We start from the raw sequence: 113,793 nt of genomic DNA, 5'->3' as shown, positions 1-113,793 counted from the left end.
GATCGGCCAGCACTACGCCGTCGACCGGCTCTGGCACGCGCCGAACCCGGACTTCTTCTCGTACCGCTCCTCGGTCGCGATCATGGCGGTGGTCACGGCCGGTTTCCTGGCGGTGCTCCTGATCGCGCTCGGGCACCTCGACTGGGCGAACTGGCGCTGGCTGACCGTGGCGGGCGCGCTGACGTACCCGTTCTACCTGGTGCACGAGCACCTGGGCTGGGTGACGGTGGAGGTGCTGCACCGACACGTGGGCCTGCCGTCCTACGCGACGTTCGGCCTGACGATCGCCGCCATGCTGCTCCTCGCGTGGCTCCTGAACCGGTACGTGGAGGAGCGGCTGACCCCGCTCATCCGCAACGGCCTCAACCGGAGCCTTACCCCTCGGAATTGACGAGCGTCACCCCGATTCCCGCCACGACCGCGGCGAGACCCTCCTCGAAGCCGCGGTCGTGCGAACGGAACATCTCCTCGCCCGCCGCCGCGGCCAGCGGATACGCGGCGAGGCGCTCGGCGCGCGCCGCGAGGTCGTAGCCGTCCTCGCCGCGGTCGGGCCCCGGAGTTGTCGACTGCTCCTCGATGACGTAGCCGATCGTGTAGTTGTACGCGGTGAACCAGGCGCGCGCGGCCGGGCCCGGCGCGAATCCCGCCTCGCCGAGCGTCCGCAGATGAGCCTCCAGGGGCGCCGCGTACGACAGGTCCGTGTAGCGCGTGCCGCTGAAGACCTTGGCGCCGTCGCGGTGGCGCAGCAGGTGGGCGCGGAGGCCCCGCATCGCGGCGGTGAGCGCCACGCGCCAGTCGGGGTCCGGCGCGGACAGGAAGTCCTCGGCCATGCGCCGCATCATCTCCGTCGCCATCTCGTCGAGCAGCGCCTGCTTGTCCTTGAAGTGCCAGTACAGGGCGGGCGCCTTCACGTCGAGGCGCTGGGCGATGGCGCGCAGGGTCAGCCCTTCGAGCCCCGTCTCGTTCAGAAGGTCGAGCGCGGTGCGCGCCACTCGGGTCCGGTCCAGCTTCGTCGTAGCCACCTTGACAATTTAACACCGTTAAGCGCAAGCTTTGCGACATGGAACTTAACAACGTTAAGGACACTGGCGTACTCATCGTGGGCGCCGGTCCCACCGGTCTCGCCCTCGCCTGCGACCTGGCGCGCCGCGACGTACCCACCCTCGTCGTGGAACGCGCTCCCACCCTCTTCCCCGGCTCGCGCGGCAAGGGGCTGCAGCCCCGCACCATGGAGGTCTTCGACGACCTCGGCGTGATCGGCGCGGTCCTCGCGTCGGGCGGCCCCATGCCGGTCGGCATGGTGTGGCGGTACGGGGAGCGGCAGGGCGAGCACCGGATGTTCGACGAACCGGAGCCGACGGAGACCGCGCCGTACACCACGCCGTGGATGCTCCCCCAGTGGCGCACCCAGGAGATCCTGCTGGCGCGCCTGCGGGAGCTCGGCGGCGACGTCGTGTTCGGCGCGGAGGTGACGGAGGTGACGCAGTCCGTTCACGGCGCCGGGGGCGGGGCCGGGGCCGGGGTCACCGCCCGGCTGTCGACCGGCGCGACGGTGCGGGCGGCATACGCGGTGGCGGCGGACGGCGGCCGCTCCACCCTGCGCGGCGCGCTGGGCATCACGATGGCGGGCGAGGCCGTGGACCCGAACCCGGTCCTGGTCGCGGACGTCATCATCCCCGCTCTCGACCGCGACAACTGGCACATGTTCCCGCCCGCCGACGGCACCCGCCTCTACACGGCGATCTGCCCGCTGGCCGGCACCGAGGACTTCCAGCTGACCGCCCAGTTCCCCGCGGGGGCGACACCCGACCTCTCCCTTCGGGGCGTACGCGACCTCGTGGCCGCCCGGACGCACCTGGCCGCGGCCGACGTGCGCGAGGTGCGCTGGTCCTCGGACTTCCGGCCGCGCGCGGCGCTGGCGGACCGCTTCCGCGAGGGCCGCGTCTTCCTGGCCGGGGACGCGGCGCACGTCCACTCGCCCGCGGGCGGTCAGGGCCTGAACACGAGCGTCCAGGACGCGTACAACCTGGGCTGGAAGCTGGCCGCGGTACTCCGGCACGGGGCGCCGGACACCCTCCTCGACACGTACGAGGAGGAGCGGCTGCCCAACGCGGCCCAGATGCTGGGCCTGTCCACGCGCATCCACCGCGGCGAGGCACGCCGTGGCGCGGCCACGCGCCAGCTCGGCATCGGCTACCGCGAGGGCTCACTGGCGGCGGAGACGCGTGAGGACGTACCGGAGGACGTGGTGCGGGCGGGCGACCGGGCGCCGGACGGGCCGTACGGCACGGGGACCCTGTTCGACGCGTTCCGGGGCCCGCACTTCACGCTGCTGGCGGTGGGCACGGACGCGGAACTCCCGCCGCTGCCCCGCGAGTTGGTGCACGCCCACACGATTCCGGCGTACGAGCCCTACGGGAAGGGCCTGTTCCTGATCCGTCCCGACGGCCACGTCGGCTGGGCGGGCACGGACGCGCGGGCCGGTCTCACCGCGTACCTGGCGCGCTGCGGGATCCCCGTCACCCCTTGACCTCAAGCCTCCTTGAGGTCCTACGTTCAAGGGCATGACAGCATTCGCGTACTCGCACAGTGACCAGGACCTCGTCAACCAGCCCGTCGGCTACTGGAGTTCGGCCGCAGGCACCGCCGTCGTCCACCACATCCGCACGATGCTCGCCGAGATGGGCCTGACCCAGCCCCAGTGGTGGATCCTCAACCAGCTCCTCCAGGCCCCCGAGGGCAGACCCCGGGACGAGGTCGTGGCCGTCCTGAAGGGTTACCTGGAGGTCGGCGAGGGCGCCCTGGTGCACGACATCGACGCCCTGCACGACCGCGGCCTCGTCAGCGGCGCCCCCGGGGACGGCCTCATCACCCTCACCGACGAGGGCCGCGCCCTCCAGGCCCGCGTGGCCGAGCGCCAGAAGGCGGTCCGTGCGCAGATCCACGAGGGCATCACGGACGAGGACTACGTCCGCACGCTGAAGGTCCTCCAGCGCATGATCCACAACGTGGGGGGTTCGGCCTGGCACCACTGACGGCCGTCACACGCCCCGTCGTCACACGCCCCGTCTTCACATGCCCCGTCGTCACATGCCCCGTCGTCACACGCTGGAGATCGACAGCTTCACCGCGAACCCGAGGAACAGCGCGCCCGCCGCCGACGTGGCCCCGGCCGAGAGCCGCCTGCGGCGGCGGAAGGCGGCGGAGAGCCTCGTGCCGCTGAAGATCAGGGCGGTGAGGTAGAGGACGCTCGCGATCTGGGCGAAGGCGCCGAGCACGACGAAGGAGAGGGCGGGGTAGGCGTACCCCGGATCGACGAACTGCACGAAGAAGGCGATGAAGAACAGGATCGCCTTCGGGTTGAGCAGGCTGATCACCAGCGCCCTGCGGAACGGCCGTTCGCCCGCCGCGTCCCCCTCCTCCGGCCCCGCCGCACTCTCCGCGGTCCGCTCGCGCCGCGCCTGCCACATGCTCCACGCCGCCCGCATCATGCCGACCGCCAGCCAGGTCAGGTACCCGGCACCGGCGTACTTCACGATCCCGAAGAGCAGCGCGTTGGCCTGCAGCAACGAGGCGACACCGGCCGCCGACAGCGTCATCAGGACGGTGTCCCCGCACCAGACGCCCGCGGCGGCCGTATAACCGGTGCGGACGCCGCGGCGGGCGGCGACGGAGAGCACGTACAGCGAGTTCGGCCCCGGCAGCAGAATGATCAGGGCGAGGCCCGCGAGATACGTCGGAAGATCGGTGACACCCAGCATGGCGGGAGTGTCGCACGAGGGTGCGACATGGGGACACGCGTGTCCGTTTGACGGACAGCTGAGGAGGATCCGGTCGGGCGGCGGCCGCGATATCCGGCCCGTGACGCGTCACTCGCGGCAAACCGGGAAACACTTCGAGGAGTGTGGTGCATGGTGTCCACGGAGTCGTCTACGAACGCGGGGGCGTGATGGGCAGGGGCGCGATATCGGCCGGAGCCGTGGCGGTGCTGGTGCTGACGGCGGGGTGCAAGGCGGTCGCGGTGGACGCGGAAGGGGGGCCGAGCGGCGACGACGGCAAGCCGGGGAGGACGGCGACGCGGACGCCGGCACAGAAGCAGACGCCGATCGAGGCAGCGCGCCGGACTCCGGCGCGGACCCCGCCGAAGACACCGGCGCGGGATCCCGCGCCGCACACCCCCGCGCCCGCCCCCGAGCCCGGGAAGACGCTCATGGAAAGGGGCGACGACGGCAGACAGGTGCGGGAGCTGCAGGCCAGGCTGCGGCAGATCGGCTGGTTCGCCGAGAACCCCACCGGGACGTACGGGCCCGTCACCGCCGCCGCCGTCACCGGCTTCCAGGCCAAGCGCGGCCTGGCCCGCACGGGCGTCACGGACACCCTCACCTGGCGCAGGCTGCTCGGCATGACGCGCGAACCGACGCGGCAGGAGCTGTACGCGGGCGGCGGGATGCCCGCCGCCGCGCCGGACAAGCGCTGCCTGACCGGGCGGGTCCTGTGCATCGCCAAGAGCAGCCGCACCCTGACGTGGATGATCGACGGCAAGGCGGTGTCGACGATGGACGTACGGTTCGGGTCGCAGTACACGCCGACCCGCGAGGGCACGTTCGACGTCTACTGGAAGTCCCGGCACCACGTCTCGACGCTCTACGACACGGCCATGCCGTACGCGATGTTCTTCAGCGGCGGCCAGGCCGTGCACTTCTCGTCGGACTTCGCGGCCAGGGGGTACGCGGGCGGGTCGCACGGGTGCGTGAACGTGCGGGACGAGAAGAAGATCGCGAGCCTGTTCGCGCAGGTGCGGAACGGCGACCGGGTCGTCATCTACAAGTGAGGCGGCGTGGGCGGGATCGGGGGAACGTATCCCGCCCACGCCGGTGGCACGGAGCCGAAGGTACGGGGGGAACCCCCGGCTCGTGCGCGGGCCGATGACCAGTCGGCTCACTTCTTACTGCGTCGCGCCCTCGAAAAACGTCACACCTTTGGTGGAGGGTGTGGCAGCAGGGGTCAGGAACGAGGCTTCAGGAGAAGTACGGCAGGGCGCTGCGCGATGTCGTGGGGCCGGGGTACGGGGCGGACGGTGAGGTGACGGGCGGCACCACGCCCCCCGTGTCACCGCCCGAGCCGCCGTCGGCCTCGCCGCCGTCCTCGCCGTCGCCGCCGCCGTCCTCGCCGTCGCCGCCGCCGTCGTGGCCGCCGTCGTGACCGCCGTCACCGCCGCCCTGCCCGCCGCCCTGGCCACCGCCGCCGGGCCGTCCGCCGCCCGCGCCGCCTCCGCCGAGGACCCGGCCGCAGAATTCCTCCACCCGCTCCGGTCCCTTGGCGGCCTCCTCCAGGCGGCGGCGCTTCTTGCCCTGGAGCTCGCCGCTGCGGTAGGCGCGGCAGGCGACGACGATCTTGCGGTACCACTTGCGCGCCTCGTCGCGGCGCGGCGGCATCGTCCTGTCGCCGCTCGGCTGCCGGGGGACGTCGGTGTGCTCGTCGTTCGCCTCGGCCTCCGGCGGCGGGCTGCTCACCGGCTCCTGCGACGTGGGCGCTTCGTCGGGGGCCGTGGTCTCGTCGGGCGACAGGTCCTCGGACGGTTCGCGGGGCTCGCCGGACGGGGAGGGCAGCGTCTCTTCCGGGGTGGCTTCGGAGGACGCGGACGCGGCGGGGCCGGGGCTGCTGTGCTTGCCGAACGGCGAGGGCAGTACACCCGTCCCCGCGGCGACCGCGACGCCGCCGAGCATGCAGCCCGCGAGGGCCGCGGCGACGCCGAAGCGCACGGGTCTTCCCCAGCGGCTCGGGCGCGGACGGCCGCCCGCGCGCCCCAGTCGTACGGTCTCGCCCGCGGCGGCCTCGTGCGCGGGCGTCGCGTAGGGCGCGGTCCTGGCACTGCCGCCACGCGCGGCACCCGCCGCGCCCGCGCTCTCGGCGCGTGCGGCACGGAAGGCGGCCAACGCGGCGGCCTCACCCGGAAGTTCACCCGCCACGCCACCGGCCGAACCAGCCGACGAAGAGGAGGAGGAAGGGGAAGAGGGAGAGGGAGAGGGAGAGGGAGCAGAGGAGGAGGAAGCAGAGGAAACCGCCCCCTGCTCGCCCGCACGGTTCAGCGCCGAAAGCGCCCGCGCGAGCCGCTCGGCCTGCACGTGCACGCCCGCGTCCGCCTCCGTGCGTGCCTCCGCCCCCGCCTTCGCGTTCGCATTCGCCTCCGCGTTCGCGTTCGCGGAAGAATCGATGCCTCCGAGGGGCTCCCCGCGCAGCAGACGCTCCGCCGCGTCGCGGTCCAGCCACTTGTGGTGCTCGTCGGCCATCACATGTCCTTCTGCGTCCGCGTACGCGATTGCGTCACACCGGCGGACGTCACCGCGCACCCACGCGGCTCCCTCTGTGGCGGTACGGCGCCCAGCGCCTCCATGGGGTCGGCCCCCTCCGGACCGAGAAGTTCCGCGAGCCGCTTGAGGCCGCGGTGCGCGGCCGTGCGGACGGCTCCGGGGCGCTTGCCGAGGGTCTGCGCCGCGGTCTTCGCGTCGAGACCGACGACGACGCGGAGCACGACGGCCTCGGCCTGATCCTGCGGGAGCTGCGCGATGAGGGCCAGCGCCTCACTGGTGGCGAGGGACTCCATCGCCTCGCCCGCGGTGTCCGCCTCCCCCGGCTTCCCGGTCAGCTCGGACTCGTCGCCGCCCACCGCGGGGCGACGGCCCCGCATCCGTATGTGATCGAGGGCGCGGTTGCGCGCTATGCGCGCCGCCCAGCCCCGGAACCGGTCCGCGTCGCCGCTGAACCGGTCGAGATCGCGCGCTATCTGCAGCCAGGCCTCGGAGGCGACGTCCTCTGCGTCCGGGTCGGCGACCAGCGTGCGTACGTACCCCAACAGCCGTGGGTGCACGGCGCGGTACACAGTACGGAACGCGGTCTCGTCCCCGTCCTGCGCCGCAAGCACCGCGGCGGTCAGCTCCGCGTCGTCCCCCAGCACTCTCTCAATCCTGCCACTCGGAGATCTGCGCCCGGCCCCGGCGCGAACCAGCACGCTACGGGCTCGGGCGGCCCTACGTCCATGTTTGTACAACGCGCAACTAGCGGGTGACAGAACGCGGTGTGACAGAAAACGCACGCGCGGCGCTGAAGAGAGTACGGGCCGCACGCGGTTCGTACCGTGTACCGGCCGGGGCCTCTCCTGTGGGGGGTGGCGGCCCCGGCCGGCTCGGTTCACTCCGTCACCGCGGACCCTCCAGCCCCTCCCCCAGCCTCCGCAACCCCCGATGCGCGGCCGTCCGTACGGCGCCGGGGCGTTTGCCGAGGACTTGGGCCGCCGATGTCGCGTCCAGGCCGATGATCACGCGGAGCAGGACCGCCTCCGCCTGGTCGCGGGGCAGGGCGGCGATCAGGGACAGGACCCGTTCCGTGGAGATCGACTCAAGGGCTGACGCCGACGTGCTTGCGGGGGCCGGGAGTTCGAGGAGTTCCTGGTCGAACGGGACCGGGCGCGGGCGGGTCTTCAGGCGGCGCAGGTGGTCGAAGGCCCGGTGGCGGGCGATCGTCGCGGTCCAGCCGCGGAAGCCCGCCCCGTCCCCGCGGAACCGTCCGAGGTCCCTCGCGATCTCCAGCCACGCCTCGGCGGCGACGTCCTCCGCCGTCTCGCCGTCCGTGCCGACGAGCCCGCGCAGATAGCCGACGAGCCCCGGCTGGACCAGGCGGTACGCGACCGCGAACGCCGCCTCGTCGCCCTCCTGGGCCGCCGCGACGGCCCTGCCCAGCTCCGCGTCGTGCGCCTGTGCTCGACGGGGTCCCCCACCCTGGCCCAACCCGCTCCCATCCGGCCCGCCCGGGCACCGGTCGGCGCGCCCGTGCCTTCACGGTCGACTGCGCCGGGGAGAGCGGAAATGTCACAGCGGGCGGTGTCCGTCAGGGGCTCGCGGGGAGCGGGCGGCGGGGTCAGACCTCGAAGAGGCCGCCGCCGCCCGGGCCGACCTCCGAGATGTCGAGCGTCTCGGCGGCCGCCGGGGCCACCGCGGAGACCGGTTCGCCGTACTCGGACATCCGCATCGTCATGATCTCGCCGTTCTCCTCCGCCTCGAAGCCGACGAGGTACGGCTTGCCCTTCGCCGCCACGTACACCGACGTCTTGTCCCCCTCCTTGTCCTCGACGAGCGGGATGACGGCCTTACCGTGCCGCCGGGTCTCGGGGAGGGCCTTGATGACGTCGTCGGGGCCCGGACTCCCGGGCATCGCGTGGGTGAACTTGTCGAGGTCGCAGCTGTTCACGGGCATCACACGCCGCGCGCCCCCGCCCGGCCCCGTCGGTATCTTCAGGTACTTTCCGCTCGCCAGCGCCGTCCGCTCCCGGACCCGCGCCGCGGTCTCGGGGCCGCGGCCCGCCGCCATCCGCCGGATCTCCGCGAGCGCCGATTCGCTGAACCGTACATACGTGGAGCCGCCCGCGATCATGATGAGGTCGCCGCGCTGCGCGGGGCCAGCGTCGAAGGTCCCCGTGCAGTTGCTCTCGCGGTCCACGTGGAGCGAGACCTTCTGGTGGCCCTTCGGGGTGTTCATCTCGACGGCGATGCGGACGGATTCCGTGTCCCGGAACAGCGTCATCGCCTCGGTCGCGAGCTCCCTGCCGCGCTTCTCGTCCTCAGGCACGAGCTCTTCGAGGCTGCCTCCGGCGTACGTCACCTCGCGGTCCGTGCCGCAGGACGCGAGTCCACCCACGGCCGCGCTCACCGCGACGGCGCAGACCGCGGTCCTGCGCAGCCGCCCTCCGGCCGCCCGCGCCCCGGTCCGCACTCGCTTCCCCACCCGTTCCCCCACTTCAAGCCCCACCCGCATCAGCACACACGTATCAGCACACACAACTCTCACATGGTCCAGCGCACCGGCCCGGCCACGTGTCACTACTGAGGCGTGCGGGATAGATCACGCGACAAATCGCCCGCGGCACTACAACCCTTTGCCCTCTCGATCAGTCGTAGGGACTCGCTGTGTTCACCTGAATTTCGCTGAGGGGTGGGGCAATTGAGCCCGCGCAAACCGCGTCAAAAGGCGCGTACCACGCATGCGTACCGACCGCTGAGTCTCAAGCGCAGGGCGTGGCTGACGATCGGGGCCGTCGCACTGAGCGGCGCGGGTGCGGTGACGTACGCGATGGCCGGCCCGGGCGACGGCGAGGGCCCCGGCGTCGACCCGCGCGCCCAGCGGCCGTCGAGCGTGCACGATCTCCCGCTGGAGGCCGACGGCGCGACGAAGCGGGGACTGCCGCGCACGTCCACCGAACTGTTCTCCCTCCTCGGCGTCTCGTGGAGCGGGGCGCGCGAGGAGCTGTCGGGCACGGCGCAGGTGCGTACGCGTGCCGTCGGCTCCGAGGCGTGGAGCGCCTGGCGTGCCCTCGACCTGGAGACGCATCCCGTGGGGCAGGGCGAGAAGGGCGGAAAGGGTGAGGGCGGCGCGCGTGCCGCGTCCGGACCGCTCTGGGTCGGTCCTTCCGACGGCGTCGAGGTCCGCGTCGTCGCCGCCGACGGGTCGGCGGGCGCCGAGCTGCCCGAGGGGCTCGAAGTCAACCTCGTGGACCCGGGCGTGACGGCCAAGGAGGCGAAGAACCCGGCGCTCGACGGCGGCACCGGCGCCGCCCGGACAGCAGGTGGAAAGTCCGCCCAAGGCACCGCCCGAGGCACCGCCCAGGGCACCGCCATGGCTCCCGCGGCCTTCGCCGCCGCCCCCTCGGACCCCACGGACCCGACCGGCGCCCCGCCGTCCCCCGCGGAACCCGACCCCACCCCAACCAAGCCGACGGCCCCGCCGTCGACGGTCACCAAGCCGCCCGTGATCGGCCGCGCGGCCTGGGGCGCCGATGAGTCCGAGGTCAAGGGCCCGCCGGAGTACATCGAGAAGGTCAAGGCGGTCTTCGTCCACCACACGGTCGGCTCGAACGACTACAGCTGCGCCGAGTCCCCGTCACTGGTGCGCGGCATCATGACGTACCACCTGGAGACCGAGCACTGGAACGACCTCGGCTACAACTTCCTGGTGGACAAGTGCGGCCAGGTCTTCGAGGGCCGCGCGGGCGGCGTCGACCTGCCCGTCCGCGGCGCGCACACCGACGGCTTCGACGGTGACTCGGCCGGCATCGCCGTCCTCGGCGACTTCGAGGGGGACCCGGCGACGGACAAGCCCGCGGGCAGGCCGAGCCGCGCCGCCCTGGAGTCGGTGGCGCGCGTGGCGGCGTGGAAGCTCGGCCAGTACGGCGGCGACCCGGCCGGCAAGGTCACGCTGACCGCGGCCGGAGACACCGGCGTGTGGAAGAAGGGCGACCAGGCGTCGCTGAACACCATCTCCGGGCACAAGGACGGTCACGCGACGCTCTGCCCCGGCAAGAACCTGTACGCGAAGCTCGGTGAGATACGCCGCTACGCGAGCAGCGCGGGCCGCAACTCCGCCGTACCGACCGCCGACTACAACCGCGACGGCATCACGGACCTGATCGCGGGCACCCCGAAGGCGTCCTCGAACCGCGGCCGCGTGACGGTCGTCCCCGGCGGGCTCGGCGGGCCGGTCGGCGCTTCGCGGATCTCCCTGACGCAGGCGAGCGAGGGCGTCCCCGGCGCCTCCGAGACCGGCGACGACTGGGGCGCTTCCACCGCGTGGGGCGACCTGAACGCGGACGGGTACGCCGACCTCGTCATCGGTGCCCCGGGCGAGGACGACACGTCCAACAAGGACCGCGGCGCGGTCACCATGCTGTACGGGCCGACGTTCACGTCCGGCACCGACATGCAGCTCTCGCCCGACTTCCACTACCCCGGCGCCCGGTTCGGCGCCGCGGTCGCGTCCGGCGACTTCAACGCGGACGGCAAGGCGGACGTGTTCGCCGCGTCGACGGGCACCGGCGGCTCGTGGGCCGCGCGGCTCGACGCGGAACACGAGTCGGGCGGCAGCCTCACCCCGGGCGACACGGCCGTCGCGTACCCCGACGCCGCGTCCGGCGACTTCAACCGCGACGGGTACGCGGACGTCGCGCTGACCTACCGCGACCAGGCGGGCAAGGGCAAGGTCGCCTGGTTCAGGGGCGGCCGCTCGGGCCTCAGCCGGGTCGGCGTGCTCTCCGTACCCGGTGGCCGCTCGGTCGCCGTGGGCGACGTCAACGGCAACGGCTACGACGACCTGGTCATCGGCCAGCCGTACACCGCCGAGTCGGGCGCCCACGCGGGCGGCCAGGTCACGGTGGTCCCGGGTACGTCGACGGGCTTCACCACGACGGGCATGAAGACGGTCCACCAGGCGACGTCCGGGGTTCCCGGCGCCGCCGAGTCGGGCGACGCGATGGGCTGGTCGGTCGCGGCGGGCGACTACGACCTCGACGGCTACGCGGACGTCCTGACGGGCACCCCGGGCGAGGACATCACCCGCGCCGACAAGAACCGCGCGGACGCGGGCACTTCGCTGCTCCTGAAGGGTTCCGCGTCCGGTCCGACCGGCACGGGCGCGAAGGCCTTCTCGCAGGACGAGCCCGACGTCCCCGGCTCCACCGAGGCGGGCGACCGTCTCGGCTCCTCGGTGACGCTGGCCGACCTGTCCGGCACCGGCCGCGCCGACCTGGCGATCGGTGTCGAGGGCGAGGACGCGGGCGACGGCACGATCCTCCAGCTGGACAGCGGGAGTTCGGGCGTTCCCGGCGCGAGCGGGGTCTACTACGGGCGTACGCTCCTGGGCACTCCGGCGGGCGCCAAGCTGGGCCAGTCACTGACGCCGTAGCGTCGCCGTGGCCGCTCGTGCGCCGCTCTCCGGGTTCGCGCCCGGGGAGCGGCGCCTCACGTCCTTCACGTATCGCTGGGCACCCTGCAGTCCTGCGGCTGGGGCTTGCCCTTGGGCCAGCCGATGCCGACGAGCCTCAGCTTCTCCGTACGGGGATCGAGTTCGACGACGGCCACGGGCTTGTCGTAGGCGTTGCCCGCGTTGGTCAGACAGATCCAGCCGCTGGTCCCGCGGACGCGGTTGACCGCTTCGAGGCGCTGCCACATGTCGGAGACCCGCTTCAGGGGCGGCACCGTGCCCTCGGTCTGGGCGTTGGCGAGCACCACCGCCTTGGCGATCGTGCGCGTGCCGTCGTACACGAGCATGGTGCGGGAGTCCTCCAGGGGCACGGGCCCGATGTCCCCGGCGCTGCCCCTGTCGATCAGCGCGTCCAGCTTGTTCAGCTCGGCCTGGGGTTCGGTGAGGTAGGCGCGGCGGTCCTCCGCTCCCTTCTTGCCGCGCAGCTCGTGCTTCCAGGCGTCGGGGTGACCGGGCGCCGCGTACTGCACCGTGACGAGGGGTTCCTTGCCGCCGCCGCGCAGCCGGTCCCAGTCGCCGTCCTTCATGTAGCGGTTGAGCGTGGCCGCGCCGGAGCCGCTGACGATCGTGTACTTCTTGCCGCGGCACTGCACGTCGGCCAGCTTCAGGGCGAAGAGCCGAAGGTGGACGGGGCGTCCTGCGAAGTAGACGTAGTTCGCACTGGACTGGCAGATGTTCTGGGCAATGAGGGTGAAGTCGTTGCCCGTGTCGCCGGGGTCGGTGATGGACGGCGACTCGAAGGGCTGGACCTTGGGTCCGGGCGGCCCGTCCTCGTCGCGGCCGAAGGCTTCGGCGAGCGAGTTGTTGTAGATGTCGTGGGGGCGCATGTCCCGCACGAGTACGGTCTGTTCGTCCCTGAGCCTGCCGTGGAAGCTGGCCAGCGCGTCGGCCTGCTGGCGGTTGGTGGGGATGATGCGGGCGAGGCCGGGATAGGGGGCCTCTTCGCCCCGCTCGGGGTTGGCGAGTTCGTCCGCGCTGACGCGGCTCGCGAGGACCGGGATGTGCAGTTCCTTGGTCAGGCGCGCGATGGCCTTCTTCGTCGCGTCCAGGCTGAGGTTGAAGCCCGTGACGGCGCGGAGGTTGTCCTCCTTGTCGGCCGCCATCTCCGCCAGCCGGTCGACGACGCGCTCCTGTTGGGCGTACGAGTCACCGGGGTTGGCGAGGACGAGCCGCAGCAGCGGGGTGTTCTCGTCGCGGTTGGCCCGGTACTGGGCCAGGTAGGCGCCCTGGATCTCGCTGCGGAGCTGTATGCGTTCGGCGTCGATGTCGGGTTGGAGGGGCAGCATCAGGGCGACGGTGACGTGCGGTTTGTCGCCGACGAACTCCTCGTTCTCCTTGGCGATGGCCCGGGCCACCTTGTCGATCTCCGGGGTCCCGAAGGCGTAGCCGGTGCCGTTGACGCCGATGCACTCGTCCCCGTGCTTCTCGACGCCCGTGGCGCAGCTGTCGGGTTCGCCGATCTCGGGCATGAACCCGTACGCGAGCACGCCCACGGCCACGAGGCCGAGCAGCGTGAGGATCCTGCGCAGCCAGTTGGCCAAGAACGTGTTGTACAGCCAGTTCCCGAACTGCCTCAACGCTGCCCTCCTTCTCGGTGGATCGCTCGGCCGTCCGAATCCGGTCAGCCGAAGCCGATGTGTTCCGTGCACACGCACCGCTTCAGCGGCTGCTTGTCCTCGGCCCGGTCCCCCCAGTCGCGGGCCATGCGGATGAGAAGGGCGGCCCCGTCCGCCGCCCGCGCCACGTCGGCCCCTTCGGGCCCCTGGTGGCGCACGGCCTCGTCGGCGATCCGGGCCAGCTCCTCGCTGAGCTCGCGCAGGGGTCCGCGCAGGACGCCGGGCACGATCTCCTCCAGCGGCTGCGTCCGGTCCTCCGTGAGCCACACGGCGTGCAGGAGCCGGTCGACCTGGCGCCGCAGGGTGTCGCCGCGCACCTGCGTCTCGCCGAGGGCACGCGCGTACCGGTCGTCGTCCGCGCCGATCAGGGCGGCGTCCGCGATGGCGAGGAGCTCCTCGCACCACTCGTCGACGGGGCGGGTGCGGAAGGCGTCCGCCAGGTAGCGGGTGACGAGGTCCGCGCCGTCGGAGGCGAGGAGGTGGTGCATCCGGTGGGCGGCGGCGGTGACGAACAGGGCGTCGGGGTGGCGGTCGCCGAGGTCGCGGTAGTGGCCCTGGAGCAGCGCGTGGTCGGCGTGCCAGGCGGCTCCCCGCTCGCGCAGCCGGTACAGGCGGCGTGTGAGGAGGCGGCGCAGGCCGAGGTCGCCGATGAAGTGCCGGGGGCAGCGGGGCCAGCCGGTGTCCTCCAGGAGTTCGGCGATGCGGTAGGCGTTCAGCTGCTCGGTGCGGCCTTCCTGGACCGCGCGCATCAGCGTCTGGGCGCACTCCACGTCGTGCGCGACGGACAGGTGGGTGAGCAGGTCCAGCCAGTGGCTGCGGTGTTCCGGTGGGAGTTCCTCGGGGCGTTGGCGGTCGATGAGTTCGTCGACGAGTACGTCGGCCACCGGGCGGTCGGCGACGGGGCGGCCCTGCTCGTCCTCGCCCGCGCGGACCCGGGCGTCCAGGATCGCCCAGTCCGTGCACTGTTCGGGCGTCGGGAAGGCGGTGGCCGCGGCGGCCTCGCCGAGCCGGGTCACGAACCGCGGCCTGCCGCCGCTCAGCCGGTGCACACCGCTGTGGATACGGAGCCGGACGGCGTTGTCGGGCTGCTCGTGGCCGCCCCGCAGCCGGCCGATCTCGTCCTTCTGCCCGTCGCGGGTGAGCACGGGCATGCGTACGAGGAGGACGCCGCGCCACAGGGGCGCGTGGTCGGGGACGCCGCCCGGCGGACGGCTCCACGCGGGGAGCGTCCCGGTGAAGGGCTGCCAGGTCGCCATGGAGTCGTGGCTGCTGCCGGCGCGGTGGAGGAAGCGGCCGCCGTCCTCGCGCCGGGCCGTCGCGAAGACGACGAGGCGGTCGTGGTGCCCGCGCTCGCGGTCCTCCAGGGTGGGTTTCACCAGGCGCCGTCCCAGGGCGCCGTCCGCGTGGTCGAGGAGCAGGGCGGGGCGTCCCACGCGTGTGATGCGGCCGCGCACCCCGTGGTAGGCGGCGTCGATGTCCTGCCGCAGCGCGCGGAACAGGAAGCCCTCGGCGATCCTGCGCGCCTCGCCGCCCTGCTGGAAGTCCTCGCCGAGCGCCCGCAGTCCGGCCTGCGGGTGGCCGCCCGCGCCGGGGTACTCGCCGTAGCAGTCGGCGAGTGCCGCCCTGCCCTCCGTGGAGACGCGGGCGAAGAGACCGTCGAGCAGCGCGTTGAGGAAGGGCCCGGCGAGAGGGGTGGTGACGAGCCCCGCCAGGTATCCCGCGTAGTTCCTGGCCGTGCCTTTCAGTACCCCGCGCCAGAAGGAGCCGGGCGGCAGGATCCCGTCGAGCCGCCCCACCTCGTCCACCAGGGGCGCGGCGCGGGCGAGCCGGTCGCTGGCCGCGACGGCCGCGAGTCCGGCGTACAGCCGCGGCACGACGATCCTTCCTCCGTCACCGCGCCAGTCGCCGTACTGGAGCGCGATCTTGCGCAGCACTTCGGTGACTTCCGAGCGGCTGCCGGGGGCCTCCTCGGCCAGTTCCCGTGCGTCGGTCTGGGCGCAGTCCAGGTACGCGGTGGGCACGCGCGGCCCGAACCGCGTCCGTATGCAGCGCAGCAGCCGTCCCTTGCCCATGCCGGGCCCGCCGACGAGCAGCACGACGGGCAGGTCGGTGCCTTCGCCGTAGAGCAGCTCCCGCTTGCGCCCGGCCGCGGTCTTCCCGAGCAGCCGGGCGATCAGGCCGCCGTCGTCCAGCAGCTCGTCGAATCCGAGTTCGTCAGGCACGGGCCTCTCCCTGGCCGGGGCGGCCGGTCGACGAGTGAAGGGCCGTCAGATTAGCTGCGGCACAGGCCATTCGGTGAGACTTCACCACTCCTCGACCGAAGTCACCACCCGCCCCACGGCCTCGCCCACGGTCTCCAGCGGGAATCGAGGAAACATGGACGCCCCGCCACAACAATCCCAGCCATGGCGCGAATCTTCCGCCATGGCGGAAAGCGTCCGCCACATTCGGGCCACCCTGTGGCCCTGCTGACAGAATGGGACACCCCATGGCCAGATCCACGTTCACCCGTGTCGCCGTGATCGGCGCGTGCGCCGCCACCCTGTTCGCCGTCTCCTCGGGCCCGGCCCTGGCCGCCGACGTCCGCGTCAGCGACAAGACGATCAAACTCCCCGACGGCCGCGGCTACATGAAGTTCCACGACGACGGTGACGTCTTCGAGATCTGCGACACGAAAGCGGACGGCAACGGGGTCACCGGCACCCTGAAGAAGCAGTACGTGGCCGGAAACATCTCCACGCTGTGGACCGACGGCGACGGCGGCGACAACGGCTGTGACAAGCACCCGTACAACGTCGGCAACGACGGCTGGTACCAGATGACGCTGAAGTGGAACGGTGGCGGGGCGACGGTCACGTCGGAGTGGTTCAACGAGTAAGGGCTACGTTCAACGAGTAGGCGCTACGTGCGACGAGTAGGCCCTACGCCACACAGGCACAACCCGTACGCGCGGATGCCGTGAAGCCCCCCGCCGCGTCCGGTGGGGGCGCCAACTGCCGTGCCAGGCGCAGGATTCCGCGCCGAGAGGCCGCCCGCACCGCGCCGGGCCGTTTGCCGAGGACCCGCGCGGCGGACGGCCCGTCCAGCCCCATGACCACCCGCAGCAGGACCGCCTCGCCCTGGTCGGGCGGCAGGGCCGCGACCATGCGCAGCACATGCTCCGTCGACAGCGTCTCCAAGGCGCCGGTGGCGGTGTCGTCCAGGGCCGGGATGTCGAGCACCTCCTGCTCGATCAGCGTGGCGCGGGGCCTGCTGCGGGCCCGTCGCAGATGGTCGATGGCGCGATGGCGGGCGATGGTCGCCGCCCAGCGGCGGAAGTCGGCGCCGCTCCCCCGGAACCGGTCCAGGTCGCGCACGATCTGCAGCCAGGCCTCCGAGGCCACGTCTTCCGCGTCGTCGCGTACGAGTCCGCGCACATGTCCGAGAAGCCCGGGATGAACGCGCCGATAGACGAAGGCAAAAGCGGTTTCGTCTCCCTCCCGTGCTGCTCCCAGAGCCCGCGTCAGCTCCTCGTCGCTAGCGCCTGAACGGCGATGTGCCCCACCCTGCGCCACGCTCTCCTCTTAACCCCGCCGACACCGCGCACCGCGCCCGTGCCCTGTCTGCGCCCAAGATTCCCGCGCCCTGCGGCCAACTGTGCCGCAGCCCCCAATAATTCAAGAAGTCTCAATAAGCCGTCCGCAGGCCCACAGCGCCGACTTCACGCCACATGGCGCACACGGCCCGGCAAGGTGAGGTAAAAGGTCTGGAGCGAGGCTTCGGAACCATCCGTTCCGCCCCGCTCAAGGCAATTGACGACCTTCCCCAGCGGATTCCACACCCTTCCGTCCGGCATCCGGACACCGACGGACTGCCCGAAGAATTTCCGCTGTTCGGGGTCGAAGTCGACCCAGACGGCGCCGGCGCGGCACACGAGGACTTCCCCGAGATAGGCGCCGAGCCCGAAGAGCGTCCCGGCGATCTCGCTCCGCGGCCTGCCGCCCTTGCGGAGGCCGTCGATGAGGAAGTCGACGATGCGGAGGCTGGCGACGGAGAAATCGAGGGGCAGCCGATTCCGAGCGGCCACATGAGCGACAAACCCACGGGCCTGCCCCCGCATCTCCCCGGCACCGACGGCCTGTCTATGCCCGCCCTCTCCGCCCATGACCCCACCCCTTCACCTCAGCAGCCGAGAGCGCACAGCGCACCCTCAAATTGACAAGCGATAACCCTCGCTCCACCGCTACGGCTCCCCGGCGTGGCCATTCTCACGAAATCAAAGCGCCGATCACCACAACCATCGTGCCGACTCGAACGTCATGCCCTGGACTGCTCGGCGCACGCGGATGTCCGCTATATCCGCAGCCTGGTATCCGGCCTCGGCGGTGTTGTATAACCAGCCCGATTCATCCAGGGGTGGGAGAACATGCAGACCGAGAACGTGACTGAAAACGTGCCGGAGGGAAGAGAGAACGACGGCTTGGGGGAAGTCGTCATTCCGGAGGATCCGAACGACCCGACGGTGGTCGGTGAGATATCGAACCGTCGGGTGCTGGCCGTGGGCGGGGTGCTGTTCGCCATCTGTGCCGGGTTCGTCTTCTACGGCTTCGTCGGCGGGGACGAGCCGGAGCGGCGTCCCGTTCCCACGGCCTCCGTGACGTACCGCGTCACCGGCACGGGAACCGCCGACGTCTCGTACGTCGCGGAGGGGGCCGCGGGCGGCGACGGCGTCGAGGCGCGGGTCGATCTGCCGTGGCGGAAGACCGTACGCGTCCCGCTCGGCACGGACCCCGCCCTCAGCATCCGGCTCGGCGAGCGGGGCGGCGAGGCGAGCTGCGCCCTGTCCGTCCGCGGGGAGCACCGGCAACGCGCCACCGCGTTCGGCGCCCACGGACGCGCCACCTGCACCACGGAGCTGCCCGCGAAGGGCTGAGGGCGGTTCTCAGTGGCGTGCCCGCGCCCGGCGCGACACCACCGCCCGCAGTACGCGCCGTCCCTCCATGGACACGTCCAGGGCCTGCCGCAGTCCGCCCACCGGACCCGCGCCCTTGTTGGCGAGGAGTTCGAGGATCCGTACCTGGCGGCGGAGTTCGGCCGCCACCAGCGGGGACGTCAGGGTGGACGCGGTGTCCGTGCCGTCGGCGGGTGCGGTGTCGAGGAGGCGGTGGACCTGGAGCGCGGCGACGGAGCAGCCGTCGGCCCACTCCCGGATCTCGGCGCCGGAGGGCCCGGCGGGGACCGCGTCGAGCATGCGCCGGGTCAGCGTGGCTGCCTCGTGGGACGCCCCGGAGCCGGACGCCGGGCCGCCCTCATCGGCACCGGTGCCGGTGCCGAGCGCGGAGCGCGCCTCGGCCAGCGGGGCGCGCCAGTCGCCGCCCTCCGCGAGCCTCGCCCACAGCGGCCGCAGCACGTCGTCGTCGCCGCCGAGCACCGGCACGCACCGGTCGAGGCAGGCGAGCCCGCTCGCCGCCAGGCCCCTCTCGTCGGCCTGCGCGATCAGCTCCACCAGGCTCATGCTGTACGTCTCCCCCGTCACGGATCTTGCGTTGCCCCTTACTGCGTGCGCCGTCCCGGGAACGTCACTGGGGCACGACGCCGAGCCGGTCGAGGAAGCGGAAGAAGAGTTCCTCCGCGGAGGGTTCGGCGTCCGCGTTCAGTACGTCGAGCAGCGGGCCCGGGGGAACCGTCCTGCCCGACTCCGCGGCCCAGGCCACCGCACGCTGGGCGGCGTCGCGCGGCTCCAGGAAGTAGTCGTCGAGGGTCAGTTCGGTGCCGCCGATGTACCCCGCCATCGCGCGCCGCGCCAGGCACGTCGTCCACGCACCGCTCTCGGGCGCCGCCGCCTCGATGATCACGCAGGAGCTGTCCATGACGTATCCGAAGAGTGCCGGTGCGCCCGACTCGCGGGCCAGCGTGTTCATGTTGCCGACGTCGCGCGCGCCGTCGCCGTCGCTGCCGTCGCTGCCCGGCACTTCCCACACCTGCCACCCGTCGGGCCGCCGGTCCAGGAGGCTCAGTTCGTCGCGCAGGCCCTCCACCGCCGCGAGCTCCACGAGTGGCCGCTCGCTTCTGCCGATGACGTAGTACCCCCAGTAGCCCATGCCGCGCCCCCGCCCTGTTCCGCACGCCCCGTACCGCAATCTTGTCGTTCCCGGCCGAATACACCACAGATACAGGCAAGTTCGCTACCGGAAGTAAAAAATGAGGGCGGTCGGGCCGGGGATCGACCCGCGTCAGCGGAGCCCGTCCGCGAGCTTCACGAAGTCGTTCCAGGCCAGCGCCGGTTTCCTGGGGTCCCAGAGCTTCTGCACGGTGGCGCGCAGCGGCATGCGGATGCCCGCCGCCACCTGCTCCTGGGTCTGCGCGTCCGCCAGGTCGCCCCAGACCGCGAACGTGCCGCCGAGGATCTGGTCGTCGTACCGCTCACTCACGGGCTTCGTGCCGCGGACGACCAGCGGGGTCCAGCTCTCGTAGATCCGCTGACCGGTCGGGTAGCGGAAGGTCTGGGGCTGGCCGAGGACGTAGTAGAGGTACTCGTCGTTGTAGTTGACGAGCTTGCGGCCCGCCTTCAGGTACGCGTCGGGCTCGCGTGCGCCGATCTCCTTGCCGGTCCAGTAGGCGACTTCGAGGTCGTCGGCGGCCTCGGTGGTGCCGCCCCCGAAGAACCCGTCGTTCCAGGCCTTCAGCTTCTTGCCGGAGGGGCGCACGGTGTCGGCCCGGTCGTTGAGCCAGCCCGTGGCCAGGTCCTGGACGCGTCCGCCGGCGCCGTAGCGCTCGCGGGCCGCGGCGGCCAGCTGCGGGTAGGACGCCTCGGGGTTCTTGGCGGTGAGGGCGAGGTATTCATCGGCGCCGAGGTGCCAGTACGCGCCGGGGAACAGTTCGGCGTACTCCTTGAGGAGGTCGTCGACGATCTTCGCCGCCTCCGGCTTCGAGATGTCGACCGCACCGCGTGTGACCGTGCCCCGCGCGCTGCGGAGCTGGAGGGAGGGATGCTCGCGGATGACCGCGCCGAGGTGTCCGGGGGAGTCGATCTCCGGGACGACGGTGATGTGGCGGCTCGCGGCCAGCTTCAGGAGGCCGCGGACCTGGTCCTTGGTGAGGTGGTCGGAGGAGACGATCTCGGGGTGCGAGTCCGACTCGATGCGGAACGCCTGGTCGTCGGAGAAGTGCAGGCCGAGCTGGTTGTACTTCAGATCGCCGAGGTCGCGTATGCGGTCCTCGAGCCACTTCAGGTCGAAGTGCTTCCTGGCTATGTCGATCATGAAGCCGCGCTGCGGTTTGGCCGGGCGGTCCCGTACGACGCCCTCGGGGGCGGTCCTGCCGCCGCTCACCGCCTGCTTGAGGGTGCGGGTCCCGTAGAAGACACCGGCCTCGGCGGGCGCGGCTATCCGCACCTGCTCGCCCTTGACGGTCAGGGTGTACGACTCGGCGCCGCCCTTGCCCTTGTCGCCGCCCTTGTCCTTGCCCTCGTCGCCGTCGGTCAGCGTCAGCTGTACGTCGCCCTTGCGGGGGTCGGACTCTCCCCCATACGTCAGTTTCAGCTCGTCCGCGAGCAGCTTCGCCTCGTCGGCCAGGTCGCCGTCACCGACCACGACCCGCCCCTTGCCCTCGGCGGGTCGCCAGCCGGGGCCGCGCGCCGCGGTGTGCTCGCGCACGGCGGGGATGGTGGCCGGGGCCTTGGAGAGGGCGTAGCTCTTGGTGGGGCTCGTGGAGGGCGCGGCGGCGGACCTGCCGCCCGAAGGCGCCGTGCCGTCGGTGCCCGTGCCGTCGCCGCCGGGCCAGAACCCGACGGCCAGCACCACCGCCCCCACGACGGCGACACCGCCCGCCGCGGCGACGGGGCCGCGCCTCACCGGTCACCTCGCCGCGCCGATTCTGAAGTCAAAGACGAGTCCAGAGTCAGAGCCATACCGCCACGCTACGACGCGCCGTCACATGCGGCTCGTCCACATCGTGACGCCAAACTCTCCCATTCGGGTGAAATTCGCTCACCCGTCGGACAATCGACAGCACGCCTCGCTACCGTTATGACACCCCCACACCCGCATTGCCCCACCCCTGCCGCCCCCTGCCCAGGAGCGCACGCTGCACCCGCACCAGTTGAACTCCGCCACGCCGGACGCGGCCGTAGCCGCCCTGCTCACCTGCTGCGGCAGCCACCGCTGGGCCCGCCGTATCGCCGCCCACCGGCCCTACCCCGACCTGGAAGCCCTGCTCGCGGCCTCCGACGAAGCGGCGTACGACCTGGCACCCGATGACCTCGCCGAGGCCCTGGCCTGCGAACCCCTCGATCTTTTCGTCCCACAGCAGGACAACCGGGGCAATCGGGCCGACCGGGGCGCTCCGCACACCACGTACACCGCGGCCCACACCGCCCTGCGCGCCGCCCACGCCGCGTACGAGAGCCGCTTCGGGCACTCCTTCGTGATCTGCCTGGACGACGTCGCCCCCGAAGAGGCTCTCGACCATCTGCTCTCCGGCATTCGGTCACGCCTCGGCAACGATCCCGACGAAGAGACCGCCCTCGCCGCGGAAGAGCTGCGCCGCACCGCCAGGGGCCGTCTGACCAGGCTCGTCCTCTGTCAGGCCGCCAAAGAGGCCGCTCAGACCGCGGGACACGCCGCGCACGGACATCAATCGCAAGCGCTTCCCGATAGCCCGTACGTGCCTGTTTGATTGCCTGTTTGATCACACCTGCGGACCCGGGGCAGGGCTACCGACAACTCGTCGATACGATGACGAGCGGCCGGTGGACCGTACCCGGCCGGGCCCGTCCGACCACCCAAAGCCGGCTGGCCCCAATCCCCGCTCCCGGAGGGTTCTGCCGTGCCGGCTGGAACGCTGTACCGCGGCCGGGAAGGAATGTGGTCCTGGGTGGCTCACCGAGTCACCGGCGTCCTCATCTTCTTCTTCCTGTTCGTGCATGTGCTGGACACCGCTCTCGTCCGCGTCTCCCCGGAGGCGTATGACGATGTCGTCAGCACCTACAAGACGCCGATCGTCGCACTCCTCGAGTACGGCCTGGTCGCCGCCATCCTCTTCCACGCGCTCAACGGCCTGCGTGTCATCGCCGTCGACTTCTGGTCGAAGGGTCCCCGCTACCAGAAGCAGATGCTCTGGACCGTCGTCGGCATCTGGGTCGTCCTGATGGTCGGGGCGCTCTACCCCGTCCTCGGCCACGCCGTACGTGAAGTCTTCGGGAGCTGATGCCGGACATGTCTGCTGACACCACGCTTGAGAAGTCCGGAACGTCCGGTATCGGTCCCGTCGAGGGCGCTTCGCTCTACGACTCCGACAACCCGGCCCCGGTCATCGAGGCGCCGCGCAAGCGCACCTCCAAGACCCCGCGCTCGACCCGCGGCAACTTCGAGATGGCCGCATGGCTCTTCATGCGCCTGTCCGGTGTCGTCCTCGTCGTCCTCGTCCTCGGCCACCTGCTGATCCAGCTGGTGCTCGACGGCGGTGTCTCGAAGATCGGCTTCGCGTTCGTCGCGGGCCGCTGGGCCTCGCCGTTCTGGCAGGTCTGGGACCTGCTGATGCTGTGGCTCGCGATGCTGCACGGCGCCAACGGCCTGCGCACGGTCATCAACGACTACGCGGAGCGCCCGAACACGCGTCTGTGGCTCAAGGGCCTGCTGTACACCGCCACGGTGTTCACCATCCTTCTGGGCACGCTGGTGATCTTCACCTTCGACCCGAACATCCGCTAAAGCCGAGGCGACTTCCGTGAAGATTCACAAGTACGACACCGTCATCGTCGGCGCGGGCGGCGCCGGCATGCGCGCCGCCATCGAGGCGACGAAGCGCAGCCGCACCGCCGTGCTCACCAAGCTCTACCCCACGCGTTCCCACACGGGCGCCGCGCAGGGCGGCATGGCCGCCGCGCTCGCCAACGTGGAGGAGGACAACTGGGAGTGGCACACCTTCGACACGATCAAGGGCGGCGACTACCTGGTCGACCAGGACGCCGCCGAGATCCTGGCGAAGGAGGCCATCGACGCGGTCCTCGACCTCGAGAAGATGGGCCTGCCGTTCAACCGCACCCCGGACGGCACCATCGACCAGCGCCGCTTCGGTGGTCACACCCGTAACCACGGCGAGGCCGCCGTGCGCCGGTCCTGCTACGCCGCGGACCGCACCGGCCACATGATCCTCCAGACCCTCTACCAGAACTGCGTCAAGGAGGGTGTGGAGTTCTTCAACGAGTTCTACGTCCTCGACCAGCTCATCGTCGAGGTGGACGGCGTCAAGCGGAGCGCGGGCGTCGTCGCCTACGAACTGGCGACCGGCGAGATCCACGTCTTCCAGGCGAAGTCCGTGATCTACGCGTCCGGCGGCACCGGCAAGTTCTTCAAGGTGACCTCGAACGCGCACACGCTCACCGGTGACGGCCAGGCGGCCTGCTACCGGCGCGGTCTGCCGCTGGAGGACATGGAGTTCTTCCAGTTCCACCCGACCGGCATCTGGCGCATGGGCATCCTTCTCACGGAGGGCGCCCGCGGTGAGGGCGGCATCCTCCGCAACAAGGACGGCGAGCGCTTCATGGAGAAGTACGCGCCGGTCATGAAGGACCTCGCGTCCCGTGACGTCGTGTCCCGCTCCATCTACACGGAGATCCGTGAGGGCCGCGGCTGCGGTCCCGAGGGCGACCACGTCTACCTCGACCTCACGCACCTCCCGCCGGAGCAGCTGGACGCCAAGCTCCCGGACATCACCGAGTTCGCCCGCACCTACCTCGGCATCGAGCCCTACACGGACCCGATCCCGATCCAGCCGACCGCGCACTACGCCATGGGCGGCATCCCGACGAACGTCGAGGGCGAGGTCCTCGCGGACAACACGACGGTCGTCCCGGGCCTGTACGCCGCCGGTGAGGTCGCCTGCGTCTCGGTGCACGGCGCCAACCGCCTCGGCACCAACTCGCTCCTGGACATCAACGTCTTCGGGCGCCGCGCCGGCATCGCCGCCGCGGAGTACGCCGCGAAGAACGACTTCGTCGAGCTCCCCGAGAACCCGGAGGAGCTCGTCGTCTCCCAGGTCGAGCGCCTGCGCGACGCCTCGGGCAACGAGCGGGTCCACGAGATCCGCACGGAGCTCCAGGAGACCATGGACGCCAACGTCATGGTGTTCCGCACGGAGCAGACGATCAAGACGGCCGTCGAGAAGATCGCGGAGCTGCGCAAGCGCTACCTCAACGTCTCGATCCAGGACAAGGGCAAGCGCTTCAACACGGACCTCCTGGAGGCCATCGAGCTGGGCAACCTGCTCGACCTGGCCGAGGTCATGGCGCAGTCCGCGCTCGCCCGCAAGGAGTCGCGCGGCGGTCACTACCGCGAGGACTTCCCCACCCGCGACGACGTCAACTTCATGCGCCACACCATGGCGTACCGCGAGGTCGGCGACGACGGCACGGAGACGATCCGTCTCGACTACAAGCCGGTCGTCCAGACCCGCTACCAGCCGATGGAGCGTAAGTACTGATGGCTACCCCGACGATGGACAAGCTCGAGGCCCTCGAAGCGGACAACGGCTCGCACCTGATCACGGTGACGTTCCGCATCCGCCGCTTCAACCCTGAGGTCTCGGCGGACGCCACTTGGGAAGACTTCCAGCTGGAGATCGACCCCAAGGAGCGCGTCCTCGACGGCCTCCACAAGATCAAGTGGGAGCTGGACGGGACGCTCACGTTCCGCCGCTCCTGCGCGCACGGCATCTGCGGCTCGGACGCCATGCGGATCAACGGCAAGAACCGTCTTGCCTGCAAGACCCTGATCAAGGACATCAACCCGGCCAAGCCGATCACGGTCGAGCCGATCAAGGGTCTGACGGTCCTGAAGGACCTGGTCGTCGACATGGACCCGTTCTTCCAGGCGTACCGCGACGTCATGCCGTTCCTGGTGACGACGGGCAACGAGCCGACGCGCGAGCGTCTGCAGACCGCCGAGGACCGCGAGCGCTTCGACGACACGACCAAGTGCATCCTGTGCGCCGCGTGCACGTCGTCGTGCCCGGTGTTCTGGAACGACGGCCAGTACTTCGGCCCGGCCGCGATCGTCAACGCGCACCGCTTCATCTTCGACAGCCGTGACGAGGCGGGCGAGCAGCGCCTGGAGATCCTCAACGACAAGGACGGCGTGTGGCGTTGCCGCACGACGTTCAACTGCACGGACGCCTGCCCGCGTGGCATCGAGGTCACGAAGGCGATCCAGGAAGTGAAGCGCGCGCTGATCACGCGCCGCTTCTGATCCGGCTTCCACCCGTACGTCCCCGTGGGCCCCGCTCCAGTCCGGAGCGGGGCCCACGGTGCGTTTCCGGCCGCTCCCTGGAAGGTCTTCAACAAGAAGGGCACCTCTCCTACTGGAGCGCCGACGCACCCCCCCCCCCCACCGCTCCCCCACCCGTACCGGGGGGGCCGTACGGTCGAAGAATCGTGCGCGCTCGGTGCGCTTCATGCGCGCCTGCGCCGCCGCGACGGCCCCCGTCCTACCCTGACGGAATGTCAGACAACCAGCCGGTCGGACTGCTCGGCTTCGACAACGTCCTGTTCCCCGTCGGCGACCTCGGCGAGGCCGTCGCGTTCTACGAGCGGGCCGGATTCCCCGTCGCCGCCCGGCTCGACGAGCTCGGCCTCGCCATCCTGAAGGTCGGCAAGGAGACGCCGGGCCTGCTCCTGCGCGTGGAGGACGGCATCGTGCCGCGTACGCCGCCGTGGCCCTCCCCCCGCATCTGGCTGGAGGTCCCCGACGCCCGCGCGAAGGGCCAGGCCCTGGCGGCGGCGGGCATCCCCCTGCTGAGCGAGCCGTTCTCCGTGGCCACCGGCTGGACCGTGGAGATCACCGACGCGTGGGGGAACGTCGTCGGGTTCACGGACTACCTGAAGCGGCCGGAGCTCGCGCGGACTTCTTGAGGGGAGCATCCCGTCCTCACCTCCGTACCAACGCCCACACCGTCTTCCCGCTGCCCCCGCGCCGCCACACCCCCCACGCCTCCGCCGTCGCGTCGAGGAGGCACATGCCGCGGCCGTGTTCGTCCTCCCACGTGCCGGGCTTCCGCATCTCCGGCTGCGTGGGGCTCTCGTCGGACACCTCTATGAAGCAGGCGCCGTCGGCGAGCACCGTCACCGCGACTTCGAACTCCCCCGCGGTCACGAATCCGTGGACGATCGCGTTGGTCGCGAGTTCCGACACGAGGAGCACCGTGTCGTCGAGCGCCCCGTCGTCCGCGGTGTGTCCCCAGGCCGACAGGTGGTCGTACACCCGTGTCCGGGCCAGCGGCACCGACGCCGGGTGCGGCGGCAATCTGAAGGCATCACGTCTCAGCACGTCCCCTGTACCCCCACCCCATGGCCCCTGGATTCCCTGCCTCCCCCGTACCCCCTGCGATACGTCAATGCTGCGCGGCGTCACCGCGCGTGTCACTGCGGCACCCCCGGCCCAGGTACATCTGGCCAGTTCTGGACGGTCGGGTCAGGCCTGGCGCGACGCCAGTTCCACGACCGTGATGTCCGAGGGCGCCCCTACGCGCACCGGCGGCCCCCACGCGCCCGCGCCGCGGGTGACGTAGAGCTGCGTGTCGCCGTACCGTTCCAGGCCCGCGAGCGTCGGGTTGGCCAGGTCTGCGATGAGGTTGCCCGGCCAGAGCTGGCCGCCGTGCGTGTGGCCGGACAGTTGCAGGTCCACGCCGTGCTCCACCGCGTCGTGGATGACGACCGGCTGGTGCGCGAGGAGCACGGAGGCCCGTGACCGGTCCCGGCCGCCGAGTGCCTTGGCGAAGTCGGGGCCCTTGCCCTCGTCCTCGCCCGCCACGTCGTCGACGCCCGCCAGGTCGAACCCGGGGAGCTCGGTGCGGGCGTTGCGCAGGGGGTGCAGGCCGAGTTCGCGTACGTGGTCGACCCACTGCTCGGCGCCGGAGAAGTACTCGTGGTTGCCGGTGACGAAGTACGCGCCGTGCCGCGCGCGCATTCCGGCCAGCGGCGCCGCGGCGGGGGCGAGATGTTCGACGCTGCCGTCGACCAGGTCGCCCACCACGGCGATCAGGTCCGGCTGCGTGGCGTTGACGGTGTCGACCACGCGCCGGGTGAAGTCGCGGCCCAGGATCGGACCGAGGTGGATGTCGCTGACCACCGCGATCCTGAACCCGTGGGCGGCGCGCGGCAGTTTCGCCAGCGGCACGGTGACGCGCTTCACCTTGGGGCCGCGGAGTACGCCGTACGTTCCGTAGCCCACGGTTCCGGCGGCGACGGCCGCGGCGGTGCCGCCGACGATGCGGGAGACGAAGAGACGGCGGGAGGGGGAGGCGATCGCCTTCTCGGGGGCGGGCGCGGAGGCAGGTGCGGGGGCAGGTGCGGGGGCAGTCTTCTCGCCCTCGGGGGCAGCCTCCGCCGGGTCCCGGGCCTCGGACTCCGCCACACGTACACGTACGGATTCCGCCTCGGCCTCCGGAACCGTCCCTTCCCGTTCCAGCCACCGCCGCAGCAGGGGACGTACGAGCTCCCCCACGACCAGCGCGAGCAGCAGGTAAAGCGAGAGGGCCAGCCACATGAAGCCCGGCCAGGCCAGCACCTGCTGGAGCAGGAACGGCGCACCCGTCCGCTCGGCCACGAGCGCCGCGAACATCATCAGCGGCGCCGCGACGAAGACCACCGTCCCGGCGCGCCGGGCGAACCCGGGCCCCGCCGTGGTGTCCCGGACGAGGCGGCGCCACGCGTACCAGTGGAGGGCCGCGAAGGCCGCAAGGACGGCCAGGCCCACGAGGACCATGAGGGCAACCACGGTTATGACGTTCTGCGCAGTGCGCGGACTCCGCGGAACCCGATGGTGCCTACCACCGTCCCCAAGACAAAGGAGACAACGGCAAGCGTCAGGTGCACCCAGAAGTACCCGGTCGGGTTGTCCGCGTCGTCGAAGGCGAGCCCGCTGCCGTCCTTCCACAGGTTCTTGACGAAAGTGATCCAGATGAACCAGCTCCACACCCCGAAGGCGAGCAGGAACCAGGAGACAGGGCGGCTGAGCTTCATACGTTCAGTATCGCGAGCCTCCGTGCCGCACCGCCGCCGGGGTGGGGACGAGGGGACACAACAGACCTCGGGAGCGACTTACACAGCCCCGCCCTGTACGTTCTCGTCCGTGCCTGCCGTAAAAAAGACCGCCATGTTGGTCGCTTCCGCCGCATTGCTGACCATGTCGACCGCAGCGCCCGCGCTCGCGGACGGAAAGCCCGGAGACGACGAGGGGCATCCGAAGCCGCCTTCCAAGATGTCCACCGTGGGCGGTGCGCAACTCGGTGAGGCGGGCACCCAGGTGAAGCTCAAGCCGGGCGCGCCGGTGCTGCCGAAGGATCTGACGGGGCGTTCCTGGATCGTCTCGGACGCCGAGACGGGTGAGGTCATGGCCTCGCACAACGCGCACTGGCGGCTGCCTCCGGCGAGCACCCTGAAGATGCTCTTCGCCGACACCGTCCTGCCGAAGTTCCCCAAGTCGCAGAAGCACAAGGTGACGCTCGCCGACATGGCGGGCATCGGCGCGGGCAGCAGCATGGTGGGCATCAAGGAGAACGAGACGTACAGCGTCCACGACCTGTGGCTGGGCGTCTTCCTGAAGTCGGGCAACGACGCGGTGCACGTCCTGTCCGCGATGAACGACGGCGTCCCGAAGACCGTCAAGGACATGCAGAAGCACGCCGAGGAGTTGCAGGCCCTCGACACGCACGTGGTCTCCCCGGACGGCTACGACGCCAAGGGGCAGGTGTCCTCCGCGTACGACCTGTCGCTGTTCGCCCGCTCGGGGCTGCAGAAGAAGGACTTCCGCGAGTACTGCTCGACGGCCACGGCCCAGTTCCCCGGACAGACCAAGAAGGTCGAGAAGGGCAAGGACAAGGGCAAGACGAAGCGCGGCACCTTCGAGATCCAGAACACCAACCGGCTGCTCACCGGCGCACCCGGCATCAGCGCGTACAAGGGCATCGCGGGCGTCAAGAACGGCTACACCTCGAACGCGGGAAACACGTTCACCGGTGTTGCCGAACGTGACGGCAAGGTCCTCCTCGTCACCGTCATGAACCCCTCCTCCGGTGAGGCCCACGCGGTCTACAAGGAGACCGCCAGCCTCTTCGACTGGGGCTTCGAGGCCGCGGGCAAGGTCGACGCCGTGGGCCGGCTGGTCGCGCCGAAGGGTGCCGCCACGGGCGGCGCGGGCAAGGGCGCCCCGGGCAGCGGCGGCGAGGGCACGGACGCGGAGAAGGCCGCGCACTCCTCCGACGGCGGGGGCAGTGGCATGGGCACCGCGCTCGCGATCACGGGCGGCGTGCTCGTGGTGCTCGTCGGCGGCGCGTTCGTGATCCGGCGCCGGCTGCCGCTGCCCGGCCAGGCGGGCCGCCGGACGCCTCAGGACTGAGGCGGGCGGCCGTCTTCTTGGACGGTGGCTCCGGAGGCGGTCTCTACGGAGGACGTGGTTTTGGAGGCGGTCTCTACGGAGGCCGCCTCTTCGTCCTCCGTACGCGACTCCGTACGCGACTCCCTGCGCGTCGCCGTCCACGCCGCGCAGAACAGCAGCAGCTTCGCCGTGAAGTTGATCCACAGGAGGAGTGCGACGGGCACTCCGAAGGCGCCGTACATGTTCTTCGAGGCGACGCCCTTCATGTAGCCGCCGAGCAGCAGCTTGAGCAGCTCGAAGCCGGCCGCGCCGATCAGCGCGGCGGTGATCAGGCGGCGCCGGTCCGGTTGTACGCCGGGCAGCAGCGTCAGTACGTAGAGCAGCAGCAGGAAGTCCGCGAGGACGGCGATGGCGAACGCGAGGACCTGGAGCAGCACCGTGCCCCAGCCCTGCTCGTCGATGCCGAACAGGTCTGCGGTCCGGCCGACGGCGGTCGACGCGAGCGCGGACGCGGCGAACGACGCGAGCCCCGCGCCGCCGAGTCCGAAGAGCACGCCCGCGTCCTTGACCTTGCGCAGGACGGGGTTCTCCTCCTCGTCCGGCAGCTCCCAGACGGCGCGCAGGCACTCCCGCATCGAGCCGACCCAGCCGATGCCGGTGAAGAGCAGCAGGGCACCCGCGACGAGGCCGACGGTGCCCGCGTTCTCGACGAGGGCGTCCAGGTTCAGCTGGTCCGAGATGCCGGGGACCTGCTCGGAGATCTTGCTCTCCAGCGTGTCCTGCTGCTTCTTGGTGAGCGTCGCGGCGGCGATCGCGGCGGCGACGGTGAGCAGTGGGAAGAGCGCCAGGAAACTGATGAACGTCATGGCGGCGGCGAGGCGCGTCCAGTGCACCTCGTCGAGCCGTTCGTAGGACTGCCACGCGTGCGTGCGCATGCCCTTCGCGACGAGCGGCCCGATGCCGGGAAGTTTCTTCAGCCAGTCCATGACGCCTCCGTGCCTGCTGTCCTGCCTGTTGTCCTGCCCGTGGTGCGGAAGACCAAGGTCCGGGTACCCCAGAAGCGCAGAACTGTGGCGAGTGCCATACCGATACCGGCGCCTGAGACGGTGTCCGCACGCTGCGAGGTCAGACCGAGTCCGTAGTGGGACACGGCGATGCACAGCAGTTGGACGAGGGCGCCCGCGATGTTGACGGCGAAGAACACCGCGTACTGGCGCAGCCGCGGGATCTCCGCGGCCTTCCTGCGGTAGGTGCCGAGGGCGTTGCCGGCGTACGCCACGGAGCAGCCCGCCACGAAGGAGAGGGATTTGGCGGTGAGCGGGTCGAGGCCGACGGGTCCGCGCAGCCAGATGAAGAGGCCGAGGTCGGCGGCGTACGCGCAGATCCCGGCGGCGGCGAAGCCCAGCAGTTCGGGCCCGAGCGCGCGCAGCCGTACGCGCGGGGACGTCACCTTCACCAGTCCGCGACCGCGAGCCCGTACATGGCGAGCCACACCACGCCGATCACGGCGAGAGCCCTGTCCCGCAGGACGACGTCCTCGGGCTCGCCCGCGGTGCCCCGGTCGGCGAAGACGGCGTAGCGCAGGATGGCGAGGATGAACGCGGCCATGGACAGCTGACGCCAGGGCAGTGAGCCGCCGTCGGCGGTGCCGCCCTCCTCCATGGCCCACAGGCAGTACGCGAGGACGGCGACGCCCGCGGCGAGTTGCCACACGAAGCGCAGGTAGCCGGTGGTGTATTCGGTGAGCAGCGCGCGCGTGGCGCCGAGTTCCTCCGGGCTCGCGGACATCTGGACGGCTTCGGAGTACCGCTTGGCGGAGACCATGAAGAGCGCGCAGAAGCCCGTGGTGATCAGGAACCAGCGCGACAGGGGGATGTCGAGGGCGAGGCCGCCGATCATGGCGCGCATCAGGAAGCCGGTCGTGACGATGGTGAGGTCGACGACGAGGACGTGCTTGAGGCTGATGCAGTAGGCGAGTTGCATGCCGACGTACGCGGCCAGGAGCGCCGCGGTGAGCGGCGTGCACAGGACGGTGGCGGCCGTCGGTGCGAGGACGGCCAGGAGCCCTCCTACGGCGTACGCGACGGGTACCGGCACCTGACCGCAGGCGACCGGCCTGCGGCACTTGGTGGGGTGTGCGCGGTCGGCGTCGGCGTCGCGTGCGTCGTTGATCAGGTAGACGGCGGACGCGGCGGCGGTGAACAGCACGAAGACGATCACGACTTGTCCGACGGCGTGCCGTGTGAAGAGTTCGCCCGCGGCCGCGGGGGCGGCTACGACGAGGACGTTCTTCACCCACTGGCGGGGGCGTGCGGTCTTCAGGAGGCCGAGTGGCAGGCCGACCGCGCCCTGGCGCGGCGCGTCGGGCGGTCCCGGCCGTTCGAGGAGCGTGGAGACGGGTTCAGGCATCGATGAGGCCTCCGTTCATCCAGGCCGCGCCCGCGCGCGCGGTGAGTGCGCCCAGCGCCGCGCCCGCGGCCACGTCCGAGGGGTAGTGGACGCCGACGACCATCCGGGAGACGCACATCGCGGCGGCCAGCGGCGGCAGAAGGTGGGCTCCTACTGGGCGCAGCGCGCCGTAGGCGACGACGGCCGCGGCGGCGGACGTGGCGTGCGAGCTGGGGAAGGAGTGCCGGCCCGCGGTGCGTACGAGGGGTTCGATGCCGCCCAGGGCGGCGGGGCGCGGTCGGCGTACGACGCGCTTGATGCCCATGCTGGCCAGGTGGGCGGCGGCGGTGAGGGCCGTGCCGCGGAGCCAGGCGCCGCGGCGCTCGCGGTCGGCGGCGGCGCCCGCCAGGCCGGCGACGATCCAGAGCGCGCCGTGCTCGCCGGTGCGGGACAGGGCGCGGGCGGCGGCCGCCACGCGCGGGTCGGTGCCGCAGTCGTGCAGGGCCGACAGCAACCGGTGGTCCATGTCGTGCATGTCGCCTCTATTTCGAAGACGTTCGAGGGCATTCGGTAGCCGGTCATCTCGACTCTTCTAGGCAACATCCCAATAATTACGTCAATGTTGGATGACACTCGCTCAATCACCCATTTCGGTGAGAGCCGGGACGGTTCTGAGCGAAACGCCCATGTACGGGCGATACGGTCATTGGCATGCCTGCCGACTGCCCCGACTCCCCCGCCGATTCCCCTGTCCGCACCGAGGCCCCGACGTCGCCCGCCGTCTCCGTCTCGGGCTGGGGCCGCACCGCACCGACCACCGCCCGGCTGGTGAGACCCCGGACGCCGGAGGAGGCCGCGGCCGCGGTGCGCGCGTGCGGGGAGCGCGGCGGCATCGCCCGCGGCCTGGGGCGTGCCTACGGAGACGCGGCGCAGAACGCGGGCGGCGCCGTCATCGACATGACGGGCCTCGACCGGATCCGCGTCATCGACACCACGCGGACGTCGGACACCGGTGCCCCCGCGGCCACCGTCGTCTGCGACGCGGGCGTCTCGCTGCACCACCTGATGGAAGTCCTGCTCCCCCTCGGCTGGTTCGTCCCTGTGACACCCGGGACCCGTTACGTGACGGTCGGCGGGGCCATCGGCGCCGACATCCACGGCAAGAACCACCACGTCTCCGGGTCCTTCGCCCGGCACGTCCTCGCGATGGACGTGCTGACCGCCGACGGCACGGTCCGCACGGTCGAGCCCGGCAGCGCCCTGTTCGACGCGACGGCGGGCGGCATGGGCCTGACCGGCGTCATCCTTTCGGCGACCGTGCAACTCCTCCCTGTGGAGACCTCCTTGATGGCGGTCGACACGGAACGGGCGACGGACCTCGACGACTTGATGGCCCGCCTCACCGCGACGGACCACCGCTACCGCTACTCGGTCGCCTGGATCGACCTCCTCGCGCGCGGCGCGGCCATGGGCCGCTCGGTCCTGACCCGCGGCGACCACGCCCCTCTGGACGCGCTTCCGGAGCGGGCACGCGCGCGTAGGGCCCCTCTCGCGTTCCGTCCCGCACAGTTGCCCGCCGCCCCGTCCTTCCTTCCGGAGGGGTTGCTCGGCAAGGCGTCGGTGGGCCTCTTCAACGAGCTCTGGTACCGCAAGGCGCCCCGCTCCCGCACCGGCGAGCTGCAGAAGATCTCCACCTTCTTCCACCCGCTGGACGGTGTCCCCCACTGGAACCGCATCTACGGCCGCAGCGGCTTCGTCCAGTACCAGTTCGTCGTCGGGTACGGCAAGGAGGAGGCCCTGCGCCGCATCGTGCAGCGCATCTCGGAGCGCGGCTGCCCGTCCTTCCTCGCCGTACTGAAGCGCTTCGGAACGGGCGACCCGGGCTGGCTCTCCTTCCCGATGCCCGGCTGGACCCTCGCCCTCGACATCCCGGCGAACCTGCCCGGCCTCGGCGCCTTCCTCGACGAGCTCGACGAGGAGGTCGCCGCCGCCGACGGCCGTGTCTACCTCGCCAAGGACTCACGTCTGCGGCCCGAGATGCTCGCCGCGATGTATCCGCGGCTCGACGACTTCCGCGCCCTGCGGGCCGAGCTCGACCCGCTCGGCGTCTTCCGCTCGGACCTCTCCCGCCGCCTCGCTCTTTAAGCCCCCTAGGAGACCGGTACACGTGAAAGACGCCTTCGGCACCCCTCAGTCCCTGCTCGTCCTCGGCGGCACCTCGGAGATCGGTCTCGCCACCGCCCGACGCCTCGTCGCCCGCCGCACCCGCACCGTCTGGCTCGCCGGGCGCCCGTCGCCCGCCCTGGAGGAGGCCGCCGCCGACCTGCGCGACAGGGGCGCGGACGTGCGGACCGTCGCGTTCGACGCGCTCGACCCCGAGGCCCACGAGGAGTCGCTCGGCAAGATCTTCACCGAGGGCGACATCGACATGGTGCTCCTCGCCTTCGGCGTCCTCGGCGACCAGGCACGCGACGAGGACGAGCCCCTCGCGGCGGTGCGCGTCGCCCAGACCAACTACACGGGCGCGGTCTCGGCCGGCCTGGTCTGCGCGCGGGCGCTCCAGTCCCAGGGCCACGGGTCCCTGGTGGTGCTCTCCTCCGTGGCGGGCGAGCGGGCGCGCCGCTCGAACTTCATCTACGGCTCCAGCAAGGCCGGACTGGACGCGTTCGCGCAGGGCCTCGGCGACGCGCTGCACGGCACGGGGGTGCACGTGATGGTCGTGCGCCCCGGTTTCGTGCGCTCGAAGATGACGGCGGGCCTGGAGGAGGCTCCCATGGCGACCACCCCGGACGCGGTGGCCGAGGCCATCGAGACCGGACTGCGGCGGCGCTCGGAGACGGTGTGGGTGCCGGGGGCGCTGCGGCTGGTCATGTCGGCGCTGCGACACGCGCCGAGGCCGGTGTTCCGCCGCCTGCCTCTCTAGGGTCCCGGTCAGCGAGTGGGCAGTGTGCCCCGGGCCGCCGGGGCCTGGGCCTGCGGGGGCACCACGGTGCCGCCGAAGGCGAAGTCGCGCAGCTTGCGCCAGACACCGTCGGCACCCTGCTCGTACAGGGCGAAGCCGGTGCAGGACCACTCGGCCTCGTACTCCGAGAGCTCCTCGTACGCACGGTCCATCGCCTCTTCGGAGATGCCGTGCGCCACCGTGACGTGCGGGTGGTAGGGGAACTGCAGTTCGCGTGCCATCGGGCCGGACGCGTCCCGCACCCGCTCCTGAAGCCAGGAGCAGGCCGACCCGCCCGCCACCACCTGCACGTAGACCACAGGGGACAGCGGACGGAACGTGCCCGTTCCGGAGAGGCGCATCGGGAAGGGCCGGCCGGCCGCCGCGACCGAGAGGAGATGCGCCTCAACCGCGGGCAGCGCCGACGCGTCCACCTCGGTCGGCGGCAGCAGGGTCACGTGCGTGGGGATGCCGTGCGCCGCGGGGTCCCCGAAGCCCGCACGCCGCTCCTGGAGCAGGCTGCCGTGAGGCTCCGGGACCGCGATCGAAACGCCGATCGTTACGGTCCCCACGTCGTACTCCTGTCGTCGCGTCGATGGGCAGGGGCGCGGCCCGGCGGGCAGCGCGGTGTTGTTGTCGTGGTGCTCGGTGCGGTGACTCAGTGCTTGGCGGGCAGGAAGCCCACCTTGTCGTACGCCTGCGCGAGGGTCTCGGCGGCGACGGCACGCGCCTTCTCCGCGCCCTTGGCCAGGATCGAGTCGAGCGTCTCCGGGTCGTCCAGGTACTGCTGGGTGCGGTCCCGGAAGGGGGTCACGAACTCGACCATGACTTCGGCGAGGTCGGTCTTCAGCGCACCGTAGCCCTTGCCGGTGTACTTCTGCTCCAGTTCGGCGATACCGGTGCCCGTGAGCGTGGAGTAGATGCTCAGGAGGTTGCTGACGCCCGGCTTCTCCGCCACGTCGTAGCGGATCTCCGTGCCGGTGTCCGTGACGGCGCTCTTGACCTTCTTGGCGGTGGCCTTGGGCTCGTCGAGCAGGTTGACGAGGCCCTTCGGCGTGGACGCCGACTTGCTCATCTTGATCGACGGGTCCTGAAGGTCGTAGATCTTCGCCGTCTCCTTGAGGATGTACGCCGACGGCACGGTGAACGTCTCACCGAAACGGCCGTTGAAACGCTCCGCGAGGTCACGGGTGAGCTCGATGTGCTGGCGCTGGTCCTCGCCGACCGGGACCTCGTTGGCCTGGTACAGCAGGATGTCCGCGACCTGGAGGACCGGGTAGGTGAAGAGGCCGACGGACGCGCGGTCGGCGCCCTGCTTGGCGGACTTGTCCTTGAACTGCGTCATGCGGGAGGCCTCGCCGAATCCGGTGAGGCAGTTCATCACCCAGGCGAGCTGGGCGTGCTCGGGGACGTGGCTCTGGACGAAGAGCGTGCAGCGCTCCGGGTCGAGGCCTGCGGCGAGCAGCTGGGCGGCGGCGAGCCGGGTGTTGGCGCGCAGCTCGGCGGGGTCCTGCGGGATCGTGATCGCGTGCAGGTCCACCACCATGTAGAAGGCGTCGTGGGACTCCTGCAGCGCCACCCACTGGCGGACCGCGCCGAGGTAATTGCCGAGGTGGAACGAGCCGGCGGTGGGCTGGATCCCGGAGAGCACACGAGGTCGTTCAGAGGCCATGGTGCCCATTCTCTCAGGTGACTCTCATAGCTCGGAAACAGGTGTGTGACGGGTGGGAACCGATCGGCCGCGCCGACTGCCGCGCGGGTGGGCGGGTCAGGCGGTCGGCAGGCCCGGGGCGGGGTGCGCGGCCATCAGGTCGGCGACCTCGGACCTGATCTTCGTCAGGGTGCCCTCGTCCCCGGTGCGGGCGGCGGCGACACCGCGGTCGATCCACTCCGCGACGGTCGCCATGTGCTCCGTGCGGAGCCCGCGGGAGGTGAGGGAGGGGGTGCCGATGCGGACACCCGAGGGGTCGAAGGGCTTCCGCGGGTCGAACGGGACGGTGTTGTGGTTGACGACGATCCCGGCCCGGTCGAGGGCCTTCGCGGCGATCTTGCCGGGGACGTCCTTGGGGGTGAGGTCCATCAGGATGAGGTGGTTGTCCGTGCCGCCGGAGACCAGCTCGAAGCCGCGGGCGAGCAGGGCGTCGGCGAGGGCCTTCGCGTTGTCGACGACCGCGTGGGCGTAGTCGCGGAAGGAGGGGCGGGACGCCTCGTGGAGGGCGACGGCGATGGCGGCGGTCGTCTGGTTGTGCGGGCCGCCCTGGAGGCCGGGGAAGACCGCCTTGTCGATGGCCTTGGCGTGCTCCTCACGGGACATGAGCATCGCGCCGCGCGGACCGCGCAGGGTCTTGTGGGTCGTCGTGGAGATCACGTCGGCGTGCGGCACCGGTGAGGGGTGGGCGCCGCCCGCGATCAGACCGGCGATGTGCGCGATGTCGGCGACCAGGACGGACCCGGCCTCGCGGGCGATGTCGGCGAAGGCCGCGAAGTCGATCGTGCGGGGCAGTGCGGTGCCGCCGCAGAAGATCAGCTTGGGGCGTTCCTTGAGGGCCAGGTCGCGGACCTCGTCGAAGTCGACGCGGCCCGTGTCGCGACGCACGCCGTACTGGACGCCGCGGAACCACTTGCCCGTGGCGGAGACGCCCCAGCCGTGGGTGAGGTGGCCGCCCATCGGCAGGGCCATGCCCATCACGGTGTCGCCGGGCTCGGCGAAGGCGAGGTAGACGGCGAAGTTGGCGGGGGATCCCGAGTAGGGCTGGACGTTGGCGTGCTCGACGCCGAAGACGGCCTTGGCGCGGGCGACGGCCAGCCGCTCGACGGGGTCGATGTTCTGCTGGCCCTCGTAGTAGCGGCGGCCGGGGTAGCCCTCGCTGTACTTGTTCTGGAGGACGGTGCCCGAGGCTTCCAGTACCGCTGCGGAGACGTAGTTCTCGCTGGGGATCAGCCGCAGGGTGTCGGCCTGGAGCTGCTCCTCGGCGCCGACGAGGGCGGCGAGTTCGGGGTCCTCGGCGGCGAGGGCGGGGTGGTGCGGGGAAGGAGACGAAGAAGAAGACGAAGAAGAAGACGAAGAAGAAGACGTAGGGAGAGTCATGGTGGCCTCCGGGGCGAGCGGTGAGTGTCCGGTCGTGGTCCCGGGGTGCCCAGGCGGGGCGGCACCTCGAAGGTCGTGCCTCGCACGGCTTCACCGGGGTTCGTTCCCCGTGCGCCAGTCACCGTGCTGTCAGGGCCACCCTAGCGGGCACGCCGATCCGGCAGGTTTCTTCGTCCGCGATGCGAGCGACGATAGGAATTGGGCGCCACACCCGCCCCCAGCCGCAGGACGAACGGAGACCCCGTGTCGAGTACGTCATCTTCCGCCACGAACACTTCCCGGACGGCCGGTGAGCGGCTCATCGCCGCCGCCGAGGCGCACAGCGCGCACAACTACCACCCGCTGCCCATCGTGGTCTCCTCGGCCGACGGGGCCTGGATGACCGACGTCGAGGGGCGCCGCTATCTCGACATGCTCGCCGGGTACTCCGCGCTCAACTTCGGGCACGGCAACCGCCGCCTCATCGACGCCGCGAAGGCGCAGCTCGACCGGGTCACGCTGACCTCGCGGGCGTTCCACCACGACCGGTTCGCCGAGTTCTGTACGCGCCTCGCGGAGCTCTGCGGCAAGGAGATGGTGCTGCCGATGAACACCGGCGCGGAGGCCGTCGAGACGGCCGTGAAGACCGCGCGGAAGTGGGGGTACCAGGTCAAGGGAGTGCCGGACGGCCGGGCGAGGATCGTGGTCGCGGCCGGCAACTTCCACGGCAGAACGACGACCGTCATCAGTTTCTCCACGGACGACGAGGCGCGGGCGGACTACGGGCCGTACACACCGGGCTTCGACATCGTGCCGTACGGCGACCTGGAGGCGTTGCGGGCCGCGGTCACCGACGACACCGTCGCCGTGCTGATCGAGCCGATCCAGGGCGAGGCCGGGGTGCTCGTCCCGCCGCCCGGATATCTGCCCGGGGTGCGGGAGTTGACCCGGGAGCGCGGGGTCCTGTTCATCGCGGACGAGATCCAGTCGGGTCTGGGCAGGACGGGGCGTACGTTCGCGTGCGAGCACGAGGGCGTGGTCCCGGACGTGTACCTGCTGGGCAAGGCGCTCGGGGGCGGGGTCGTGCCGGTGTCGGCGGTGGTGGCCGACGCCGATGTGCTCGGGGTGTTCAAGCCGGGTGAGCACGGGTCGACGTTCGGCGGCAATCCGCTCGCCTGCGCGGTGGGGCTCGAGGTGGTCGACATGCTGTCGACGGGCGAGTTCCAGCAGCGGGCCACGGAGCTGGGCGAGCACCTCCACGCCGAGCTGGCGCTGCTGGCCGCTACGGGGGCGGTGACCGAGGTGCGCGGGCGCGGGCTGTGGGCGGGCGTCGACATCGCCCCGTCGTACGGCACGGGACGGGAGATCTCGGAGAAGCTGATGGAGAGGGGGGTACTGGTCAAGGACACGCATGGGTCGACGATCCGTATCGCTCCCCCGCTGGTGATCAGCAAGGAGGACCTGGACTGGGGGCTCGGTCAGCTGCGGGCGGTGCTGAGCTAGCTCGGAGGACGCTGCGGCCCGGGCCGGTGCCCGGGGGTTAGCCCTACTGGCAGTGGGCGGTTGGCAGGATCGTCCCGGGCCGCGGCATCCGGAAATGTTGGGCCCGGCGTCAAGCACGCCGGGTTCCCGGCAGATCCAGATCCGTAGGAGTTGGCCAGTGCGTGGGCAAGCAGGGCAGAGGTTCCGTTCTTACCAGGGGTGGCAGCGCGGTGGACTCCGCGGAGCGACGTCGTCGGCGGCGGCGTTGACCGGGGCCGCGATGGCGGTGGCAGTGGCGGCAGGTGTTCTCGTGGCGCCCGGGGCGTCGGCGACGGGCCGGGCGCACGGGGACTCCGTCCAGCAGGGTCTTGACCGGCTGGTGCGGGCCGACGGCGTGCCTGCCGCGCTGGCGAGCGTGAACGGGGACCGGAAGGGAGAGCGTGCCCGGACCTACACGGCCGGGGTCGGCGACCTGGCGACCGGCGCCGCCGTGCCCAGGGACGGGCAGGTGCGGATCGGCAGCAACACCAAGGCGTTCACCGCGGTGGTCGTGCTGCAACTGGTCGCCGAGGGGAGGATGCGCCTCGACGACACGGTGGACACGTATCTGCCGGGGCTCGTACGCGGGGACGGGATCGACGACCGGAAGATCAAGGTCCGCCAGCTGCTCCAGCAGACGAGCGGGCTGCCCAACTACACGAAGGGCGACCTTCAGCCCCGGTACTACGAGCCGCGGGAGTTGCTGGACATCGCGCTGGAGTACAAGTCGGAGTTCGACCCCGGGGAGAGCTGGGCGTACAGCAACACGAACTACGTCGTCGCCGGTCTGATCGTCGAGAAGGTCACCAAGCGCACCGTCGCCCAGGAGATCGACCGGCGGATCATCGAGCGGCTCGGGCTGCGCCACACCTACTTCCCGGCGCCCGGGGATGCGACGATCCGCGAGCCCCACCCCAAGGGGTACTACCAGGAGGCACCGGGGGCGCCCCTGCGGGACATCACGGAGCTGGACCCCTCATGGACGTGGGCGGCGGGACAGCTGATCTCCACCAACTCCGACCTCAACCGGTTCTACACCGCGCTGCTCACACCCGGCCGCCTCCTGCCGAAGCCCCAGCTCGACCAGATGCGCACCACGGTCCGCGCCGACTACTTCGGCAAGGGCGCCCGGTACGGCCTCGGCATCGTGAGCAGGCCGCTGTCCTGCGGCGACGTCTACTGGGGACACGGTGGAAGCTATCCGGGATACGAGACGCGGGGCGGTGCCACGGATGACGGGCGCGCCGCCGACGTCGCGGTGACCGTGCAGCCGACGGACAAGGCGGTCATGTCGCACGTGGACGAGATCGTGGACACGGCTCTCTGCAGGCGTCGCTGAGGAGCGCGGGAGAGCTCACGCTCGGGCTTCCTGGGCGTGGGCCTCCTTGAACGCGGTGTCGTCGAGGGCCGTGCGGACGCGGTGTTCGGCGCGGGCCGTGTCCGTGCGTTCCGCGGGAGGGAGGGGTGTGCCTTCGGCGTCGCGGATGCGGGCGGCCGTGCCGAGGAGGCGTGCGGCGTGCGGGTGGTCGCCGGCGAGTGAGCGGGCGCCCGCGAGGCCTTCCAGGGCCAGCGCCACCGCGCGTTCGTCGCCCGTCGTGCGAGCCACGGCGAGGCCTTCGCGGTGGAGCTCTTCCGCGCGGGCGGCGTCTCCGCGCTGTTCGGCGACGTAGCCGAGCTGGGCCAGGATCAGCGCCGTGCCGGAGTCGACGCCGAAGCGGCGGTTGAAGTCCAGCCAGGGCAGGAGGAGTTCCTCGGCGGCGTCGAGGTCGCCGCGGTGGCGGGCGCCGAGGGCGAGGCCCGTCTCGGCGAACTGCTGGGCGGGGCGGTGCGACTGCCGGGCGGCGAGGCGGGCGGCGCGTTCGTGGAAGGCCGTGGCGGCGGGGTCGTCGCCGGTGAGGAGTGCGATGCGGCCGAGGCGGGAGAGGCGGAAGGAGAGGTCGGTCCAGAGGTGGAGGTCCTCCGCGGCGCGTGCGCCGTCGCGTTGGAGCCGAGCGGCTTCGTCGTAGTCGGCAGCGATCTCGGCGAGGATGCCGAGTTGTTCCGATGCCTGCAACTGGCCCCATCGGTCGCCCAGTTCGGCGAAGAGCTCGGCGCTGCGGGTGGCGTCGCGGCGCAGGGCCGGGAGGTCGCCGCGGTAGAGGGCGCGGGTCGCCCGGGTGGAGAGGGTGGCGGCCTCGCCCCAGCGATCGCCCGCGCCACGGAACTCCGCGAGGAGTGCGTCGACCCGTGCGGCCTCGCGCGGCGTGTGGTCGAACGCGCACCGTGCGAAGGCGAGCAGCCAGCGGGATCGGGCGTCGGCGGGCGTGGCCGCCGCGTGCTCGCACGTGCCGCCGTGCGCGCAGGCGTCCTCGCCGGTCAGAAGGGCGAAGGCGGCGTGGGCGGCGGCAGCGGCGGTACGGGCTGCCGCGTCTGCGGAGGGCGGCGGGGGCAGGTGCAGGGCCAGGTCCAGGGCGTGCGTCGCTTCGCGGAGGCGGCCGCGGAGGAACCAGTACCAGGTCAGCGCGTTGACCAGGCGTAGTGCCCGCACGGTGTCGGCGGAGGTGGTCGACCAGGTCAGCGCGGCGCGGAGGTTCACGGTCTCGTGGTCCAGGCGGCGCAGCCAGAGCCGCTGGTCGGGGCCGCGCAGGGCGGCGGCCGCGCGTTCGGCGAAGGCGGCGAAGTGCTGGGCGTGGCGGTGGCGCATCGCGGTGGTCTCGGCTGCCGCGTCGAGGCGTTCGAGGCTGTACGCGGTGACGGATTCGAGCATGCGGTAGCGCATTTCCGGGGCGTCGGGCGGCGCGGGCGCGAGGAGGGAGCGGTCGACGAGGCGGGTCACCAGGTCGAGGGCGTCGCCCTCGGAGGCCGGGATGTCCTCCGGTGCCAGTACGGCTTCGGCGCTCTCCAGGGTGAAGCCGCCGTCGAATACGGCCAGGCGGCGCAGGGCGCGGCGTTCGGCGGGCGGCAGGAGCTCCCAGCTCCAGTCGATCATCGCGCGCAGGGTGCGCTGGCGGGAGGGCGCGTCGCGGCGGGCCTGGTTCAGGAGGCGGAAGCGGTCGTGGATGCGGTCGGCGAGGGTGTGGACGCCGAGGGCGCGTACGCGGGTGGCGGCGAGTTCGACGGCGAGCGGGATGCCGTCCAGGCGGCGGCAGATGAGGGCGACGGCATCACGGTTCCCGTCGTCCAGGGCGAAGCCGGGGGCGGCGGCCGCGGCGCGGGCGGCGAACAGATGCAGCGCGTCCTCCTCTTCGAGGGGCGCGACTGCCTCCAGGGTCTCGCCGGTCAGGGCGAGCGCCTCCTGGCTGGTGGCGAGGACGTGCAGGTGAGGTGCGTGGCGCAGGAGCTGGGCGGTCATGTCGGCGACGGGGCCCAGGACGTGTTCGCAGTTGTCGAGGACGAGGAGGAGGTGGCGTCCGGCGAGCGCGCGTCCGAGTCGGTCGGCGGCGGTCCGGTCCGCCGCTCCCGGCGCGTCGTCCCGGATGCCGAGCGCCGCCGCCACCGTGGCCGTCACCTCGCCGTGCGTTCCCGCGAGTTCGGCCAGCCAGATGCCGTCGGGGAAGTCCTCGGCCAGTCCCGCCGCCGACGCCAGGGCCAGACGCGTCTTGCCCACGCCACCGGGTCCCGTGAGGGTGACCAGGCGCCCGGCGCGGACCAGGTCACGTATGCGCCCGACGGCCGCGTCACGGCCGATGAGGGCGGTGGGCTGCGCGGGCAGGTTGGAGAGGGGACGACGCTCGACGGGCGCGACCGCGCCCCCTGCCCCGGAAACCTCGACCGCACCGACACCGACACCCACACCCGCACCCGCACCCACGGCAACATCGACATCAACTGCAACGTCCGTTTCCTGCCGCAACATCGCCTCGTGCAGGCGCGTCAGTTCGGGGCCCGGGTCGATGCCGAGCTCCTCGGCGAGGTGCTGGCGCAGGTCGCGGTAGGAGTCGAGGGCCTCGGCGACGCGGCCGGAGCGGTACAGGGCGCGGAGGTGGGCGGCCCGCAGCCGCTCGCGCAGGGGTTCACCCGCGACCCAGGGGGCCAGCTCGTCGGCCAGCGACGCGTGCTCGCCGCGGGCCAGGCGCAGCTCGGCCAGCGTCTCCTGCGCGGTGAGGCGCTGTTCCGACAGGCGCGCGGCCTCCGCCCGAGTGAAGTCGGCGTCGCGGAAGTCGGCGTACGCGGGACCGCTCCACAGCGCCAGCGCGTCGGTCAGCAGCGACACCTTCGTACGCGCGTCCGCGTCCGGCGCCCCGTACGCCCGCGACACCAACGCCCCGAAGCGCACCGCGTCCACGTGTTCCGGGGGTACGCGCAGCTCATACCCGGCGGGGCCGTACGTGACGAGGGCTCGTCCGCCCGGCTCGGCCGACTCCAGGGCGCGGCGCAGCTGGGAGACCTTCGTCTGGAGGGAGTTGGCCGGTGACGACGGCAGACGGTCGCCGTCGCCCCAGAGGTCGTCGACGAGCGTGTCCACCGGTACCGGCCGCCCCGCCCGCACGAGGAGCGCGGCGAGCAGCGCGCGCACCTTCGGCTCCGGCGCCGGCGCGGCCGCCCCGTCCTCCGTGCGCACGGTCAGCGGGCCCAGCACCTCGAATCGCATGAGCTCACAGTAATTCGGGGCGCCACCAGCGCTGACGGCGGTCCGTGCGCGCACCGTCAGCGTTCCGTGCGCGCCCACCGGCAGGGTGTGCTCGTGATCGCGACCCCGCGGTCACGAAGCGGACGTACACCCGACCGACGTACGTCGGACCAAGGAGCCGTCATGACCCTCTCCCGCGAAATCCGCCTCGCCGCCCGCCCCGTCGGCGAACCCACCACCGCGGACTTCGAGTTGGCCACCACCGAAGTGCCCGAGCAGCCCGGCGCAGGACAGATCGTCGTCCGCAACACCTGGATGTCGGTCGACCCGTACATGAGGGGCCGCATGGACGACGCGCCGTCCTACATCGCCCCGTTCGAGCTCGGCGCCCCGCTGGAGGGCAGCGCGGTCGGCGAGGTCGTCGCGTCGAACGCGCCCGAGGTCCCGGTGGGGGCGACCGTCACCCACTTCCTGGGCTGGCGGGAGTACTCCGTGCTGGATGCCGCGGCCGCGACCGTCGTCGACACCGCGCTCGCCCCGGCCGCCGCCTACCTCGGCCCGCTCGGCACGACGGGCCTGACGGCGTACGCCGCACTGACCCGCACCGCCCCGGTCCGCGAGGGCGACGTCGTGTTCGTGTCGGCGGCGGCCGGGGCGGTGGGCAGCGTCGCGGGGCAGATCGCCCGGGAGCTCGGCGCCGCACGGGTGATCGGCTCGGCGGGCGGACCCGCCAAGACGAAGAAGCTGCTCGACACCTTCGGGTACGACGCGGCCGTCGACTACCGGCTCGGCGGCCTGCCGGAGCAGCTCGCGCAGGCCGCGCCCGACGGCGTGGACGTCTACCTCGACGCGGTCGGCGGCGACCATCTCCAGGCCGCGATCGGGGCGATCCGGCCGGGCGGACGCATCGCGCTGGTCGGCGCCATCAGCACGTACAACACGACGGAGCCGGCGCCGGGCCCGAACAACCTCTTCCAGGCGGCCAAGCAGGAGGCGACCCTGCGGGGCATGCTCGTCACCAGCCACCTCGACCTGTTCCCGGAGTGGATCGGCCGGGCGGCGCCGCTGCTCGCCGACGGCACCCTGCGCACCGAGCAGACCGTCGTCGACGGCATCGAGCGGGCACCGGAGGCGTTCCTCGGCGTCCTGCGCGGGGCGAACACCGGCAAGATGCTGGTCCGCCTCACAGGATCACGTGCGGGACGAACCTCGCGTACTCGTCCGTGATCAGCCCCGACGACTCCCGGATGCCGAGCCCCGCCGCCTCGTCCTCGACCACCCACGCACCGAGGACGACCCGGTTGCCGTCGAACTCCGGCAGGGGTGCCAACTCCTGGTAGCAGCAGCTCTCCTCACGGCGTACGGGCGCGGAACCCGGTGCGTGCACCGTCACCCCCGCGCCCTCCCGCCCGAGCAGCGGCTTGGCGACGTACCCGGGTCCGGAGGCGAGTTCGCGCGGGCCGTCGAGGTAGGCGGGGAGGAGGTTCGGATGGCCGGGATACAGCTCCCAGAGGATCGCCAGGAGCGCCTTGTTGGAGAGGAGCATCTTCCAGGCGGGCTCGATCCACAGTGTGGAGCCCGTACCGCCGCCGTTGTCCAGCGTCTCCAGGACGTGCGGCGCGAAGCGGTCCGTGGTCAGCCACTCCCACGGGTAGAGCTTGAAGCAGCTGCGCATGAACCGGAGCTTCTTGTCGACGAAGCGGCGCGCGAGCCGGTCCCAGCCGATGTCCTCCATGGCGATCGACTCCGCGACGAGACCGGCCTGCTCGGCGGTCTCCCGCAGGTACGCGACCGTCATCAGGTCCTCGCCGAGTTCGTCGGCGGCGGAGTGCGCGAAGTACAGCGGACCGCCGGGCGGCAGCAGCGCGGCCTGCTTCCGCCACGCGTCGACGAGCCGCTCGTGGAGGGAGTTCCACTGGTCGGCGCCAGGGAAGCGTTCCTCCATCCAGAACCACTGCGGGCTCGCGGCCTCGACCAGGGAGGTGGGGGTGTCGGCGTTGTACTCCAGCATCTTGGCCGGACCCGCACCGTCGTAACGCAGGTCGAAGCGGCCGTACAGGGACGGGAGTTCGGCGCGGCGGTGCCAGGCCTCCGTCACGGCGGACGCGACCCCCGGGTCCGTGATGCCGAGGTCGCCCAGGCGGTCGTGGTCGACGATGTGCGCGGCGGCGGCCAGGCACATCGTGTGCAGCTCCTCGACGGCCTCCTCCAGCGCCTCGACCTCGGGGAGCGAGAAGACGTAGTAGGCGCTCTCGTCCCAGTAGGGGCGCAGGGTGTCGTCGGGGTAGCGCGTGAGCGGGTAGATGAGCCCCTGGTCCTCGACGGTCTGCTGCCAGCCGGGGCGGGGGGCTATGGTGCGGCGTTCCATGGCGTACGTGCCGTGTCCGGTCCTGATCCGTCCGCTCAGCCGCCGCCGCTGCCGCTGCCCGAGCAGCCGAAGCCGTCCCGGTCGACGGCCTCGCTGCGGCTGAACGTCCCGTAGTCGGCGTAGCGTCCGTCGACGTCGGAGTCGTAGTACCAAGCGCGGTCGGTACGCCCCGAGGACTTGCAGTTCTTGTCGCCGACGATCTTGTACCCGCGGAACGTGTCGTAGCTGTCCCGGTCCACGCAGCGTCGGTCCGGGTCCGAGCCGCAGGAGGTCAGGGCCGCCGCGAGGACGCCCATGCCGCCCAGTACGACGGTGCTCGAGCGCAGCCGTCGTGGTTGTTTCTTCGTCACGTGATCCCCCGTTGCCCGTCTTCGTACGCGTTCGAAGATCAGCGTAGGTAAGCCCCCGTGAACCGTGCCAGCCACCTGCACCGGATGTCCCTTGGGTCTCCTTTGACTCACCTTCCTCTACAGTCACTTCGTGTCTCTTGGGATGATTTGCGCTCTCGGCTCGGCGATCTGCTTCGGTACGGCCTCGGTTCTCCAGGCGGTCGCCACCCGCGCCACGACGCCGGGCACCGGCTCCGGCGTCGACCCCGCGCTGCTGCTGCGCGCGCTGCGCCAGTGGCGGTACGTCGCGGGGCTCGCCCTCGACGGGCTCGGCTTCCTGCTGCAGATCGTGGCGCTGCGCTCCGTCCCGATCTACGCCGTGGGCGCCGCGCTCGCCGCGAGTCTCGCCGTGACCGCGGTGGTCGCGGCCCGGCTGCTGCGGGTGCGGCTGAGCGGCGTCGAGTGGGGCGCGGTCGGCGTCGTCTGTGCGGGCCTCGCGATGCTGGGCCTCGCGTCCGGCGACGAGGGCGACCGCACCGGATCGACGGCGTTGCGGTACGTGATGCTCGGCATCGCCGTCGCCGTGCTCGTGCTCGGCGCCGTCGCGGGGCGGCTGCCCGACCGGGGGCGGGCGCTGGCGCTGGGCCTCGGGGCGGGGTGCGGGTTCGGGGTCGTCGAGGTGACCGTGCGCCTCATCGACGACGTGTCGCCGGGCGCGCTGCTCGCCAATCCGGCGACGTACGCGCTGCTGGTGGGCGGAGGAGCGGCGTTCCTGCTGCTCACGTCGGCGCTCCAGCGGGGGTCGGTGACGACGGCGACGGCGGGCATGGTGCTCGGCGAGACGATCGGTCCCGCCCTGGTGGGCGTGGTCTGGCTGGGCGACCGCACGCGGGAGGGGCTGGGCTGGCTGGCGATCCTGGGCTTCGCGGTGGCGGTCGCGGGGGCGTTGGCGCTGGCCCGCTTCGGTGAGGCGCCTGACGCTTCGCTGGGGCGGCGGGGTTAGCCCTGTCCGGAATCCGCACGCCGGCCTTCGCCCTGCCCCGGGGCTCCGCCCCGGACCCCGCTCCTCAATCGCCGGAGGGGCTGAAATGTCCAACCGTCACGGCAGCACCCGGCACAACGCCTCCACCGCCCCCGCCCACGCATGCTCCGCCGGTGTCCCGTACCCCACCACCAGCGCGTCCTCCCGCGGCGTCACCGCGAGCGGGTGGCGGAAGCCGCTGAGGCCCTGGACCGCGAGGCGTTCCCAATTGGCGGCCTGGACGATGGACCGCTCGGTGCCGGGCGGCAGTTGGAGCACCGCGTGCAGCCCGGCCGCGATGCCGGTGGCCCGCACGTCGGGCGCCCGCCCCGCCACCGCCTCGACCAGGTGGTCCCTGCGGCGCCGGTACCGCAGCCGTGCGCCCCTGACGTGGCGGTCGTACGCCCCCGACGTGATGAACTCCGCGAGCGTCAGCTGGTCGAGCGCACCGCAGGACGCTCCCGCGGCCTCCTTCTCGGCGAGGACCTCCGCGTGCAGGCCGGACGGCAGCACCATCCAGCCGAGCCGCAGGCCGGGTGCGAGGGACTTGCTCGCCGTGCCGAGGTAGATCACGTGCTCGGGGTCGAGGCCCTGGAGGGCGCCGACCGGCTGACGGTCGTAGCGGAACTCGCCGTCGTAGTCGTCCTCGATGATCACCCCGCCCTCGCGCCGCGCCCAGTCGACGGCGGCGGCGCGCCGGTCGGGGTGCAGGGGAACGCCCATCGGGAACTGGTGCGCGGGGGTGAGCAGCACCGCCTTCGCCGAGCCGGGGCCGAGGCCCGAGACGTCGGTGCCGAGTGCGTCGAAGGCGAGGGGGACCGTGCGCAGTCCTGCGCGGTGCAGCAGGTTCCAGTGGATGTCGAGGCCGTACGACTCGACGGTCACCTCCCGCTCCCCGCGCGCCCGCAGCACCCGGCCGATGACCGCGAGGGCGTGCACGAACCCGGCGGTGACGACGATGCGGTCGGGGTCGGCGTGGACGCCCCGCGCCCGTGCGAGGTACCCGGCGAGTGCGGTGCGCAGCTCGACGCGGCCGCGCGGGTCCGCGTACCCGAGGGCGCTGTTCGGGGCCGCCGCCAGCGCGCGCCGGGCCGCCTTGAGCCACTCCGCGCGCGGGAACGACGCGAGGTCCGGCGACCCGGGCGTGAGGTTGTACGTGGGCGCCCCGCCCGTCCTGCGCGGCGGCGCGGGCCGCACCGGCGGCGAAACGACCCTCCCCCGAGCTCTCGGCTCCGCTCGACCAGGGGGGACCCCCATCGCGACGCGCGTGCCCGAACCCTGGCGGGCGGTGAGCCAGCCCTCGGCGACCAGGTCGGCGTACGCGTCGGCGACCGTGTTCCGTGCGATGCCGAGGTCGGCGGCGAGCGAGCGGGACGACGGGAGGCGGGTGCCGGGGGCGAGGCGGCCGCCGCGCACGGCCTCCCGCAGCGCGTCCGTGAGGCCCTTGCGGACGCCGTGGCGTGACCCGTCGCCGCCGGTCTCCAGATGGAGGTCGACACCCAGAGTGGCCCACGTATCTCCCATGGAAATGGACCATACCGGTGGGCTACTCCGGACGTAGCGTCGACATCATGAACGTTCCCTCCGAAGCCCACGTCCACGAGCACACCCCCCGACTCGCCTGGGCCCAGCACGCCCCCGAGGTCTTCAAAGCGATGATCAAGCTCGACGCGGCCGCCCGTAAGGGCCTCGACCCGGTGATCTACGAGCTCGTCAAGATCCGCGCCTCGCAGATCAACCGCTGCGCGCTCTGCCTCGACATGCACTCCAAGGACGCCCTCGCGGCGGGCGAGAGCGTCGAACGGATCATCCAGCTCAGCGCCTGGGAGGAGTCGCAGCACTTCTACACGGCGAAGGAGATCGCCGCGCTCGAACTGACCGAGGCCATCACCGTGCTGACCGACGGCTTCGTGCCGGACGAGGTGTACGCGAAGGCCGCCGCGCACTTCGAGGAGGCGGAGCTGACCCAGCTCATCGCCGCGATCACCGTCATCAACGCGTGGAACCGCTTCGGCGTCAGCACCCGCCAGGTGCCGGGGCACTACAAGGCCGAGGGCGACAAGTGAGCCCTCGCACCACGCACTTGGACCGCGGCGTCGCCGGCGCGATGAGTGCGCTGAGCGCCGCCGCGAAGAAGGGCCTCGGCGACCCCGTCCTCGCCGAGCTCGTGATGATGCGGGCCTCACAGATCAACGCCTGCGCCTTCTGCCTCGACATGCACGTGGACGTCGCCCTGGAGCACGGCGAGACCCCGAAGCGCATCGCGCTCCTGAACGCCTGGGAGGAGGCGGGCGACCTCTTCAGTGCACGCGAACGAGCCGCCCTCGCCCTCACCGAGGCCGTCACCGTCCTCACCGAGGGCTTCGTGCCCGACACGGTGTACGCGAAGGCCGCCGAGCACTTCACCGAGGGGGACCTCGCCCATCTCCTCGGCGTGATCACCGTCATCAACAGCTGGAACCGGCTGATGGTCAGCCGCCGTATCGCACCCGGAGGACCGGCATGGTGAACCCCAGTACCGCGGCCACGCTGCGCGCCCTCCACCACGGCCGGGCGCCAGGCGACCCGCTGGTCCTGCCGGGACCGTGGGACGCCGCGAGCGCCCGCGTCTTCGAGGAGGCGGGGTACGAGGCGCTCGCAACGCCCAGCGCCGGCATCGCGCTCTCCCTCGGGTACGAGGACGGGCAGGTGCCGCCGAAGGAGATGTTCGAGGCGGTGGGCCGGATCACCCGGGCCGTCGGCGTACCGGTGACCATGGACGCCGAGACCGGCTACGGCCTGACGGCGAAGGAGCTGGTGGAGCGCCTCCTCGAAGCGGGCGCCGTCGGCTGCAACCTGGAGGACTCGTACGAGGGCGAGGACGCGGGCGCGGGCGCGGGCGGTGGCTCCACGGGTGTGCTCCGGGACCCGCGGGAGCAGGCGGACTGGCTGGCGCGGGTGCGGGAGGCGGCGGGCGACCACCTCGTGGTCAACGCGCGCGTCGACACGTTCGTCCGCGGGGTCGCCGACCCGGAGCGGGCGATCGAGCGGGCCCGCCTGTACGTGGCGGCGGGCGCGGACTGCGTCTACCCGATCCTCGCGCCGCCCGAGGCGATCCCCGTCCTGCGGGCGGGCATCGAGGGACCGCTCAACGTCCTCGCGCTGCCGGACGGCCCCTCCCTCCGCGAGCTGGGCGAACTCGGCGCGACACGCGTCACGTTCGGCCCCGGCCTGCTGCGCCGCACCATGGCGGCGCTGCGCGACATCACCGACGGACTGCGCCGGGCATGACAGTGCCGGGCCCCGCACAGCGGGAGCCCGGCACCCTCACACCGGTCGGCGGGCCGCTACTTGGGCAGCCACGCCTTCCACGTCGACTCGTTCTTGTCGATCCACGCCTTGGCCGCGTCCTGCGGGGACATCTTCTTGTCCGCGATCAGCAGGGAGACCTCGTTCTGGTCCTTCTCGGACCAGTGGAACTTCTTGAGGAACTCCGCGGCGTCGCCGCCCTTCTTCGCGAAGTCCGCGTTGAAGTACTTCTGCAGCGGCGTGTGCGGGTAGGCACACTTGATCTTCGCCGGGTCGGCGTCGCAGCCCTCCTTGTACGCGGGCAGCTTCACCTCTGTCATCGGCACCTTGTCGAAGAGCCACTGCGGCTTGTACCAGTACGTCAGGAACGGCTTCCGCTGCTTGGCGAACTGCTCGATCTGGGTGATCTGCGCCGCCTCGGAGCCCGCGAAGACGACCTTGTAGTCCAGGTCGAGGTTCTTGACGAGCGCCTTGTCGTTCGTGACGTACGACGGGGAGCCGTCCATGAGCTGGCCCTGGCCGCCGCTCTCCGCCGTACGGAACTGGTCCGCGTACTTGTTGAGGTTCTTCCAGTTCGTGACGTCCGGGTGCTTCTTCGCGAAGTACGTGGGGACGTACCAGCCGATGTGCCCGGTCACGCCGACGTCGCCACCGGGGACGATCGTCTTCTTGTCCTTGATGTACCGCTGTTCCTGCTCGGGGTGGCCCCAGTCCTCCATGATCGCGTCGACGCGGCCCTGGCTGAGGGCGTCCCAGGCGGGGACCTCGTCGATCTGGACCTTGTCGACGCGGTAGCCCAGCTCGTGGTCGAGCAGGTACTCGGCGACGGCGACGTCCGCCTGCGCGCCGACCCAGGACTGCACGGAGAGCGTCACGGTCTTGGCGCCCGCCGCGTTGGCGTAGGGGGACGACTGCTTGGTCATGTCGGCCTTGCCGCACCCGCTCATCGCGAGCAGCGCCCCGGCCGCGGTCACGGCGCTCAGTACACGCGTACGTACTCGCATGTCACGCCCCCTTCTTCGCGCTGTGTTCCCTGCGGACCGTCGGCTGCGTCACCCGGTCGAGCATCAGACCGAGGCAGACGATGGCGGCGCCGCCGACCAGGCCGGAGGCCAGGTCGCCCTGTGCGATGCCGTACAGCACGTCGTAGCCGAGCGCGCCACCGCCGACCAGACCGCCGATGACGACGACGGCGAGGACGAGGACGACCGCCTGGTTGACGGCGAGCAGCAGCGCCGGGCGGGCCAGCGGGAGCTGCACCTGGCGCAGCCGCTGCCAGTCGGTCGCGCCGAGGGACTTCGACGACTCCATCGCGGCGGGGCTGACCTGGCGCAGGCCCTGCGTGGTGATGCGAATGACGGCGGGCAGCGCGTACACGATGGCCGCCGCGACCGCGGGGGCGCGGCCGATGCCGAAGAGGGCGACGACCGGGATGAGGTACACGAACTGCGGCATCGTCTGGAAGATGTCGAGGACCGGGCGGAGCAGCCGTTCGAAGCGCTCGCTGCGGGCGGTCGCGATGCCGATCGCGAAGCCGACGACGGTGGTGACGGCGACGGCGGCGAGGACCTGCGAGAGCGTGTCGAGGGACTTGTCCCAGACGCCGAGCACGCCGATGCCCGCCATCGCGAGGACGGCGGTGAGCGCGGTCTGCCAGGTGCCGATCAGCCAGGCGAGGGCCGCGACGACGAGCAGCACCGACCACCAGGGCATGCCCTGCAGTCCGTCGCGTACCGGGTCGAGGACCCAGGTGGTGAAGTGCGCGGCCCAGTCGGCGGTGCCGCCGACGACGGGCACGCCGGTGTAGATGTGGTCGACCATCCACTCCTTGGCGGTGTTGACCGGCTCGACGATGTTCACCGTCCAGCTCTCCGGCCAGTCGAGGCGGTCGGCGAAGCGGAAGGCGACGGCGACGACGGCGGTGACCACGGCGGCGAGGGCGGAGCCGCGCCCGCCGGTCACCCACCAGTAGGCGCCGCCCCGCGTCTGCCGGTCCACCGGGTTCGCGCCCATCCGCTCACCGGCGGCGCTCGTGACGCGGTCGAGGACCACGGCGAGCAGCACGATCGGGATGCCCGCGGCGAGGGCCGCGCCGACGTCGACGGAGCCGAGCGCCTGGTAGACGCGGTCACCGAGACCGGCGCCGCCGATCATCGAGGCGATGACGGCCATCGAGAGCGCCATCATGATGGTCTGGTTGAGGCCGAGCAGGAGTTCCTTGCGGGCCAGCGGGAGGCGCGCGGAGAACAGCCGCTGGCGGGCGGTGGTGCCGAGCGAGGTGACGGCTTCCATCACGCCGCCGTCGGCGCCGCGCAGGCCGAGCGCGGTGAGGCGGGCCATGGGCGGGGCGGCGTAGATGACCGTCGCGAGGACCGCGGCGGGCACGCCGACGCCGAAGATGAGGACGGCGGGCAGCAGGTACGAGAAGGCGGGGAACACCTGCATGGTGTCGAGCACGGGCCGCAGCATGCGGAAGACCCGGTCGCTGAGCCCGGCCGCGAGTCCCATGAGGACGCCGAGCACGACGGACGCGAGGACGGCGACGACCATCAGCGCCAGCGTCTGCATCGTCGGGACCCACATGTTGAGCAGTCCGCACAGCCCGAACGAGGCGGCCGTGAGGACCGCGAGGCGCACGCCCGCGACCCGCCAGGCGATGAGCGCGCCGCCGGCGATGACACCGGCCCAGCCGCCCGCGAGGAGCACCAGGTAGACGGCGCGCACGGACACCACGATGGCGTTGCTGATGTGGCCGAAGAAGTAGGTGAACAGCCAGTGGCTGTCACGGTTGTCGATGATCCAGTCGGTGGTCCTGGCCAGCGGCTCGGTCAGGTCGACGGTGAGCGCGTCCGGCCAGGCGCCGGAGGCCCACTTGGCGTTGGCGATCGGCACGAGGACCGCCGCGGCGACGGCGAGCAGCAGGAGCTTGCCGACGGCACGGTGCCGCAGGAGCGCGCCGATTCCCGTATCTCGTACGGGACTGGAGGCGGTGGCGGTGGCCATCAGGCGACCACCTCGCCCTTTTCGGGGGCCGTTCCCGCCACGACGGCGAGCAGCCCGGCGTGGTCGACCACGCCGAGGCAGCGCTTGCCGTCCATGACGCGCACCGGGAAGCCGGAGCGGGCGACGGCCTCGATGGCCTCGGAGACCTTGGCGTCGGGGGCGAGGGCGGCGCCGCTGTTCTCCTCGTCGTCGTCGGCGGGACGCATGGCGCTGCGGACGCTCATGACGTCGGCGCGGACGACGTCGCGGACGAAGTCGCGGACGTAGTCGTCGGCCGGGGAGCCGACGATCTCCTCGGGGGTGCCGATCTGGACGACGCGGCCGTCGCGCATCAGGGCGATGCGGTCGCCGAGCTTGAGGGCCTCGCTGAGGTCGTGGGTGATGAAGACCATGGTGCGGCCCTCGTCGCGGTGCAGGCGGACGACTTCTTCCTGCATGTCGCGGCGGATCAGCGGGTCGAGGGCGCTGAACGGCTCGTCGAAGAGGAGGACCTCGGGGTCGACGGCGAGGGCGCGGGCGAGGCCCACACGCTGCTGCTGGCCGCCGGAGAGCTGGCCGGGCTTGCGCTGTTCGAGCCCTTCGAGGCCGACCTTCTTGACGACTTCGAGGGCCTTGGCGCGGCGCTCGGCCTTGCCGACGCCCTGGATCTCCAGGCCGTACGCGACGTTGTCGAGGACCGAGCGGTGCGGCAGGAGCCCGAAGTGCTGGAAGACCATGGCGGCACGGTGGCGGCGGAGTTCGCGCAGGCGGGTCTTGTCCATGGCGAGGACGTCCTCGCCGTCGATGGCGAGGGTGCCGGAGGTCGGCTCGATGAGCCGGGTCAGGCAGCGTACGAGGGTGGACTTGCCCGAGCCCGACAGGCCCATGACGACGAAGACCTCGCCCTTGTCGACCTCGAAGGACACATCGCGGACGGCGGCGGTGCAGCCGGTCCGCTCACGCAGTTCGGCGGGGCTCAGGCCGTGCAGTGAGGTGTCGTCCGGTATTCGCTCGGCCTTGGGGCCGAAGACCTTCCAGAGGTTCTTGACGGCGAAGACGGGCCCGCCCGCGGGCGTCTCGTCCTGGTCCGTGGTCGTCACGGTGGCCTCGCTCATCGGCCGTCACCACCAAGGATCTCGGCACATTTCTCCCCGACCATGAGTACTCCGATCATCGGGTTCACGGCGGGCATCGTCGGGAAGACGGATGCGTCCGCGATACGGATTCCTGCCAGGCCCCGGATCTTCAGCTCCGGGTCGACCACGGCGAGTTCATCAGTGGAAGCACCCATTCGGCAGGTGCCCGCCGGGTGGTAGACGGTGTGTGCGGCCTTGCGGACGAGCTCGCTGATGTCGGCGTCGTCGGTGACCTCGGGGCCGGGGAAGACCTCGCGCTTGAGCCACTTCTTGAACGGCTCGGCCTCGGCGACCTTGCGGGCCAGCTTGATGCCGTCGACGAGGGTCTGCCCGTCGTAGTCGCCTTCGTCCTCGAAGTACTTGAAGTCGAGGGCGGGCTTGACCTCCGGGTCCGCCGACGTCAGGTAGAGACGGCCGCGGGCGCGGGACTTGGGAATGTTCGGGGTCATCGACACGCCGTGCTCGGGGCGTTCGTAGCCGAGACGCTCCGGATTGTCGGTGAACGGGATCTGGTAGAAGTGGAACATCAGGTCCGGGCCCTTGTGGTCCGGGTCCCGCTTCACGAACAGACCGGCGTCCGAGTCCATCGCGGAGTTGCCGGGGATCGGCCCGTTGGTCTCCCAGACGATGACCGACTCGGGGTGGTCGATGAGGTTCTCGCCGACGCCCGGCAGGTCGTGGACGACCGGGATGCCGAGGGCTTCGAGGTCCTTCTTCGGGCCGATGCCGGAGTGCATGAGCAGCCTCGGCGTGTCGACGGCGCCGGCGCAGACGAGCACCTCGCGGCGGGCGGTGAACAGCTTCTCCGCGCCGTCCTTGGTGCGGATGTGGACGCCGTGGGCCGTCTTGCCCGCCAGCTCCAGCTTGGTGGCCCAGGTCTCCAGGAAGAGGTGGAGGTTCGGGCGGTCACCGGCCTCCATGTGGGGGTGGAGGTAGGCGACGGACGCGGAGGAGCGCTTGTTGTTCTCCGGGTGGTACGAGAGGTCGAAGAAGCCGACGCCCTCGTCGAAGGGCTTGTCGTTGAAGCCGACGACCTCGGGGACGCCGAGTGCGGTCTTCGTCGCCTCGACCCAGTCGGTGGCGATCTGGTTCTGGTCCTTCTTGGCGACGCGTACGACGTTGTTGCGCAGCTTGCCGAAGTACGGGTCCATGGCCTTGGCGTTCCAGCCGGTGGCGCCCGCCGCCTCCCACTCGTCCCAGTCGGACGGCAGCGGCTTGAAGGAGATCAGGGTGTTGTGCGACGAGCAGCCGCCGAGCACCTTGGCGCGGCTGTGCAGGATGTGGGAGTTGCCGCGCGGCTGCTCGGTGGTCGTGTACTCGTAGTCCAGCTCGCCGCCGAGCAGGCCGAGCCACTTGCGCAGCGTGAGGACGTCCTCCCGGTCGATGTCGCTGGGGCCGCCCTCGATGACGGCGACGGTGACGTCCGGGTTCTCGGTGAGGCGGGACGCGATCACCGATCCCGCGGTGCCGCCACCGACGATGACGTAGTCGAACTCGGTCTGGTCAGACATGCGTACGTGCTCCTCTTCCTGCGAGGTCGTGCCAAGGTGCTTGCGCGTAATGAGCGGGGGGCGCTTGAACGTGTTGCGCGCGGGGCGGACCTCCCGCCCCGCGCGTACCTCTGTACGGCTTGTGTCAGCCGGATACGGCTTGTGTCAGCCGGCGAACCAGCGCACCGGTGCCGGTGCCAGGTTCTGGTAGATGTGCTTGGACTCGCGGTACTCGGCGAGGCCCGCGGGACCGAGCTCGCGCCCGACGCCGCTCTTGCCGAAGCCGCCCCACTCCGCCTGCGGAAGGTAGGGGTGGAAGTCGTTGATCCAGATCGTGCCGTGGCGCATCCGGCGGGCCATGCGGCTCGCGCGGCCCTGGTCGCTGGTCCACACCGCGCCCGCGAGCCCGTACTCGGTGTCGTTGGCGAGCGCGACGGCCTCGTCCTCGGTGCGGAAGGTCTCGACGCTGAGGACGGGCCCGAAGACCTCTTCCCGTACGACCTTCATCTCGCGGTGGCACTGGTCGAGCACGGTCGGCTCGTAGAAGTACCCCTCGGCGGGGCGCACGTCGCTCGGCTCGGGGCGCTTGCCGCCGGAGCGGAGCACCGCGCCCTCCTCCAGGGCGGAGGCGACGTACATCTCGGTCTTCTCGCGCTGCTGCCGCGAGACGAGCGGACCGCACTCGACGCCGTCCTCGGTGCCGCGGCCGAGCTTGATCTTCGCGGCCCGGCGGGCGAGCTCGGCGACGAACCGCTCGCGCACGGATTCCTCGATGATGAGGCGGCCACCGGCGGAGCAGACCTGCCCGCTGTGGATGAAGGCGGCGTTCAGGGCCTGGTCGACGGCGGTGTCGAACCCTTCCTCGGTGGCGCAGGCGTCGGCGAACACCACGTTGGGGTTCTTGCCGCCGAGCTCCAGGGCGACCTTCTTCACGCCGAGCGCGGCGGCCTGGGCGACCTTGGTGCCGGAGACGAGGCCGCCGGTGAAGGAGACCAGGTCGACGTCGGGGTGGTCGGCGAGCCGGGCGCCGACGGTGTGGCCGGGGCCGGTCACGATGTTCGCGACTCCGGCGGGGAGACCCGCCTCGACGAGCAGCTCGATGAGCGCGACCGTCGTCAGCGGGGTGATCTCGCTGGGCTTGATGACGAAGGTGTTGCCCGCGGCGAGCGCGGGCGCGATCTTCCAGCTGGCCTGGAGCAGCGGGTAGTTCCAGGGCGTGATCATCGTGCAGACGCCGATGGGCTCGTGCACGACGACGCTGTGGATGTCGTCGGAACCGGCGTCCACGACACGGCCCGCGCCCTCGCCGATCACCAGATCGGCGAAGTAACGGAAGGCGTCGGCGACGCAGTCCACGTCGACGCGGCCCTCTTCGAGGGTCTTGCCCGCGTCACGGCTCTCCAGGAGGCCGATCTCCTCGCGGTCGCGCACGAGGAGGTCGGCGACGCGGCGCAGCAGAGCGGCGCGATCGGCCACGGGCGTGGCCGGCCAGGGGCCCTCGTCGAAGGCCTTGCGGGCGGCTGCGATGGCGGCGTCCGCGTCTTCCGATCCGCCCTCGGCGATCACGGCGAACGGCTTGGCGTCCGCCGGGTCGAGGATCTCGCGGGTGGCGCCGGAGGTGGCGGCACGCCACTCTCCGTCCACGTGGATGGTCTTTTGTGCGGACACGTCGCGTTTGCCTTCCGTTCCTGTCATATGCACCACCTGTCACTCGCGGTAGCCGGGTGCACCTGCCCTGAGCGGAAGAAAGCATGCACGTTCGATGGCCGAAAGTGCGCCGTGTCACTGCGCGTGTTTCAGACCTCTTCGTCCGGCAGGTCCTCCTCCGGCGGCTCGTCCGCGGCCATGAGCCCCGCCAGCCACAGCGGCATCAGCCAGTGCACGACGAACACGCTGAACAGCACGGGGAAGATCAGCCCCTCGATCTCCACCCCGGCGAAGCCGGCCAGACCCGTGCAGACGGTCGCGGCGAGCAGCAGCCACATCATCACGTACTGCGCGCGGGCCGCCACGCGGTTCTTCTCGGCGCGCTGCCGCTCGTCGAGGGCGCGGACGCGCAGTTCGAGGAGGCCGCGGGTCGCGCCGTTGATCACGCCGGTCGCCACGCACCACGGCAGCAGGAGGCCGAGGAGTCCGAAGGTCGCCCAGCGTTCGTCGCCGAGCACGGAGTAGAGCTCGCACGCGATGCCGGCCGCGGTCAGCACGATGTGCGCGACGACGACGGTCCTGCGGCGGGCCTCGGTGGCGTAGAGGGGGGCGGCTTCGCGACGGTTCATGATCGCGTACATGCGCCGGTCGTAACCGGTGATGGTGGGCTGCTCGTCGGTCCTCATCATTGATCCCTCCCGTAGACCTGATCCGTGAGCGGGCGAAACGGTTCGAGGGAGAACAGGGCCTCGACCGGCAGCGCGAAGTACTTCGCGATCTTCAACGCAAGGTCGAGGCTCGGGTTGTACTGCCCGCGCTCGATGTAGCCGATGGTCTGGTAGTGGGCTCCCACTGCCTCGGCCAGGCTCTGACGCGACACCTTTCGTTCGGCGCGCACCATCGCCAACCTGTTGTGCACTTGCTCGCTCATGTATAAGAAGTACTACATTAACGAGCACGACAGCAATAACTGCGAAGTCAGGGAGCGGGAAACATGTTCGGCACCAAGCGGGAACTGATGGTGATCGCCCTGCGCGACACGGACGCGGTCACGGACGAGCTGCGCGAGGCACTCGCCACGGCCGACGAGAGGGACCGCCCGGGGCTCGAACGCGCGATGGAGCTCGTCGCCCGCGCGGCCGCCGTCCCGGACGCCGAGGTGCGCGGCCGCTGGGCCCTGCGCCGGATCACCGCCGCCGGGCACACGGGTCCCGCCGACTCGGTCCACGCGGTCAGGGCCCTGCGCCAGGCCGAGCCGGGTCTGAGCCTGGCGTCGGCGGTGCAGCTGTCCAAGGAGGCGGCGGCGCTGCGGGCGACGTAGCCATGAGGAGGTCCCGCGCGCACGCCCGCAGCCACGCGTGCGCCGGGTCCGCGTCGTGGCGGGGGTGCCAGGCCATGCCCAGCGGGAGGGACGGCAGGTCCACCGGGACCTCGAAGGTGACCAGCCCCAGGGCCTCCGAGAGGGGGCGGGTCCATGACGCGGCCAGGCCCACCAGGTCCGTGCGCAGCAGCACGAAGACGGACGACGAGAACGTCGCCATACTGCCCACCACCCGTCTGCCCAGGCCGAGTTCGGCGAGGGCGGCGTCCAGCGGCCCCGACAGGCGCCCTCTGCGCGAGACGGTCACATGGTCGGCCTCGGCGAACCGTCGGGCCGTCAACTTCCCCTTCAGCAAGGGGTGCCCGGGCCGTGCCAGGCCGATCATCCGGTCCTCACGGATCTTCTCCACGAGCACCTCGGGCGCCGTCGTATCGATCACGCCGAGCTCCAGATCGGCGGTGCCCTGCCGCAGCATGGGTTCGTCGACGTGACTCTCGCCGAGGAAGCGGAGCCGTACGCCGGGGGCCTCCTCGGCGGCGCGGGCGAAGAGCGCGGGGCCGTACGCGGCGGCGATCGCGTCGGAGCCGAGGATCGAGAGGGTCCGGGAGACCGTGCGCAGGTCGACGGCGCCGGGCCCGGCGAAGAGCGCGCGGGCCCGCTCGACCACCGCGCTCACCTCCGCCTGCACCGCCAGCGCGTGCGGCGTCGGCACCATCTGGCGCCCGGCCCGTACGAGGACGGGGTCGCCGAGAGCCTTGCGGATGCGGCCGAGGGTGCGGCTCATCGCGGGCTCCGACAGATGCAGTCTGCGGGCCGCGCCGGACACGCTCTGCTCCTCGAGGAGGACGTCGAGGGCGACCAGCAGATTGAGATCGAGGCCGCCCGCACCACTGGATTGCGTCACACGCATCCACCCCTTGTGAAAGTTGCACTGGAAAGCAAGTCGAGGGCGAGCCTACGGTGACAGGGCATCCCACACCACGACGCTCCCGAGGAGGAGCCTTGCCCTCGCCTGCCCTGAAGCCGCCGACACCGCCGACACCACCGACAACGGCGACAACGGCGACACCGCCGACCCCGCCCGCACCTGTGAAGCCCTCTCCGTCCCTCCTGAAGCGGTCGACGCTGTTCACCCTCTGCGCCTGCGTCCTCGTCGCGCAGGGCATGGTCGCCGCCATCAACCTCCTCGTACCGCAGCTGAGCTCGTCCGGGCTGCACCCCTCGTCCAGCGAACTCCTGTGGACGGTCGACGCGTACGTCATCGTCTTCGCGGGGCTCCTCATCCCGGCCGGTGCGCTCGGCGACCGGTACGGCCGCAAGGGCGCGCTGCTCACCGGACTCGGTCTCTTCGCCGCCGGTGCGACCGTCAGCGCGCTCGCCGTCTCCCCCGCGATGCTGATCGCCGGGCGCGGCGTCTCCGGCGCGGGCGCCGCGCTGATCATGCCCGCGACCATGTCGATCATGATGCGCGTCGCTTCGCGGGAGGAGCGGCCGCGCGCCGTCGCCTCCTGGGCGCTCGCCGCCGGGCTCGGCGGCCTCACGGGCAACATCGGCGGCGGGCTCGTCGGCCAGTACCTGTCCTGGCGCGCGCTGTTCTGGGTGGTGGTGCCGCTCGCCGCGCTGCTCGCCCTCGCCGTGGCACGGGTGGTTCCCCGTACCGGCAAGGCGGTCGAGGCCCCCGCTCTGGACCCCGTCGGCACGCTGCTGCTCACCGGCGGTCTGCTCGCGCTGCTCTTCGGCATCATCGAGAGCCCGATGTACGGCTGGACGTCCGCGCGCATCCTGGCCGCCTTCGCGAGCGGCGCGGCCCTCGTCGCGCTCTTCGTCGCGCACGCCCTGCGCTCGCGCGCCCCGCTCTTCGACCCGCGGGTCTTCGCCACGCCGCGGCTGCGCGCCGCGACGCTCGGCACGGCCGTGAGCTTCTTCGGTCTCTTCTCGCTCTTCTACGTCAACTCGCAGTACCTGCAGTACGAGAAGGGGTACGGCGCCGCACGCGCGGGCCTCGCGATCGTCCCGCTCACCATCGGCATGGTGCTCGTGCCCAAGCTCGCCGCGCGCTGGTCGGGACCGCCGCGCGCGGTGGCGGGCGGCGGCCTGCTCCTGATCGGCCTGGGCCTGCTCGGCGCGTCCACCGCGGACGGCTCGACGCCCTACGCGCTCTACGCCTGCTGGCTCCTGGTCATCTCGGCGGGCACGGGCCTGTGCATGCCCATCCTCACGCTGAGCGTCGTCGGCTCGCTCCCGCCCCACCAGGCGGGCCTCGGCTCCGGGCTCAGCACCTCGGCACGCGAGGTCGGCGCCGCGCTCGGCGTGGCCGTGACCGGCACGACCCTGGCCTCGCACGCCTCGGGCGGCTTCCCGGCCGGCATGGAGGCGGCGCTGCGCATCGTGGCGCTCGTGGTGATCGCCACGGCGGCGGTGGTCACGCTCGGCTACGGCAAGAAGCCATGACCAGCACCGAAAACGCGCGACCGCCCCGGCAGGATCTGCCGGGGCGGTCGCGCGGAAGTCGTACGACTCAGATGAGGCCGAGACCGCGGACGGCCTCGCGCTCCTCGGTGAGCTCCTGCACGGACGCGTCGATGCGCGTACGCGAGAACTCGTTGATCTCCAGGCCCTGGACGATCTCGTACTTGCCGTCCTTGGTGGTGACGGGGAAGGAGGAGATGAGGCCCTCGGGAACGCCGTACGAACCGTCCGACGGGATGCCCATGGAGGTCCAGTCGCCGTCGGCCGTGCCGTTGACCCACGTGTGGACGTGGTCGATGGCGGCGTTGGCGGCGGAGGCGGCCGACGAGGCGCCACGGGCCTCGATGATCGCGGCACCGCGCTTGGCGACGGTCGGGATGAAGGTGTCGGCGAGCCAGGCCTGGTCGTTGACGACCTCGGCGGCGTTCTTGCCGGCGATCTCCGCGTGGAAGACGTCCGGGTACTGGGTGGCCGAGTGGTTGCCCCAGATGGTGAGGCGCTTGATGTCGGCGACCGAGGAGCCGGTCTTCTTCGCGAGCTGCGAGAGCGCGCGGTTGTGGTCCAGGCGGGTCATCGCGGTGAAGCGCTCGGCCGGTACGTCCGGGGCGGCGGCCTGCGCGATGAGCGCGTTGGTGTTGGCGGGGTTGCCGACGACCAGGACCTTGATGTCGTCCGCGGCGTGGTCGTTGATGGCCTTGCCCTGCGGCTTGAAGATGCCGCCGTTGGCCTCGAGGAGGTCACCGCGCTCCATGCCCTTGGTGCGGGGGCGGGCGCCGACGAGCAGCGCGACGTTGGCGCCGTCGAAGGCGACGTTCGGGTCGTCGCTGATCTCGATCGAGTTCAGCAGCGGGAAGGCGCAGTCGTCGAGCTCCATGGCGGTGCCCTCGGCGGCCTTCAGCGCCGGCGTGATCTCGAGAAGGCGCAGGTTGACCGGCACGTCCGCGCCGAGCAGGTGGCCCGAGGCGATGCGGAAGAGCAGCGCGTAGCCGATCTGGCCGGCCGCGCCGGTGACGGTGACATTCACGGGAGTGCGGGTCATGGCGATCTCCGTAAGACAGCTGGCGGTGGGGTCCCTGGTCTCGTACGTGGATCCCCTTGTTCCTGGATCCCCGCCGACGCCTCGTCGAGTCCTCGATCGCCTCTCGATGATCGATCTCTTGGCATCAAGAGAGATCCGCCGTCAGGCTATCGCGCCCCGGCCACCCCTTGGCGCCGGGTCGGTGTGGCCCGGCCCACAGCTTCGGCCACCTGGTCGGCCGCCCCCAAAAAAAAGGGGGGCGGCCGCCACGAGGGGGGGGGAGCGTGGCGGCCGCCGTGGGGGTGTGACCACTCCCGTGGGGGTACCGTTCGCCTGCCCTCGGAGTCACAGGTCATGCCCCCAAATTCTCAACTTTCTGCCCGAGGCCCCAACTCACGCCCCTGACCAGGGACTTCACCCAAGAAATCGCCGCCAGGACAGCTAACCGGACGACTACCAGGACGGCTGACAGGACGGCTACTCCGTGCAGCCCGTCCGGCCGGACGTGAGCGTCGCGCACGCCTTCGCCGCGGTCCCCGAATCGGCCGCCACCATCGGCGTGTACGCGTCGAAGTCCTCGTTCACCGTGCTGTTCTGCTTGGCCCCGGCGCCGCCGCCCGACCCCGTGATCGTCAGCTCGTCGCCCGGCGTCGCCTGTGTGATCCGCGCCCACGCGGCGCCGCACGTCTTGCTGTACCGGACCTCGACCAGCGTCTTGCCGATCGTCGCCCGCGACGTCGTCCTGGCCAGCTCGCCGCCGCAGCCCATGTTCTCGGGGTCCTTGCCCGCACAGTCCTTGCCGCTGCACTCGACCCCGGCGGGCAGCTTCGTGTCCTTCTTCGTCGGCGTCACGGACGGCTTCGCCTCGTCTCCCTTGTCGTCGCCGCCGAACCCGGTCATGAAGACCGCGGCCGCGATGACCACGAGGGCGCCGACTATGCCCGCGAGGAACATCGTCAGCTTGCGGCGCCGCCGCTGCCTGTCCGGTGACCCGGCGGGGCCTCCTGGACCACCGGGCCCACCAGGACCACCGGGACCACCAGCACCGCCCGGGCCACCGGGGCTCCCCGCCTCGCCGAAGGCGGACGCCGAGACATCACCGTACGAACTGGACGCCCCGTACGAGCCGACCGAGGGCGGCCCCACGGTGGGCGACACCCCGGCCGGGCCCGCCACTCCGGTCACGGGCCCGAGACCACCGCCGGAACCGTTGCGCGCCGCACCCCTGCCTCCGGGGGCGGGCGGCTGCGGGGACGACTGGCCCGGACGGGAGGACTGCGAAGGGTACGACGGCGGCGAAGGCCACGGGGAGGGCGCGTTCTCAGGCACCTTCCGATCGGGCGCGGTTCGACTTGAAGTCGGCTGACCCGGCGCTGACTGGCCCGGAGCCGGGCGATTCGACGACTGCTGGCTCGGCGACTGTTGGCCCGGCGACTGTTGTCCTGGCGCCTGTTGCCCCGGTGCCATCCGCCCCGGGGTCTGCTGGCCGGGCGTGGGCTGGCCGGGCGTGGACTGGCCCGGCGCGTGCTGACCAGGCGTCTGCTGACCCGGCGCGTGTTGGCCGGGCGTTGGCTGGCCCGGCGCCTGCTGGCCCGGCGTCTGCTGGCCCGGTGCCTGCCGACCCGTCCCCTTCCGGTCCTGCTTCCCGGGCGGTTTCGCGTCGTCCCGCTTTCCGTCCGACTTGCCCGGCTTGGGCGCCTTCTTGGGCGCCGCCCTGCCGCTGGCCGCCTTGCCGCCGTCCGCCTTGCCGGACCCGTCCATCGGGTCCGGGCCCAGCTCCCCCAGCGCGGCCCGCGCCTGCGAGATGCGGATCGCCTGCATCGTCATGTCGTGCCGCATCTCGGAACGGCTCCACGCCCGCTCAGCGAGCTCCCACATGGTGATGAGGTGCACGGGCGGCGTCCCCGTCACCTCCGCCAGCGCGACGATCGCCCCCTTGGGTGCGAGCAGCCGCCCGTTCAGATAGCGCTCCCACGACGTCTTGCTGTAGCCGGTCCTGTCGGACACCGCCGCAATGCTCAGACCACTGCGGTCGACCAGCCTGCGCAGCTGACTGGCGAACTCCCTGACCTCCGGGTCGAGCTCGTCCGGTAGCGCCTTCCAACGAGGCATTACTCCCCCTCTTCCCCCCGTGCGTGCCTGTTCTGCCCCCGCGCCGCCCCCACGTCGACCCGCGCCGTCCCCGACCTGGACTACCCAGAGGGATGCGTGGAGCCAGGATGTCAGTTCCCGGATGAGGGGCACACGGGAGCATTCGGGCCACCGGCGGGCGCTGCCGCACTCCGCCGCGCTCCCCGCGGTCCAGGCCCAGTGTCCCACCGCCGCGCCCCGCCACGATGCGGAACCCCGGGCACCGGTCGAGACCTCCCGAACCATCCGGAATGCATGATTCGCCCTACGTCACCCGTTGCGGAATGGTCACCTCCGTGCCACAGGGGTCAACTTCCCTTGATCACTCTTGGCGCGTCCATGACTCTGGATCAGCCCGAACGGCGGTGCCCGTCCTCTCTCGGGGGTGAGGACGGGCACCGTCCCCGAAAGGGCGATGTCGGCCGTTTCCCGCATGTCTTGCGGCCCTGGGAACCCACGTACTCGGCAGAGTCGGTCCTGCGACAAATCCGAGGACCCCAAGGACCCCAAGGACCCGCGACCCCAAGACCCCAAGGAGCCCGACATGAAGCACCGACAGCGCCTCGTCGGCGGCGTACTCGCCGCGGCCGCCCTCCTCGGCGCCACCCTGGCGACACCGCCCGCCGCCTCGGCGACCTCGGGCACCGCGCCCGCCTGCGTCAAGCGGGACGTCGTCAAGCACCGCAAGTACGTGAAGGTGACCAACCTCTGCGGCCATGCCATGCACCTGAAGGTCGTCATCGACTGGGGCAACGACTCGCCGTGTCTGACGTACCAGAACAGGGAGCAGTGGGAGTGGAACTGGGGCCGCGGCTCCTACGGCAAGGTCGTCACCTGCTGAACCACGTCCTGATCACGTGCTGAGTACATCCTGAGTACGTGCTGATCAGCACGTACTCAGCACGTGATCACTGACCGTTCCCCGGTCCCGCCCCCGGCGTCACGAGCCCCGTCTCGTACGCCACCACCACCGCCTGCGCCCTGCTGTCCAGGTCGAGCTTGCTCATCGTGCGGTTGAGATGGGTCTTGACCGTGGCCTCGCTGATGTAGAGCCGCTCCGCGATGTCCGCGTTGGTGAGGCCGCGCGCGATGAGTTTCAGGACCTCGACCTCGCGCTGGGTCAGTACGCCGAGGTCGGGCGGCGTCTCCGCGTCGTCGCCGCCGGGGCCCGCCGTCTGCCGGGCGAACGCCTCGACGAGGCGCCGCGTCACGCTGGGCGCGAAGAGCGCGTCGCCGCCCCCGACCGCCGCCACCGCCGCGAGCAGCCGCTCGGGCCCCGAGTCCTTGAGCAGGAACCCGGACGCGCCGGCCCGCAACGCCCCGTACACGTACTCGTCGAGGTCGAACGTCGTCAGGACAAGGACGCGCGGCGCCGGTTCGCCCGCCTGCGCCAGGATCTTCGCGGTGGCCGTGATGCCGTTCATGCCCGGCATCCGGATGTCCATGAGGACGACGTCGGGGCAGGTCTCCGCGGCGAGCTCCACCGCTTCCTCGCCGTCGCCCCCCTCGCCCACGACCTCGATGCCGGGCGCGGCGCGCAGCAGCCCCACCAGCCCCGCGCGGATGAGGAACTGGTCGTCGACGACGAGCACCCTGATACGTGAGCTCATCCGGTCACCCGGCTCATTCCGTTGCGTCGTCCCCCCGCGCCGCGGCCCGCGCCGAGGTCGGCAGGGTGAGTCGCACGGCGAATCCCCCCTCGCTCAGCGGGCCGATACTGATCGCCCCGCCGTAGAGCTTGGCCCGCTCCCGCATCCCAATCAAGCCGTGTCCACTGCCCGTCCGTACTCTGTCCTGAATCACCCCCTGCCCGTCATTGGTGACGGAGACCTCGATGTGCCCGCGCCGGTAGGCGAGTTCGACGGCCGCGGCGGCTCCGTGGGCGTGTTTCAGTACGTTGGTGAGTGCCTCCTGCACCACGCGGTACGCGCACAGCTCCACGCCGGGCGCCACCAGCCGCGGGGTGCCCGTGACCCGCAGCTCGACGCGGACTCCCCCGGCCCGGACCCGCTCGACCATCTCGTCCAGGCGGGCCAGGCCCGGCATCGGGGCCCCGGGGGCGTCACCGCCGTGCTCGCCGTCCTCGGCGCGCAGGACGCGCAGCATGCGGCGGAGCTCTTCGAGAGCTTCGCCGCTGGTCCCGGAGATGGTGCCGAGCGCCGCGCGCGCGGTGGCGGGGTCGGAGCCGAAGACGAACGTCGCGAGGCCCGCCTGCACGGAGATCACCGACATGTGGTGGGCGACCACGTCGTGCAGTTCGCGCGCGATGCGACCGCGTTCCTCCGCGACCTCGCGACGGGCCCGTTCGTCCTGCTCGCGCTTCAACTGCCGGGCCAGTTCGGCCGACCGGCGTGCGACGTACCCGAAGCGCCACAGGACGAGGGAGAAGCCAATGGCCTGGCCGACGACGGAGGGCATCGACGCGCCCTCGCTGATCGCACCGGCGTAGATCCACAGGGCGGCCATCAGCCCGGCGCAGGCGAGGGAGGTGCGCGGGGAGCGGAGGGAGGCGACCGTGTAGACGGTGAGCATGGGTCCGAAGGTGCCGACCACTGGCCAGTAGCCGACGGTGACGTAGACGAACCACGCCAGATGGACGACGAGCAGCACGGTGAGCGGGGCCCTGCTGCGGGCCGCGACGGGCAGGCAGATGAGCGCGACCAGCGCGTATCCCAGGGGGTCGAGGGCGATCCAGCCCTGCTTCACGGGCTCCTGTCCGAGCAGCACGGCGACCGTGGTCAGGGCGACCGCGATCAATGCGTCGACAGCGAGGGGGCGGATCCGCATCGCCGCAGCGTAACGCGCGTTTGGGGGCCGGAACGTCAACCAGCGGCGGTACCGCGGAAGTTGTAGGAAACGGCCGTCTACCGCCGTTGGAGCAGGGGGAGTTCCACCCAGGGCGGGACGACGCGACCTGCGGGACGCCGGTAGTTTGTGGGACCAGCACCACAGGACCGCGGCCGTCGGAGAACCGCATGGGGGGGAAGGCCCGGTCCGCACGGCGGTGGCCCGTCCCCTCGGGGGAGGACGGGCCACCGTCGGGCGCATGCCGCCTGTCCGGACCATGCAGCTCTGTCTGGATCGTACGGTTCTGCCTAGATCGTGTAGTGCAGTGTGTCGTCCAGGAACGGGATCACCAGCCAGGGCGAGGGCTGCGCCATCATCGCGAGGAGTGCGATGGCGAGGCCCAGTGCCCCGTACGTGACCATGTCCGTGAACCGGGAACGCACCGCGAGCATCCCGACGTCCGGCAGCGCCCAGCGCAGCACGGCGCCGCCGATGAGCGCGATGCCGATCAGCAGCGTGCCGACGCGGAACACGTCGAACGCGGTGAGCAGCAGCCCGAGTCCGACCAGCGAGACGACGCTGATCAGCGGCCACTGCCGGGCCGGTGCGGGTGCGTCGCCCGCCGCGGCGCGGCCGCCGCCCTCGGGCCGCGCGGTGTCACGCGTGAACAGCGGGAAGCGTCGCGACACCTTCCGCGGCCGCCCGTCCGGACCCGGCGCGCTGACCGCGCCCTTGGCCAGGGGAACGCCCGCGGTGCTGCCCTGACCGGACTGCGCGGTGCTGCCCTGACCGGCCTCCGCGGTGTTGCCCGGTTCGGCTTCCGCGGTGCTGCCTTCGTCGGCGTCGGCTTGCGGGCCCGTGGTCTCGCTCATCACCCTCGCCCCTCTCCTGTTCGGCTCTCCTGTTCGGCGGGCGGCTTCAGCGCGCGGCGCGTTCCGCGGCCTCGACGACGTTCACCAGGAGCTGGGCGCGGGTCATCGGGCCGACGCCGCCCGGGTTCGGGGAGATCCAGCCGGCGACCTCGGCGACGCCCGGGTGGACATCGCCGACGATCTTGCCGTTCTCGTCGCGCGAGACGCCCACGTCCAGAACGGCGGCGCCCGGCTTCACGTCCTCGGGCTTGATCAGGTGCGGTACGCCCGCGGCGGCCACGATGATGTCCGCCCGCTTGAGGTGGGCGGCGAGGTCACGGGTGCCGGTGTGGCACTGGGTGACCGTGGCGTTCTCGGACTTGCGGGTGAGCAGGAGCGGCATGGGACGGCCGATGGTGACGCCGCGGCCGACCACGACGACCTCGGCGCCCTTGATCTCCACGTCGTGCTGCCGGAGCAGCCGGATGATCCCGTACGGGGTGCAGGGCAGCGGCGCCGGCTCGTTCAGGACGAGACGGCCGAGGTTCATCGGGTGCAGGCCGTCGGCGTCCTTGTCCGGGTCCATGAGCTCCAGGACGCGGTTCTCGTCGATGCCCTTGGGAAGCGGGAGCTGAACGATGTAACCGGTGCAGTCCGGGTCCTCGTTGAGTTCGCGGACGACCGCCTCGATCTCCTCCTGGGAGGCGGTGGCGGGCAGTTCGCGCTGGATGGAGGCGATGCCGACCTGCGCGCAGTCGCGGTGCTTGCCCGCGACGTACTTCTGGCTGCCCGGGTCGTCGCCGACCAGGACGGTACCGAGTCCGGGCGTGACGCCCTTCTCCTTCAGGGCCGCCACGCGGGCGGTCAGTTCGGACTTGATCGCGGCTGCGGTGGCCTTGCCATCGAGAATCTGGGCGGTCATGCCCCCATCTTCCCGGATGGGACCCGCCCGGTACCAATCAGGGCGCTCCCTGGCGTCCCGCCGGTGCACCCGCTGATCAGCGAGGTTGCACTTGCACAACACCTGAGGTGACCGACTGGACAGGAAGGCGGCCCATTGAGAACCATGGCCCGGGTCATGCCGCGGGCAGTGTCGGGGGGCAAACCGCTCAGCAGCACCCATTTCCTCCGCTCGCACCGCGTCGTCCCCGCAGTGAACAACGGAGGAAGTCCGCCATGAGTTTTGGCGACCCGAACAACCCCTACGGCCAGCAGCCGCCCCAGGGCCAGCCCGGTGGTTACGGCCAGGCTCCGGGCCAGCCCGGCTACGGACAGGCGCCGGGCCAGCCGCAGTACGGCTATCCCCAGCAGGCACCGGGCGGCGTCCCGCAGCAGGGCTACGGCTACCCGCAGCAGCCGGCCTCGCCCTACGGCGCGTACCCGCAGCAGCCCGGCGCCGGCTACGGCTACCAGGGCGGCGGCCCGACGGTCGCGTCCATGGGCCGCCGTTTCGGCGCCCGTGCGATCGACGGTGTCGCCTTCACCCTGATCTACATCGTCCTTCTCGTCGTCGGCGCCGCCGACGCCATCGGCCAGGCCGCGGACTGCGACCCGGGCTCGGCCGCGTACGACAGCTGCATGAACGACGCGGGCACCGACATGATGGGGTCCCTCGGCGCCGTGATCGGCGCCCTCGCGGTCGTCGGCCTGCTCTACGAGTGGCTGATGACGGCCATGGTCGGCGGCACGCTCGGCAAGCTCGCCGTCGGCATCCGCGTCATCGACGCGGAGAGCGGCCAGAAGCCGGGCGTCGGCGCGGCCTTCGTCCGCTACATCATTCCGCTGGTGGGCTCGCTGGCCTGCGGCATCGGCTCGCTGCTCGTCTACCTGTCGCCGTTCTGGGACAAGAGCGGGCGTCAGCAGGGCTGGCACGACAAGGCGGCCAAGACCATGGTGATCCAGCGGTCCAACAACTGACCCGCCCTCACACCTGCCGCACCGCGAAGGCCGCGCACCCGAACATCGGGGCGCGGCCTTCGCACGTACGAACACACGCCGCTCAGCGCACGTACGAACACACGCCGCTCAGTGGAAGAAGTGCCGCGTCCCCGTGAAGTACATCGTGACGCCCGCCTTCTTCGCCGCCTCGACCACCAGCTCGTCACGGACCGAACCACCCGGCTGCACCACGGCCTTGACGCCCGCGGCGGTCAGGATCTCCAGGCCGTCGGGGAAGGGGAAGAACGCGTCGGACGCGGCGTAGGAGCCACGGGCCCGCTCCTCGCCCGCCCGCTCGACCGCGAGCTTCGCGGAGTCGACGCGGTTGACCTGGCCCATGCCGACGCCGACGGAAGCGCCGTCCTTGGCGAGCAGGATCGCGTTGGACTTCACCGCGCGGGACGCCTTCCAGGCGAACGCGAGCTCGTCGAGTTCACCCGCGTTGAGCGCGTCGCCGGTGGCGAGCGTCCAGTTGGCGGGGTTGTCGCCGTCGGCCTGGAGCCGGTCGGTGACCTGGAGCAGCGCGCCGCCGTCGATCTGCTTGACCTCGACCGCGCTGGACGGCGCCTGATGGGCGCGCAGGACTCGGATGTTCTTCTTCTTGGTGAGGACTTCGAGGGCGCCGTCCTCGTACTCCGGCGCGACGATGACCTCGGTGAAGATGTCGGCGACCTGCTCGGCCATCTCCTTGGAGACCGGACGGTTCACGGCGATGACGCCGCCGAAGGCCGACAGCGGGTCGCAGGCGTGCGCCTTGCGGTGCGCCTCGGCGACGTTCGCGCCGATCGCGATCCCGCACGGGTTGGCGTGCTTGATGATCGCGACACAGGGCTCGTCGTGGTCGTACGCGGCACGGCGCGCGGCGTCCGTGTCGGTGAAGTTGTTGTACGACATCTCCTTGCCGTGCAGCTGCTCGGCCTCGGCGAGACCGCCCGTGCCGTCGACGTAGAGAGCGGCGCCCTGGTGGGGGTTCTCGCCGTAACGGAGCACGTTCTTGCGCTCGTACGTGGCGCCGAGGAAGCCGGGGTGGCCGGAGTCGTCGGCGGCGGCGTAGTCCGCCGCGAACCAGCTCGCGACGGCCACGTCGTACGCGGCCGTGTGCTGGAACGCTTCTCCCGCGAGCCGCTTGCGCGCCGCCAGGTCGAAGCCGCCGGCCTCGACCGCGGCGAGCACGTCGGCGTACCGCTTCGGGTCGGTGACGACCGCGACCGACGGGTGGTTCTTGGCGGCGGCGCGGACCATGGACGGGCCACCGATGTCGATCTGCTCGACGCACTCGTCGGGAGTGGCCCCGGACGCGACGGTCTCCTTGAAGGGGTACAGGTTCACGACGACGAGCTGGAAGGGCTCGACGCCGAGCTCCGCGAGCTGCTCGCGGTGGTCCTCGAGGCGCAGGTCGGCGAGGATCCCGGCGTGGACCTTCGGGTGCAGGGTCTTGACCCGGCCGTCCAGGCATTCGGGGAAGCCGGTGAGCTCCTCGACCTTGGTGACGGGCACCCCGGCCGCGGCGATCTTCGAGGCGGTCGAGCCGGTGGAGACGAGCTCGACGCCCGCCTCGTGGAGCCCGCGCGCGAGCTCTTCCAGGCCGGTCTTGTCGTAGACGCTGACGAGCGCACGCTTGATGGGGCGCTGCGCGGCGTTCGCGTTCGTAGCTTCGGCGGTCACGGGATAAGAACCTTTCGTCCCTCAATGCGGTAGCCGTGCCGGGCCAGACGCCCCACGACATCGACGAGCAGCGTGCGCTCGACTTCCTTGATGCGCTCGTGCAGAGCGCTCTCGTCGTCCTCGTCCCGGACCTCGACCACGCCCTGGGCGATGATCGGGCCGGTGTCGACGCCGTCGTCGACGAAGTGGACGGTGCAGCCGGTGACCTTCACGCCGTACGCGAGCGCGTCGCGCGCGCCGTGGGCCCCCGGAAAACTGGGCAGCAGCGCGGGGTGCGTGTTCACGAACCGCCCGCCGAAGCGCGCGAGGAACTCCTTCCCCACGATCTTCATGAACCCGGCGGAGACCACCAGGTCGGGCTCGTGCTCGGCCGTCGCCTCCGCCAGGGCCGCGTCCCACTCGTCGCGGGTCGCGTGGTCCTTCACCCGGCAGACGAAGGTGGGGAGCCCGGCACGCTCGGCGCGCTCCAGACCGGCGATGCCGTCACGGTCGGCGCCCACGGCGACGATCTCGGCGCCGTACCCCTCCGGGCCCTCGGTGCGGATGGTGTCGATCAGGGCCTGAAGATTCGTGCCCGACCCGGACACCAGCACGACGAGGCGCTTGACGGGGCGCGCGACCACGGCGCTCTTGGCCACAGCGGGGCCCTTTCTAGGAGGATGCGACTTCGAAGGTGCGTCGTTGCATCTTTGTACGGTCGTACGAAGGCTTCGGGTCCCGCGATACGGGGAACCCTACGAAGCGGCCGACCGCCAGCAACGATACCGGCACCCGGAACCGCCCCTCACGGGACGGGGGCGCGGGCGGAAGGTAGCGTCTGTGGGGAAGCGCCTGAATACCGAAGAACGCCGCGTTGTCGAGCCGCACAACGGCTCCGCCACGGCCCTACCAAGGGGAAGACGCACACCTGATGCCGGACCGTAGCCGCCCTTCGTCTCCGCCGCAGGACCCGGAATCCCAGGGACCCGAGTCCCGGGGCCAGGGTGCCCAGGGAACGGGCAAGGACGACGACAACCCCTTCGCGCCGCCGCCGGAGGGGACACCGGACCGGCCGTGGCAGCCGCGCCGCCCCTCGGGCGACTCCGCCCCGGACGGCGACGACTCCGGTGGCGGCGGCCACGGCCACGGGTCGCCGTGGGGCAGCCAGTGGAGCGACCGGCAGCCCGGCCGCTCGCAGGGCAGCTTCGGCGACCGCCCGCGCCAGCAGAACGGTCCGGGCGGCCCCGGGGGTCCCGGCGGCCCCGGCAAGGAAGACCCGTCGTCGCCGGGCGGCAGCGGCTCGGGCATGCGGTGGGACCCGACGGACCCGTCCCAGCGCCGCGCGCGGTACGCCCTGCTCTCCGGCATGTGGGGCTTCTTCTTCGCCCTGTTCGGCTGGCGGTACGTTGCGCTGCTGCTCGGCGCGCTCGCGGTGATGTGGGCGATCCAGTCCCTGCGTGCGAAGCAGCGCAAGCCGGACGCGACGACACCGGCCGCGCAGTCCGCTCCGCCGACTCCGGCGACTCCGGCGACCCCGCCGACTCCCGCCACGCCTGCGGCCGCCCCGACGGCGAGCAGCACGAGGCCGCAGACGACGGCGGCGATCAGCGGCCTGGTCACGGGCGCGCTGGCGCTCCTGATGGTGGCCGGTACGTTCACGGCGCAGCTGGTGTACCGGGACTACTACACGTGCGTGGACGACGCTCTGACCAGCGCGTCGCAGCAGTCCTGCGAGGACCTGCTGCCGAAGCAGCTGCGGCCGCTCCTGGGCGAACAGGACTGACGTCAGGGCGCCTCCGGCGTCTCCGGCGAATCCGGCGCCTCCGGTGGCGACACCCGCCGCTCCCAGAGCCGCTCCCCCTCCTCCTTCAACGCCTCCCACCGAGCTTCACGTGCGGCTTCGTCGTGCCAGGTGGGGGAGGGGGAGACCGGGGCGTCCGGCATGTCAGGGGCGGGGCTTCCGGTCGGCTCCGGTGTGCCGTCCTGACCCTGTACCGGCTGGTCCGCGGGAGCGTCCAGGGCAGACTCGGCCGCCGGAACGGGCAGCGGCGAGCTCCGGGGCCGCGGCACCCGCATCCGCATCCGCATCCGCATCCGCCACGAGGGCAACGAGGGCAACGAGGGCAACCTGAGCCACGACGGCCCAGCCCGCCCCCTCTCACCGGACGGCGGCTGCTCCGCGTCAACCGTCTCCCGCTCCTCACCCGTGGCCGGTTGCTGAAGCGCGGCCAACTCCTGCTCCCTGCCGACCGCGCGCGCCCTCCGCAGTCGCCACCCCCGCAGAGCGAGCGCCACCGGCACCCCGATCAGCAGCGACCAGCCCAGCGCCGCAGCCCCCGTCTGCCACCACACCGGCCCGAAGTCGGACAGCATCGCCACGCCCATCGGGCCGCCCGCCAGGGCCGCGAGGGCCGCCGTCGACAGCCCGCACACCACCGCCGCGAGCGCCGCCCCGGCAGCCGTACGGCCCCGGGACCACGCCTCGTCCCGGTCACCGAAAGCGGGCGCTGCCGCATGGACCGTGCACCAGGCGACCACGAGCCCCGCCCCCACGGGCACCGCCGCGGACGCCCAGGTCAGCGGCGAGCCCGGGCCCGGCGACGGCAGGGCCGCGAGCAGCGGGAAGGGCGGCAGCAGCGGTGCCGAGCCCGCCGCGAGAGGCCCGGCGACGGTCCCCGTGCCGAGTACGAAGCCGGGCCCGAGACCGTAGGACGCCCCCCACACCGCGGCGTTCGGCACCAGCGCCAGAGCCAGTAGAAGTACCGCGAGCCGCCCCGACCACACGTCTGTGACCTGCATGAACGAGTCCTGAACCGGCCCCGCGTGCAGCACCAGCGACACTCCGACGAGCAGCGCCCCACCCCCGACGAGAACCGCCGCGCCCGCCACCCCGGCCCGCACGACGGCCGCCGCGAGGCGCCGGGCGAGGAAGCCACGTACGAGAGCGGCCCGGAGAGAGGTACGTACCCCGTCGGGCAGGGCGGAGAGCGGGCGACGCAGGAACGCCGGGAGCGGCCCGCGCGGACGCCCGCGCGCCGTCCACACCCCGAGCCCGGCCGCCCCCGCCGCCAGCGCCGGTACATGCACGACCACACTGAGCCAGTCGGGCCGCAGCTCACCACCCGTCGCATACACCGCCGCGGCCATGCCGACCAGCAGATACCCGCCCACGACCCCGGACCACGCCGTACGCGCCGCGTGCCCGCGCTCCTCCGGCGACGCCGCGTCCCGCGCCGCCCGGTGCAACAGCCAGCTCGGCAGAACGACGAGCAGCAGCGGCGTCACCCCGACCGGCGCGGCCGCCCCGGACAGCGTGTCCGTCCTGACCAACTCCGTGCCGTGCGCAAGGAGCCACAGCCCCGCGGCGACGTGCAGCGCCCCATCGGGCCCGCTGTCCGGGTAGGGCGAGCTGATCCACAGCACCATCACCAGTACGGCGAACGAGCCGAGCCCCAGGCCCGCGGCGACAGCCCCGCCCAGCACGCAGGTGGCCAGGGCGGGAGAACGGTCGCGGGCCCGTCCGCGCAACGGTTCCACGGGCGGCGACGAAGCGTGGGGATCGGTCGTCTGGGTCACCCGGCCATGCTCCCAACGACACGCGCTTTCTTCCCGTAACAGGCGAATATCGGATGTGTCGCCCAATATACGTTTATGTACTTTTTCGTACGGCAGGTCGACTACGCCCGGCCCGCCCGCCGTACGTCGGCCCACGGTGCGGAGATTCCGAGATGCCCCAGAGCCCTGCCACGCCTCTGCCGTCCCCCAAGGAACGCCGCAGGCTGCGCGAGGCGAAGTCGCTGAGCCATGCCGATCTCGCGGCGAAGATCGGCGTCACCCGCGAAACGGTCCGCTCCTGGGAAACGGGCCGCGCCACCCCGCGCGGCCGCAAACGCGAGACGTACGCGAAGCTCCTGACCGCGCACACGAACGCGAACGCGACTACGACCTTCGAGAAGGCCGTAACCGAGACGGGTCCCACTCCCCCCACGTCGCACGCACACCCCCTGAGGACAAAACCCACCACCGGCGGAAAGTCGACTTCGCGACCGCAATCGGCAACCAAGCGCGCAGCGAAACCACCGACCCCCGTCCCCCTGACACCCGCCGCAGCACACGCCACCTCTGCCGCACACGCCACCCACGCCACCCCCGCCCCCAACGGCCACATCCGCCCACTCCCGGTCCGCGTGACGCGCCCCCAGGCCAACAGCCTCCAGGCCATCAACCCTCCGGACCAGACCACCGCCCAGACCCCCGCTCAGGCCTTCGACGCCCTCTGCGCCCACTGCGCCCCCGGCCTCGTACGCCAGACGTACCTGCTCACCGGGCGGCGCGGCCTCGCCCACGAGTCGGTGGAGCGCGCCTTCCAGCTGGCATGGCAGCGCTGGCCGGAGGTGGCGGTCGACCGGGACCCGGCGGGGTGGGTCCGCGCGGCGGCGTACGAGTACGCGATGTCCCCCTGGCACCGCTTCCGCCCCAGCCAGCGCCACCCGGACGCTCCGCCCGCGCAGCCGGCCGACCGCACCTTCCTCGACGTACTCCTCAGCCTGCCGCCCGCGCAGCGCCGCGCACTGATGCTCTACGACGGCATCGGCCTGGACCTGCCCGAGACCGCGGCCGAGACGGAGGCGAGCACACCCGCCACCGCGAACCGCCTCCTGCACGCACGCGAGACGATCGCCGAGCGGCTGCCCGACCTGGCGGACCCCGAGGCGCTCCACCGGCGCCTCGCCGAGGTCGGCGGGGCCGAGAAGCTACGGCTCCCGAAAGCCGACCGCGTCCGCACCGGCAGCGAGTACCGGGCCCGCTTCTGGACCCGCGCGGCCATCGCGTTCACGGCGCTGATCATCGGCGCGACGGCCCTGACCCTGAGAAACGCCCCCACCCACTACGAGCCCCCGCAGGCCCCCGGCCGCGCCATCAGCGGCGTCCCACCCCGCATGGGCCCGGGCCCCCTCACCTACGAGGACACCACCCTCCGCGAAAAACTCCGGGCAGAACTCCCCAACGGCCAGGAACGCCTGACACCCCAGGCAAGGTAGCCGGACGCTTCCAGGGGCGCGGGGAACTGCGCGACAAGCCCCCACCCACCCGCGGCCGAAGAAGAACAAGAGGCGGCACAGAAAAGCGGGCCCGCACCTCAAAGGTGCGGGCCCGCTTACACACTGCTCAACCGACGGACGTCAGCCCGCCAGGATCTCGCGCGCCAGCTTCGCCGTCTCGGTGGGCGTCTTGCCGACCTTCACACCGGCAGCCTCAAGGGCTTCCTTCTTCGCGGCAGCCGTACCGGAGGAGCCGGAGACGATGGCACCCGCGTGGCCCATCGTCTTGCCCTCGGGCGCCGTGAAGCCCGCGACGTAACCGACGACCGGCTTCGTCACGTTCGCCTTGATGAAGTCCGCCGCACGCTCCTCCGCGTCGCCGCCGATCTCACCGATCATGACGATCAGGTCGGTGTCGGGGTCGGCCTCGAACGCCTCGAGGGCGTCGATGTGCGTCGTACCGATGACCGGGTCGCCACCGATGCCGACGGCCGAGGAGAAGCCGATGTCACGGAGCTCGTACATCATCTGGTACGTCAGCGTGCCGGACTTCGAGACCAGGCCGATGCGGCCCGGCTTGGTGATGTCGCCGGGGATGATGCCCGCGTTCGACTGACCCGGCGTGATCAGACCCGGGCAGTTCGGGCCGATGATGCGGGTCTTGTTGCCCTTCGACTTCGCGTACGCCCAGAAGGCGGCGGAGTCGTGGACGGCGATGCCCTCGGTGATGACGACGGCGAGGGGGATCTCCGCGTCGATCGCCTCGACGACGGCGGCCTTGGAGAAGGCCGGCGGCACGAAGAGGACGGACACGTTGGCGCCCGTGGCCTCCATGGCCTCCTTGACCGAGCCGAAGACCGGTACCTCGGTGCCGTCGAAGTCGACCTTCGTGCCCGCCTTGCGGGGGTTCACGCCGCCGACGATGTTCGTGCCGTCACCCAGCATGAGCTTGGTGTGCTTCATGCCCGTGGCACCGGTCATGCCCTGGACGATGACCTTGCTGTCCTTGTTGAGGAAGATAGCCATGGCTGTTCTGTACCTAGTCCCTTGTCGTGTCGGAGACGCGCAATGTCACCGTGCGGCCGCGAGCTCGGCGGCCTTGTCGGCCGCGCCGTCCATGGTGTCCACGCGCTGCACGAGCGGGTGGTTGGCGTCGCTGAGGATCTTGCGACCCAGCTCCGCGTTGTTGCCGTCGAGGCGCACGACCAGGGGCTTGGTGACTTCCTCGCCCTTGGACTTGAGCAGCTCGAGCGCCTGGACGATGCCGTTGGCGACCTCGTCACAGGCGGTGATGCCACCGAAGACGTTGACGAAGACGGACTTGACGTCCGGGTCGCCGAGGATGATCTCCAGGCCGTTCGCCATGACCTCGGCCGAAGCGCCGCCGCCGATGTCGAGGAAGTTGGCCGGCTTGACGTTGTTGTGCGCCTCACCGGCGTACGCGACGACGTCCAGGGTGCTCATGACGAGACCCGCGCCGTTGCCGATGATGCCGACCTCGCCCTCGAGCTTGACGTAGTTGAGGCCCTTGGCCTTGGCAGCAGCCTCGAGCGGGTTGGCTGCGTCCTTGTCCTCGAGCGCCTCGTGGTCGGCCTGGCGGAAGTCGGCGTTCTCGTCGAGCGAGACCTTGCCGTCCAGGGCCAGGATGCGGCCGTCCTTGGTCTTGACGAGGGGGTTGACCTCGACGAGGAGCGCGTCCTCGGCGACGAAGGTCTCCCACAGGGTCACCATGGCCTCGGCGACGCCCTCGGCCACCTCGGCCGGGAACTTCGCCAGCGCGACGATCTCGCGGGCCTTCTCGATGGTGACGCCCTCGTTGGAGTCGACCGGAACCTTGGCGAGCGCCTCGGGGGTCTTCTCGGCGACCTCCTCGATGTCCATGCCGCCCTGCACCGACGCCATGGCCAGGAAGGTGCGGTTGGTGCGGTCGAGGAGGTACGAGACGTAGTACTCCGCCTCGATCTCCGGGGACAGCTCGGCGATCATCACCTTGTGGACCGTGTGGCCCTTGATGTCCATCCCGAGGATGTCCGTCGCACGAGCGACGGCCTCGTCCGGGTTCGCCGCCAGCTTCACGCCGCCGGCCTTACCGCGGCCACCGACCTTCACCTGTGCCTTGACGACCGACTTGCCGCCCAGCTTCTCGGTGGCCTCGCGCGCCGCCTCAGGCGTGTCGATGACTTCACCGGCCAGCACCGGTACACCGTGCTTGGCGAAGAGGTCCCTCGCCTGGTACTCGAACAGGTCCACGCGCGTCCGTCCCTTTTCCGTGATCTCGCTGCGATCTCGCTGCTTTGTGGTCAGCTGTCTGCGTGGGCGTGCCGCGGAGGGCAACGTGACTGCGCTGTCACAAGGGAGGCGTAGGACGGAGTCCGGTACGCGGCATGTCCGTCTCGCAGGTTATCGCCGCGGGACGTAGGTCCCTAAATCACAGATCACATTTGGGCGGTGATGACGGTCACAGATCACGTGGTCACCGCGGCAAAACCCGCGGCCGCCGTGGTGGCCGGGCGGCCTCTGTGGCGTCGGACACCCTTCGTTTGCTCCAGTTGCTCCCGCGATCAGCCCGCGGAGCCCGGCACCTGTATCGCCCTGTCCGGTATCGGAAGGGGCCGCTTCTCGATCGCCGCGGCCATCACCTCCGGGAAGAGGTCCGGCGTACAGGCGAAGGCCGGTGCGTCGAGGGCCGCGAGTGCCGCCGCGTGCTCACGGTCGTACGCGGGTGTCCCCTCGTCGGAGAGCGCGAGCAGCGTCACGAACTGCACCCCGGACGCCTTCATCGCCGCGACCCGCTTCAGCATCTCGTCGCGGATGCCTCCCTCGTAGAGGTCGCTGATGAGGACGACGACCGTGTCGGCGGGCCGGGTGATCTGCGACTGGCAGTAGGCGAGGGCGCGATTTATATCGGTGCCGCCGCCCAGCTGAGTGCCGAAGAGCACGTCCACGGGGTCGTCGAGCTGGTCGGTCAGGTCGACGACGTTCGTGTCGAAGACGACGAGCCGGGTGTCGAGCGACCGCATGGAACCGAGCACGGCCCCGAACACCGAGGCGTAGACGACGGACGCGGCCATCGACCCGGACTGGTCGATGCAGAGGATGACCTCCTTCTTCACCGACCGGGACGCCCGCCCGTACCCGATGAGCCGCTCGGGGACGATCGTCCGGTGCTCCGGCAGGTAGTTCTTGAGGTTGGCCGCGATCGTGCGGTTCCAGTCGATGTCGTGGTGGCGCGGCCTGCTGATGCGGGCGCTGCGGTCGAGCGCGCCGGTGAGCGCGGAGCGGGTCCGCGTCGCGAGGCGCTTCTCCAGGTCCTCGACGACCTTGCGCACGACAGCCCGCGCGGTCTCTTTGGTCGTCTCGGGCATGGCCTTGTTGAGGGAGAGCAGCGTGCCCACCAGGTGCACGTCCGCGTCGACGGCCTCCAGCATCTCGGGCTCCAGAAGCAACGTGGACAGCCCCAGCCGGTCGATGGCGTCCCGCTGCATGACCTGCACGACGGACGAGGGGAAGTACGTACGGATGTCCCCGAGCCACCGCGCCACGGACGGCGCGGACGCCCCGAGCCCCGCCGACCGCTCCCGCCGCCCCTCGCCCCCCTTCTCCCTCACGCCCCCGTACAACGCCCCGAGGGCGTCATCCATCGCCGCATCCCGCCCCCCAAGCACACACCCAGTGCCATCCCCACCTTCCCCGCCCAGAACAAGCCGCCACCGCCGAACCCGCTCACCACCGCCATCCGCACCCCGAGTCACACCACCACCCCGGCCTCCGACCTCGCCCCCAACCACCCCGACTCCCCCGCGTCCCCCGCCTCCGACCACGCCAACTCCCTCAGTCACTGCGGCTCCCCCGCCCTCGACCACGCCAACTCCCCCGCCCACTCCGGCTCCCCCCCTTCAACCACGCCAACTCCCCCAGCCACTCCGACTCTCCCGCCTTCGACCACGCCCCCAACCACGCCAACTCCCCCGGCCACCCCGGCTCGCCCGCCGCCCTCGGCCGCACCCGCGCCCTCGACCTCGGTCTGGCCCTCGCCTTCGATCCCGCCCCCCCGGCTACCCCGACCCCCCGCCCCCCCCGGCCGCCCCACGCCCTCCCCCGGCCCGGCCCTCGCCCCGCCACCCCCCGGCCGCGCCACCCCCCCCCCCGCCCCCCCGCCCCCCGGCCGCCCCCGCCCCCCCCGGCCCCTCGCCCCCCCGCCCCCGGCCCGCCAAGCCCCCCCCCTCGGTCTCGCCTACGGCCGCACCAACTCCCCCAGCCGCACCGTTCACCGCTTCCACCCCGCCACCCCGATGCAGTCGCCACCGCCAGCCCTCGCCACGCCGAACCGTCCAGTCACCGTGTTCACCCCGCTCACCCCACCGCCCCCACGTAGTCGCCCCCACCAGCCCACGCCGCGCCAAGCCCTCCAACCACCGTGTTCACCCCGCTCACCCGCATACGGTCGCCGCCGATATCTCCGCCGCACGAGTCCCCTGACTCACCCGTCCACCCCCACGCAGTCGTCGCCGACGGCCCCCACCGCCCGCACCTCCGCACCCACATCCGCACCCGCCCGCAGCACAACCCCAGCCCCAGACCCCGCCCCTGCCCCTGCCCCAACCCCGGCGTCCATCGGCAGGCCCAGGAGCAGGTGGACGATCGGCACCACGGCGTCCGCGCGCGTGGGGTCGAGCCGGGCGCCGAAACCGGGCATCCCCGCGCCCTGCCCGGCTCCGGCCCCCCCGACAGCACCGGCCGACCGCCCCGTCGGCCCCCGCCGCACCAGCTCGCCCAACGTCCGCCGCACCCCCGCCTCGTACGCCGAGAACGTGCGTCGCAGCAACGGCAGTACGTCGATGAAGGCGGCGTCCGACACCCCGCACAGCCAGTCGTCGACCAGCCCGAGCAGCCGCTCGTCGTGCACGAGCAGCATCCCGCCTCCGGATCCGCCCCCGACGAACCCCTCGATCCAGGCGGCCCCTTCGGCCGGCGCACTGCCCCGGGACAGCGCGAGCCCCATGAGGCGGGCGACGTCCTCGTCCCCCAGTTCCCCGCCGTCCAGGAGCAGCCGCACGCACCGCCCCCGCACGACTCCGGCGACGGACTCCCGCTCGGCGAGCGTCCGCAGTACGGAGTGCCACCGAGCGCGAACCCCCTGCGCGCCCCCCGTACCGGAATACGAACCGAAACCCGTACCGGACCCCGCACCGAACTCCCCGAGCAGTGCCACCGCCTGATGCACCGCATCGACATGCCGTCGCATCTCCAGAGCCGCGTCCGCGTCCAGCCCCGCGCACGCGGGCGGCAACCCGACGAAGATCCGCTCGGCGAGCCCGAGGGCAACCTCGCCGAGGGCCTCCGTACCGGTCCCCCTGACATCCCCGTACCGGAGTGACCGCACCAGCGCGGGAAGGGCCTGCGCGAGGTGTCCGACGTCCGTGTCCAGCGCCGCCCGGTCCACAAGGACCCGCATCACCACGGGCAACGCGTCCGGCAACTCCGCCAGCAGGCACCGCTCGGCGAGCACGGTGACGTCGGACAGCGCCCCCGCGTCGACCGCGTCGGAGGACGCCTTGCCCGTGGCCGCACCCAGGACCGTCGTCCCCCACACCCCCGCCTCGGCGACCCGCACGGCGAGCTCCGGCTCCCACCGCAGCCGCCAGGTCTCCCGAAACGTCCCCGTGCTCCCCCGGGACGCCGTCGGCTCGCCCCAGCCCACGCCGAGGAGCCGCAGCCGGTGCAACAGCCTGCTGCGCGCGGCGTCCGTCTCCTTACGGAGGTCGAGCTCCAACTCCCGCTCCGACGCCTCCGGTTTCAGCCGAAGCCTGCGCTGCAGCTTCGTGAGGTCACGCTGCAGCGGAACCGCGGGCGCCGCATCGGGCACCTCCCCCAGCACGTCCCCGACGACGAGCTTGTCGTGCACGAGCGCGAGCGGTACGTCGGAGCCCTCGCACATCACCGCCCGCACTGCATCGGCCGTCTCGGTGAGCCCGGCCAGCGGCCGCCCCCGCATCGCGGCCAGCGTCTCGGCGAGCCGCACCGCTTCGATGACGTGCGCGGACGACACGAGCCTGTCCTCGTCGCGCAGCAGCCGGGCGACCTTCGTCATCCAGCGCTCGACGGGCCGGTCGGGCGCACCGAACAAATGGGCGTACCAACCTGGGGAGACGATTCCCGCGCCGTACCCACTCGCGCGCGAGAGCCTGCGGTGGGTCCACGGCACCCACGTCATCTCGGCCTTCACCTTGGGCAACCCCTTGAGGAGGGCCCGGTCCGCGGCCACGGTGGTCTTCCGCCGCAGCGCGGGAACATGCCAGGCTCCACAGACCACGGCGACCCGCTCAGGACCGAACTCCTTCTGCGCGGCCCTCACCTGGAACCGCATGTGCGCCTCGCGCACCAGGTCGCGGGCGTGCCCCCCGTCTCCGTAGGCCTCGCGCAGGGCTTCCATCGCCTCGGCCACCGCCTCGAACGGCGCGAACGGGTCGCCGGCCGTCCCACGGTGCTCGACGACGTCCTCCCACCAGCGCTCGGGGTCGTCGTACCCGGCGGTCTCGGTGAGCACGCCGAGTGGATCAACCCGCACGCCCCCCATGTCTCCCCCGTCACCCCCACCCGCGCCCTCTCCTCCTCCTTCTCCCTGCCCCTGTCCCTGCCCCCGTCCCTCTCCCTCTCCTTCGTCCTCCGTGCGGACGGCTAGTGAGTGCGCTGCCGGGAGATCGATGAACCGCACAGGCACCCCGTGCCCAAGGGCCCACTGGATCGCGACCCACTCCGGGGAGAAGTCGGCGAGCGGCCAGAACGCCGAGCGCCCCGGCTCGTCCACCACATGCGCGAGCAGCGCGACCGGTGGCCGCATCCCCTCGTCGGCGGCAAGATCCACGAGCGCGTCGGCCTCCGGCGGCCCCTCGACGAGGACGACTTCCGGCCGCCCCGCGTCGAGCGCGGCCCGCACCGCACGCGCCGAGCCAGGACCGTGGTGCCGCACTCCGAGCAACAGCGTCTCCCGCACACGCGCCCCGGTCACTCCCGTCACTCCCGTCACCCCCCCCTCGCCCCCGTCACTCCCGCCGCCCACGTCATGCGCTCACCTCTCGGCACGCGCGGTAGAAGTCCTTCCAGCCGTCGCGCTCGCGCACGACCGTCTCCAGGTACTCCTGCCAGATCACACGGTCCGCCGCTGGATCGCGGACGACAGCGCCGAGGATGCCGGCCGCCACATCGCCGGAGCGCAGCACGCCGTCTCCGAAGTGGGCTGCCAGCGCGAGGCCGCTGGTGACGACGGAGATCGCCTCGGCCGTGGACAGCGTGCCGCTGGGCGACTTCAGCTTCGTACGCCCGTCCGCCGTGACGCCATCGCGCAATTCACGGAAGACGGTGACGACACGGCGTATCTCGTCGATGCCCTCGGGGCCCGCGGGCAGGTCGAGGGAGCGGCCGATCTGGTCGACGCGGCGCGAGACGATGTCGACCTCGGCCTCGGCGCTCTCCGGCAGCGGCAGAACGACCGTGTTGAAGCGGCGGCGCAACGCGCTCGACAGGTCGTTGACGCCGCGGTCGCGGTCGTTGGCCGTCGCGATGAGGCTGAAGCCACGCACGGCCTGCACCTCCTGCCCCAGCTCCGGGATGGGCAGTGTCTTCTCCGACAGGATCGTGATCAGCGTGTCCTGCACGTCGGCTGGGATGCGGGTCAGCTCCTCGACGCGCGCCGTCATGCCCTCGGCCATCGCGCGCATGACGGGGCTGGGCACAAGGGCGTCGCGGCTGGGGCCGTGGGCGAGCAGCTGGGCGTAGTTCCAGCCGTACCGGATCGCTTCCTCGGGAGTGCCCGCCGTGCCCTGCACGAGCAGGGTCGAGTCACCGCTGACCGCGGCCGCGAGGTGCTCGGACACCCAGGTCTTGGCGGTGCCCGGCACGCCGAGCAGCAGCAGGGCGCGGTCGGTGGCGAGGGTGGTGACGGCGACCTCGACAATGCGGCGCGGTCCCACGTACTTCGGCGTGATCACCGTGCCGTCGGGCAGAGTGCCGCCGAGCAGGTAGGTGGCGACGGCCCACGGCGAGAGCTTCCACCGCTGCGGCCGCGGCCGGTCGTCCTGGGCGGCCAGCGCGGCGAGTTCGGCGGCGAAGGCGTCCTCGGCATGCGGGCGGAGCGCTTCCGCACCATCGGCGGAACCGGACGCGGGCACCGCCGAATTCACGGTCGCGGACGTTGTCGAGTCGACGGAAACGGTCATGGCGCGATCCCCCTCCAGCTCGTCCGGGCACATCTGGCCCGGCGATGTGTCCACCGTGCACCACGCCACTGACAATCGCCCTCCGCACGGCCTTGACCTGCATGAATGCCCGAGCTCGAACCGATTGTCAGTGGTGGCACCTACCTTCGAGACATGACTCAGCAGGGGGTGCGCTGGACGGCGGATCAGGTGCTGGCACTGGCTCCTGATGCCTCGACACGCAAGGCGGGCAGCAAACTCGGCGTCGCAGGACCATGGTCAGAGGCGGGCAGTTCGGGCGAGGGGGCGATGTGGGGACTGTGCAAGGGCAGTGGCAGCAAGCCGTATCAGACGATTGTCGACATCGCGGACAGCGCGGGCCCGGCGTACAAGTGCAGCTGTCCGAGCCGTAAGTTCCCGTGCAAGCACGCGTTGGGGCTGTTGCTGGTGTGGGCGGGGGCGGACGGCACCGTGCCGGAGGGCGGCGAACCGCCGGCCTGGGCCGCGGAGTGGCTGGCGGCACGCCGCAAACGAGCGGACAGCAAGCAGAGTTCAGCCGCCGCGCCCGCCGCCTCGGCCGATCCCGAGGCGGCGCGCAGAAGAGCGGAGAAGCGGGCCGAGCGCATCACCGCGGGGGCGACGGAGCTGGAGCAGCGCCTGTCCGACCTGCTCTGCGGCGGCACGGCATCGGCGGAGCAGATGGGGTACGGCCTGTGGGAGGAAACGGCGGCCCGCATGGTCGACGCACAGGCCCCAGGACTGGCCGCGCGTGTACGAGAGTTGGGGGCCATACCGTCCTCCGGCCCCGGCTGGCCCGTGCGCCTCCTGGAGGAATGCGCACTGCTCCACCTCCTCGACCAGGGCTGGCTCCACCGCGACCGGCTGCCGGAGGGCCTTGCGGCCACGGTCCGCTCCCGCGTCGGCCTCCCCTCACAGCCGGAGGGCCCACCTGTACGGGACCACTGGGTGGTCCTCGCCCAGTACGACACGGCGGACAGCAGACTCACCACACGCCGCATATGGCTCTACGGCACGGAGTCCGGCCGCACCGCGCTCCTTCTCTCGTACGGGGCGGCGGGCCGCGCACCCGCGCTCGCCCTGCCAGTGGGCCTCGCACTCGACGCCGAGGTGACGGGGTATCCGGGGGCGGGGCAGCTGCGGGTGGAGCTGGGCGAACAGTTCGCGGCGCCGACGCCCACCGCGCAGCGGCCACCGGGCGTACGTCCTGAAGAGGCCGTTGCCCGTTACGGCGCGGCACTCCGCGACGACCCCTGGCTGGAGTCCTGGCCCGTGACGCTCGCCGAAGTGATACCGGCCCGCACGCAGGACGTGCGGGACGCTCGGGGCACCCGGGACACGCAGGGCTTGCAGGGCTTGCAGGGCTTGCAGGGCTCCTGGCAACTGGCGGACGCCACAACCGAATCAGCCCTCCCCCTCGCCCCTTCCGCCACATCCCGGCCGGGCCTGTGGCGTCTGATCGCCCTCTCCGGAGGCGCCCCGCTGACGGTGTTCGGCGAGTGCGGCCACCGAGGCTTCACCCCACTGGCGGCCTGGCCGAAGGACTCAGGAGAGACGGTGTCGCTGTGCTGAAGAACGCACACCAGGAACCCACCCCGCCCGCCACGAACGCTACCCCCACCGACCCCACCCACCCCACTGAACCCACCGGACCCACCGGACCCACAAGCCCTACTAACCCCACTATCCCCACCAACCCCACTCCCTCCACGTCCACCGTCCCCACCGTCCCCACCGCCCCCTCCTGGGACGACCTCGTCACGGCGGCCCTGCTGGGCACCGAGCGCCGCGCGTTGCCGGCCATCGCGCACACCCCCGGCAAGGAGGCGCCGACCGCCCTCCTGGACGCGGCGGCACTGCAGACGGTGCGCCGCAGGGCGGGGCTGCGCGCCGCACCGGCAGCCGCACTGCCCGAGCCCGCGGCGGACGACCCCAGGCCACCCGTGCCCCCGGCGGCCCGGCGCAGGCTCGCGACGCTGCTCACCGATCAGCCCGGTACGGGCGGCGGCGGCCGCAGGGGCGCGGCCCCCGACCTGATGGAGCTCCTGCCCCAGTGGCTGGCCCTGGCCAACGTGCGGGGGTATGGCGCCCCGCCGGAGCTGCTGCCCGCGCTCCTGAACGCGGCACGCGGCCGCACGGACCTGCGCCCCCAGGCCCTCACCTTCGCGGGCCCCAGAGCGCTCTGGCTGGCCCGTCTGAACCCGGACTGGAAGTTCGCACTCCGGGCCACCCCGGGAGGCGGCGTATCCCTCCCGTCCGCCGACGACGCCCCGCAGGTGCAACGCCTCTGGGAGGAGGGCCTCTTCGCCGAGCGCGTCGCCCTCCTCACCACGCTGCGGGCACACCACGCCGGAACGGCCCTGGACCTGCTCGTGTCCACGTGGTCGACGGAGCGGGCGGAGGACCGCCTGATGTTCCTCGACTCCCTGCGCACCGGCCTGTCCCCCGCGGACGAGCCGTTCCTGGAGCGGGCACTCACCGACCGCAGCCGCAACGTCCGTGCCACCGCGGCGGAGCTGCTGTCCGCCCTGCCCGAATCCGCGCTGGCAGGCAGGATGTCGACCCGCGCGGCGTCCTGCGTGGCCGTCGACCACACCTCCGACACACCGACCCTCACGGTGGAGGCACCGCACGAGTGCGACGCGGGCATGGAACGGGACGGCGTCACCCCGAAGCCCCCCACCGGCCGCGGTGAACGCTCCTGGTGGCTGGGTCAGCTGGTGGAAGCGGCCCCGCTCGCCACCTGGCAGCCCCGGCTCGGCAACCGCACGCCGACGGAGATCGTGGCGCTCCCGGTGGCCGACGACTGGCGGAGCGAGCTGCACGCCGCCTGGTGCCGCGCGGCGGTGCGCCAGCGGGACGTCGCCTGGTCCCGGGCGCTGCTCGGCACCCCCGCCTCGCCCGACGCCGCGGGCCCCGGCGCCGTGTCGCTCGCCGAGCGGGCCAAGCTCCTGGCCTCGCTGCCCGCCGCCGAACGGGCCGACTGGGTGGCCGGTTTCATCGCGGCGCACGGCCTGTCGGAGGCGTTCCAACTGCTCGGTGTCTGCGCCGTCCCCTGGGCCGAACCGCTGGGCCGCGCGGTGGTGGACTCCCTGAACATCGCTCGTGACGCGGGAAGTTACCCCTGGAGTTTCAGCGGAGTGATGGGCCTTGCGGAACGCTGCCTCGACCCGTCGGAGGCGGTCCGTCTGGAGGCGCTCACCGCGATACCCGACGAACCGGAGAACGCGTCTCCCGGTGCGGGCGGCTACTGGTCGGAGGCGTTCCAACGCCTCGTGACCACGCTGCGCCTGCGCGCGGCCATCCGCGACGAACTCCCGCCGCCATGACACGAGGACGCGGGTACTCGCAGGTACGCACGGACCCACAGGCACGCATGTACCCGCAGGCACGCACGTACCTGCGGGTCGCGGGGGCGACACCCACCGCCCCGCGACCCGTACTCCCAGCTCACCGCTCTTCCACCGGAAGGGTCAGACGGCGGCCTGCCGCACGTTCCCCCGGACCCACTCCACGATCGACGTGGTGGTGGCCCCGGGCGTGAAGATCTCCGCGACACCCTTCTCCTTGAGTGGCGCGATGTCCGCCTCGGGGATGATGCCGCCGCCGAACACCTTGATGTCTTCCGCGTCCCGCTCCTTCAGAAGCTCCAGCACGCGCGCGAACAGCGTGTTGTGCGCCCCCGACAGGATGGAGAGACCGATCGCGTCGGCGTCCTCCTGGATCGCGGTGTCCACCACCTGCTCGGGCGTCTGGTGCAGCCCGGTGTAGATGACCTCCATACCGGCGTCACGCAACGCCCGCGCGATCACCTTGGCCCCGCGATCGTGCCCGTCGAGCCCCGGCTTCGCGACGACCACGCGGATCGGCCCGGCTGCCACACCCATCACTGCCTCCATGTACCGATATCCGTACCGACAACAGTCTGTCCCGGCACAGATACCCCGCACCGCACCGGCCGGGGAAGTGAACGAACGTTATCCCCAGCATCGCGCAAGCGGCAGTTTCACGGTGGAGAGCGAGGGGGAAATCACACGTGGGACACGTTCGCTGCGCGCCGTCCACGACCGAGGGGCTCACGCTCCACATCCGGATCAGGCGCGAGGGGAGCCGCAACGAGACGCCGGGCCACCACGCCGGCAGCCGCACGGCGTGGTGATATCCGCACTTCGGCGATGCAACGGGGGCACGGGGCCACCACGGAACGGTGGCCGGGATCGCCATCGCACCTGCCGTCTCCTCGGCCACGACTCCCCCTAGGGCACACGGGGGACAGAGGCGTCCTTCCGTGCGCCAATCGGGAGGTCGACGATGCCGCTCACCGGGGCCCGCCCCTTTCGCCCGCTCGGCTCACTGCTGCCGAGAATCCTCGGCCTCGCCCCACTCCCCTTACTCCCTTCACTCCCACCTTTTCCCTCGCTCTCATCCCTCCCCGCGCTGCCGGGCCTTATCCCGCTCCCCGCGCTCCCGTCCAAGATGGCCGGGCTCTCCCTGGCTCTCTTGAAGGCGACGGCCCTGGAGTTGGCGATCCTCGCGGGCCACCTCCTCCTGTATCCCTCCGGTATCGCCCAGGAACGCAGGGCGACCCCCGTCCAGCCACCCCCGGGCGCCCCCCGCCTCCCCCCGGACGGCAGGCCTCCGGTCCTCCTGCTGCACGGCTTCATCGACAACCGTTCCGTGTTCGTACTGCTCCGCCGCACCCTGGCCCAGCACGGCGGCCGCCGCGTGGAGTCCCTCAACTACTCCCCGCTGACCTGCGACATCAAAGGTGCCGCCGAGCTGCTCGGCCGCCACATCGAGGAGCTCTGCGAGCGCACGGGACACGCCCGGATCGACGTCGTCGGTCACAGCCTCGGCGGGTTGATCGCCCGCTACTACGCGCAGCGGCTCGGCGGCGACGCCCGCATCCGCACCCTGGTCACGCTCGGCACGCCACACTCGGGCACCCGCGTGGTGCCGCTCGCCAACGCACACCCGATCGTCCGGCAGATGCGTCCGGGCTCCGACGTGATCGAGGAGCTCAAGGAACCGGCGCCGGGCTGCCGCACGCAGTTCGTGAGTTTCTGGAGCGACCTGGACCAGATCATGGACCCGCTGGAGACGGCCTGCGTCGACCATCCCGACCTGACCGCGCAGAACGTACGCGTCACCGGCATCGGGCACCTCGCGCTGCCGGTGCACCCCGCAGTCGCGAACGGCATACGGCAGGCCCTCGACCTGGCGAACCCGGGGGCCGACGCCAAGAGCGCACCGGGCGGACTGACGGTCGCCTGACCAGCCCCAACTATCGAACGAATCTCGAACGCAAAGCCAAGGCTGTGCCCGCAGACCGCCGAAAGGCGGCCGAATGCCCGTTTCCTGCGAGCACGAAACCAGGGGAAGATTGTCGCGCCCGTATACCGCCGGGTACAGTCGCCGCACTGCTCTGCCCCTGCTGCCGAGGCGAAAGAGAAGTTGGTGAACGACCGTCACCCGTCGGGGAGCTCAATGTCCCCGTCCTCGGCACCCGGCGCCGACTACGCGCACTACGCGACGTACGACGAACAGAGTGCCCAGCACAACGGCTACGGCCACGACGCCTATGCGACCGGCAGTTTCGACACCGGCAGCTTCGACACCGGCACTTTCGACACCGGAACGTTCGCGACCGACCCTCTCTTCGGCGACATGCCGGGCAACGGACACGACACGGGCCAGTGGGCGACCACAACAGGCCCTCAGCAGACGGTCACTTACGACGCGTACGCGGAGCAGTACTACGCCGCCACGTACGACGGCGGCAGCTACGACACCGCCTCGATGTGGTCGACCGGCGGATATCAGCAGGTCGCCGACATCCCCGCGCAGCAGGGTCCGGACTCCACGGGCCAGTGGGACACCGCCGCCTGGCACCAGGCGCCGCAGGACGGCCCGCAGACCGGTCAGTGGGACACGCAGACCTTCGACACCGGTGCGTACGACGCGACGGCGTGGAACTCACCCGGCGAAGCCCAAGAGTCACACCAGGCGCACGACACACCCGACTTGCTCGGCGCCCCCGTCCCGAACGACACGGACACGCCGTACGAAACCGACGCCGATGCCGCGTACGAGCCCGCGGACACCGAATCGACCGACTCCCCCAGTGCCGCGCCCCGCTCCTCCCGCGGGAGGAGCGGCGGGCCCGCAGGGGGCGGCCGCTCCAGGACCCGTCGCCGCACCCCCGCCAAGCGCTCAGCGCTCTTCACCGTCGCCGTGCCCTCGGCCTGCGTGATGGGGGTCGCCGGAGTGGCGGCCGCCTCCGTGGGGAACTTCGGCGGGGACGAGGCGAAGGACACGACGACGACCGCGTCGGCTCCGGACGCCACGTCCGTGCAGCCCTCTGCCGCCAACAACAAGCTGGACACGCAGCTGGCGAACCTCTCCGCGGACGCGGGCGACTTCGCGGACCGCGCCAGCCGCACGCAGGAGCGCATCGACCTCAAGGCGGAGAAGGTGGCCGCCGAGAAGAAGGCGGTGGCGGAAGCCGCGCGCAAGGAGCGGCTGCGCCCCAAGTTCGCCCTGCCGGTGAAGCAGCACGGTCTCAGCGCGCAGTTCGGTCAGGCGGGCGTCAACTGGATGTCGGCGCACTCCGGAATCGACTTCCCGGTGTCCTACGGCACCGAGGTCCTCGCCGCGACCGACGGCACCGTGTCGACCAAGTGGAACAGCGCCTACGGAAACATGGCGATCGTCACCGCGAAGGACGGCACGGAGACGTGGTACTGCCACCTCTCCACGCACAAGATCTCCAGCGGTCCCGTGAAGGCGGGCGAGGCCATCGCCTTCTCCGGGAACTCCGGCAACTCCACCGGACCGCACCTGCACTTCGAGGTGCGCCCCGCCGGCGGCTCGGCGATCGACCCGCTGCCGTGGCTCCGCAGCCACGGCCTCGACCCGACGTAACGTAACTCCGGCCGCCGGCCCCCGCGTTACAACTTCTCCACCGGTGCGTACCGCAGCAGGAGGCGCTTCGGCTTGGGCTCGCCGAAGTCCACCGTCGCCTCGGCGTTCGCGCCCGTCCCCTTCACGCCGACCACGGTCCCAAGGCCGAACTGGTCGTGCGTGACACGGTCCCCGACGGCCAGCGACACGACCGGCTTCTCCGACGCGCGGCGCGTGGCGAAGCCCTGGGCGCCGCCGGATCGCGAGCGGGACGAGGACAACGACGAGGCGATTCCAGCGGCGGGTCCGGACGTGGCCGGTGCGCCGACCGAGCCGGTCCGCTTCCAGTCCAGGTGCGCGTCCGGGATCTCCTCGAGGAAGCGCGACGGCGGGTTGTACGACGGTGTGCCCCAGGCGCTGCGCATGGCCGACCGTGTCAGGTAGAGCCGCTCCCGCGCGCGGGTGATGCCCACGTACGCGAGGCGACGCTCCTCCTCCAGCTCCTTGACCTGCCCGAGGGAGCGCATGTGCGGGAAGACGCCGTCCTCCATACCGGTCAGGAACACCACGGGGAATTCGAGGCCCTTGGCGGTGTGCAGGGTCATGAGGGTGATGACTCCGGAGCCGTCGTCCTCCTCGTCGGGGATCTGGTCGGAGTCGGCGACCAGGGCGACGCGCTCCAGGAAGTCCGAGAGCGTACCGGCCGGGGCGGCGCCTTCACCGGCTTCACCTTCGGCCTGGCCCTGGTCCGCGGCCCCGCCCTGCGCGTTGCCCGCAGTCTGGTCGGCGCCCGCAGCCTGGTCGGTGCCCGCAGCCTGGTTGTTGTCCTGCTCGAACTCCAGCGCCACGGCGGCGAGCTCCTGGAGGTTCTCGATGCGGGTCTCGTCCTGCGGGTCGGTCGAGGCCTGCAGCTCGGCCAGATAGCCGGTCCGTTCGAGCACGGCCTCCAGGACGACGGCCGGGCCCGCGCCCGACTCGACGACGGTCCGCAGCTCCTCCATCAGCGTGTTGAACCGCTTGACGGCGTTGGTGGAGCGGGCCGCCATTCCGTACGCCTCGTCGACGCGGCGCAGCGCCTGCGGGAAGGAGATCTTCTCGCGCTGCGAGAGCGCGTCGATCATGGCTTCGGCGCGGTCGCCGATGCCCCTCTTCGGTACGTTGAGGATGCGGCGCAGCGGGACCGCGTCCTCGGGGTTGGCGAGAACGCGCAGGTAGGCCAGCACATCGCGGACCTCCTTGCGCTCGTAGAAGCGGACGCCGCCGACCACCTTGTAGGGCAGGCCGACGCGGATGAAGATCTCTTCGAAGACACGGGACTGGGCGTTCGTCCGGTAGAAGATCGCGACGTCGCCGGCCTTCGCGTCGCCCGCGTCGGTGAGGCGGTCGATCTCGTCGGCGACGAACTGCGCCTCGTCGTGCTCGGTGTCGGCGACGTACCCGGTGATGCGTGCGCCCGCGCCCTGGTTGGTCCACAGGTTCTTGGGGCGGCGGCTCTCGTTCCGCTCGATGACCGCGTTGGCGGCGGTCAGGATCGTCTGGGTGGAGCGGTAGTTCTGCTCCAGGAGGATCGTCGTCGCGTCCGTGTAGTCCTCCTCGAACTGGAGGATGTTGCGGATCGTGGCGCCACGGAAGGCGTAGATGGACTGGTCGGCGTCGCCCACCACGCACAGCTCGGCGGGGTCGTCCCCCTCGCCTCCGGAGGGTCCGACCAGCTCGCGCACCAGCGCGTACTGCGCGTGGTTCGTGTCCTGGTACTCGTCGACCATGACGTGCCGGAAGCGGCGCCTGTAGTGCTCGGCGACGTCCGGGAAGGCGCGCAGCAGGTGGACCGTCGTCATGATCAGGTCGTCGAAGTCCAGCGCGTTCGCCTCGCGGAGGCGTGACTGGTACATGGCGTAGGCCTGGGCGAGGGTCTTCTCGAAGCCGTCGGCGGCCTGACCTGCGAAGTCCTCCTCGTCGATCAGCTCGTTCTTGAGGTTCGAGATCTTGGCGCTGAACGACTTCGGGGGGAACTTCTTCGGGTCGAGGTCCAGATCGCGGCAGACCAGGGCCATGAGGCGCTTGGAGTCGGCGGCGTCGTAGATCGAGAAGGAGGACGTGAAGCCCAGCTTCTTGTACTCCCGGCGGAGGATGCGGACGCAGGCACTGTGGAAGGTCGACACCCACATCGCGTTCGCCCGGGGGCCCACGAGCTGCTCGACGCGCTCCTTCATCTCGCCCGCGGCCTTGTTCGTGAAGGTGATCGCGAGGATCTGGCCGGGGTGCACGCCGCGCTCGGCGAGCAGGTGCGCGATGCGGTGGGTCAGCACGCGGGTCTTGCCGGATCCGGCACCGGCGACGATGAGCAGCGGGGACCCCGCGTGCACGACGGCCGCGCGCTGGTTCTCGTTCAGCCCGTCGAGAAGCGTCGCCGGGTCGATGACCGGGCGCGGGGCGCCGTCGCGGTAGTGCGAGTCCCGGGTCATGGGCACGTCGAACTTCCCGTCGAACAGGTCGTCCGGAATGGGCTCCGGAGCGCTGTCCTCGGGCGGCGGCGGGGGCGCTTCGTCCGCGGCCCGCGAGGGCTGCAGGTCCGCCAGGAAGCTGTCATCAAAGAGGCTGCTCATCGCCTCCCGAGTCTAGGCGGCCCCACTGACAACCCGCTGCGGGTTCCGGTCACACCGCCTCGCGTCACGCCCTGCCCGCGGACGATCACACTCCGCCACAGCAGCTCGCGTCCCGCACTCACCCTCGTAAAGTAACGAAAATGTATCGGGCATATCGAACATCAACCTTCACAGGGACCACACGAGTTGGCTAGCGTGCCCGGCGGGCCACTCGTCCCCCCACCGGCGAACCCCGCCGGGAACGGGCGGCCTCCGCCGAGTCCGACGTGTTCGGAGCCGGGGACCCACCGAAAACTTGGGGTGAATCGGTCCCGTACGAAGTACGGGACCGTAGGGCAGCCTTCCGAACCATCCGCCCGAACCCGACAGCTAACCCGGTAGGCGGTCTACGGAAGGAGTCGCCTCCTTGGCGTCGCACCGCAAGCCGCGGAACCGGACGGCCGGCATTCGTACGGCCCCCGCCCTCGGCATCACGACGGCAGCCCTCACCTCCGTCGCCCTCCTGTCGCAGAGCGCGCAGGCGGCGCCCTCGGCGCCGTCCAGGCCCAGCCTCGAAGAGGTGCAGAAGAAGGTCGACGAGCTCTACCAGCAGGCGGGCGTCGCGACCCAGAAGTACAACTCGGCCAAGGAGCGCACCGAGAAGCAGCGCAAGAGGGTCGACGGGCTGCTCGACGACGTGGCCAAACGCACGGACAAGCTGAACGACGCCCGCCAGGAGCTCGGCTCGTTCGCCGCGGCGCAGTACCGCACCGGCGCCGTCTCCGAGACGGCCACGATGATGCTCGCCAACGACCCGCAGGGCTACTTCGACCAGAACCACTTGGCGGACCGGCTGACCTCGCGCCAGAAGAAGGCGGTCGACGCGTACGAGACGGAGCAGGCGTCTGCGACGAAGCAGCGCACGAAGGCCGCGAAGAGCCTGGAGACGCTCACCGACTCGCGGGACGAGCTCAGGACGAGCAAGAAGACCGTCCAGAAGAAGCTGGGGGACGCGCGCGAGCTCCTGTCGAAGTTGACCGCCGAGGAGAAGGCGCGGCTGGCGGAGATCGAGCGGAAGAAGAAGCAGGAGGCCAAGCGGAAGGCCGAGAAGCTGGCCCGCGAGCAGGCCGCCGAGGCGGAGCGCGAGCGCAAGGCGGAGGAGGCGGCCCAGCGGGAGAAGGAGCGTGAGGGGGGCCAGGACTCCGGATCGGGCTCCGGCACCGGCTCGGGGTCCGGTTCTGGTTCTGGTTCCGGTTCCGGTTCTGGTTCTGGTTCCGGTTCGGGCTCCGGGAGCTCGGACGGCAGCTACGCCACCAAGGCCGCGAAGGTCATCGACTTCGCGGAGGCCCAGATCGGCAAGCCGTACGTCTGGGGTGCCACCGGCCCCGACTCCTACGACTGCTCCGGGCTCACACAGGACGCGTGGAAGGCCGCGGGAATCTCCCTGCCGCGCACCACGTGGGACCAGGTGAAGGTCGGCACGACGGTGAAGACCGCCGACGCCAAACCGGGTGACCTGGTGTTCTTCTACGACGACATCAGCCACGTAGGGATCTACATCGGCAACGGCAAGATGATCCACGCCCCGAAGCCGGGTGCGAACGTCCGCGTCGAGTCGATCTACTACATGCCGATCCACAGCGTGGTCCGCCCCGCCTGACGACGTAACGCCCCTCTACGCGCGCGTGGCCCGCATCCGGGAAGGATGCGGGCCACGCGCGCGTAGAGACGGGAAACTCAGGACCAACTCATGTCCGGCTCAGGACCAGCTCAGGCCCGGCTCAGGCCCGGCTCAGGTCCAGAGCACCGCGATGAAGATGTTCGCCGTGGTCAGCAGGCCGACCGCGCCGAACATGCCCTTGTCGACCTTCTCCTCGTCGCGCTTCACGTAGACCAGCGCGAGGATCACGATCAGCAGGGCAAGCTTGATGCCGATCTTGACGTTGTTGACCGTGTGGTCGTCCGCCTGGTTGAGGCCCACCAGGACCACACCGGTGACGAGCATGGTCAGCGCGCCGTGCAGCATCGAGGGGCTGAAGCGGGCGGTGCCCTGGCCCATCTGCTTCATCTGGGTCAGGAAACCGCCCAGGAGCGAGGCGATGCCGATGATGTGCAGGCCGACGAAGAGATGGATGAGTAGGTCCATGAGGCCGGAGCCTAGCCGGGCCCTCAGCCCCACCCGGCAGGCGCCCCCATACCACCGCCTCGCGTGCAGGCACGTAAAAATCCAGCCATCGGTCACGCCCGCGCACGAAACGGCCGCCGCCCCGCCGAGCACACGGTCACGGCTGCATGCTGTTCCGCCCACTTCTGCCAGTTGCGCACAATCCATCACCAACCCGTGACGGCCAGGTTTAGCGTCCTCCACCAGGTGACCGGCTCCCCACCGCCGTCCGACCCGGGACGGCCGTCGGCCACCACCGCCGAGAAACCCGGCGGCGGTCCGCTCCCCCTGTGCGGGCCGCCGCCGGACACGTAAGGAGCCCCTCTTCGTGCCAGCGCACCGCAAGCCCCGACAGCGCTCGCTCAGCGGCAGCACGGTCCGCACCGCCGCCACCCTCGCCCTCGCGGGAGCCGCATCGGCCACCGCCTTCGACGGCACGGGACACGCGGATCCCCGGCTCAGCCCCGCCGAGGTGAAGTCCAAGGTCGACTCGCTCTACCGCGAGGCGGAGACCGCCACCGAGAAGTACAACGGCGCCAAGGAGAAGGCGGAAAAGGCCGAAAGGAAGCTCGGCGGCCTGCGCGACGAAGCCGCCCGCAAGACGGAGAAGCTCAACGCCGCCCGCAACAGCCTGGGTTCGTACGCCGCCGCCCAGTACCGCGCAGGTGGCATCGACCCCTCCATGCAACTCGCGCTCTCCTCCGACCCCGACCAGTTCCTGGATCGCGCGTCCCGTGCCGACCGAGCCGGCAGCCGTCAGGCCGTGGCCGTCGGCGAAGTACGGGATCAGGTTCGGGAACTCGACCGGCTGCGCGACCGGGCCGATGACCGCCTGGATGCCCTCCGCACCCGCCAGGCGGAACTGCGCGAGCACAAGAGGACGATCACCGGAAAGCTCGGCGAGGCGAAGCGCCTCCTGTCGCGCCTCACCGCCGAACAGCGCGCCGACCTCACCGACCCCCCGGGCGACCGCGCCAGCCGCTCCACTGCCCGCGACGCGACCCTGGGGGCCTCGAAGGCGCCGGACGCCCGCGCCGCGTCCGCCGTCTCCTACGCGTACAAGGCCCTCGGCAGCCCCTACGTCTGGGGCGCCACCGGCCCCGACGCCTTCGACTGCTCAGGCCTCACCCAGGCCGCCTACCGCTCGGCGGGCGTCGCGCTGCCCCGCACCACCTACGCCCAGATCGCCGCCGGCCAACGCGTCCCCCGCTCCGAACTGCGCCCCGGCGACCTGGTGTTCTTCTACTCCGGCATCAGCCACGTCGGGCTCTACGTCGGCAACGGCCAGATGATCCACGCCCCGAACCCGAGCGCCCCCGTCCGGCTCGCCCCCATCGACCAGATGCCGTTCGCCGGAGCCACCCGCGTGTCCTGAACCGCCCTGCCCCGCCAGTATTGTCACGCGCATGCCTAGCCGTACGCTGCCTCCACCCCCGCCACCCGTGTACCTGCGCACCTGGCCGGACCGGCAGACGCTGCTCACCGACCGCGGCATGGCCCTGCAAGAGCTGCACAAGCGGCACCTCGGAGTGAGCCGGCTTCTGCTCTTGTGGCTGTGCGGACTCGGCGGCGTCATCGGCTGGGCGCTGCTGATCCAGCCGATCCGGTACATCGACGACAAGGATCCCAGCGCCTTCCTGCTGGGCCCGGTCCTCATAATCCTCGGCCTCGCGGCGCTGGTCCCCGCGACCATCGGTGTCGTCCTCGGCATCCGCCACGACCGACGCCTACGGCAACTCGCCGACGCCTGGCTCTCCTTGGACAGCCACCCGACGTCCGACGCCCGGCTGCGCTCCCCCGGCCTCAGCCTCGTCTGGCTCCTGTCGTCCCTCGCCGTGTGCACGCTCGGGCTCTGGACCTCCTTCTCCGCGGCCGCGTACGCCGAACCGGGCCACGAGACCTACTCCGACGTCGTCCTCGGCATGGGCGCCGGCCTGCTCATCTGGCTGACCGGCCTCCTCGGCGCCGCGAAGGCGGTCAGCCACTACCGCTGGGCCCTGCGCAAACTCGGCCCAGCGCTACCGGCCCCCGCCACCGCACACAGCTAGCCCCCGCTCAGACCAGCCGCCGAGCCGTCGCCCACCGCGTCAGCTCATGGCGGTTGGACAGCTGCAACTTCCTCAGCACCGCCGAAACATGCGACTCGACCGTCTTCACGGAGATGAAGAGCTGCTTGGCGATCTCCTTGTACGCATAACCACGCGCGATGAGTCGCAGGACCTCCCGCTCGCGCTGGGTGAGGCGGTCCAGGTCCTCGTCGACCGGCGGCGCGTCCGTCGAGGCGAACGCGTCCAGGACGAATCCGGCGAGGCGCGGCGAGAACACCGCGTCGCCGTCCTGCACACGGAAGACGGAGTCCACCAGGTCGGTGCCGGTGATGGTCTTGGTGACATAGCCACGGGCGCCGCCGCGGATGACACCGATGACGTCCTCCGCCGCGTCGGACACCGACAGCGCGAGGAACCGCACCGGGCTCTCCGCGTCAGCCATCAACGGCGCGCACCGGCGCAGTACTTCCACGCCTCCGCCACCCGGCAGGTGTACGTCGAGGAGGACGACCTCGGGGCGCGTGGCCGTGATGACCGTGACCGCCTGGTCGACGTCGGCCGCCTCTCCGACGACTTCGACGCCGGTGACGTCGGTGCGTCCGATCTCCGCCTGCACTCCAGTGCGGAACATCCGGTGATCGTCGACGAGGACGACTCGTACACGACGCCCGTCCGCACCGCCGCCCTCATCCGTCCCGGTCGGCTCCGTGGGCCCGCTCGCCCCGGTCGCGTCCCTCATGTCGTCGCCGTCCTCTCCATCTCCAGCTCGACTTCCGTGCCGCCGCCGGGCACCACGCGAAGGCGCGCCGTGCCACCGTTGCGCTGCATACGGCCGATGATCGATTCTCGTACGCCCATGCGATCGTCCGGCACGGAGTCCAGATCGAACCCGGGACCGCGGTCCCGTACCGACACGAACACCGTCTCCCCCTCGACTTCGGCGAAGACCTGCACCGCGCCGCCCTCGCCACCGTACTTGGCGGCGTTCACCATCGCTTCCCTCGCGGCCTGCATCTGTGCGGTCAGCCGCTCGTCGAGCGGACAGTCGCCGACGACGACAACCTCGATGGGGACGCCGTGTTTGTCCTCGACCTCCGCGGCGCTGCGGCGGACCGCCTCGGCGAGGGTGTCGGGTTCCTCGTCCTCGTCCTTGCCGGTTCCCTCGGGTTTGTAGAGCCAGGCGCGCAGGTCGCGCTCCTGGGCGCGGGCGAGACGACGCACCTCGCTCGCGCTCTCCGCGTTGCGCTGGATCAGGGTCAGGGTGTGCAGCACGGAGTCGTGCACATGGGCGGCGACCTCGGCTCTCTCCTGGGCGCGGATGCGCATCAGCCGCTCCTCGGAGAGGTCCTGCATCATGCGGACGAGATAGGGCCCGGCGAGCAGCGCGACGCCGACCAGCACGGCGAGCGAGGCCTGCAGTACGGCGCCCAGGTGTGCGGCGGAGCCCTGCAGCACGAATATGCCGGACACCCCGGCGCCGACCAGGAGCACGCCGGCCGCCGAGCGGGCGATGGTCAGGGTGCGCCTGCGACGGCCGACGGCCATCCAGCGAGCCCTGCGGGCGTTGTCGGCCTGCCGCCAGACGAGGGCGACGCCGGCGGCGACGAGCAGGGTCGGGACGACGTACGCCTTCGTCGAGCCGTCCAGGTCCACGTTGCTGACGAAGACCATGGCGACGACGACCATCGCGAGGAGCGCGACGAGCTGGCCCTTGTCGGGCTTGCGGGCGACGAGTCTTCGGCGGCCGTCCGGCGCCGTCTCGGCCGTGACGGCCGAGGGCGGCCGCTCGGCGTCCACTCCGCCCACGCCCAGCGGGACGAAGAACCAGAACGCCGCGTAGAGCAGAGCGCCGAGACCGTCCGCCGTGAACAGGCCGACGAAGATCAGCCGGACCCAGATCACGGGCAGCCCGAGATGTCCGGCCAGACCGCGCGCCACCCCACCGAGCCAACGCCCGTCACCGCTGCGATATAGCTTGCGCAGCGGTCGGACATCGTCGATGGGCGGTGCAGCGGCTTCCGGCATGTTCTCGATATTCACACGCGGGCGCGGGTCGGAGCATCAGGGTCGACCCCCGAGACTTCCCTGATCCGTTCCCCTGCCCCGGCCCTGTCAGGGGTGCGGCCCGCGCTGTCTCAGGGGCGATATCAGGGTTCGTCCAGGGTCGTCCCGACTGCCGCGGCGGCCCTGCGGCGGTCACCATGGACACATGACAGATCAGCAGCCCGCCGAGACGGAGACCGAGGCCGCCATCCACGACGCCTTGCGCGACGCGTATGGCGTCCCGGGCGGTCCCGCGGGCGCTCCTGACCCGGGCCTGCCCGCGGACGCTCCTGATCCGGGCCCGCCCGCGGAGGAGCGCACGTTCCGCCGCGACCGTCGGCAGAAGAAGCTCGGCGGTGTGTGCGCCGGCCTTGGCCGGCACTGCGACATGGACCCGGTGATCTTCCGCATCGGCCTGGCCGTGCTCGCGATCACCAGCGGCCTCGGCCTGGTGTTCTACGGCTTCGCGTGGCTCTTCGTGCCGTACGAGGACGAGGAGGAGAACGAGGCGCGCAGGCTCCTCTCCGGCCGGGTCGACGGCCAGGCGCTGACCGCCGTGCTCTTCGCACTCGTCGGCTGCGGCGTCTTTCTGACTCTGCTGAACAACGGCGGTGCGCTCACCTTCGCCGCCGTCCTCGCCCTGCTCCTCGCGGGCGCCGGGTATTGGTCGCAGCAGCGCGACAATCTCGGCCCCGACCCGGTGGCGGCGCAGGCCGCGGCGGACGCACCGCCCGAGGCGAAGGCGCCGCCCGTCGCCGGGGGCCCTTCGTGGTGGCGCGACCCGATAATCAAGGACGGGACGTACGACGGAATCTCGGGCTACTTCTGGGGTCCCGCGGGCCTCAAACCCGAGGGTCTCACCCTCGAGTATCGGGTGGCGGGCCACCGTGCGGGCGTGCTCCGCGAGGCCAAAGTACCGCCGCCCGCACCCGCACCCGTGCCCCGCGGGCCGCGCTGGATCGGCGGCTGGGTGTTCCTGTCCGCCCTGCTCGCGGGCGGCCTCGGGACCGGGCTGACCTGGGAGGACCATCCGCTCGGCACGACTTTGCAGGTGGGCCTCGCGTGTGCGCTCGGAGTGTTCGGTCTCGGCATCGCGGTGAGCGCCTTCCTCGGGCGCACCGGAGCGGGGTCGATCGTGCTGGCGGTGCTGACGGCCGGCCTCCTCGCGGCCTCGGCGGCCCTGCCGAAGAACATCACGACGCACTACGCGCACACGGACTGGATACCGACCACGGTGGCGGACGTCCGACCTCAGTACGAGGTGGGGCTCGGCACCGGCACGCTCGATCTGCGCAAGGTCGACGTCGGCAAGGGAAAGACGTTGCAGACGAGTGCCGAGGTCGGCGCGGGCAGCATCGACGTGATCCTGCCGAAGGACGCCACCGTGCGGCTCGACGTGGAGGTCGGCGTCGGCGACATCACGTTGCCGAGCGACAAGGACAAGGACCTGGACATCGCTCCGGGCCGGGAGAAGACGGTGACGCTGCGGCCGCCCTCGGGCGGCGACGGTGGCGGCACGATCGATCTGCGCCTCGAAGTCGGCGTCGGACAAGCGAAGGTGACCCGTGCTACGTCATGAATTCCACCCAGGCAAGCTGGTGGCAGGGCTCTGCCTGCTGACGGTCGCGGTCGTGTACGCGGGCGACGCGGGCGGTGCCTGGGACACGCCGTGGTTCGTCGCGATGCCGCTCATGATGGCCGGCCTGTTCCTGGCGGGCGTGGCGGCGGCGATCCATGGGATACGTCCGAGGGGCGCGGCACGGTCGGGCGGTGGTGCCGGAGGCGTCAAGGAGCCGCGGGACCAAGGTCTGTCCTAGCAGGGCCGACCGGACCCCGGGGCGCCCGTCGGCGGGCGGCGCGCAGGGCGTCGAGGGAGAAGACCGAGGCTCCGGCGAGGATCAGCGGCAGCCAGGCCATCAGGTAGGCCAGGTCGTTGCCGTAGTAGTAGGGCTCCTCGTGCCAGCTGACGGTCAGCCAGAGGCTGAGCGAGATGAGCGCGCCACCGAGTGCGGCGACCCGGGCGAACAGCCCGATAAGGGTGCCGATGCCGACGGCGAGTTCTCCCAGGGCGATGGCATAGCCGAAGCCGACGGGGCTCTTGAGGGAGAGGTCGACGAGAGCGGGGATCGCGGAGATGTCGCGGACGCCCTCCATCTGTGCGCCGATCGAGCCCGCGCCACTCGCCTGCATGAAGGTGCTGTCGGTGAGCTTGTCCAGGCCCGCGTAGATGAAGGTGATGCCCAGGAAGATCCGCAGGGGGAGGAGGGCGTAGCGGGTGGCGGGCTCCCGCCAGCCGTCGCGCCTGGTGCGGCCGATGTGGCCGGTGTGGCTGTCCGTACGCATGCCGTGCGCCATGACACTCCGCCGCCTCTCGGGTGGTCCCGTCACTTGACGATACGTACGAAGAGGGGCCGCTGCTCAGTGGCGTGCAAGGGGATTCCACGACGGCTCGGACAAGGCAGGGGAGGCGGTGCGAGGGGAAGGCGGTACAGGAAGGAGCGGTTCCGGGGGCGGAGGTTCCGGGCCGGAGATTCCGGGAGGGGGAGAGGTGCTGTGGGTGCTGAGGACGCTGAGGACGCTGAGGGTCAGTCTGTTACGTCGATTGTGACGCGGTTCGTTTCGACGCCCGCGGCCGTGACGACTTGGACCTCGACGCGGCCGGGTTCCACGTCGACGGGGACGGGGACGGTAAGCACCGCGTCAGTCGGGTTGGTGAAGCCGCCCGGCACGGGGACGAGCGGTACGTGGACGTGTACGGCGCCGATGCGGACGACCGTGCGGGCGAGCCGGTCGGCGTCCCCGGCGCCGGGTGGGACGAAGCCCGCGCCGCGGATCTCGATGTCGTCGCCCGTGCGGATGGGGGCGTCGAGGTCGCCGGCCTCCCGCGCGCGGACGACGGAGAGGATGACGGGGCGGCCGCCTTCGGCGTACTTCCCCGCAAGGTACGTCGCGGCGGAGACCAGTACGAGCAGGGCGAGACCCCACGGCAGGTCGGGCAGCTGCTCGGGGCGGCGCGCCAGGCGCACGGCGGCGAAGAGCACGGCGACGGCGCTGATCAGGACGTACTGCGCGTCGGCGAAGCTGCCGCGGCCCGCGTCGTCGGTGAGCGGGTCGGAGGCCCGAGGCCGGTCCGCGCGGACCTTCTGCAGGCGCTGGCCCAGCACGCGCAGGCCGACGACCCTGCGTACCAGGACGGCGACGGCGCACACCACGGCGAGGACGGTCACCGTTCCTGCGGCGCGGGTGAGTTGGAGCCCGTCGATCAGTTCGTCGCGCTGTGCGTGGCTCGAGGCCGCGGCGAGTTCGCCCGCGAGGACGAGTACGGCGAAGACGACGAGGAGCACCCAGCAGGCGGCGACGGCGCGGGAGGTGGAGAGCCGGTTGTCCTCGCCGATCACTGGCGCGAGGACTCCGCCGCGCGCCCGGTGCGCGTATGCGGCGCCGGTCAGCAGTCCGCCCATGACGAAGGCCGCGAGGAGACCGGCTGTGCGCGCGTCCGACCAGCCCGCGCCGATCGCGGTGAGTGCCTGGACGAGGAGGAGCACGGCGAAGGAGCCCCAGATGACGCCGAGTGTGCGGGTCCACAGCCGTCGCAGCCAGGCCTCGCCCTCAGCCCTGCCGCGATCAGCGACGGCGCGCGCGGACTGGGTCAGCTCGTCCGACACCCACTGCCGCGAGGCCATCGCCGAGTGCGCGACGGCCGCGGGCAGCCCCTCCCCCGCCGCGAATTCGTCGCGTTGGGCGAGGAACGCGGCCACGGCACGCCGGTGTCCTTCACGCGCCCCGTGCGGGCAGCCGCCGCACGTGCAGCCGCCCCCGTGCACGCCCTGCCCCGCCTCCTGCACCGCCACCGCGTACGCCGCCTTCCCCACCCTCGAAGCCTTCAAGGCTTCCCGCGAACTTCCCTGCAGAGAAGGGGAATTGTGCCGTACTGAAGGGCGAACGAATGCCCGGGGTCAGGTCAGCGGGGGTGAAAGTCGCGGTTCGGCGTTGACGTCGAGGTCAGGCCAGCAGATCCGGTTCGCTGCGGCTGATGTCCTGCCACAGGGACTGGTAGTTGATCCACGCGACCAGGTCGCTGCCGAGCTGCTCGCGGGTCTGCACCGCCTGCTTGTGGCCGATCAGCACGGGCCGCCCGGCCGCCCGCGCGCTCAGCTGGACCTGGCAGGAGCGTTCCATGGAGATGAACCACCAGGCGGCGGCGTCGACGGAGTCCCCGACCGTGAGCAGGCCGTGGTTGCGCAGGATGACGGCCTTGTGGTCGCCGAGCGCGGTGGCGATGCGTCGGCCTTCCTCGGCGTCGACAACGACGCCGGTGTAGCCGTCGTACAGCGCGTGGGTCTCGTAGAAGGCGCAGGCCTCCTGGGTGATCGGGTCCAGGAGTTCGCCGAGCGTGGAGAGCGCGCGGCCGTGCAGCGAGTGGCAGTGTGCGACGGCGACCACGTCGGGCCGTGCCAGGTGGGCCTGCGCGTGGACGGTGAACGCGGCCTGGTTGGCGTGGTGGCGGCCCTCGACCACCTGCCCGTCCGCGTTGGCGAGGACGAGGTCGCCCACGGTGATGTGCTTGAACGGCATCCCGAAGGGATTCACCCAGAAGCAGTCGGTGTGCTCCGGGTCGCGTGCGGTGATGTGGCCGGAGACCCCGTCCTCGTACCCGAGCCTCCCGAAGATGCGCAGCGCGCCGGCGAGCCGCTCCTTGCGGTGCCGTCGTTCGTCCGCCACGGAGGTGTGGACGGGCGGCATCGCGAACTGCAACCGCTCGACGGGTATCGGTGTGGGCGCCTGCATGTGTCCTCCATCCGTGGCTGTACGGGGCGGAAGTTACCGGCGGGAAGCACAGGAGGACAGGGGTGCGACGCGATCAAGGGTGCGAGGTGCGGCACGTTCGGCGGGGCGGTGAAAGGCGACAGGAGGTGTCGGGTATCGGCGGCAGACTCGACGTATGACGTGCAACTGGGAAGCCTTCGCCACCGCAGAGCCGGATCTCGCCGCGACCGTCGAGAAGCGGTTCGGCGCGTTCACGCATCACGTCCTCGCGACGCTCCGGAAGGACGGGGCGCCGCGCACCACCGGGCTCGAAGTCCGGTTCCTGAACGGGGAGTTGTGGCTCGGCATGATGCCGAACTCCCTCAAGGCACTCGACCTGCGCCGCGATCCGCGCTTCGCGCTGCAGGCGAACCCTGGGGCGGGTACGGAGATGGCGGGTGGCGACGTCCGTATCGCGGGGCGGGCGGTCGAGGTGCGGGACCCGGCGACCGTCGCGCGGTACACGGACACGGTGAATCCGCCGGACCCGGACGCCTTCCACCTCTTCCGCACCGAGCTGACGGAGGTCGTGCGGACCTTCGTCGAGGACGAGAAGTATCTGGCGGTGCAGTTGTGGAGGCCAGGCGCGGGGGTGCGCGTCACGCGGCGAACGTGAGAGCTGAGCGAGCTGAGCGAGCTGAGCGAGCTGAGCGATCAGCGGAAACCGAGAGGGCGGAGAGGGCGGAGAGTGCGGAGAGCGTGAGTTTGGCGCGTGTGAAAGCGCCGGTGCCGCTCCTCCGTGGCGAAGACGAAGGGGCGGCACCGGCGCTCAGCAAGCCTCGGGGTGGGCGACCGCGGGGGTCACTCCCACTCGATGGTCCCCGGCGGCTTCGACGTCACGTCGAGCACGACGCGGTTCACGTCGGCGACCTCGTTCGTGATGCGCGTCGAGATCTTCGCGAGGACGTCGTACGGCATGCGGGTCCAGTCGGCCGTCATGGCGTCCTCGGACGAGACGGGGCGCAGGACGATCGGGTGGCCGTAGGTGCGCCCGTCGCCCTGCACGCCGACGCTGCGGACGTCCGCGAGCAGCACGACGGGGCACTGCCAGATCTCCCGGTCGAGACCGGCCGCCGTCAGCTCCTCGCGGGCGATGGCGTCGGCCTCGCGCAGCAGGTCGAGGCGGTCCTTGGTGACCTCGCCGACGATGCGGATGCCGAGGCCGGGGCCGGGGAACGGCTGGCGCTGGACGATCTCGTCCGGCAGGCCGAGCTCGGCGCCGACCATGCGGACCTCGTCCTTGAACAGCTTGCGCAGCGGCTCGATGAGCTGGAACTCGAGGTCCTCGGGGAGCCCGCCCACGTTGTGGTGCGACTTGATGTTCGCGGTGCCGGCGCCGCCGCCGGACTCGACCACGTCGGGGTAGAGGGTGCCCTGGACCAGGAACTCCACCGGCTGGTCGCCGGGGGCCTCGGCGATGATCTCCGTCTGGGCCTGCTCGAAGACACGGATGAACTCGCGCCCGATGATCTTCCGCTTCTCCTCGGGGTCGGAGACCCCGGCGAGCGCGTCGAGGAAGCGCTCCTGTGCGTCGACGACCTTCAGCTGTACGCCGGTCGCGGCGACGAAGTCCTTCTCGACCTGCTCGGTCTCGTCCTTGCGCATCAGGCCGTGGTCGACGTACACGCAGGTCAGCTGCGAGCCGATGGCCTTCTGTACGAGGGCGGCGGCGACCGCGGAGTCCACGCCGCCGGACAGACCGCAGATCGCGCGCTTGGTGCCGACCTGCTCACGGATCGCGGCGACCTGCTCGTCGATGACGTTGCCGGTCGTCCAGTCCGGCTTGAGGCCGGCGCCGCGGTAGAGGAAGTGCTCGAGGACCTGCTGGCCGTGCGTGGAGTGCATCACCTCGGGGTGGTACTGCACGCCGTACAGCTTCTTCTCGTCGTCCTCGAAGGCCGCGACCGGCACAACGTCCGTGGACGCCGTGACGGTGAAGCCCTCGGGGGCCGCGCTGCACGCGTCGCCGTGCGACATCCACACGGACTGCTCGGTCGGGGTGCCCTCGAAGAGCGTGGAACCGGCCTTGGAGACGGCCAGCGGGGTGCGGCCGTACTCACGGGCGCCGGTGTTGTCGACCGTGCCGCCGAGGGTCGTGGCCATCAGCTGGAAGCCGTAGCACATGCCGAAGACTGGGACGCCGGCCTCGAAGAGCTGGCGGTCGACGGTGGGCGCGTGCTCCGCGTACACCGACGAGGGGCCGCCGGAGAGGATTATGGCCGCGGGCTTCTTCGCGAGCATCTCGGAGACGGGCATCGTGCTCGGCACGATCTCGCTGTAGACGCGGGCCTCACGGACGCGACGGGCGATGAGCTGGGCGTACTGCGCTCCGAAGTCGACGACCAGAACGGTGTCGGGAACGGCGGCAGCGGGGGGCGCTGATGGCACGGCGGCGGCCTTCCGGCGTTGAGCTTGAGCGGTGCGTGAGCAGAGGCTCGTGCGTGAGCAGGGGGTCTGTGTTTGTCAATTCTAACGGGCCCGGCGCGACCCCTTCGTCGTATCCGACGGGCATCCTCACGTTCGTCGTACCCGACGGGCATCCTCACGTTCGTCGTACCCGACGGGCATCCTCACCCATCCCGGGTTCCGGCAGGCGCACGCCCTCACCCGACCCCGGTTCCGGCGGGTGTCCTCGCGGATCGGTGGCCGTCTCAGCATCCGAGCCGTGCGGCGGGCCCGATTGACCCGGCACGCGCGCGTGGGGGCATACTGGCCCCGTGACCAAGCACCTCAGCTTCCTCTTTACCTATGGCACCCGGCCTGCCGGCTGCCATGGTCGAGCTGCTTGATCCCAACGACAAGCGACTTACCGGGCGCCCCGGGCCGACAAGGCCCGGGGCGCTCTGTCGTACGCGGGTCCTGCCGCTCCGGGGCACCTCTTCCGACAAGGAGACCCCAGATGACGATGACGACCGCCACCGCGGACAAGACCGGCGCCCGCACTCCGGAGGCCGCCGGTGTGATCGAGAACGCACGCGAGCGGATCGACGCGCTCGACGACCGGATCATCGGCCTCGTACAGGAACGCATGGCCGTTTCGGCCGTCATCCAAGAGGCACGCATCACCTCCGGCGGCCGTCGCGTGAACCTCTCCCGCGAGATGGAGGTCCTCGGCCACTACAGGGACGCGCTCGGCAAGCCCGGCACGGCGCTCGCGATGACGCTCCTGGAGCTGTGCCGGGGCCGTGTCTGACAGCTGCGTCTGACAGCCGTGTCTCACTGCCGTGTCTGACGGCTCCGTCCGTCGGACGCGCCTCACGACCCCGTCCGATCCGGTCCGGCGGCTGCGGATCTGAGTTCGGATCCGCTCTCACCCGTACGGCGCGTGACCGGGCACGGAGGGGCTTCGTTGGTCTCAATGTCCGTGTCAGCCAGGTGCGGGCCCGCAAGAACCACGCGTGGCTCCGCTGGAGCGATGAGGCGCAGGGATCGCTCCTTGCGCCGTGGGACCTCGCTCCAGTGACGTGACCGGACGGCAGGGGACAGCAGCCCGGTCACCCAAGAGAACGGTCGGCTTCGGGGACGCCCGGAGCCGGCCGGCCTCCGTCCCGGATCCCGGGCCGAATCCCCGGCCCTTCCCCCCTCAGATGTGGTCCAAACGGTTGCGCAGCGAACAACCCATCCAGCACGATGCGTAGAAGGACGGGCAGCGAGTCCCGCCGTCCACAATTCCATTGCCAATGGTCGATACCACGCGAGCGCCCCTCGTGCGCCGGGTCGGCCACCGGCGCCTCGACCTGAGCGGCGCACTCCCCCCTGCGCCGTCCCGAGGCATCGACGCGGCCCTGACGTCGTTGCCGACAGCCGAGGGCCCCGCGGATTCCGTCCCGCGGGGCCCTTCGCTCTGTTCGGCGACCGGAGCCGACTACGCCTCCCGCACCTTCTTCACCTGCGCCTCGACGATCTCCGCCGGGACGCCGAACTTCTTCGGCTTGAGCAGGTTGATCGAGTAGAAGGCCGCGAGCGTCGAACCGCTGCGTACGACGGTGAAGCTCATCGGCGTCTTCTGGCCCTCGATGAGGCCGACGACCTTGTACGAGACGGCGTCGTCGCCCGCCTTCGGCGCGGGCAGGGCGGCGACGTCCCGGTACTTCGAGTCGGCGTGCTCGTAGGCGGTGCACTTCTTCGTGGCCGTCCGCAGGTCGTCCATGACCTTCTCCGCGTCGGTCTGCTCGTGCGCCAGCAGGGCGAGCGAGATGACCGTGGCGTCCATTTCGTCGGGGCCGGTCATGGTGCGGCCGACACGGGCCTTCGCCGTCGGCTGGGTCGCGAACATGAACATGTCGGCGAACGGCTGGCAGGCGGCCGGGTCGGCGGGCACGGTCTGCGAGGGCATGTCCGCCGCGGACATCTTCTCGACCTTGTAGCCCTTGAGGTCGCCCTTGGCGAGCACCGCCTTCTCCAGGTCGGCGGCGGACAGCGCGGCCGACTTCTTCTCGGCCGGCTTCTGCTGCGCCGGCTGCCCGGACGACTTCTTGCCGTCGGAGCCGGCGCCGGAGCCGCTGCTGTCGCTGCCGTTGTCGCTGCCGCACGCTGCGGTCAGGCCCAGCGCGACCGTGACGGACGCGGCCACGACGGCCCGAGACACAGATGACTTCACGTTTCCTACCTTCACGTGTCACGGCACGGGCGACGGCCCGTGCCGAGGCGACATGAAAGCGGCAATCACACGCCGCTCACCAGCGTTTTTCGTAACGATCAGAAACCGGCGAAAAGGTTGTACGCGGCGCGTGTGAATTTGTGAATGCGTGAACCGAGTCGAGAGGGTTCCGCTAGAGCTTGCCGAGCTGCGCGGTGACGATGCCGGGGGCCACCTTCGGGTCCTGGTCCGCCGTGGGCGTCCCGATGCCGCCGGTGCCGTCCTTCTCCGCGTCCTTGTCGCGCTGGACGCCTTCGGGGTCGTACAGGTTCGACGCGTCGAAGACGGCGAGCGTCGCGCCGCTGCGCACGACCGTGACACTCTCCCGCAGCACGTACTCGCCCTTGCGATGGGCGATCTTGTACGAGACGGCCTCGTCGCCCTTGTTCGGCGAGGGCAGCGCACGTACGCCGATGTAACGCTCCTCCCCGACCCGGAACGTCGAGCACTTCTTCGATCGCGCCGACGCGCGCAGGTCCGCCATCGTCTTCTTGGCGTCCGACTCGGCGTAGGAGGAGAGGCCGACGCGGGTCGTCGTGAAGTCCCCGCCGCCGGTGGCGGTAAGGATGCGGCGGACATGGTCACGGGCCTTGCCCGAAGTGCGGACATCGAGCATCGCCGCGAGCGGGCCGCACTCCGTCGGAGACGGCTTCCCCGCGGGCGGCGGCGCGGCAGCGGAGGAGGAACCGGACTCGTCCGGCTTCTCGACCTCGTAGCCCTTCACGTCCCCCGCGGTCAGGGCCGCCTTCTCCAGCTTCGAGGGGCCCGCACTCGCGCGCGGCTTCGCGTCCTTCTCTGCGTCACCGCCACCGTCACCACTGCCGCAGGCCGCACTCGCTCCGAGTGCGACCACGACCGATACGGCCGCCACGACCCGCGCCACAGCTGACTTCACGTTCTGTTCCCCCGCCGATCCACCACTTCTCAACACCACTTACGACGGAGAAGGATCAAATCTGGTTCCACACCGACTCACCAGCACTTTTCCCGCTGTTTCACCAGCCCAGCAGCCAGAAGCGGAACGGGCTGAGCAGGACGATCGCGAGGGCCATGCCGCCGATGACGATCACCACGCTCCACATGCGGCGGCTGCGCTCGGACCTGCCGCCGCGGCCCCGCGCCGGGCCCCCCGTCGGCATCGACCGCCAGTCGTCCGGGCGCCACCGCTCGGACTCGGCCTCGCGCTTCGCGCGCCTGCGGCGGAACCGGCCCGCTTCCTCGACCCGTCGGCGCGCGGCCTCCTCGTCCAGGCGCCGCAGCCGCTCCGCCACCATGCGCGCCCGCGCGGACGGCTCCTTCGGCGCCGACGAGCGGATCTCCCGCTCGCTGTCGTTCTCGAATCTCTCCCACACCTCGTCGGGTATGGCCACGCCGTCCCCTCCCCTTCTCCCCGGAAGTCCTGCCAGATGTCCTGCCAGATGTCATGTCCTGCCAGAAGCCCTGTCAGATGCCCTGTCAGGTGCCTGGCGAGCGGGGGAAGTTCTAGCACGAGCTGCCCCACCCCCGGACTGTGAGGCACGCCACATAAGAATTCTGTGAAACCGGGGACAACCATTCACAGGGGTCACAGGTCATGCATGCAGTAACAAGAGTCCGTACTGATAGTCAGTGCTGATTAGTCAGTACTGAGAGTCAGTTCCAAGCGTCACCCCGCGTCTCCGACTTCCTGAGGTCTTCATGAAGCTTCGTCGTGCCATGGCTGCCGCGGCCGCTACGGCTGTCATAGCCCCGATCGCGCTGCTGTCGGCCCCGGCCGCTTCCGCGACCGAGGACACGTCCACTCCGCCCGCCCCGGCCGCGGGCGTCCCGACGGAGTCCGCCACGCCGACCCCGTCCGTGACGCCGCCCGCGAAGACGCCCGAACCGGCCAAGACGCCCGGCAAGCCGACCCCGCCCTCGGATCCCCCGGCCGGGAAGCACACGGCCGAGGTCGAGGACCCGAAGGCCCCCAGGACTCCCGAGGTCCCGGAGGTCCCGGACGAGGACGACGAGAAGGCGCCGCCGACGTGCGAGTCGGACAACGGCAGCACGGACCCCGACTCCGTCCTGGAAGTGGACTTCGTCGGACTGCCCGAGAAGATCGTCGCGGGCAGCGGCTGGCACCGGTTCAAGCTCACCGCGGACAACCCCACCGACGAGCCGCTCGGCGAGGTGGCGTGGACCACGTTCGTGAACAACCTCGGCGCCAAGAAGGACAGTAAGGACGCGCTGCGGTACTTCACCGACGTGCAGTACTTTGACGCGGTCGAGGACGAGTGGACCACGGTCGACAGCCCGCTGGGCGACGGCCTGGCCTACGACACCGTGGAGCTCGACGCCGAGGACAAGGCCGTCGTGAAGCTGCGGGCCAGGATCGACGCCAAGGCTCCGGTCGGCAAGGGATACGTGGAGGGCCTCGGCTCCTACGTCGACCCCGAACTTGACTGCACGCACACGTCGGAGAAGTACCAGCCGATCACCGTCGTGAAGGCGGGCGGCGACGACGAGTCGGCCGAGCCCACGCCGAAGCCGTCCACGTCCAAGACGGCGCAGACCGTGCCCGAGCCGCAGGGCAGCGCCTCCGAGGCCCCGACTCCGGCCCCGGCCCCGGCCACCGGCAGCCTCGCCGAGACCGGTTCCAGCTCGATGCTGCCGACCGTCGGTGTCATCGGCGGTATCGCCGTGCTCGCCGGTGCGGGCGTCGTGTTCGCCGTAC

Annotated in this window: 102 protein-coding genes and 1 riboswitch (2 of these 103 running past the window's edge); of the genes, 41 read left to right on the top strand and 61 right to left on the bottom strand. The window is 71.4% G+C overall.

The features are described from left to right. On the top strand, positions 1-391 hold the 3' end of the coding sequence (locus NOO62_RS25025; protein ID WP_268773096.1) for an acyltransferase family protein. 785 nt of this gene lie to the left of the window's left edge; only the last 391 of its 1,176 coding nucleotides appear in the window; the start codon falls outside the window, past its left edge; the stop codon is at positions 389-391. Here the strand turns inward: NOO62_RS25025 and NOO62_RS25020 are convergent. Then, positions 375-1,031: a TetR/AcrR family transcriptional regulator C-terminal domain-containing protein gene (locus NOO62_RS25020; RefSeq protein WP_414931011.1), complete on the bottom strand. Its 657-nt coding sequence runs from the start codon at positions 1,029-1,031 to the stop codon at positions 375-377. The two genes, NOO62_RS25025 and NOO62_RS25020, sit on opposite strands and share 17 nt — an antisense overlap. A 29-nt stretch (positions 1,032-1,060) precedes the next feature. On the opposite strand from NOO62_RS25020, the gene NOO62_RS25015 reads away from it, so the two are divergent. Next, positions 1,061-2,530 carry an FAD-dependent monooxygenase gene (locus NOO62_RS25015; RefSeq protein WP_268773094.1) on the top strand — a complete coding sequence of 490 codons (1,470 nt, stop codon included), beginning with the start codon at positions 1,061-1,063 and terminating at the stop codon, positions 2,528-2,530. Positions 2,531-2,564: 34 nt separating this feature from the next. Further along, on the top strand, positions 2,565-3,035 hold the full coding sequence (locus tag NOO62_RS25010) for a MarR family winged helix-turn-helix transcriptional regulator (protein ID WP_268773093.1): 471 nt from the start codon (positions 2,565-2,567) through the stop codon (positions 3,033-3,035). Between the two features lie 66 nt (positions 3,036-3,101). On the opposite strand, the gene leuE is transcribed toward NOO62_RS25010, so the two are convergent. Beyond that, positions 3,102-3,761 (bottom strand): leucine efflux protein LeuE, encoded by a 660-nt coding sequence (gene leuE, locus NOO62_RS25005; RefSeq protein WP_268773092.1) that lies wholly within the window; start codon positions 3,759-3,761, stop codon positions 3,102-3,104. 188 nt (positions 3,762-3,949) lie between these two features. Between leuE and NOO62_RS25000 the strand changes: the two genes are divergently transcribed. Then, a complete protein-coding gene (locus NOO62_RS25000) occupies positions 3,950-4,831 on the top strand; it encodes a L,D-transpeptidase family protein (RefSeq protein ID WP_414931009.1) in 882 nt (293 codons plus the stop codon). Between the two features lie 187 nt (positions 4,832-5,018). Here NOO62_RS25000 and NOO62_RS24995 read toward each other — a convergent pair whose 3' ends face one another. From NOO62_RS24995 to NOO62_RS24980, 4 genes are all read right to left on the bottom strand, one after another. Further along, positions 5,019-6,290 carry a hypothetical protein gene (locus NOO62_RS24995; protein ID WP_268773090.1) on the bottom strand — a complete coding sequence of 424 codons (1,272 nt, stop codon included), beginning with the start codon at positions 6,288-6,290 and terminating at the stop codon, positions 5,019-5,021. After that, positions 6,290-6,955, bottom strand: coding sequence for an RNA polymerase sigma factor (locus tag NOO62_RS24990; protein WP_268773089.1), 666 nt, complete (start codon positions 6,953-6,955; stop codon positions 6,290-6,292). Before NOO62_RS24990 ends, NOO62_RS24995 begins: the two co-directional genes overlap by 1 nt. 241 nt (positions 6,956-7,196) lie before the next feature. Further along, positions 7,197-7,784 carry an RNA polymerase sigma factor gene (locus NOO62_RS24985; protein WP_268773088.1) on the bottom strand — a complete coding sequence of 196 codons (588 nt, stop codon included), beginning with the start codon at positions 7,782-7,784 and terminating at the stop codon, positions 7,197-7,199. 130 nt (positions 7,785-7,914) lie between these two features. After that, on the bottom strand, positions 7,915-8,778 hold the full coding sequence (locus NOO62_RS24980; protein ID WP_268773087.1) for a hypothetical protein: 864 nt from the start codon (positions 8,776-8,778) through the stop codon (positions 7,915-7,917). A gap of 207 nt (positions 8,779-8,985) precedes the next feature. Here NOO62_RS24980 and NOO62_RS24975 point away from each other — a divergent pair, with 207 nt between their 5' ends. After that, entirely contained in the window at positions 8,986-11,727 is a 2,742-nt protein-coding gene (locus NOO62_RS24975) for an FG-GAP-like repeat-containing protein (RefSeq protein WP_414930876.1), read from the top strand. Between the two features lie 65 nt (positions 11,728-11,792). On the opposite strand, the gene NOO62_RS24970 is transcribed toward NOO62_RS24975, so the two are convergent. Beyond that, positions 11,793-13,382 carry an amino acid ABC transporter substrate-binding protein gene (locus NOO62_RS24970; RefSeq protein WP_268773086.1) on the bottom strand — a complete coding sequence of 530 codons (1,590 nt, stop codon included), beginning with the start codon at positions 13,380-13,382 and terminating at the stop codon, positions 11,793-11,795. Between the two features lie 44 nt (positions 13,383-13,426). Continuing rightward, positions 13,427-15,643 carry a hypothetical protein gene (locus tag NOO62_RS24965; protein WP_268773085.1) on the bottom strand — a complete coding sequence of 739 codons (2,217 nt, stop codon included), beginning with the start codon at positions 15,641-15,643 and terminating at the stop codon, positions 13,427-13,429. Positions 15,644-15,909: 266 nt separating this feature from the next. Between NOO62_RS24965 and NOO62_RS24960 the strand changes: the two genes are divergently transcribed. Then, entirely contained in the window at positions 15,910-16,299 is a 390-nt protein-coding gene (locus NOO62_RS24960; protein ID WP_268773084.1) for a hypothetical protein, read from the top strand. Positions 16,300-16,342: 43 nt separating this feature from the next. On the opposite strand, the gene NOO62_RS24955 is transcribed toward NOO62_RS24960, so the two are convergent. Both NOO62_RS24955 and NOO62_RS24950 read right to left on the bottom strand, forming a co-directional pair. Beyond that, a complete protein-coding gene (locus tag NOO62_RS24955; protein WP_268773083.1) occupies positions 16,343-16,975 on the bottom strand; it encodes an RNA polymerase sigma factor in 633 nt (210 codons plus the stop codon). A 146-nt stretch (positions 16,976-17,121) separates the two neighbouring features. Beyond that, positions 17,122-17,520, bottom strand: a complete 399-nt coding sequence (locus tag NOO62_RS24950; RefSeq protein WP_268775760.1) for a hypothetical protein — start codon at positions 17,518-17,520, stop codon at positions 17,122-17,124. 306 nt (positions 17,521-17,826) lie between these two features. On the opposite strand from NOO62_RS24950, the gene NOO62_RS24945 reads away from it, so the two are divergent. Then, positions 17,827-18,333 carry a hypothetical protein gene (locus NOO62_RS24945; RefSeq protein ID WP_268773082.1) on the top strand — a complete coding sequence of 169 codons (507 nt, stop codon included), beginning with the start codon at positions 17,827-17,829 and terminating at the stop codon, positions 18,331-18,333. 9 nt (positions 18,334-18,342) lie between these two features. Here NOO62_RS24945 and NOO62_RS24940 read toward each other — a convergent pair whose 3' ends face one another. From NOO62_RS24940 to NOO62_RS24930, 3 genes are all read right to left on the bottom strand, one after another. Beyond that, positions 18,343-18,915 carry a hypothetical protein gene (locus tag NOO62_RS24940; RefSeq protein WP_268773081.1) on the bottom strand — a complete coding sequence of 191 codons (573 nt, stop codon included), beginning with the start codon at positions 18,913-18,915 and terminating at the stop codon, positions 18,343-18,345. 64 nt (positions 18,916-18,979) lie between these two features. After that, a complete protein-coding gene (locus NOO62_RS24935) occupies positions 18,980-19,501 on the bottom strand; it encodes a hypothetical protein (RefSeq protein WP_268773080.1) in 522 nt (173 codons plus the stop codon). A 132-nt stretch (positions 19,502-19,633) separates the two neighbouring features. Continuing rightward, positions 19,634-21,253: a beta-N-acetylhexosaminidase gene (locus NOO62_RS24930; RefSeq protein ID WP_268773079.1), complete on the bottom strand. Its 1,620-nt coding sequence runs from the start codon at positions 21,251-21,253 to the stop codon at positions 19,634-19,636. Between the two features lie 247 nt (positions 21,254-21,500). Between NOO62_RS24930 and NOO62_RS24925 the strand changes: the two genes are divergently transcribed. The 6 genes from NOO62_RS24925 (at position 21,501) to NOO62_RS24900 (ending at position 26,307) form a co-directional block, all read left to right on the top strand. Continuing rightward, positions 21,501-22,076, top strand: a complete 576-nt coding sequence (locus NOO62_RS24925; RefSeq protein WP_321170599.1) for a 2-oxo-4-hydroxy-4-carboxy-5-ureidoimidazoline decarboxylase — start codon at positions 21,501-21,503, stop codon at positions 22,074-22,076. 150 nt (positions 22,077-22,226) lie between these two features. Beyond that, positions 22,227-22,607 (top strand): succinate dehydrogenase, cytochrome b556 subunit, encoded by a 381-nt coding sequence (gene sdhC, locus NOO62_RS24920; protein WP_150185849.1) that lies wholly within the window; start codon positions 22,227-22,229, stop codon positions 22,605-22,607. Positions 22,608-22,615: 8 nt separating this feature from the next. Continuing rightward, entirely contained in the window at positions 22,616-23,110 is a 495-nt protein-coding gene (locus NOO62_RS24915) for a succinate dehydrogenase hydrophobic membrane anchor subunit (protein WP_150171318.1), read from the top strand. A gap of 16 nt (positions 23,111-23,126) precedes the next feature. After that, complete coding sequence (gene sdhA, locus NOO62_RS24910; protein ID WP_268773078.1) at positions 23,127-24,881, top strand: succinate dehydrogenase flavoprotein subunit; 1,755 nt, start codon at positions 23,127-23,129, stop codon at positions 24,879-24,881. Next, complete coding sequence (locus NOO62_RS24905) at positions 24,881-25,645, top strand: succinate dehydrogenase iron-sulfur subunit (RefSeq protein WP_268773077.1); 765 nt, start codon at positions 24,881-24,883, stop codon at positions 25,643-25,645. Before sdhA ends, NOO62_RS24905 begins: the two co-directional genes overlap by 1 nt. A 251-nt stretch (positions 25,646-25,896) precedes the next feature. Further along, a complete protein-coding gene (locus NOO62_RS24900; protein WP_268773076.1) occupies positions 25,897-26,307 on the top strand; it encodes a VOC family protein in 411 nt (136 codons plus the stop codon). A gap of 16 nt (positions 26,308-26,323) precedes the next feature. Here the strand turns inward: NOO62_RS24900 and NOO62_RS24895 are convergent, their stop codons facing one another. From NOO62_RS24895 to NOO62_RS24885, 3 genes are all read right to left on the bottom strand, one after another. Further along, positions 26,324-26,722, bottom strand: coding sequence for an ATP-binding protein (locus NOO62_RS24895; protein ID WP_268773075.1), 399 nt, complete (start codon positions 26,720-26,722; stop codon positions 26,324-26,326). A 144-nt stretch (positions 26,723-26,866) separates the two neighbouring features. After that, positions 26,867-28,171, bottom strand: coding sequence for a metallophosphoesterase (locus NOO62_RS24890; protein WP_268773074.1), 1,305 nt, complete (start codon positions 28,169-28,171; stop codon positions 26,867-26,869). Between the two features lie 2 nt (positions 28,172-28,173). Further along, complete coding sequence (locus tag NOO62_RS24885) at positions 28,174-28,416, bottom strand: SCO4848 family membrane protein (protein WP_055566125.1); 243 nt, start codon at positions 28,414-28,416, stop codon at positions 28,174-28,176. 163 nt (positions 28,417-28,579) lie between these two features. Between NOO62_RS24885 and NOO62_RS24880 the strand changes: the two genes are divergently transcribed. After that, on the top strand, positions 28,580-29,791 hold the full coding sequence (locus tag NOO62_RS24880; RefSeq protein ID WP_414930875.1) for a D-alanyl-D-alanine carboxypeptidase family protein: 1,212 nt from the start codon (positions 28,580-28,582) through the stop codon (positions 29,789-29,791). Here the strand turns inward: NOO62_RS24880 and NOO62_RS24875 are convergent. From NOO62_RS24875 to NOO62_RS24860, 4 genes are read right to left on the bottom strand one after another with little or no spacing between them, the layout of a single operon-like run. Then, positions 29,782-30,756 carry a YihY/virulence factor BrkB family protein gene (locus NOO62_RS24875; RefSeq protein WP_268773072.1) on the bottom strand — a complete coding sequence of 325 codons (975 nt, stop codon included), beginning with the start codon at positions 30,754-30,756 and terminating at the stop codon, positions 29,782-29,784. The two genes, NOO62_RS24880 and NOO62_RS24875, sit on opposite strands and share 10 nt — an antisense overlap. Beyond that, positions 30,744-31,220 (bottom strand): GtrA family protein, encoded by a 477-nt coding sequence (locus NOO62_RS24870; protein WP_268773071.1) that lies wholly within the window; start codon positions 31,218-31,220, stop codon positions 30,744-30,746. Before NOO62_RS24870 ends, NOO62_RS24875 begins: the two co-directional genes overlap by 13 nt. 2 nt (positions 31,221-31,222) lie before the next feature. Beyond that, positions 31,223-32,179 carry a decaprenyl-phosphate phosphoribosyltransferase gene (locus NOO62_RS24865; protein WP_268773070.1) on the bottom strand — a complete coding sequence of 319 codons (957 nt, stop codon included), beginning with the start codon at positions 32,177-32,179 and terminating at the stop codon, positions 31,223-31,225. After that, positions 32,172-32,693 carry a phosphatase PAP2 family protein gene (locus NOO62_RS24860; RefSeq protein WP_268773069.1) on the bottom strand — a complete coding sequence of 174 codons (522 nt, stop codon included), beginning with the start codon at positions 32,691-32,693 and terminating at the stop codon, positions 32,172-32,174. The genes NOO62_RS24865 and NOO62_RS24860 overlap by 8 nt, the downstream gene beginning before the upstream one ends. Before the next feature lie 176 nt (positions 32,694-32,869). Here NOO62_RS24860 and NOO62_RS24855 point away from each other — a divergent pair, with 176 nt between their 5' ends. After that, on the top strand, positions 32,870-34,303 hold the full coding sequence (locus NOO62_RS24855) for an FAD-binding oxidoreductase (RefSeq protein WP_268773068.1): 1,434 nt from the start codon (positions 32,870-32,872) through the stop codon (positions 34,301-34,303). A 22-nt stretch (positions 34,304-34,325) separates the two neighbouring features. After that, the gene (locus NOO62_RS24850; protein ID WP_268773067.1) at positions 34,326-35,081 is read left to right on the top strand and encodes a decaprenylphospho-beta-D-erythro-pentofuranosid-2-ulose 2-reductase; all 756 of its coding nucleotides are present in this window, start codon (positions 34,326-34,328) and stop codon (positions 35,079-35,081) included. Between the two features lie 8 nt (positions 35,082-35,089). Here NOO62_RS24850 and NOO62_RS24845 read toward each other — a convergent pair whose 3' ends face one another. The 3 genes from NOO62_RS24845 to glyA form a co-directional block, all read right to left on the bottom strand. Further along, a complete protein-coding gene (locus tag NOO62_RS24845; RefSeq protein WP_268773066.1) occupies positions 35,090-35,671 on the bottom strand; it encodes a 2'-5' RNA ligase family protein in 582 nt (193 codons plus the stop codon). A gap of 86 nt (positions 35,672-35,757) precedes the next feature. Next, positions 35,758-36,771, bottom strand: coding sequence for a tryptophan--tRNA ligase (trpS, locus tag NOO62_RS24840; RefSeq protein WP_268773065.1), 1,014 nt, complete (start codon positions 36,769-36,771; stop codon positions 35,758-35,760). A 96-nt stretch (positions 36,772-36,867) separates the two neighbouring features. Continuing rightward, complete coding sequence (gene glyA / locus NOO62_RS24835; RefSeq protein ID WP_268773064.1) at positions 36,868-38,187, bottom strand: serine hydroxymethyltransferase; 1,320 nt, start codon at positions 38,185-38,187, stop codon at positions 36,868-36,870. 243 nt (positions 38,188-38,430) lie between these two features. Between glyA and rocD the strand changes: the two genes are divergently transcribed. Next, positions 38,431-39,669, top strand: a complete 1,239-nt coding sequence (gene rocD / locus NOO62_RS24830) for an ornithine--oxo-acid transaminase (protein ID WP_398976970.1) — start codon at positions 38,431-38,433, stop codon at positions 39,667-39,669. 259 nt (positions 39,670-39,928) lie between these two features. Beyond that, positions 39,929-41,026, top strand: a complete 1,098-nt coding sequence (locus NOO62_RS24825; RefSeq protein WP_268773063.1) for a serine hydrolase domain-containing protein — start codon at positions 39,929-39,931, stop codon at positions 41,024-41,026. Positions 41,027-41,041: 15 nt separating this feature from the next. On the opposite strand, the gene NOO62_RS24820 is transcribed toward NOO62_RS24825, so the two are convergent. Continuing rightward, positions 41,042-44,257 (bottom strand): AfsR/SARP family transcriptional regulator, encoded by a 3,216-nt coding sequence (locus NOO62_RS24820; RefSeq protein ID WP_268773062.1) that lies wholly within the window; start codon positions 44,255-44,257, stop codon positions 41,042-41,044. A gap of 162 nt (positions 44,258-44,419) precedes the next feature. Between NOO62_RS24820 and NOO62_RS24815 the strand changes: the two genes are divergently transcribed. After that, entirely contained in the window at positions 44,420-45,463 is a 1,044-nt protein-coding gene (locus tag NOO62_RS24815; RefSeq protein WP_268773061.1) for an NADP-dependent oxidoreductase, read from the top strand. Here NOO62_RS24815 and NOO62_RS24810 read toward each other — a convergent pair. Both NOO62_RS24810 and NOO62_RS24805 read right to left on the bottom strand, forming a co-directional pair. Next, positions 45,420-46,604 (bottom strand): glutathionylspermidine synthase family protein, encoded by a 1,185-nt coding sequence (locus NOO62_RS24810; protein ID WP_268773060.1) that lies wholly within the window; start codon positions 46,602-46,604, stop codon positions 45,420-45,422. The genes NOO62_RS24815 and NOO62_RS24810 overlap by 44 nt on opposite strands. Before the next feature lie 35 nt (positions 46,605-46,639). Further along, positions 46,640-46,900: a hypothetical protein gene (locus NOO62_RS24805; RefSeq protein WP_268775757.1), complete on the bottom strand. Its 261-nt coding sequence runs from the start codon at positions 46,898-46,900 to the stop codon at positions 46,640-46,642. A 196-nt stretch (positions 46,901-47,096) separates the two neighbouring features. Between NOO62_RS24805 and NOO62_RS24800 the strand changes: the two genes are divergently transcribed. Then, complete coding sequence (locus NOO62_RS24800; RefSeq protein WP_268775756.1) at positions 47,097-47,936, top strand: hypothetical protein; 840 nt, start codon at positions 47,097-47,099, stop codon at positions 47,934-47,936. Positions 47,937-48,032: 96 nt separating this feature from the next. Here the strand turns inward: NOO62_RS24800 and NOO62_RS24795 are convergent, their stop codons facing one another. Beyond that, positions 48,033-49,478: a PLP-dependent aminotransferase family protein gene (locus NOO62_RS24795; protein ID WP_268773059.1), complete on the bottom strand. Its 1,446-nt coding sequence runs from the start codon at positions 49,476-49,478 to the stop codon at positions 48,033-48,035. A 47-nt stretch (positions 49,479-49,525) separates the two neighbouring features. Here NOO62_RS24795 and NOO62_RS24790 point away from each other — a divergent pair, with 47 nt between their 5' ends. The 3 genes from NOO62_RS24790 to NOO62_RS24780 are packed head-to-tail and all read left to right on the top strand — an operon-like array spanning position 49,526 to position 51,224. After that, entirely contained in the window at positions 49,526-50,020 is a 495-nt protein-coding gene (locus NOO62_RS24790; RefSeq protein ID WP_268773058.1) for a carboxymuconolactone decarboxylase family protein, read from the top strand. Further along, positions 50,017-50,463, top strand: a complete 447-nt coding sequence (locus tag NOO62_RS24785; RefSeq protein WP_268773057.1) for a carboxymuconolactone decarboxylase family protein — start codon at positions 50,017-50,019, stop codon at positions 50,461-50,463. The genes NOO62_RS24790 and NOO62_RS24785 overlap by 4 nt, the downstream gene beginning before the upstream one ends. Further along, a complete protein-coding gene (locus NOO62_RS24780; RefSeq protein WP_268773056.1) occupies positions 50,457-51,224 on the top strand; it encodes an isocitrate lyase/PEP mutase family protein in 768 nt (255 codons plus the stop codon). Before NOO62_RS24785 ends, NOO62_RS24780 begins: the two co-directional genes overlap by 7 nt. A gap of 56 nt (positions 51,225-51,280) precedes the next feature. Here the strand turns inward: NOO62_RS24780 and NOO62_RS24775 are convergent, their stop codons facing one another. The 7 genes from NOO62_RS24775 to NOO62_RS24745 form a co-directional block, all read right to left on the bottom strand. Further along, complete coding sequence (locus NOO62_RS24775) at positions 51,281-52,246, bottom strand: ABC transporter substrate-binding protein (protein ID WP_268773055.1); 966 nt, start codon at positions 52,244-52,246, stop codon at positions 51,281-51,283. Between the two features lies 1 nt (position 52,247). After that, a complete protein-coding gene (locus NOO62_RS24770) occupies positions 52,248-54,245 on the bottom strand; it encodes an ABC transporter permease (protein WP_268773054.1) in 1,998 nt (665 codons plus the stop codon). After that, a complete protein-coding gene (locus NOO62_RS24765) occupies positions 54,245-55,339 on the bottom strand; it encodes a quaternary amine ABC transporter ATP-binding protein (protein WP_268773053.1) in 1,095 nt (364 codons plus the stop codon). Before NOO62_RS24765 ends, NOO62_RS24770 begins: the two co-directional genes overlap by 1 nt. Beyond that, complete coding sequence (locus tag NOO62_RS24760) at positions 55,336-56,871, bottom strand: GMC family oxidoreductase (RefSeq protein ID WP_268773052.1); 1,536 nt, start codon at positions 56,869-56,871, stop codon at positions 55,336-55,338. The genes NOO62_RS24765 and NOO62_RS24760 overlap by 4 nt, the downstream gene beginning before the upstream one ends. 144 nt (positions 56,872-57,015) lie before the next feature. Continuing rightward, positions 57,016-58,545, bottom strand: a complete 1,530-nt coding sequence (locus tag NOO62_RS24755) for an aldehyde dehydrogenase family protein (RefSeq protein ID WP_268773051.1) — start codon at positions 58,543-58,545, stop codon at positions 57,016-57,018. Between the two features lie 101 nt (positions 58,546-58,646). After that, a complete protein-coding gene (locus NOO62_RS24750; protein ID WP_268773050.1) occupies positions 58,647-59,186 on the bottom strand; it encodes a hypothetical protein in 540 nt (179 codons plus the stop codon). After that, on the bottom strand, positions 59,183-59,428 hold the full coding sequence (locus tag NOO62_RS24745; RefSeq protein WP_268773049.1) for a helix-turn-helix transcriptional regulator: 246 nt from the start codon (positions 59,426-59,428) through the stop codon (positions 59,183-59,185). The genes NOO62_RS24750 and NOO62_RS24745 overlap by 4 nt, the downstream gene beginning before the upstream one ends. Before the next feature lie 63 nt (positions 59,429-59,491). Here NOO62_RS24745 and NOO62_RS24740 point away from each other — a divergent pair, with 63 nt between their 5' ends. Beyond that, positions 59,492-59,818: a hypothetical protein gene (locus NOO62_RS24740; RefSeq protein WP_268773048.1), complete on the top strand. Its 327-nt coding sequence runs from the start codon at positions 59,492-59,494 to the stop codon at positions 59,816-59,818. Here NOO62_RS24740 and NOO62_RS24735 read toward each other — a convergent pair. Next, positions 59,730-60,728 (bottom strand): LysR family transcriptional regulator, encoded by a 999-nt coding sequence (locus NOO62_RS24735; RefSeq protein WP_268773047.1) that lies wholly within the window; start codon positions 60,726-60,728, stop codon positions 59,730-59,732. The genes NOO62_RS24740 and NOO62_RS24735 overlap by 89 nt on opposite strands. 179 nt (positions 60,729-60,907) lie before the next feature. Here NOO62_RS24735 and NOO62_RS24730 point away from each other — a divergent pair, with 179 nt between their 5' ends. After that, positions 60,908-62,269, top strand: coding sequence for an MFS transporter (locus tag NOO62_RS24730; RefSeq protein ID WP_268775755.1), 1,362 nt, complete (start codon positions 60,908-60,910; stop codon positions 62,267-62,269). A gap of 67 nt (positions 62,270-62,336) precedes the next feature. Here the strand turns inward: NOO62_RS24730 and NOO62_RS24725 are convergent, their stop codons facing one another. Both NOO62_RS24725 and NOO62_RS24720 read right to left on the bottom strand, forming a co-directional pair. Further along, complete coding sequence (locus NOO62_RS24725; protein ID WP_268773046.1) at positions 62,337-63,326, bottom strand: malate dehydrogenase; 990 nt, start codon at positions 63,324-63,326, stop codon at positions 62,337-62,339. Positions 63,327-63,782: 456 nt separating this feature from the next. Beyond that, positions 63,783-65,417 carry a helix-turn-helix domain-containing protein gene (locus tag NOO62_RS24720; RefSeq protein WP_268773045.1) on the bottom strand — a complete coding sequence of 545 codons (1,635 nt, stop codon included), beginning with the start codon at positions 65,415-65,417 and terminating at the stop codon, positions 63,783-63,785. A gap of 562 nt (positions 65,418-65,979) precedes the next feature. Between NOO62_RS24720 and NOO62_RS24715 the strand changes: the two genes are divergently transcribed. Next, complete coding sequence (locus tag NOO62_RS24715; RefSeq protein WP_268773044.1) at positions 65,980-66,276, top strand: hypothetical protein; 297 nt, start codon at positions 65,980-65,982, stop codon at positions 66,274-66,276. A gap of 67 nt (positions 66,277-66,343) precedes the next feature. Here NOO62_RS24715 and NOO62_RS24710 read toward each other — a convergent pair whose 3' ends face one another. The 4 genes from NOO62_RS24710 to NOO62_RS24695 all read right to left on the bottom strand — a co-directional run bounded on the left by NOO62_RS24710 (position 66,344) and on the right by NOO62_RS24695 (position 69,995). Then, positions 66,344-67,045: a response regulator gene (locus tag NOO62_RS24710; protein WP_268773043.1), complete on the bottom strand. Its 702-nt coding sequence runs from the start codon at positions 67,043-67,045 to the stop codon at positions 66,344-66,346. Between the two features lie 13 nt (positions 67,046-67,058). Beyond that, the gene (locus tag NOO62_RS24705) at positions 67,059-68,222 is read right to left on the bottom strand and encodes a sensor histidine kinase (RefSeq protein WP_268773042.1); all 1,164 of its coding nucleotides are present in this window, start codon (positions 68,220-68,222) and stop codon (positions 67,059-67,061) included. 308 nt (positions 68,223-68,530) lie between these two features. After that, a complete protein-coding gene (locus NOO62_RS24700; protein ID WP_268773041.1) occupies positions 68,531-69,094 on the bottom strand; it encodes a DUF3017 domain-containing protein in 564 nt (187 codons plus the stop codon). A 46-nt stretch (positions 69,095-69,140) separates the two neighbouring features. Further along, a complete protein-coding gene (locus tag NOO62_RS24695) occupies positions 69,141-69,995 on the bottom strand; it encodes a bifunctional methylenetetrahydrofolate dehydrogenase/methenyltetrahydrofolate cyclohydrolase (protein ID WP_268773040.1) in 855 nt (284 codons plus the stop codon). Between the two features lie 254 nt (positions 69,996-70,249). On the opposite strand from NOO62_RS24695, the gene NOO62_RS24690 reads away from it, so the two are divergent. After that, positions 70,250-70,990, top strand: a complete 741-nt coding sequence (locus tag NOO62_RS24690) for an RDD family protein (RefSeq protein ID WP_268773039.1) — start codon at positions 70,250-70,252, stop codon at positions 70,988-70,990. Positions 70,991-71,098: 108 nt separating this feature from the next. Here the strand turns inward: NOO62_RS24690 and purH are convergent, their stop codons facing one another. Both purH and purN read right to left on the bottom strand, forming a co-directional pair. Then, positions 71,099-72,676 (bottom strand): bifunctional phosphoribosylaminoimidazolecarboxamide formyltransferase/IMP cyclohydrolase, encoded by a 1,578-nt coding sequence (gene purH, locus NOO62_RS24685; protein ID WP_268773038.1) that lies wholly within the window; start codon positions 72,674-72,676, stop codon positions 71,099-71,101. Further along, complete coding sequence (purN, locus tag NOO62_RS24680; RefSeq protein ID WP_268775754.1) at positions 72,673-73,299, bottom strand: phosphoribosylglycinamide formyltransferase; 627 nt, start codon at positions 73,297-73,299, stop codon at positions 72,673-72,675. The genes purH and purN overlap by 4 nt, the downstream gene beginning before the upstream one ends. A 287-nt stretch (positions 73,300-73,586) precedes the next feature. On the opposite strand from purN, the gene NOO62_RS24675 reads away from it, so the two are divergent. Then, positions 73,587-74,438 carry a hypothetical protein gene (locus NOO62_RS24675; protein ID WP_268773037.1) on the top strand — a complete coding sequence of 284 codons (852 nt, stop codon included), beginning with the start codon at positions 73,587-73,589 and terminating at the stop codon, positions 74,436-74,438. A gap of 2 nt (positions 74,439-74,440) precedes the next feature. Here the strand turns inward: NOO62_RS24675 and NOO62_RS24670 are convergent, their stop codons facing one another. Next, the gene (locus tag NOO62_RS24670; protein WP_268773036.1) at positions 74,441-76,231 is read right to left on the bottom strand and encodes a DUF6350 family protein; all 1,791 of its coding nucleotides are present in this window, start codon (positions 76,229-76,231) and stop codon (positions 74,441-74,443) included. A 152-nt stretch (positions 76,232-76,383) separates the two neighbouring features. Here NOO62_RS24670 and NOO62_RS24665 point away from each other — a divergent pair, with 152 nt between their 5' ends. Continuing rightward, a complete protein-coding gene (locus NOO62_RS24665; RefSeq protein WP_268773035.1) occupies positions 76,384-77,697 on the top strand; it encodes a helix-turn-helix domain-containing protein in 1,314 nt (437 codons plus the stop codon). A gap of 141 nt (positions 77,698-77,838) precedes the next feature. On the opposite strand, the gene sucD is transcribed toward NOO62_RS24665, so the two are convergent. The 5 genes from sucD to NOO62_RS24640 form a co-directional block, all read right to left on the bottom strand. Further along, positions 77,839-78,723, bottom strand: a complete 885-nt coding sequence (gene sucD / locus NOO62_RS24660) for a succinate--CoA ligase subunit alpha (protein WP_150185806.1) — start codon at positions 78,721-78,723, stop codon at positions 77,839-77,841. 45 nt (positions 78,724-78,768) lie between these two features. Further along, entirely contained in the window at positions 78,769-79,947 is a 1,179-nt protein-coding gene (gene sucC, locus NOO62_RS24655) for an ADP-forming succinate--CoA ligase subunit beta (protein ID WP_268773034.1), read from the bottom strand. Between the two features lie 311 nt (positions 79,948-80,258). Next, entirely contained in the window at positions 80,259-81,449 is a 1,191-nt protein-coding gene (locus NOO62_RS24650; protein ID WP_268773033.1) for a VWA domain-containing protein, read from the bottom strand. 728 nt (positions 81,450-82,177) lie between these two features. Then, entirely contained in the window at positions 82,178-84,706 is a 2,529-nt protein-coding gene (locus NOO62_RS24645) for a DUF5682 family protein (protein WP_268773032.1), read from the bottom strand. A 52-nt stretch (positions 84,707-84,758) separates the two neighbouring features. After that, positions 84,759-85,913 (bottom strand): ATP-binding protein, encoded by a 1,155-nt coding sequence (locus NOO62_RS24640; protein WP_268773031.1) that lies wholly within the window; start codon positions 85,911-85,913, stop codon positions 84,759-84,761. Positions 85,914-86,066: 153 nt separating this feature from the next. Between NOO62_RS24640 and NOO62_RS24635 the strand changes: the two genes are divergently transcribed. Beyond that, on the top strand, positions 86,067-87,482 hold the full coding sequence (locus NOO62_RS24635) for an SWIM zinc finger family protein (protein WP_268773030.1): 1,416 nt from the start codon (positions 86,067-86,069) through the stop codon (positions 87,480-87,482). Between the two features lie 113 nt (positions 87,483-87,595). Then, on the top strand, positions 87,596-89,239 hold the full coding sequence (locus NOO62_RS24630; protein WP_268775753.1) for a DUF5691 domain-containing protein: 1,644 nt from the start codon (positions 87,596-87,598) through the stop codon (positions 89,237-89,239). A 144-nt stretch (positions 89,240-89,383) separates the two neighbouring features. Here NOO62_RS24630 and NOO62_RS24625 read toward each other — a convergent pair whose 3' ends face one another. Further along, entirely contained in the window at positions 89,384-89,797 is a 414-nt protein-coding gene (locus NOO62_RS24625) for a cobalamin B12-binding domain-containing protein (RefSeq protein ID WP_055569378.1), read from the bottom strand. 589 nt (positions 89,798-90,386) lie between these two features. Between NOO62_RS24625 and NOO62_RS24620 the strand changes: the two genes are divergently transcribed. Continuing rightward, on the top strand, positions 90,387-91,184 hold the full coding sequence (locus tag NOO62_RS24620) for an esterase/lipase family protein (RefSeq protein ID WP_268773029.1): 798 nt from the start codon (positions 90,387-90,389) through the stop codon (positions 91,182-91,184). 213 nt (positions 91,185-91,397) lie between these two features. Next, positions 91,398-92,834, top strand: a complete 1,437-nt coding sequence (locus NOO62_RS24615) for a M23 family metallopeptidase (RefSeq protein WP_321170598.1) — start codon at positions 91,398-91,400, stop codon at positions 92,832-92,834. A 26-nt stretch (positions 92,835-92,860) separates the two neighbouring features. Here NOO62_RS24615 and NOO62_RS24610 read toward each other — a convergent pair whose 3' ends face one another. Further along, positions 92,861-95,419, bottom strand: a complete 2,559-nt coding sequence (locus NOO62_RS24610; protein ID WP_268773027.1) for an ATP-dependent DNA helicase — start codon at positions 95,417-95,419, stop codon at positions 92,861-92,863. A 243-nt stretch (positions 95,420-95,662) separates the two neighbouring features. Beyond that, positions 95,663-95,819: riboswitch (cyclic di-AMP (ydaO/yuaA leader) on the top strand. 6 nt (positions 95,820-95,825) lie between these two features. Between NOO62_RS24610 and NOO62_RS24605 the strand changes: the two genes are divergently transcribed. After that, positions 95,826-97,058 (top strand): NlpC/P60 family protein, encoded by a 1,233-nt coding sequence (locus NOO62_RS24605; protein WP_268773026.1) that lies wholly within the window; start codon positions 95,826-95,828, stop codon positions 97,056-97,058. A gap of 132 nt (positions 97,059-97,190) precedes the next feature. Here the strand turns inward: NOO62_RS24605 and NOO62_RS24600 are convergent, their stop codons facing one another. Beyond that, positions 97,191-97,544 carry a hypothetical protein gene (locus tag NOO62_RS24600; protein WP_268773025.1) on the bottom strand — a complete coding sequence of 118 codons (354 nt, stop codon included), beginning with the start codon at positions 97,542-97,544 and terminating at the stop codon, positions 97,191-97,193. A 346-nt stretch (positions 97,545-97,890) separates the two neighbouring features. On the opposite strand from NOO62_RS24600, the gene NOO62_RS24595 reads away from it, so the two are divergent. Next, positions 97,891-98,937, top strand: a complete 1,047-nt coding sequence (locus NOO62_RS24595; protein ID WP_268773024.1) for a C40 family peptidase — start codon at positions 97,891-97,893, stop codon at positions 98,935-98,937. Positions 98,938-98,968: 31 nt separating this feature from the next. Beyond that, complete coding sequence (locus NOO62_RS24590) at positions 98,969-99,610, top strand: hypothetical protein (RefSeq protein WP_268773023.1); 642 nt, start codon at positions 98,969-98,971, stop codon at positions 99,608-99,610. A gap of 7 nt (positions 99,611-99,617) precedes the next feature. Here the strand turns inward: NOO62_RS24590 and NOO62_RS24585 are convergent, their stop codons facing one another. After that, positions 99,618-100,349, bottom strand: a complete 732-nt coding sequence (locus NOO62_RS24585) for a LuxR C-terminal-related transcriptional regulator (protein WP_268773022.1) — start codon at positions 100,347-100,349, stop codon at positions 99,618-99,620. Next, complete coding sequence (locus NOO62_RS24580; protein ID WP_268773021.1) at positions 100,346-101,635, bottom strand: ATP-binding protein; 1,290 nt, start codon at positions 101,633-101,635, stop codon at positions 100,346-100,348. Before NOO62_RS24580 ends, NOO62_RS24585 begins: the two co-directional genes overlap by 4 nt. A gap of 184 nt (positions 101,636-101,819) precedes the next feature. Here NOO62_RS24580 and NOO62_RS24575 point away from each other — a divergent pair, with 184 nt between their 5' ends. Continuing rightward, complete coding sequence (locus tag NOO62_RS24575; RefSeq protein WP_268773020.1) at positions 101,820-103,232, top strand: PspC domain-containing protein; 1,413 nt, start codon at positions 101,820-101,822, stop codon at positions 103,230-103,232. Further along, positions 103,219-103,470, top strand: coding sequence for a hypothetical protein (locus NOO62_RS24570; protein WP_268773019.1), 252 nt, complete (start codon positions 103,219-103,221; stop codon positions 103,468-103,470). Before NOO62_RS24575 ends, NOO62_RS24570 begins: the two co-directional genes overlap by 14 nt. On the opposite strand, the gene NOO62_RS24565 is transcribed toward NOO62_RS24570, so the two are convergent. From NOO62_RS24565 to NOO62_RS24555, 3 genes are all read right to left on the bottom strand, one after another. Further along, entirely contained in the window at positions 103,439-104,008 is a 570-nt protein-coding gene (locus NOO62_RS24565; protein ID WP_268773018.1) for a DoxX family protein, read from the bottom strand. The two genes, NOO62_RS24570 and NOO62_RS24565, sit on opposite strands and share 32 nt — an antisense overlap. 230 nt (positions 104,009-104,238) lie before the next feature. Then, positions 104,239-105,504, bottom strand: coding sequence for a hypothetical protein (locus NOO62_RS24560; RefSeq protein WP_268775752.1), 1,266 nt, complete (start codon positions 105,502-105,504; stop codon positions 104,239-104,241). Positions 105,505-105,655: 151 nt separating this feature from the next. Next, positions 105,656-106,441: a class II aldolase/adducin family protein gene (locus tag NOO62_RS24555; RefSeq protein WP_268773017.1), complete on the bottom strand. Its 786-nt coding sequence runs from the start codon at positions 106,439-106,441 to the stop codon at positions 105,656-105,658. A gap of 154 nt (positions 106,442-106,595) precedes the next feature. On the opposite strand from NOO62_RS24555, the gene NOO62_RS24550 reads away from it, so the two are divergent. After that, entirely contained in the window at positions 106,596-107,075 is a 480-nt protein-coding gene (locus NOO62_RS24550; protein WP_268773016.1) for a pyridoxamine 5'-phosphate oxidase family protein, read from the top strand. 185 nt (positions 107,076-107,260) lie between these two features. Here NOO62_RS24550 and guaA read toward each other — a convergent pair whose 3' ends face one another. Beyond that, positions 107,261-108,847: a glutamine-hydrolyzing GMP synthase gene (gene guaA, locus NOO62_RS24545; RefSeq protein ID WP_268773015.1), complete on the bottom strand. Its 1,587-nt coding sequence runs from the start codon at positions 108,845-108,847 to the stop codon at positions 107,261-107,263. A 511-nt stretch (positions 108,848-109,358) separates the two neighbouring features. On the opposite strand from guaA, the gene NOO62_RS24540 reads away from it, so the two are divergent. Continuing rightward, complete coding sequence (locus tag NOO62_RS24540) at positions 109,359-109,652, top strand: chorismate mutase (protein ID WP_398977014.1); 294 nt, start codon at positions 109,359-109,361, stop codon at positions 109,650-109,652. A 672-nt stretch (positions 109,653-110,324) separates the two neighbouring features. Here the strand turns inward: NOO62_RS24540 and NOO62_RS24535 are convergent. The 3 genes from NOO62_RS24535 to NOO62_RS24525 form a co-directional block, all read right to left on the bottom strand. Next, the gene (locus tag NOO62_RS24535; RefSeq protein ID WP_268773014.1) at positions 110,325-111,059 is read right to left on the bottom strand and encodes a hypothetical protein; all 735 of its coding nucleotides are present in this window, start codon (positions 111,057-111,059) and stop codon (positions 110,325-110,327) included. A gap of 172 nt (positions 111,060-111,231) precedes the next feature. Continuing rightward, on the bottom strand, positions 111,232-111,993 hold the full coding sequence (locus tag NOO62_RS24530; RefSeq protein ID WP_268773013.1) for a hypothetical protein: 762 nt from the start codon (positions 111,991-111,993) through the stop codon (positions 111,232-111,234). A 100-nt stretch (positions 111,994-112,093) separates the two neighbouring features. Further along, the gene (locus tag NOO62_RS24525; RefSeq protein ID WP_268773012.1) at positions 112,094-112,468 is read right to left on the bottom strand and encodes a hypothetical protein; all 375 of its coding nucleotides are present in this window, start codon (positions 112,466-112,468) and stop codon (positions 112,094-112,096) included. 307 nt (positions 112,469-112,775) lie between these two features. Here NOO62_RS24525 and NOO62_RS24520 point away from each other — a divergent pair, with 307 nt between their 5' ends. After that, on the top strand, positions 112,776-113,793 hold the 5' portion of the coding sequence (locus NOO62_RS24520; RefSeq protein ID WP_268773011.1) for an LPXTG cell wall anchor domain-containing protein. 29 nt of this gene lie beyond the right edge of the window; the window shows 1,018 of its 1,047 coding nt (coding positions 1-1,018); its start codon is at positions 112,776-112,778; the stop codon falls past the right edge of the window.

The organism is Streptomyces sp. Je 1-369 (assembly GCF_026810505.1).
In the GTDB taxonomy this organism is placed as follows: domain Bacteria; phylum Actinomycetota; class Actinomycetes; order Streptomycetales; family Streptomycetaceae; genus Streptomyces.
The sequence above is the reverse complement of the archived record's forward strand: the minus strand, read 5'-3'. Positions and strand labels throughout refer to the sequence as shown.

What these genes read in the sequence shown, in the direction of transcription:
- NOO62_RS25015 (WP_268773094.1), top strand. Translation starts at nt 1,061, where the DNA reads ATGGAACTTAACAACGTTAAGGACACTGGCGTACTCATCGTGGGCGCC.
- NOO62_RS25010 (WP_268773093.1), top strand. Translation starts at nt 2,565, where the DNA reads ATGACAGCATTCGCGTACTCGCACAGTGACCAGGACCTCGTCAACCAG.
- leuE (WP_268773092.1), bottom strand. Translation starts at nt 3,761, where the DNA reads ATGCTGGGTGTCACCGATCTTCCGACGTATCTCGCGGGCCTCGCCCTG.
- NOO62_RS25000 (WP_414931009.1), top strand. Translation starts at nt 3,950, where the DNA reads ATGGGCAGGGGCGCGATATCGGCCGGAGCCGTGGCGGTGCTGGTGCTG.
- NOO62_RS24995 (WP_268773090.1), bottom strand. Translation starts at nt 6,290, where the DNA reads ATGGCCGACGAGCACCACAAGTGGCTGGACCGCGACGCGGCGGAGCGT.
- NOO62_RS24960 (WP_268773084.1), top strand. Translation starts at nt 15,910, where the DNA reads ATGGCCAGATCCACGTTCACCCGTGTCGCCGTGATCGGCGCGTGCGCC.
- NOO62_RS24950 (WP_268775760.1), bottom strand. Translation starts at nt 17,520, where the DNA reads ATGCGGGGGCAGGCCCGTGGGTTTGTCGCTCATGTGGCCGCTCGGAAT.
- NOO62_RS24945 (WP_268773082.1), top strand. Translation starts at nt 17,827, where the DNA reads ATGCAGACCGAGAACGTGACTGAAAACGTGCCGGAGGGAAGAGAGAAC.
- NOO62_RS24940 (WP_268773081.1), bottom strand. Translation starts at nt 18,915, where the DNA reads ATGAGCCTGGTGGAGCTGATCGCGCAGGCCGACGAGAGGGGCCTGGCG.
- NOO62_RS24935 (WP_268773080.1), bottom strand. Translation starts at nt 19,501, where the DNA reads ATGGGCTACTGGGGGTACTACGTCATCGGCAGAAGCGAGCGGCCACTC.
- NOO62_RS24915 (WP_150171318.1), top strand. Translation starts at nt 22,616, where the DNA reads ATGTCTGCTGACACCACGCTTGAGAAGTCCGGAACGTCCGGTATCGGT.
- NOO62_RS24905 (WP_268773077.1), top strand. Translation starts at nt 24,881, where the DNA reads ATGGCTACCCCGACGATGGACAAGCTCGAGGCCCTCGAAGCGGACAAC.
- NOO62_RS24900 (WP_268773076.1), top strand. Translation starts at nt 25,897, where the DNA reads ATGTCAGACAACCAGCCGGTCGGACTGCTCGGCTTCGACAACGTCCTG.
- NOO62_RS24885 (WP_055566125.1), bottom strand. Translation starts at nt 28,416, where the DNA reads ATGAAGCTCAGCCGCCCTGTCTCCTGGTTCCTGCTCGCCTTCGGGGTG.
- NOO62_RS24880 (WP_414930875.1), top strand. Translation starts at nt 28,580, where the DNA reads ATGTCGACCGCAGCGCCCGCGCTCGCGGACGGAAAGCCCGGAGACGAC.
- NOO62_RS24875 (WP_268773072.1), bottom strand. Translation starts at nt 30,756, where the DNA reads ATGGACTGGCTGAAGAAACTTCCCGGCATCGGGCCGCTCGTCGCGAAG.
- NOO62_RS24865 (WP_268773070.1), bottom strand. Translation starts at nt 32,179, where the DNA reads ATGCCTGAACCCGTCTCCACGCTCCTCGAACGGCCGGGACCGCCCGAC.
- NOO62_RS24860 (WP_268773069.1), bottom strand. Translation starts at nt 32,693, where the DNA reads ATGCACGACATGGACCACCGGTTGCTGTCGGCCCTGCACGACTGCGGC.
- NOO62_RS24855 (WP_268773068.1), top strand. Translation starts at nt 32,870, where the DNA reads ATGCCTGCCGACTGCCCCGACTCCCCCGCCGATTCCCCTGTCCGCACC.
- trpS (WP_268773065.1), bottom strand. Translation starts at nt 36,771, where the DNA reads ATGGCCTCTGAACGACCTCGTGTGCTCTCCGGGATCCAGCCCACCGCC.
- glyA (WP_268773064.1), bottom strand. Translation starts at nt 38,187, where the DNA reads ATGACTCTCCCTACGTCTTCTTCTTCGTCTTCTTCTTCGTCTTCTTCT.
- NOO62_RS24825 (WP_268773063.1), top strand. Translation starts at nt 39,929, where the DNA reads ATGGCGGTGGCAGTGGCGGCAGGTGTTCTCGTGGCGCCCGGGGCGTCG.
- NOO62_RS24820 (WP_268773062.1), bottom strand. Translation starts at nt 44,257, where the DNA reads ATGCGATTCGAGGTGCTGGGCCCGCTGACCGTGCGCACGGAGGACGGG.
- NOO62_RS24815 (WP_268773061.1), top strand. Translation starts at nt 44,420, where the DNA reads ATGACCCTCTCCCGCGAAATCCGCCTCGCCGCCCGCCCCGTCGGCGAA.
- NOO62_RS24810 (WP_268773060.1), bottom strand. Translation starts at nt 46,604, where the DNA reads ATGGAACGCCGCACCATAGCCCCCCGCCCCGGCTGGCAGCAGACCGTC.
- NOO62_RS24805 (WP_268775757.1), bottom strand. Translation starts at nt 46,900, where the DNA reads ATGGGCGTCCTCGCGGCGGCCCTGACCTCCTGCGGCTCGGACCCGGAC.
- NOO62_RS24800 (WP_268775756.1), top strand. Translation starts at nt 47,097, where the DNA reads ATGATTTGCGCTCTCGGCTCGGCGATCTGCTTCGGTACGGCCTCGGTT.
- NOO62_RS24795 (WP_268773059.1), bottom strand. Translation starts at nt 49,478, where the DNA reads ATGGGAGATACGTGGGCCACTCTGGGTGTCGACCTCCATCTGGAGACC.
- NOO62_RS24790 (WP_268773058.1), top strand. Translation starts at nt 49,526, where the DNA reads ATGAACGTTCCCTCCGAAGCCCACGTCCACGAGCACACCCCCCGACTC.
- NOO62_RS24780 (WP_268773056.1), top strand. Translation starts at nt 50,457, where the DNA reads ATGGTGAACCCCAGTACCGCGGCCACGCTGCGCGCCCTCCACCACGGC.
- NOO62_RS24775 (WP_268773055.1), bottom strand. Translation starts at nt 52,246, where the DNA reads ATGCGAGTACGTACGCGTGTACTGAGCGCCGTGACCGCGGCCGGGGCG.
- NOO62_RS24770 (WP_268773054.1), bottom strand. Translation starts at nt 54,245, where the DNA reads ATGGCCACCGCCACCGCCTCCAGTCCCGTACGAGATACGGGAATCGGC.
- NOO62_RS24765 (WP_268773053.1), bottom strand. Translation starts at nt 55,339, where the DNA reads ATGAGCGAGGCCACCGTGACGACCACGGACCAGGACGAGACGCCCGCG.
- NOO62_RS24760 (WP_268773052.1), bottom strand. Translation starts at nt 56,871, where the DNA reads ATGTCTGACCAGACCGAGTTCGACTACGTCATCGTCGGTGGCGGCACC.
- NOO62_RS24755 (WP_268773051.1), bottom strand. Translation starts at nt 58,545, where the DNA reads ATGACAGGAACGGAAGGCAAACGCGACGTGTCCGCACAAAAGACCATC.
- NOO62_RS24750 (WP_268773050.1), bottom strand. Translation starts at nt 59,186, where the DNA reads ATGATGAGGACCGACGAGCAGCCCACCATCACCGGTTACGACCGGCGC.
- NOO62_RS24745 (WP_268773049.1), bottom strand. Translation starts at nt 59,428, where the DNA reads ATGAGCGAGCAAGTGCACAACAGGTTGGCGATGGTGCGCGCCGAACGA.
- NOO62_RS24740 (WP_268773048.1), top strand. Translation starts at nt 59,492, where the DNA reads ATGTTCGGCACCAAGCGGGAACTGATGGTGATCGCCCTGCGCGACACG.
- NOO62_RS24735 (WP_268773047.1), bottom strand. Translation starts at nt 60,728, where the DNA reads ATGCGTGTGACGCAATCCAGTGGTGCGGGCGGCCTCGATCTCAATCTG.
- NOO62_RS24725 (WP_268773046.1), bottom strand. Translation starts at nt 63,326, where the DNA reads ATGACCCGCACTCCCGTGAATGTCACCGTCACCGGCGCGGCCGGCCAG.
- NOO62_RS24720 (WP_268773045.1), bottom strand. Translation starts at nt 65,417, where the DNA reads ATGCCTCGTTGGAAGGCGCTACCGGACGAGCTCGACCCGGAGGTCAGG.
- NOO62_RS24715 (WP_268773044.1), top strand. Translation starts at nt 65,980, where the DNA reads ATGAAGCACCGACAGCGCCTCGTCGGCGGCGTACTCGCCGCGGCCGCC.
- NOO62_RS24710 (WP_268773043.1), bottom strand. Translation starts at nt 67,045, where the DNA reads ATGAGCTCACGTATCAGGGTGCTCGTCGTCGACGACCAGTTCCTCATC.
- NOO62_RS24705 (WP_268773042.1), bottom strand. Translation starts at nt 68,222, where the DNA reads ATGCGGATCCGCCCCCTCGCTGTCGACGCATTGATCGCGGTCGCCCTG.
- NOO62_RS24700 (WP_268773041.1), bottom strand. Translation starts at nt 69,094, where the DNA reads ATGAGCGAGACCACGGGCCCGCAAGCCGACGCCGACGAAGGCAGCACC.
- NOO62_RS24695 (WP_268773040.1), bottom strand. Translation starts at nt 69,995, where the DNA reads ATGACCGCCCAGATTCTCGATGGCAAGGCCACCGCAGCCGCGATCAAG.
- NOO62_RS24690 (WP_268773039.1), top strand. Translation starts at nt 70,250, where the DNA reads ATGAGTTTTGGCGACCCGAACAACCCCTACGGCCAGCAGCCGCCCCAG.
- NOO62_RS24675 (WP_268773037.1), top strand. Translation starts at nt 73,587, where the DNA reads ATGCCGGACCGTAGCCGCCCTTCGTCTCCGCCGCAGGACCCGGAATCC.
- NOO62_RS24665 (WP_268773035.1), top strand. Translation starts at nt 76,384, where the DNA reads ATGCCCCAGAGCCCTGCCACGCCTCTGCCGTCCCCCAAGGAACGCCGC.
- sucD (WP_150185806.1), bottom strand. Translation starts at nt 78,723, where the DNA reads ATGGCTATCTTCCTCAACAAGGACAGCAAGGTCATCGTCCAGGGCATG.
- NOO62_RS24640 (WP_268773031.1), bottom strand. Translation starts at nt 85,913, where the DNA reads ATGACCGTTTCCGTCGACTCGACAACGTCCGCGACCGTGAATTCGGCG.
- NOO62_RS24635 (WP_268773030.1), top strand. Translation starts at nt 86,067, where the DNA reads ATGACTCAGCAGGGGGTGCGCTGGACGGCGGATCAGGTGCTGGCACTG.
- NOO62_RS24625 (WP_055569378.1), bottom strand. Translation starts at nt 89,797, where the DNA reads ATGGGTGTGGCAGCCGGGCCGATCCGCGTGGTCGTCGCGAAGCCGGGG.
- NOO62_RS24620 (WP_268773029.1), top strand. Translation starts at nt 90,387, where the DNA reads ATGGCCGGGCTCTCCCTGGCTCTCTTGAAGGCGACGGCCCTGGAGTTG.
- NOO62_RS24615 (WP_321170598.1), top strand. Translation starts at nt 91,398, where the DNA reads ATGTCCCCGTCCTCGGCACCCGGCGCCGACTACGCGCACTACGCGACG.
- NOO62_RS24610 (WP_268773027.1), bottom strand. Translation starts at nt 95,419, where the DNA reads ATGAGCAGCCTCTTTGATGACAGCTTCCTGGCGGACCTGCAGCCCTCG.
- NOO62_RS24600 (WP_268773025.1), bottom strand. Translation starts at nt 97,544, where the DNA reads ATGGACCTACTCATCCATCTCTTCGTCGGCCTGCACATCATCGGCATC.
- NOO62_RS24590 (WP_268773023.1), top strand. Translation starts at nt 98,969, where the DNA reads ATGCCTAGCCGTACGCTGCCTCCACCCCCGCCACCCGTGTACCTGCGC.
- NOO62_RS24585 (WP_268773022.1), bottom strand. Translation starts at nt 100,349, where the DNA reads ATGAGGGACGCGACCGGGGCGAGCGGGCCCACGGAGCCGACCGGGACG.
- NOO62_RS24580 (WP_268773021.1), bottom strand. Translation starts at nt 101,635, where the DNA reads ATGCCGGAAGCCGCTGCACCGCCCATCGACGATGTCCGACCGCTGCGC.
- NOO62_RS24575 (WP_268773020.1), top strand. Translation starts at nt 101,820, where the DNA reads ATGACAGATCAGCAGCCCGCCGAGACGGAGACCGAGGCCGCCATCCAC.
- NOO62_RS24565 (WP_268773018.1), bottom strand. Translation starts at nt 104,008, where the DNA reads ATGGCGCACGGCATGCGTACGGACAGCCACACCGGCCACATCGGCCGC.
- NOO62_RS24555 (WP_268773017.1), bottom strand. Translation starts at nt 106,441, where the DNA reads ATGCAGGCGCCCACACCGATACCCGTCGAGCGGTTGCAGTTCGCGATG.
- NOO62_RS24550 (WP_268773016.1), top strand. Translation starts at nt 106,596, where the DNA reads ATGACGTGCAACTGGGAAGCCTTCGCCACCGCAGAGCCGGATCTCGCC.
- NOO62_RS24540 (WP_398977014.1), top strand. Translation starts at nt 109,359, where the DNA reads ATGACGATGACGACCGCCACCGCGGACAAGACCGGCGCCCGCACTCCG.